The sequence below is a fragment of the Novosphingobium kalidii genome (assembly GCF_040534015.1).
Taxonomy (GTDB): Bacteria; Pseudomonadota; Alphaproteobacteria; order Sphingomonadales; family Sphingomonadaceae; genus Novosphingobium; species Novosphingobium kalidii.
Genome location: NZ_JBEWLY010000014.1, coordinates 56,882 through 172,224 on the forward strand (window position 1 = coordinate 56,882; position 115,343 = coordinate 172,224).

At 62.9% G+C, this 115,343-nt stretch carries 104 protein-coding genes and 2 riboswitches (1 of these 106 cut by a window edge); of the genes, 56 read left to right on the top strand and 48 right to left on the bottom strand.

The window, feature by feature from the left end:
- Nucleotides 1-491: 491 nt before the first annotated feature.
- The 15 genes from ABVV53_RS10080 to ABVV53_RS10150 all read left to right on the top strand — a co-directional run bounded on the left by ABVV53_RS10080 (nt 492) and on the right by ABVV53_RS10150 (nt 10,578).
- The gene (locus ABVV53_RS10080; RefSeq protein ID WP_353984298.1) at nt 492-1,619 is read left to right on the top strand and encodes an EscU/YscU/HrcU family type III secretion system export apparatus switch protein; all 1,128 of its coding nucleotides are present in this window, start codon (nt 492-494) and stop codon (nt 1,617-1,619) included.
- The gene (locus ABVV53_RS10085; protein WP_353984299.1) at nt 1,616-1,957 is read left to right on the top strand and encodes a FliO/MopB family protein; all 342 of its coding nucleotides are present in this window, start codon (nt 1,616-1,618) and stop codon (nt 1,955-1,957) included. The genes ABVV53_RS10080 and ABVV53_RS10085 overlap by 4 nt, the downstream gene beginning before the upstream one ends.
- Nucleotides 1,954-2,613 carry a hypothetical protein gene (locus ABVV53_RS10090; protein WP_353984300.1) on the top strand — a complete coding sequence of 220 codons (660 nt, stop codon included), beginning with the start codon at nt 1,954-1,956 and terminating at the stop codon, nt 2,611-2,613. The genes ABVV53_RS10085 and ABVV53_RS10090 overlap by 4 nt, the downstream gene beginning before the upstream one ends.
- Before the next feature lie 3 nt (nt 2,614-2,616).
- A complete protein-coding gene (locus ABVV53_RS10095; protein WP_353984301.1) occupies nt 2,617-2,937 on the top strand; it encodes a FliM/FliN family flagellar motor C-terminal domain-containing protein in 321 nt (106 codons plus the stop codon).
- Nucleotides 2,938-2,940: 3 nt separating this feature from the next.
- On the top strand, nt 2,941-3,591 hold the full coding sequence (sctR, locus tag ABVV53_RS10100; RefSeq protein ID WP_353984302.1) for a type III secretion system export apparatus subunit SctR: 651 nt from the start codon (nt 2,941-2,943) through the stop codon (nt 3,589-3,591).
- 9 nt (nt 3,592-3,600) lie between these two features.
- Complete coding sequence (gene sctS, locus ABVV53_RS10105) at nt 3,601-3,867, top strand: type III secretion system export apparatus subunit SctS (protein ID WP_353984303.1); 267 nt, start codon at nt 3,601-3,603, stop codon at nt 3,865-3,867.
- A gap of 22 nt (nt 3,868-3,889) precedes the next feature.
- On the top strand, nt 3,890-4,654 hold the full coding sequence (sctT, locus tag ABVV53_RS10110) for a type III secretion system export apparatus subunit SctT (protein ID WP_353984304.1): 765 nt from the start codon (nt 3,890-3,892) through the stop codon (nt 4,652-4,654).
- Entirely contained in the window at nt 4,651-5,010 is a 360-nt protein-coding gene (locus ABVV53_RS10115; RefSeq protein ID WP_353984305.1) for a helix-turn-helix transcriptional regulator, read from the top strand. Before sctT ends, ABVV53_RS10115 begins: the two co-directional genes overlap by 4 nt.
- A gap of 183 nt (nt 5,011-5,193) precedes the next feature.
- Entirely contained in the window at nt 5,194-5,793 is a 600-nt protein-coding gene (locus ABVV53_RS10120) for a hypothetical protein (RefSeq protein ID WP_353984306.1), read from the top strand.
- Nucleotides 5,794-5,888: 95 nt separating this feature from the next.
- Nucleotides 5,889-6,674: a DUF6683 family protein gene (locus ABVV53_RS10125; RefSeq protein ID WP_353984307.1), complete on the top strand. Its 786-nt coding sequence runs from the start codon at nt 5,889-5,891 to the stop codon at nt 6,672-6,674.
- Between the two features lie 204 nt (nt 6,675-6,878).
- Complete coding sequence (locus tag ABVV53_RS10130) at nt 6,879-7,178, top strand: hypothetical protein (protein WP_353984308.1); 300 nt, start codon at nt 6,879-6,881, stop codon at nt 7,176-7,178.
- A gap of 279 nt (nt 7,179-7,457) precedes the next feature.
- Nucleotides 7,458-7,883, top strand: a complete 426-nt coding sequence (locus tag ABVV53_RS10135; RefSeq protein WP_353984309.1) for a hypothetical protein — start codon at nt 7,458-7,460, stop codon at nt 7,881-7,883.
- 49 nt (nt 7,884-7,932) lie between these two features.
- Nucleotides 7,933-8,832 (top strand): DUF1521 domain-containing protein, encoded by a 900-nt coding sequence (locus ABVV53_RS10140; RefSeq protein ID WP_353984310.1) that lies wholly within the window; start codon nt 7,933-7,935, stop codon nt 8,830-8,832.
- A gap of 28 nt (nt 8,833-8,860) precedes the next feature.
- The gene (locus ABVV53_RS10145; protein WP_353984311.1) at nt 8,861-10,156 is read left to right on the top strand and encodes a DNA/RNA non-specific endonuclease; all 1,296 of its coding nucleotides are present in this window, start codon (nt 8,861-8,863) and stop codon (nt 10,154-10,156) included.
- A gap of 26 nt (nt 10,157-10,182) precedes the next feature.
- Nucleotides 10,183-10,578, top strand: a complete 396-nt coding sequence (locus ABVV53_RS10150) for a hypothetical protein (RefSeq protein ID WP_353984312.1) — start codon at nt 10,183-10,185, stop codon at nt 10,576-10,578.
- Nucleotides 10,579-10,768: 190 nt separating this feature from the next.
- Here ABVV53_RS10150 and ABVV53_RS10155 read toward each other — a convergent pair whose 3' ends face one another.
- From ABVV53_RS10155 to ABVV53_RS10175, 5 genes are all read right to left on the bottom strand, one after another.
- On the bottom strand, nt 10,769-11,215 hold the full coding sequence (locus ABVV53_RS10155; RefSeq protein ID WP_353984313.1) for a hypothetical protein: 447 nt from the start codon (nt 11,213-11,215) through the stop codon (nt 10,769-10,771).
- Entirely contained in the window at nt 11,216-12,658 is a 1,443-nt protein-coding gene (locus ABVV53_RS10160) for a hypothetical protein (RefSeq protein WP_353984314.1), read from the bottom strand.
- A 157-nt stretch (nt 12,659-12,815) separates the two neighbouring features.
- Nucleotides 12,816-13,823 (bottom strand): LacI family DNA-binding transcriptional regulator, encoded by a 1,008-nt coding sequence (locus tag ABVV53_RS10165; RefSeq protein ID WP_353984315.1) that lies wholly within the window; start codon nt 13,821-13,823, stop codon nt 12,816-12,818.
- Nucleotides 13,824-13,888: 65 nt separating this feature from the next.
- The gene (locus ABVV53_RS10170) at nt 13,889-15,028 is read right to left on the bottom strand and encodes an esterase-like activity of phytase family protein (RefSeq protein WP_353984316.1); all 1,140 of its coding nucleotides are present in this window, start codon (nt 15,026-15,028) and stop codon (nt 13,889-13,891) included.
- Nucleotides 15,025-17,409, bottom strand: a complete 2,385-nt coding sequence (locus ABVV53_RS10175; protein WP_353984317.1) for a TonB-dependent receptor — start codon at nt 17,407-17,409, stop codon at nt 15,025-15,027. Before ABVV53_RS10175 ends, ABVV53_RS10170 begins: the two co-directional genes overlap by 4 nt.
- A gap of 393 nt (nt 17,410-17,802) precedes the next feature.
- Between ABVV53_RS10175 and ABVV53_RS10180 the strand changes: the two genes are divergently transcribed.
- Nucleotides 17,803-19,530 (top strand): sensor domain-containing diguanylate cyclase, encoded by a 1,728-nt coding sequence (locus ABVV53_RS10180; RefSeq protein WP_353984318.1) that lies wholly within the window; start codon nt 17,803-17,805, stop codon nt 19,528-19,530.
- Nucleotides 19,531-19,670: 140 nt separating this feature from the next.
- Here ABVV53_RS10180 and ABVV53_RS10185 read toward each other — a convergent pair whose 3' ends face one another.
- The 4 genes from ABVV53_RS10185 to ABVV53_RS10200 form a co-directional block, all read right to left on the bottom strand.
- Nucleotides 19,671-20,291, bottom strand: a complete 621-nt coding sequence (locus ABVV53_RS10185; RefSeq protein ID WP_353984319.1) for a DJ-1/PfpI family protein — start codon at nt 20,289-20,291, stop codon at nt 19,671-19,673.
- Between the two features lie 266 nt (nt 20,292-20,557).
- Entirely contained in the window at nt 20,558-20,944 is a 387-nt protein-coding gene (locus tag ABVV53_RS10190) for a hypothetical protein (RefSeq protein WP_353984320.1), read from the bottom strand.
- A gap of 203 nt (nt 20,945-21,147) precedes the next feature.
- Nucleotides 21,148-21,672 carry a hypothetical protein gene (locus ABVV53_RS10195; RefSeq protein WP_353984321.1) on the bottom strand — a complete coding sequence of 175 codons (525 nt, stop codon included), beginning with the start codon at nt 21,670-21,672 and terminating at the stop codon, nt 21,148-21,150.
- A 314-nt stretch (nt 21,673-21,986) separates the two neighbouring features.
- Nucleotides 21,987-22,271 (bottom strand): hypothetical protein, encoded by a 285-nt coding sequence (locus ABVV53_RS10200; protein ID WP_353984322.1) that lies wholly within the window; start codon nt 22,269-22,271, stop codon nt 21,987-21,989.
- A gap of 464 nt (nt 22,272-22,735) precedes the next feature.
- Here ABVV53_RS10200 and ABVV53_RS10205 point away from each other — a divergent pair, with 464 nt between their 5' ends.
- The 4 genes from ABVV53_RS10205 (at nt 22,736) to ABVV53_RS10220 (ending at nt 26,976) form a co-directional block, all read left to right on the top strand.
- On the top strand, nt 22,736-23,077 hold the full coding sequence (locus tag ABVV53_RS10205) for a CidA/LrgA family protein (protein ID WP_353984323.1): 342 nt from the start codon (nt 22,736-22,738) through the stop codon (nt 23,075-23,077).
- Entirely contained in the window at nt 23,074-23,763 is a 690-nt protein-coding gene (locus ABVV53_RS10210) for an LrgB family protein (RefSeq protein ID WP_353984324.1), read from the top strand. Before ABVV53_RS10205 ends, ABVV53_RS10210 begins: the two co-directional genes overlap by 4 nt.
- A gap of 163 nt (nt 23,764-23,926) precedes the next feature.
- Nucleotides 23,927-25,981 (top strand): alpha-amylase family protein, encoded by a 2,055-nt coding sequence (locus tag ABVV53_RS10215; RefSeq protein ID WP_353984325.1) that lies wholly within the window; start codon nt 23,927-23,929, stop codon nt 25,979-25,981.
- Between the two features lie 5 nt (nt 25,982-25,986).
- Complete coding sequence (locus ABVV53_RS10220) at nt 25,987-26,976, top strand: D-2-hydroxyacid dehydrogenase (protein WP_353984326.1); 990 nt, start codon at nt 25,987-25,989, stop codon at nt 26,974-26,976.
- A gap of 21 nt (nt 26,977-26,997) precedes the next feature.
- Here the strand turns inward: ABVV53_RS10220 and ABVV53_RS10225 are convergent, their stop codons facing one another.
- From ABVV53_RS10225 to ABVV53_RS10240, 4 genes are all read right to left on the bottom strand, one after another.
- The gene (locus ABVV53_RS10225) at nt 26,998-27,801 is read right to left on the bottom strand and encodes an FCD domain-containing protein (RefSeq protein ID WP_353984327.1); all 804 of its coding nucleotides are present in this window, start codon (nt 27,799-27,801) and stop codon (nt 26,998-27,000) included.
- 124 nt (nt 27,802-27,925) lie between these two features.
- The gene (locus ABVV53_RS10230) at nt 27,926-28,810 is read right to left on the bottom strand and encodes a 2-hydroxy-3-oxopropionate reductase (RefSeq protein ID WP_353984328.1); all 885 of its coding nucleotides are present in this window, start codon (nt 28,808-28,810) and stop codon (nt 27,926-27,928) included.
- A gap of 20 nt (nt 28,811-28,830) precedes the next feature.
- Complete coding sequence (locus ABVV53_RS10235) at nt 28,831-30,129, bottom strand: glycerate kinase type-2 family protein (protein WP_353984329.1); 1,299 nt, start codon at nt 30,127-30,129, stop codon at nt 28,831-28,833.
- Between the two features lie 81 nt (nt 30,130-30,210).
- On the bottom strand, nt 30,211-31,767 hold the full coding sequence (locus ABVV53_RS10240) for a GH39 family glycosyl hydrolase (RefSeq protein ID WP_353984330.1): 1,557 nt from the start codon (nt 31,765-31,767) through the stop codon (nt 30,211-30,213).
- Nucleotides 31,768-31,997: 230 nt separating this feature from the next.
- On the opposite strand from ABVV53_RS10240, the gene ABVV53_RS10245 reads away from it, so the two are divergent.
- On the top strand, nt 31,998-33,245 hold the full coding sequence (locus ABVV53_RS10245; protein WP_353984331.1) for an MFS transporter: 1,248 nt from the start codon (nt 31,998-32,000) through the stop codon (nt 33,243-33,245).
- 67 nt (nt 33,246-33,312) lie between these two features.
- Here the strand turns inward: ABVV53_RS10245 and cobF are convergent, their stop codons facing one another.
- The 5 genes from cobF to cbiE are packed head-to-tail and all read right to left on the bottom strand — an operon-like array spanning nt 33,313 to nt 37,754.
- Nucleotides 33,313-34,080 carry a precorrin-6A synthase (deacetylating) gene (cobF, locus tag ABVV53_RS10250; RefSeq protein ID WP_353984332.1) on the bottom strand — a complete coding sequence of 256 codons (768 nt, stop codon included), beginning with the start codon at nt 34,078-34,080 and terminating at the stop codon, nt 33,313-33,315.
- Entirely contained in the window at nt 34,077-35,405 is a 1,329-nt protein-coding gene (locus ABVV53_RS10255; RefSeq protein WP_353984333.1) for a cobyrinic acid a,c-diamide synthase CobB, read from the bottom strand. The genes cobF and ABVV53_RS10255 overlap by 4 nt, the downstream gene beginning before the upstream one ends.
- Nucleotides 35,402-36,187, bottom strand: coding sequence for a precorrin-4 C(11)-methyltransferase (gene cobM, locus ABVV53_RS10260; protein ID WP_353984334.1), 786 nt, complete (start codon nt 36,185-36,187; stop codon nt 35,402-35,404). The genes ABVV53_RS10255 and cobM overlap by 4 nt, the downstream gene beginning before the upstream one ends.
- On the bottom strand, nt 36,184-36,549 hold the full coding sequence (locus ABVV53_RS10265; protein WP_353984335.1) for a cobalamin biosynthesis protein: 366 nt from the start codon (nt 36,547-36,549) through the stop codon (nt 36,184-36,186). Before ABVV53_RS10265 ends, cobM begins: the two co-directional genes overlap by 4 nt.
- The gene (cbiE, locus tag ABVV53_RS10270) at nt 36,546-37,754 is read right to left on the bottom strand and encodes a precorrin-6y C5,15-methyltransferase (decarboxylating) subunit CbiE (RefSeq protein ID WP_353984336.1); all 1,209 of its coding nucleotides are present in this window, start codon (nt 37,752-37,754) and stop codon (nt 36,546-36,548) included. The genes ABVV53_RS10265 and cbiE overlap by 4 nt, the downstream gene beginning before the upstream one ends.
- Between cbiE and ABVV53_RS10275 the strand changes: the two genes are divergently transcribed.
- A complete protein-coding gene (locus tag ABVV53_RS10275) occupies nt 37,753-38,502 on the top strand; it encodes a cobalt-precorrin-6A reductase (RefSeq protein ID WP_353984412.1) in 750 nt (249 codons plus the stop codon). The genes cbiE and ABVV53_RS10275 overlap by 2 nt on opposite strands.
- Here ABVV53_RS10275 and cobJ read toward each other — a convergent pair.
- From cobJ to manD, 18 genes are all read right to left on the bottom strand, one after another.
- A complete protein-coding gene (gene cobJ, locus ABVV53_RS10280) occupies nt 38,478-39,239 on the bottom strand; it encodes a precorrin-3B C(17)-methyltransferase (RefSeq protein WP_353984337.1) in 762 nt (253 codons plus the stop codon). The genes ABVV53_RS10275 and cobJ overlap by 25 nt on opposite strands.
- Nucleotides 39,236-40,000: a precorrin-2 C(20)-methyltransferase gene (cobI, locus tag ABVV53_RS10285; protein ID WP_353984338.1), complete on the bottom strand. Its 765-nt coding sequence runs from the start codon at nt 39,998-40,000 to the stop codon at nt 39,236-39,238. Before cobI ends, cobJ begins: the two co-directional genes overlap by 4 nt.
- Nucleotides 39,997-40,626, bottom strand: coding sequence for a precorrin-8X methylmutase (locus ABVV53_RS10290; RefSeq protein ID WP_353984339.1), 630 nt, complete (start codon nt 40,624-40,626; stop codon nt 39,997-39,999). The genes cobI and ABVV53_RS10290 overlap by 4 nt, the downstream gene beginning before the upstream one ends.
- A complete protein-coding gene (locus ABVV53_RS10295; protein ID WP_353984340.1) occupies nt 40,626-41,753 on the bottom strand; it encodes a cobalamin biosynthesis protein CobG in 1,128 nt (375 codons plus the stop codon). The genes ABVV53_RS10290 and ABVV53_RS10295 overlap by 1 nt, the downstream gene beginning before the upstream one ends.
- On the bottom strand, nt 41,750-45,031 hold the full coding sequence (cobN, locus tag ABVV53_RS10300; RefSeq protein ID WP_353984341.1) for a cobaltochelatase subunit CobN: 3,282 nt from the start codon (nt 45,029-45,031) through the stop codon (nt 41,750-41,752). Before cobN ends, ABVV53_RS10295 begins: the two co-directional genes overlap by 4 nt.
- An 11-nt stretch (nt 45,032-45,042) precedes the next feature.
- Nucleotides 45,043-46,092, bottom strand: a complete 1,050-nt coding sequence (cobW, locus tag ABVV53_RS10305; RefSeq protein WP_353984342.1) for a cobalamin biosynthesis protein CobW — start codon at nt 46,090-46,092, stop codon at nt 45,043-45,045.
- A 181-nt stretch (nt 46,093-46,273) separates the two neighbouring features.
- Nucleotides 46,274-46,504, bottom strand: a riboswitch (cobalamin riboswitch).
- A 72-nt stretch (nt 46,505-46,576) separates the two neighbouring features.
- Nucleotides 46,577-47,614 (bottom strand): HoxN/HupN/NixA family nickel/cobalt transporter, encoded by a 1,038-nt coding sequence (locus ABVV53_RS10310; RefSeq protein WP_353984343.1) that lies wholly within the window; start codon nt 47,612-47,614, stop codon nt 46,577-46,579.
- Nucleotides 47,615-47,924: 310 nt separating this feature from the next.
- A riboswitch (cobalamin riboswitch) is annotated at nt 47,925-48,157 on the bottom strand.
- A 113-nt stretch (nt 48,158-48,270) separates the two neighbouring features.
- Nucleotides 48,271-48,573, bottom strand: a complete 303-nt coding sequence (locus tag ABVV53_RS10315; RefSeq protein WP_353984344.1) for a hypothetical protein — start codon at nt 48,571-48,573, stop codon at nt 48,271-48,273.
- Nucleotides 48,574-48,621: 48 nt separating this feature from the next.
- Nucleotides 48,622-49,101, bottom strand: coding sequence for a c-type cytochrome (locus ABVV53_RS10320; RefSeq protein WP_353984345.1), 480 nt, complete (start codon nt 49,099-49,101; stop codon nt 48,622-48,624).
- Between the two features lie 71 nt (nt 49,102-49,172).
- Entirely contained in the window at nt 49,173-49,652 is a 480-nt protein-coding gene (locus ABVV53_RS10325) for a c-type cytochrome (RefSeq protein WP_353984346.1), read from the bottom strand.
- Between the two features lie 40 nt (nt 49,653-49,692).
- Nucleotides 49,693-51,024 (bottom strand): DUF1552 domain-containing protein, encoded by a 1,332-nt coding sequence (locus ABVV53_RS10330; protein ID WP_353984347.1) that lies wholly within the window; start codon nt 51,022-51,024, stop codon nt 49,693-49,695.
- Complete coding sequence (locus tag ABVV53_RS10335; protein ID WP_353984348.1) at nt 51,021-52,733, bottom strand: DUF1592 domain-containing protein; 1,713 nt, start codon at nt 52,731-52,733, stop codon at nt 51,021-51,023. Before ABVV53_RS10335 ends, ABVV53_RS10330 begins: the two co-directional genes overlap by 4 nt.
- A gap of 5 nt (nt 52,734-52,738) precedes the next feature.
- Complete coding sequence (locus ABVV53_RS10340; protein ID WP_353984349.1) at nt 52,739-54,025, bottom strand: hypothetical protein; 1,287 nt, start codon at nt 54,023-54,025, stop codon at nt 52,739-52,741.
- A gap of 273 nt (nt 54,026-54,298) precedes the next feature.
- Nucleotides 54,299-55,327: a winged-helix domain-containing protein gene (locus ABVV53_RS10345; protein ID WP_353984350.1), complete on the bottom strand. Its 1,029-nt coding sequence runs from the start codon at nt 55,325-55,327 to the stop codon at nt 54,299-54,301.
- A 5-nt stretch (nt 55,328-55,332) separates the two neighbouring features.
- A complete protein-coding gene (locus ABVV53_RS10350) occupies nt 55,333-56,763 on the bottom strand; it encodes a sensor histidine kinase (RefSeq protein ID WP_353984351.1) in 1,431 nt (476 codons plus the stop codon).
- Between the two features lie 121 nt (nt 56,764-56,884).
- Complete coding sequence (locus ABVV53_RS10355) at nt 56,885-57,544, bottom strand: cytochrome b/b6 domain-containing protein (RefSeq protein WP_353984352.1); 660 nt, start codon at nt 57,542-57,544, stop codon at nt 56,885-56,887.
- 150 nt (nt 57,545-57,694) lie between these two features.
- Nucleotides 57,695-59,263, bottom strand: coding sequence for a hypothetical protein (locus ABVV53_RS10360; RefSeq protein WP_353984353.1), 1,569 nt, complete (start codon nt 59,261-59,263; stop codon nt 57,695-57,697).
- Between the two features lie 174 nt (nt 59,264-59,437).
- Complete coding sequence (manD, locus tag ABVV53_RS10365; protein WP_353984354.1) at nt 59,438-60,646, bottom strand: D-mannonate dehydratase ManD; 1,209 nt, start codon at nt 60,644-60,646, stop codon at nt 59,438-59,440.
- A gap of 98 nt (nt 60,647-60,744) precedes the next feature.
- Between manD and ABVV53_RS10370 the strand changes: the two genes are divergently transcribed.
- From ABVV53_RS10370 to ABVV53_RS10385, 4 genes are all read left to right on the top strand, one after another.
- Nucleotides 60,745-61,545, top strand: a complete 801-nt coding sequence (locus ABVV53_RS10370; protein ID WP_353984355.1) for a FadR/GntR family transcriptional regulator — start codon at nt 60,745-60,747, stop codon at nt 61,543-61,545.
- 24 nt (nt 61,546-61,569) lie between these two features.
- Complete coding sequence (gene uxaC, locus ABVV53_RS10375) at nt 61,570-62,967, top strand: glucuronate isomerase (RefSeq protein ID WP_353984413.1); 1,398 nt, start codon at nt 61,570-61,572, stop codon at nt 62,965-62,967.
- Nucleotides 62,964-64,340, top strand: coding sequence for a mannitol dehydrogenase family protein (locus ABVV53_RS10380; protein ID WP_353984356.1), 1,377 nt, complete (start codon nt 62,964-62,966; stop codon nt 64,338-64,340). Before uxaC ends, ABVV53_RS10380 begins: the two co-directional genes overlap by 4 nt.
- Before the next feature lie 188 nt (nt 64,341-64,528).
- Entirely contained in the window at nt 64,529-67,105 is a 2,577-nt protein-coding gene (locus ABVV53_RS10385; protein WP_353984357.1) for a TonB-dependent receptor, read from the top strand.
- Nucleotides 67,106-67,297: 192 nt separating this feature from the next.
- On the opposite strand, the gene ABVV53_RS10390 is transcribed toward ABVV53_RS10385, so the two are convergent.
- Nucleotides 67,298-68,035, bottom strand: a complete 738-nt coding sequence (locus ABVV53_RS10390) for a hypothetical protein (protein WP_419956773.1) — start codon at nt 68,033-68,035, stop codon at nt 67,298-67,300.
- Between the two features lie 177 nt (nt 68,036-68,212).
- Here ABVV53_RS10390 and ABVV53_RS10395 point away from each other — a divergent pair, with 177 nt between their 5' ends.
- The 7 genes from ABVV53_RS10395 (at nt 68,213) to ABVV53_RS10425 (ending at nt 74,101) form a co-directional block, all read left to right on the top strand.
- Nucleotides 68,213-69,523 carry a cytochrome P450 gene (locus tag ABVV53_RS10395; protein WP_353984358.1) on the top strand — a complete coding sequence of 437 codons (1,311 nt, stop codon included), beginning with the start codon at nt 68,213-68,215 and terminating at the stop codon, nt 69,521-69,523.
- A gap of 2 nt (nt 69,524-69,525) precedes the next feature.
- A complete protein-coding gene (locus ABVV53_RS10400; RefSeq protein WP_353984359.1) occupies nt 69,526-69,732 on the top strand; it encodes a ferredoxin in 207 nt (68 codons plus the stop codon).
- A gap of 280 nt (nt 69,733-70,012) precedes the next feature.
- Nucleotides 70,013-71,353: a TrkH family potassium uptake protein gene (locus tag ABVV53_RS10405; RefSeq protein WP_353984360.1), complete on the top strand. Its 1,341-nt coding sequence runs from the start codon at nt 70,013-70,015 to the stop codon at nt 71,351-71,353.
- Complete coding sequence (locus ABVV53_RS10410) at nt 71,343-72,017, top strand: potassium channel family protein (protein ID WP_353984361.1); 675 nt, start codon at nt 71,343-71,345, stop codon at nt 72,015-72,017. The genes ABVV53_RS10405 and ABVV53_RS10410 overlap by 11 nt, the downstream gene beginning before the upstream one ends.
- 159 nt (nt 72,018-72,176) lie before the next feature.
- On the top strand, nt 72,177-72,956 hold the full coding sequence (locus ABVV53_RS10415; RefSeq protein ID WP_353984362.1) for an SDR family oxidoreductase: 780 nt from the start codon (nt 72,177-72,179) through the stop codon (nt 72,954-72,956).
- A gap of 159 nt (nt 72,957-73,115) precedes the next feature.
- Nucleotides 73,116-73,580, top strand: a complete 465-nt coding sequence (locus tag ABVV53_RS10420) for a DUF305 domain-containing protein (protein WP_419956775.1) — start codon at nt 73,116-73,118, stop codon at nt 73,578-73,580.
- Entirely contained in the window at nt 73,577-74,101 is a 525-nt protein-coding gene (locus ABVV53_RS10425; RefSeq protein WP_353984364.1) for a DUF6692 family protein, read from the top strand. Before ABVV53_RS10420 ends, ABVV53_RS10425 begins: the two co-directional genes overlap by 4 nt.
- Before the next feature lie 95 nt (nt 74,102-74,196).
- Here the strand turns inward: ABVV53_RS10425 and hemF are convergent, their stop codons facing one another.
- Entirely contained in the window at nt 74,197-75,060 is an 864-nt protein-coding gene (gene hemF, locus ABVV53_RS10430; protein ID WP_353984365.1) for an oxygen-dependent coproporphyrinogen oxidase, read from the bottom strand.
- A gap of 44 nt (nt 75,061-75,104) precedes the next feature.
- Between hemF and pdeM the strand changes: the two genes are divergently transcribed.
- From pdeM to ABVV53_RS10525, 19 genes are all read left to right on the top strand, one after another.
- The gene (pdeM, locus tag ABVV53_RS10435; protein ID WP_353984366.1) at nt 75,105-75,794 is read left to right on the top strand and encodes a ligase-associated DNA damage response endonuclease PdeM; all 690 of its coding nucleotides are present in this window, start codon (nt 75,105-75,107) and stop codon (nt 75,792-75,794) included.
- Between the two features lie 162 nt (nt 75,795-75,956).
- Nucleotides 75,957-76,478: a translation initiation factor IF-3 gene (infC, locus tag ABVV53_RS10440; RefSeq protein ID WP_353984367.1), complete on the top strand. Its 522-nt coding sequence runs from the start codon at nt 75,957-75,959 to the stop codon at nt 76,476-76,478.
- 355 nt (nt 76,479-76,833) lie between these two features.
- Complete coding sequence (locus ABVV53_RS10445; RefSeq protein ID WP_419956774.1) at nt 76,834-78,336, top strand: methyl-accepting chemotaxis protein; 1,503 nt, start codon at nt 76,834-76,836, stop codon at nt 78,334-78,336.
- A 219-nt stretch (nt 78,337-78,555) separates the two neighbouring features.
- On the top strand, nt 78,556-79,338 hold the full coding sequence (gene cobA, locus ABVV53_RS10450) for a uroporphyrinogen-III C-methyltransferase (RefSeq protein ID WP_353984369.1): 783 nt from the start codon (nt 78,556-78,558) through the stop codon (nt 79,336-79,338).
- On the top strand, nt 79,335-79,631 hold the full coding sequence (locus tag ABVV53_RS10455) for a DUF2849 domain-containing protein (protein WP_353984370.1): 297 nt from the start codon (nt 79,335-79,337) through the stop codon (nt 79,629-79,631). The genes cobA and ABVV53_RS10455 overlap by 4 nt, the downstream gene beginning before the upstream one ends.
- Before the next feature lies 1 nt (nt 79,632).
- On the top strand, nt 79,633-81,261 hold the full coding sequence (locus tag ABVV53_RS10460; RefSeq protein ID WP_353984371.1) for a nitrite/sulfite reductase: 1,629 nt from the start codon (nt 79,633-79,635) through the stop codon (nt 81,259-81,261).
- 47 nt (nt 81,262-81,308) lie between these two features.
- Entirely contained in the window at nt 81,309-81,740 is a 432-nt protein-coding gene (locus ABVV53_RS10465) for a DUF934 domain-containing protein (protein ID WP_353984372.1), read from the top strand.
- Between the two features lie 207 nt (nt 81,741-81,947).
- Entirely contained in the window at nt 81,948-82,787 is an 840-nt protein-coding gene (locus ABVV53_RS10470) for a phosphoadenylyl-sulfate reductase (protein WP_353984373.1), read from the top strand.
- 103 nt (nt 82,788-82,890) lie between these two features.
- Nucleotides 82,891-83,700: an SDR family oxidoreductase gene (locus ABVV53_RS10475; RefSeq protein WP_353984374.1), complete on the top strand. Its 810-nt coding sequence runs from the start codon at nt 82,891-82,893 to the stop codon at nt 83,698-83,700.
- Nucleotides 83,701-84,021: 321 nt separating this feature from the next.
- Nucleotides 84,022-86,127, top strand: coding sequence for a putative bifunctional diguanylate cyclase/phosphodiesterase (locus tag ABVV53_RS10480; protein ID WP_353984375.1), 2,106 nt, complete (start codon nt 84,022-84,024; stop codon nt 86,125-86,127).
- Between the two features lie 98 nt (nt 86,128-86,225).
- The gene (locus ABVV53_RS10485) at nt 86,226-87,308 is read left to right on the top strand and encodes a putative urea ABC transporter substrate-binding protein (RefSeq protein ID WP_353984376.1); all 1,083 of its coding nucleotides are present in this window, start codon (nt 86,226-86,228) and stop codon (nt 87,306-87,308) included.
- A 40-nt stretch (nt 87,309-87,348) separates the two neighbouring features.
- Nucleotides 87,349-88,164 carry an ABC transporter permease gene (locus ABVV53_RS10490; RefSeq protein ID WP_353984415.1) on the top strand — a complete coding sequence of 272 codons (816 nt, stop codon included), beginning with the start codon at nt 87,349-87,351 and terminating at the stop codon, nt 88,162-88,164.
- Nucleotides 88,161-88,958: an ATP-binding cassette domain-containing protein gene (locus tag ABVV53_RS10495; RefSeq protein ID WP_353984416.1), complete on the top strand. Its 798-nt coding sequence runs from the start codon at nt 88,161-88,163 to the stop codon at nt 88,956-88,958. The genes ABVV53_RS10490 and ABVV53_RS10495 overlap by 4 nt, the downstream gene beginning before the upstream one ends.
- A complete protein-coding gene (locus ABVV53_RS10500; RefSeq protein WP_353984377.1) occupies nt 88,955-89,434 on the top strand; it encodes a CopG family ribbon-helix-helix protein in 480 nt (159 codons plus the stop codon). The genes ABVV53_RS10495 and ABVV53_RS10500 overlap by 4 nt, the downstream gene beginning before the upstream one ends.
- On the top strand, nt 89,431-90,255 hold the full coding sequence (locus tag ABVV53_RS10505; RefSeq protein ID WP_353984378.1) for an urea amidolyase associated protein UAAP1: 825 nt from the start codon (nt 89,431-89,433) through the stop codon (nt 90,253-90,255). The genes ABVV53_RS10500 and ABVV53_RS10505 overlap by 4 nt, the downstream gene beginning before the upstream one ends.
- Nucleotides 90,256-90,273: 18 nt before the next feature.
- The gene (locus ABVV53_RS10510) at nt 90,274-90,912 is read left to right on the top strand and encodes an urea amidolyase associated protein UAAP2 (protein WP_353984379.1); all 639 of its coding nucleotides are present in this window, start codon (nt 90,274-90,276) and stop codon (nt 90,910-90,912) included.
- An 8-nt stretch (nt 90,913-90,920) separates the two neighbouring features.
- Nucleotides 90,921-94,514 (top strand): urea carboxylase, encoded by a 3,594-nt coding sequence (uca, locus tag ABVV53_RS10515; protein WP_353984380.1) that lies wholly within the window; start codon nt 90,921-90,923, stop codon nt 94,512-94,514.
- On the top strand, nt 94,511-96,280 hold the full coding sequence (gene atzF / locus ABVV53_RS10520) for an allophanate hydrolase (protein WP_353984381.1): 1,770 nt from the start codon (nt 94,511-94,513) through the stop codon (nt 96,278-96,280). The genes uca and atzF overlap by 4 nt, the downstream gene beginning before the upstream one ends.
- 42 nt (nt 96,281-96,322) lie before the next feature.
- Nucleotides 96,323-97,252 carry a Vgb family protein gene (locus tag ABVV53_RS10525; protein ID WP_353984382.1) on the top strand — a complete coding sequence of 310 codons (930 nt, stop codon included), beginning with the start codon at nt 96,323-96,325 and terminating at the stop codon, nt 97,250-97,252.
- A 39-nt stretch (nt 97,253-97,291) separates the two neighbouring features.
- Here ABVV53_RS10525 and ABVV53_RS10530 read toward each other — a convergent pair whose 3' ends face one another.
- The 3 genes from ABVV53_RS10530 to ABVV53_RS10540 all read right to left on the bottom strand — a co-directional run bounded on the left by ABVV53_RS10530 (nt 97,292) and on the right by ABVV53_RS10540 (nt 100,449).
- On the bottom strand, nt 97,292-97,624 hold the full coding sequence (locus ABVV53_RS10530; protein ID WP_353984383.1) for a UrcA family protein: 333 nt from the start codon (nt 97,622-97,624) through the stop codon (nt 97,292-97,294).
- A gap of 619 nt (nt 97,625-98,243) precedes the next feature.
- Nucleotides 98,244-99,191: a sterol desaturase family protein gene (locus ABVV53_RS10535; protein ID WP_353984384.1), complete on the bottom strand. Its 948-nt coding sequence runs from the start codon at nt 99,189-99,191 to the stop codon at nt 98,244-98,246.
- 319 nt (nt 99,192-99,510) lie between these two features.
- Nucleotides 99,511-100,449, bottom strand: a complete 939-nt coding sequence (locus ABVV53_RS10540) for a LysR family transcriptional regulator (protein ID WP_353984385.1) — start codon at nt 100,447-100,449, stop codon at nt 99,511-99,513.
- Between the two features lie 636 nt (nt 100,450-101,085).
- Between ABVV53_RS10540 and ABVV53_RS10545 the strand changes: the two genes are divergently transcribed.
- Nucleotides 101,086-103,494, top strand: coding sequence for a TonB-dependent receptor (locus ABVV53_RS10545; protein ID WP_353984386.1), 2,409 nt, complete (start codon nt 101,086-101,088; stop codon nt 103,492-103,494).
- A gap of 86 nt (nt 103,495-103,580) precedes the next feature.
- Here the strand turns inward: ABVV53_RS10545 and ABVV53_RS10550 are convergent, their stop codons facing one another.
- From ABVV53_RS10550 to ABVV53_RS10560, 3 genes are all read right to left on the bottom strand, one after another.
- Entirely contained in the window at nt 103,581-105,038 is a 1,458-nt protein-coding gene (locus tag ABVV53_RS10550; RefSeq protein WP_353984387.1) for a CYTH and CHAD domain-containing protein, read from the bottom strand.
- Between the two features lie 263 nt (nt 105,039-105,301).
- On the bottom strand, nt 105,302-106,969 hold the full coding sequence (locus tag ABVV53_RS10555) for an aromatic ring-hydroxylating oxygenase subunit alpha (protein ID WP_353984388.1): 1,668 nt from the start codon (nt 106,967-106,969) through the stop codon (nt 105,302-105,304).
- Between the two features lie 47 nt (nt 106,970-107,016).
- Nucleotides 107,017-108,027 (bottom strand): IclR family transcriptional regulator, encoded by a 1,011-nt coding sequence (locus ABVV53_RS10560; protein ID WP_353984389.1) that lies wholly within the window; start codon nt 108,025-108,027, stop codon nt 107,017-107,019.
- A 208-nt stretch (nt 108,028-108,235) separates the two neighbouring features.
- On the opposite strand from ABVV53_RS10560, the gene ABVV53_RS10565 reads away from it, so the two are divergent.
- Nucleotides 108,236-109,033, top strand: coding sequence for a helix-turn-helix domain-containing protein (locus ABVV53_RS10565; protein ID WP_353984390.1), 798 nt, complete (start codon nt 108,236-108,238; stop codon nt 109,031-109,033).
- On the opposite strand, the gene ABVV53_RS10570 is transcribed toward ABVV53_RS10565, so the two are convergent.
- From ABVV53_RS10570 to ABVV53_RS10580, 3 genes are read right to left on the bottom strand one after another with little or no spacing between them, the layout of a single operon-like run.
- On the bottom strand, nt 109,007-109,864 hold the full coding sequence (locus ABVV53_RS10570) for an alpha/beta hydrolase (RefSeq protein ID WP_353984391.1): 858 nt from the start codon (nt 109,862-109,864) through the stop codon (nt 109,007-109,009). The genes ABVV53_RS10565 and ABVV53_RS10570 overlap by 27 nt on opposite strands.
- A gap of 3 nt (nt 109,865-109,867) precedes the next feature.
- Nucleotides 109,868-110,686 (bottom strand): SDR family NAD(P)-dependent oxidoreductase, encoded by an 819-nt coding sequence (locus ABVV53_RS10575; RefSeq protein WP_353984392.1) that lies wholly within the window; start codon nt 110,684-110,686, stop codon nt 109,868-109,870.
- An 11-nt stretch (nt 110,687-110,697) separates the two neighbouring features.
- Nucleotides 110,698-111,885: an LLM class flavin-dependent oxidoreductase gene (locus ABVV53_RS10580; protein ID WP_353984393.1), complete on the bottom strand. Its 1,188-nt coding sequence runs from the start codon at nt 111,883-111,885 to the stop codon at nt 110,698-110,700.
- 226 nt (nt 111,886-112,111) lie between these two features.
- Between ABVV53_RS10580 and ABVV53_RS10585 the strand changes: the two genes are divergently transcribed.
- Nucleotides 112,112-112,948 carry an SDR family NAD(P)-dependent oxidoreductase gene (locus tag ABVV53_RS10585; protein ID WP_353984394.1) on the top strand — a complete coding sequence of 279 codons (837 nt, stop codon included), beginning with the start codon at nt 112,112-112,114 and terminating at the stop codon, nt 112,946-112,948.
- Nucleotides 112,945-113,721 carry an SDR family NAD(P)-dependent oxidoreductase gene (locus ABVV53_RS10590; protein WP_353984395.1) on the top strand — a complete coding sequence of 259 codons (777 nt, stop codon included), beginning with the start codon at nt 112,945-112,947 and terminating at the stop codon, nt 113,719-113,721. Before ABVV53_RS10585 ends, ABVV53_RS10590 begins: the two co-directional genes overlap by 4 nt.
- A gap of 112 nt (nt 113,722-113,833) precedes the next feature.
- Here the strand turns inward: ABVV53_RS10590 and ABVV53_RS10595 are convergent, their stop codons facing one another.
- On the bottom strand, nt 113,834-115,343 hold the 3' portion of the coding sequence (locus tag ABVV53_RS10595) for a hypothetical protein (RefSeq protein WP_353984396.1). 20 nt of this gene lie beyond the right edge of the window; the window shows 1,510 of its 1,530 coding nt (coding positions 21-1,530); the start codon falls outside the window, past its right edge; its stop codon occupies nt 113,834-113,836.

Consider the following 115,343-nt stretch of genomic DNA (forward strand, 5'->3'; position numbering starts at 1 on the left):
GACTATAACTTAACACTACACACCCTCCGCTGCTGGAAAATGGCAAACATCCAGCAATTAGATAGGTCGCCCGACCCTCTACTTCACCACCATCACCACTGATATTGCTTGATTACTGCGTTGCGGGAACGCTGTTGACGGGGGATGTGTGGTGCGAGCGAGTTAGGATGAAAACGTATAAGCGACCAATGGAGCGCTTTTGGGGGACGAGTTAACGGACGGGCAGGAACTATGTCATTACGGCGTAAGTAGTGTGACGATGCTTTGTCGCTTTTGACCCCAAGAACGTTCAAAACTGCACATTGTCTTAGAGAATCAATCGATGTGACTATTGACGCTTGACTTGCGAGAGATCGCGAACGTTATAAAGGCGCCTAGACGGAGTCGCCCGCTCCCCCTCTTTCCATTCGGCGTGCTGACCTCGTCGGTACCTGCGCGAATCCATCCATCGCCATTTCTGCGCCGGCCGCCTTGCCGGCTCTGGAGTGAACATGGCTGAGAAGAACGATGGTGGCGACAAGACCGAAAAACCGACACCGAAGCGGCTGCTCGACGCGCGCAAGAAAGGTGACATCGCCAAATCCAAGGACCTGTCCAGCGCGATCGGCATGATCGCCTGGTTCGTGCTGGCGCTGGCGGGTACCGGCTTCGTCGGCTCGCGCATAGCGGGCTACTTGCAAGACACGCTGACCAGCGCGACCCGCGGCTCGTTCGAGAGCACGGCGATGACGCTGGGCTGGAGCGGGCTGTGGCTGGTGCTGCTCGCCGGTGCGCTGACACTGATACCCGCAGCAATTATCGGTCTGGCGGGCGAGTTCCTGCAGGTCGGAGCGCTGATCACCACCGAGAAGCTGAAGCCGGGTCTCGACAAACTCAACCCGATCGCGGGCATCCAGAAGATGTTCAGCCTCGACAACATGTTCGAACTGCTCAAGACGCTGTTCAAGGCGGTATTGATCCTGGGCATCACCGGCGTGGTCATGGCCGGTGCCATGGACAAGTACGCCGAGATTCTTGGCGCTGCCGCCTGGAGCCCGCTGAGCCCCATCGGACCAGCAGTGGCCGCAGCCTCGTTCGACCTCATGCAGTCGCTGACAATGCAGCTGATCGCCGGCACCTTCGGCGTGTTCCTGCTCGTCGCCTTCGCCGACCGGGCCTGGACGCAGCAACGCTTCATCAAGAAGCTGATGATGAGCCGGCGCGACATCCGGCAAGAACACAAGGACAACGAGGGCGACCCGCAGCTAAAAGGCCAGCGCAAGCAGATGCACGAAGAGTGGGCGAACCAGAACGCCGTCGCCGCGGCGGGCACCGCCAACGTGCTGCTGACCAACCCCACCCACCTCGCGATCGCGCTGGACTATGATCCGGCCGAGTGCCCGGTACCGGTGATCGCAGCCAAGGGCGAGGGTCCGCTCGCAACCGCAATGCGCGCGCGGGCGGAGGAGGAAGGCGTACCGATCGTACGCAACGTGCCGCTTGCCCGCACGATCTGGTCGACGGCCGCAGTCAACGAGCTTGTGCCGCAAGAGCACTTCGACGCCATCGCCGAGATCATTCTGTGGGCCCGTAGAGCCCGCGACGGCAAGGCACCGCGCGAGCGGGAGGATGTTGCATGAGCTTTAATACGGTTTTCTCCAGCTTGCTGGCCGTCGTCTTCGCGCTGGTTCTCGTGCTGGCCCTCGCCTGGGGCGCGATCAAGCTACTCCGCACATGGCAGGACAAGTTCCAGTCGCGCGGCGAGGAAGGCGGGGCGCCGATCCGCTTCCTGCGCGCGATGCCACTCGGCCAGAACGAGCGCGTGGCCCTGATCGAGGCGCAGGGCGAGGTTATGCTGGTGGGCGTAACCTCCGGCTCGATCACGCTTCTGGCAAGGTGGCCGGAAGGAGCGGAAGATGCGCCGTTAGCACAGGACATGCGTCCGCCGCTGCGGCCGTTCCCCGGAGGCCAGGCATGACGCCGCTAACCGGTTTGCAAAACATCGTCCCGGCAGAGGCACAACTGCGCACCGACTTGCTGGCCGCGCTGAACGGCATCGAGGCCGCCGGGGCGCTGCTGACCGCCGCAGTGTCGGCGCAAGCACCGCGTCTGACTTGGTTCCTCTGCCCCAACGGGATCTCGTTTGCGCTGGAGCGCCTGAGCGGTGAGCCTGTACACCTTGGCGCTGCCGACGGCGTCCGCGCAGCCGAATGCATGGAGCACGCCGAGCCGATGCTTCGCGCTATCGAGTGGGCGCTGGGCGTGGAACTCGAACCCGAGAGCCTGGCCGGCGAGACGCCCGCCGGTGTTCCCCTTTGGCTGCGCATCGAAGCACTCACTGGCGCCGAGACCCGCGATCGCATTCATCTTGCGATCCCGCGCGACATGCATCTGATTGCGTCACCCGCCCCACTTGCGCCGCAGTTGCTCGACGACGTGCCTTTTCCGGCACAGCTGGCCCTTTCCGGCCCGCGTTTGGCACCGATCGATGCAGCCGGGCTGGCCGAGGGCGACTTGCTGCTGCTCGGAGAGGCACCGCTTGGCGCCACCATTACCTTCCTCGACCGTCCGCCAGTTGCCGGACTGTTCGAGCCGGCCACGCGCCGCTTCACCCCAGTCGCCTCTCAGGAGTAAGCCATGACCGATGCGCTCAGCAGCGATCCCCGCGACGCGGTGGAAGACTCGCTCGACACCGACACCAGCCCGACGGTTTCTCCCGACGGCCCCGCCAAAGACAATGGCTTCAGCGTCGCGCTTACTCTGGAACTGGAGACGGTGCACGTGCCGCTCAAGCGCCTTCAGGCTCTGCGAGAGGGCGCCGTGCTACCACTCGAGGCGGGCGATGGTCCCATCCCGGTCCGCGTGGTTGCAGGCGGCCGGGCCATCGCGCGTGGTACGCTGGTGAACGTCGGACCGGGCTACGGCGTGCTCATCGGTCCCGAGAACGAGGAAGCCTGAGCGATGGATCTCGGCAGCTTCTCACCCGGTTCCGCTCTTGTCGTCGTCATCCTGCTGGCGCTGGCGCCGTTCTTTGCGGTCATGGTTACCTCGTTCACCAAAATCGTCGTCGTGCTCACACTGGTGCGCAACGCGCTTGGGCTGCAGCAGGTGCCGCCCAACATCGTGCTGAACGGACTGGCGCTGATCCTGTCGCTCTACGTCATGTACCCCACGGTGCAGCAGATGCAGGCTGCGTCAGGCGAGCAGGGCATTCCAGCGCAGACTGACGAGCTCTTTGCCGTTGCCGACCGTGCGAAAGAGCCTCTTCGCGCGTTCCTGATCGCCCACAGCGACCCCGACGAGCGCCAGTTCCTCCAGCGCGTTCAGGCGAGGGTCGCAGCGAAATCGGGAACACCTGCGGCAGCAGTGAACGATTTCGTGGTCGTCATCCCCGCGTTCGTGGTCAAGGAGCTTACCGTCGCCTTCCAGATCGGCTTCCTGATCTTCCTGCCGTTCCTGGTGATCGATCTCGTCATATCGAACATCCTGCTGGCGATGGGCATGATGATGCTCAGTCCGGTGACGATATCATTGCCTTTCAAGCTGCTGCTGTTCGTGCTGGTCGATGGCTGGGTGAAGCTCAGCCACGGTCTGGTGCTGAGCTACACCTAGGGTTCGGCCATGCAGGATATCGTCGGCATAACCACCGAAGCGCTGTGGCTGGTGCTGCTGCTTTCCGCGCCCCCGATCATCGCGGCCTCGGCAGTGGGCCTGCTCGTGGCAGTGGTGCAGGCAGCGACGCAGCTGCAGGAGCAGACACTACAGTTCACCCTCAAATTCTTCGCGATCGTGGCGACGCTGTTCGTCACTGCCTCGCTGGTGGGCGGCAGCCTCTATCAATACACCGACCGGATCTTTTCCGGCTTCCCCGCCATGGTCCACAACTGACATGGAGCAGGCCGGATCTTGGATGGACGGTGCGCTGCTGCTCGCGCTGTGCTCAGCAAGATTTGGGGCGGCATTCGTGCTGGTGCCGATCTTCTCGCAACAGACGATCCCCGCGATGGTGCGCAATAGCGTGATTCTCGTGCTGGGCGGGCTGGTCTATGTCTCCCATCCCCCGATCATCGCTGCGAGCCTCGGCGCGTTCGGATGGACGCGGTTGCTGCTGAAGGAAGCGGTGACCGGGCTGGTCATCGGCTTTTTCTTCGGCACGGTCCTGTGGGCGATGGAGGCGGCGGGCGAAGTGATAGACGCCAAGATCGGCGCCACCATCGGCCAGGTATTCGAACCGCTAGGCGGCAACATGACTTCGCTCAACGGGGCGCTGCTCGGCCGCCTGGCCAACGTGATCTTCGCCGCATCGGGAGGCATCGTCCTGCTGGTCGGCACAGTGATGGAGAGCTTCGCGATCTGGCCGATGACGGCCGACTGGCCGACGCTCGACGCACATGGCCTGGTCGTGTTCCAGAACGAGTTCGGCCGCCTGATGGCGCTGATCGCAGTTTTCTCGGCGCCGGTGCTGGTGTTCCTCTACGTGATTGATGCCGGGCTTGGCTTGCTCAACCGCTTCGCACAGCAACTCAACGTCTTCTCGCTCTCGCTCTCGATCAAGAACTGGGCGGCGACGTTATTGTTGGTCATGCTGCTGCCCCTCTTTGCGCAAGCCGTGGTGCAGGATCTGGCTTCTCGCGGCGAAGTCGTACGCCGCGTCATCGAAGCGCTCGCGCGATGACCTCAAGTGACAAGGGTGACATGGCCGAGGATGAGGCGCGCGTCCGCGAGCTGATGCGCCTGCTGCGTAAGGCCGACGAGGCCGCAGGCGAAGAACAGGTACTGGGCGAGTTCCGCATCCCTCGCTCGCGTATCCCGGCGCGGCATGCGGGCTCGATCGGCTCGCTCACCAAGACAGAAGTCGCCGTGCTTCGCTTCCTCGGCTGGGGCCGCGCCAACGCAGACATCGCGACGCTACTGGCGATCAGCGAGAACACCGTGCGCGTTCACCTCAACAACATGTGCGGCAAGCTGCAGCTCGATGGCGTGCGCGAACTGAATGCGCTGGCCGGGCTGCTGTTTCACCCGCTCACATGACGGCGGCCTCCACTTCCAGGGCCGGTCGCCATCTAAGCGATCCGACTAGGCCGCTAGTCGGATCGGTGAGGGCGGAGCCTGGAACGATCCGCCATAGCATTCGTGTCGATGCCGCTTCCCCTTGTCGCGCGTCGGCTCATTCGCCCAGATCTTCGGGCTCCAGTTCGCCAAGGAGAAGCAAGTATGTTCGGTATCAACCTCAATCCGGTCAGCCTCCTCGCCACAGCCGCGCTCGGCCCGCTCGGCGGCATTGCCTCGCAGCTCATGACCCAGCTCGCCTCCAGCGTCGGCCAGCAGATCCTGCAGTCGCTGGGTGACAAGCTGGGCCTTCCCCAGTCGACCATCGACATGGCGCAGGGCGCCTTCGCTGGCTCCATGGGAGACTACCAGGGCGCGAAGCTGAACCTGTCGGAAGCAGTCGGCCAGCTCGGTAATTTCTACGGCGCCAGCCCCGCAGATCAGGGCAGCGTCGAGAACCAGCTCAACAACGCCATCGACGACCTGACCACCAACCTGGCCCAGAGCCAGGAGGCGAAGGAAGCCAAGGCTACCGGCGGCCAGAGCTGGCTGATGGCGCTTGCACGTACCCTCGGCGAAACGTCGGACAAGCTCGCCGGCGAGATGGAAGCCATGAGCCACAACCTGGGCGAAGGCGAGAACAAGTCCTCGCAGAACCTGATGTTCGCTGCCAAGTCGCAGGAATTCTCGCAGTTCTTCTCCTCGGCCAACACCGTGATCAAGGCCATCGGTGAAGCGCTCGCTTCGGGTGCCCGCAAGTCGTAAGCTCACGGCTATAAAAAGGTGGGGCCGCCCCGGGATCGTTTCCCAGGGCGGCTTTCGCCGTCTGGATAACAGCCTTCTCGGTGAAGGAGAGAACGATGGACTTCAGGCGAACTTCGGCTCTGGCTTTCGCGATGGTGGCGGCCACCGGTACGGCGCACGCGCAGGTGGACTGGAGCGACATCATCGGCACGGTCGCGCAGGAAGACGCGATAATGGATGCGGCGCGCGAAGGTCGAGGCGGCCCTGGAGGGGCGCAAGGTGCCACAGTGTTGCCGAGGCGCGACCTGGGTCAGGCGCTGTCGCGAACCTTCGCGGCGCAGACCACCGCGTCGCCCTCGCCTTCTGCTCCAGTCATCTCGGCCAGCTATACGCCGAGTACTGAGGCGCGCGAGAAGCTGGCCGCCATCATGGGCGAGGCCGCAGCCCGGAACGGGGTCGCGCAAGGTAAGGAGATGCGTCAGCTCGTCCTCTCTCGGCAAGCCCTCAGCGAGTATGAGCGGGTCGCGCCCGCTGTCGGCCTGAAGGCGAACGATGCGATCGACGCCTACGCCTTCTACATGCTGACGCAGTGGGGCGTCGCCAACGATTACCGGGCGAACTTCACGCGCGCGCAAGTCGCCGGAGTCCGCCGGCAGGCGGCGAACGCCTTCGCCGGGGTCGCAGACCAACTCGCAACCGATGCCCTGCGCCAAGAATTCGCAGAGATGCTTGCAATTCAAGGCGTAATCATGTCCGGCGCCCACGAGGCTGCTGTGCGCAAGGGTGACGAAGCAGCGGCGGCGAAGTATGTGGCCGTCGCGCGCCGGGGCGGGCAAAAGGTGTTCACCATGGACCCGACCACGATGGTGCTGACGGACGCCGGGTTCCGTAAGAAGCGCTAAGGGTTCCGGTCAGCGTATCTCCTGCACCGACAGCCGACCGGGTTATGGTCAGAGCGGACGAGGCGCGGCAGAGTTCCTCTAGCAACCGGAAGAGCCAGCGGTGGTCTACCAGTTGGGCGTCAGAGTTCCGCGCCTGCTCGGCACGCTGTCGCCACTCGACGACATGCTGGCGCGCAACCAGGTAAAATGGGTCGGAGACTCCCTATGAAGCGACTGCTTTGCGCCGTTTTGGCGCTCACCGCCTCTCTCGGAACCGCGCAGGCACAGGTGGACTGGAGTGGCATGATTGGCACCATCGCCCAAGAGGACGCCGTGCGCGAGGCCGCGCGTGAAGGAAGCAACGGAGGCCAGATCCAGCATCCGCGCAACCGCCAGTCCGCTGCCTCGGCCTCTAATGCAAAGGCTCGCCGGCAATGCGCCAGCGCCCGCGGCAAGGCCTCGCGCGGAATGCGCGACCCCCGGCTCACGCAAATCCTCAGCCTCTGCAATCGCGCTGGTTACTGAGCCGAGATACTGAACCGCGAGATACTGGGGCGCGAGATACTGGGGCGCAGGTCGACAGGCACGCTTCTGCCTGCGCCGTGTCGGGCGAGCCGCACACATGCTATGGCCCAATCTATCAGGCACCTCCTCCGCGTCGACGCGTCACGAGAAGCACCACGGGCCTTGCTTCTCCCCAGCATAGCTAATCGATCCGACTACCTCGCCTAATCGGATCGCGGAGCGCCGAGGCGGCCCCGATCTGCTCTTATCATGGTCGAACCTTCCAACCGGGACCCGACCATGAGTATCGACCGCCTCTCGCTCTCCGCCATCAACCAGGCCGCCGCGCTGGGTACAGCCGGCTCAGGCTCGCTGGTCGGCGCGGCGGCCAAGGCCATTGCGGTGGACGTGCTCGGCCGGCTTGGTTCGCAGTACCTCGCCCCAGGCCATGTTGGCAGTAGCGAGCCCTATCCGCTGGCCCAATGGGCCGAGGGGCTCGGAGGGCAACTCGGCGCTACGCCGCTCGAAACGCTGGAGCTGGAGGGCGCGCTGGGCGCGCTCGCTGGCGCTTTGGCGAGCGACATGGCGGCACTTGCCGACGGACGCACGCTTGACCGGCTCGACGACGCTCTTGCCGCCGCCAGCCAACCCGGGCCTCCCGACAGCGCGAGCAGTCTCGCGCGCAGCTTCGAAAATCTTGCCGCGCATATCGCGCAAGCCCACTGACCCGACCATCCCGCCGGCCACCCGGCCTCATTACGAAAGGACCAGGACGATGACCGACATCCAGTTCAATACGAACGTCACCGTGAACAACTTCTTCGGCGCCCAAGGCCTGAGCAGCCGCCCGGTCGAGAACTTCCAGACCGCGCTGGGTAACGGCATCATGGTGCTGTTCGGCGCCAAGCTCGCTTCCGGCCCCTTCGCCAGCCCGATGCTGCCGAACCTGCTCTCGATCATGGGCGGCATGATGGCGCAGGCTCAGGGACAGCAGCCGGTGTTCCAGCCCGCGCCCGACGCGCAATGGACCGCATCGCTGCAGAACCAGAACCAGGCTTCGATCGATCTCGGCGATGGCTACTCGCTCGACATCGACGAGCGGAGCTCGCAAATCATCATCAACAATGCGAATACCGGTGAGACCACCCGCATCTGGGGCGATCCCCACGTCGATGTCGATGGCAAGCACGTCTACGATTTCTGGGGCAAGACCACCTTCACGCTCGAAAATGGCACCAAGATCACCATCGACACCGAACAGGGCCACGGCAACCCCGATGTCTACTTTGCCTCCAAGCTGACCATCACCAAAGGCGATCAGGCGATCGTGGTGGATGGGGTTAGCCAGCAGACCAGGGGTGACCTGTCCGTTTCGATGTCGAACGACGGCCGCCAGCTGGATGCAGCGACCGGCGACGGTTTCGTGCTGCATGAGAACGCAACCGGCTCGGGTTGGCGCTCAGAGCTCACCGGCCAAGTCGCCACGCAGGCGGACCTCAATGCCACCAAGCCGGGCCAGCTCTACGGTCCTGGCAGCGATACGCCAAGCCTCGGCGAGCTGAGCGACGTGCTCTCGACCTTCCTGCTCTTCGGTCTCGCCCTTGAAATGGGCGAGGCGGTTCGCGGCGGCGACCGCGCTTCGGCCAGCCCCGCCTTCCGGCCGCAGTTCGCCTGATCCCGACCTGAACCTAGCGAGACCTGCCATGCTTTCAGCCACCGACAGCACCGCTAACAACACAGTTGCGAATGCCTCGGCCAGCAGCTCCGCGAGTACGGCGCAGCAGCTTGCCACGCAGTACTCCGGACCCGGTGGCTACGACATGGCAGGTCTCGCCTCCAACCTTTCCCAGCAACAGCAGTCCGACCCGGCGGGCGCAGCACAAACCATGGCACAGCTCGAAGGGCTGATGACGCCTGTCGAGCGCGGCCAGTTCGCCGCGGCAGTCGATGCTGTCAACGACAATTCCGCGATGGGCCAGCGCACGGCAACGAATGCTCTAGCGCCCACTCCCGCCGGCCCCGATCCGGTACAGCTCGGACTGGACCTCGGGCAAATGGCGCTCGATATCACTGGTATCGTCGATCCCACTCCGATCTCGGACGGCAGCAATGCGGTGATCTCCGTCGGCCGCTCCATTGGCTCGCTGTTCTCGGGCGACATTGGGGAAGCGGGCGGGCCCTTGCTTAACGCCGGCATCTCGGCGGTTGCGATCGTGCCGGCGCTGGGCGACGTCGCCAAGGCCGGCAAGATCGGCAACTGGGCGCAGACGGTGGCCGACAGCGTCAGTGCCATCGCTCACAACCCGGCTGCCCGCGCCGCACTCGAACCTGGGCTGCGCACCATCAAGGACGCGGTCGACAAGATCCCGCAGTCCGCAATGGACGCCCTGCCCGCCAGCGCGCGCGAGTCGATCGAGAGCATGAAGCGCCAACTCGACGACCACTTCGCACCGCCGTCGTCCTCCACCGCCACGCCTCGTATCGCCGATGCCGCGCAGGCCGGCGTCCACACCGTCAAGGTTGGCGCCAACAGCGTCGAGTGGACCGTCGATGCCAACGGCTATCCCCGTCACGTCGAAGCGACGTTGTCTGATCTGCAGCCGGCAGGCACGCCGCGATCCTCGGCAGAGACCAACGCGCAGGACCAGGTGCGCGAGCGTGGGATCGACGGCGACGATGCCGGTCACGTCATCGGCCATCGCTTCCTGGGCGACCAGGGCACGCGCAACATGTTCCCGCAGCAGTTCAACTTCAACCGCGGCGCCTACAAGACGATGGAGAACGAGTGGGCGGCGTGGATCGACCACGGCGGCACCGTTAAGGCAAAGGTCGACTTGCTGGGCGGCACCCCCGAGCGGCCCGAACAGGTCAAGGTGACCTACGAGGTGTTGAACGATGTGGGCAAGCGCGTCTTCCGCAACACTGAACTGTTCGATAACGCAGCAGGCCAAACCTTCGAGCGAGTGCCGACCGACCGCATCGCCAACCTGTTGCGCTGAGCATGATCCCGGTGCAGGCTGAGACTATGGCCGTCCAATTCGATTCCGAAGCCGCCAGCACACTCGTCACCCAATTGGGCGGCGAGATCGTGCGGGATCCATTCTACCAGTCCGAACCTTGGGACCAGCTTTCGCTGGTGATCAATCTCGACGGGCGCAAGCAGATGTTCGGCTACGTCTACTCCAGCGCTGACTGGGAAGCCGCGGGGCCAGACGGGATCGAACCGCTTGTGACTGCCACCAAGCTACAGCAGGCGATGCAGCTGCCCGGGAAGCCGACGTGGAAGAAGTGCCTGGTCACCATCGACCGCGCCAGTGCGAAGATCGACATCGACTTCGACTACGAAGGTACGAAGTGGGTGCCGGACATGAGCGATCCGGAGGGCTTTGCTCTGGGGTTGAGGTCGGCCGGGCGCGGCTGACAGCGCCATCTCACGCGAGTTCGCTAACCCTCGTACTCCGGAGGTTGCGACGGCAGCCCAGTCTGCCTTACAGGAAGACTGGTTCTTCAGGCTCACCGCCAGCCGAGTGCCGCAACCCCATTTGCTCTCACGCAGGGCTACCGCCGATCCTGTCGAGCTTGCACCCTCCCGGTAGAACGGACGACGACTGCTAGTTCTGCTTGGCTCTTGCCGCGAGAGCATCGTTGCGCAGGACCAGCACCGGCACGACCTGCTCGCCATCCGCATCGACAATCATTGCTGCGAACAGTTCCCGCCCATGCGAGAAGACGAGCAGGCGCGCTCCCGGAGGTGTAAAGCCTTTGAGGTCCTCTTCCTGCCAACCCGCCGGCATGGCGCTGCGGATCGCTTCCTCGATCTGGCCAGCCTGCGCCACATCGACGGTGTAGATTGTGGGGTGAAAGCGGCCCCATGCGGGCTCCAGGCGTTGGAGCGTAGCTCGGGAGGCTTGGACCATACGGTGGTTAAGCGCGCTGCCGATCGGCGGCTCGGGATGCTGGACCAGCGGCGCCGGTACTTGCGGCACCGGTGCCTCGCCCTGGTCGCAGCCGCTCAGCAGCATCGCCAACATCGTGACTATAGCCAGCCGCCCCGCCATTCAGGGTCGGGCGTACTGCGATACGAACGAGAGCGTATCTTCGAAGTCGCTCATCACCGCTGATCCCACGCCCGTTTCTCCCGTGCTCGCATCGATGGGCAGTGCGGCGCGCGCAAGTGTCACCGCGGCATCCGCATTGGGATTGGTGATAGCCGAGTTAACCGCGAACTGCACCCACTCCTTGGCGACGCTGGCGGTCGTCCCGACGGCCGCCGCGGCCGGTCCGCCAATCCTGGCCTTGTCGACCACGGTCAACGCAGACTTGAGCATTGCGGTCGTAGTCGCGCGCTGGTCGGCAACGTCGCCGTCGATCGACTTGACCGCCGCAGACACGCTGCCCACGAAGTAGCCCAGTGCGGCGGCGTTCGGCAGGCGGGTCTGGTGCTCAGTGTTGGGCACGACTTCGCTTCGATAGAGCCGCTCCACCGCGTTCTCGTTGCCGCTGTTGCCCACTTGCAGGCGTCCCATCTGCGTGCCGAGCTCTGCCTCGCGGCCCTGATTGAGCATCTCCTTGGCATAGGCCGAGAAATCGCTGCCGTCGCGTGTCGTGCCGTTCATCGTCAGCTCGCGCATAACGCCGGTGGTGTCGCTATCGACCACCGCGGTGAGCCCATCGGTCATGGTCCGCAGCGCGTCGTCCTTGCCGACCACCGTCAGCCCACCGATCATCGTGTCGGTGTCGCGCACCGAGCGCAGCGTGTCGATGCCGGCGTCGAACACGTGCGCCTTGAGGTCGGCATTGCCCATGCTTGCGGCAGCGCCCATGATCGCCTCGTAGTTCTCGGCGTTCCAGCTTACCGTCGTGGCCGAACCGCCGTACCCGGCGACCGTGGTCATGTCGCCATCGATTGCGGATGTCAGCACGTCGGGCAGGTGCGTGCCGAGCGCCTGGAACCCGCTTTCGGCGAAGCTGCCGCGCAGAGATCCCAGCACTTCGCCTGCCGCTCGCGCCTCGGCATCGACCATGTTGACGCTGCTGATCCCAAACCCAATGTCGCTGTGGCTGCCGCTTTCGGCACCCGGCGCGATCTGGGCGATGTAATCGACCTTCGCCTGCGGCGCGGCATGGGTGGCAATCGCAGAGCCGAGTTCGGTTACCGGCGTGTAGCCGTGCGCATCGCCTCCGGTCTTCGCGAACGCATTGCTGAGCGTCGCAAGGCTTTGCCCGTCGAGCTTGCCCGCCATGTCAGCAAAGAACGCCTGCCTCTCATCGGTACTGAGCCCGCCAAGGCCCAAGATCGAGCCGTCCATCGCCTCTTCGGCGATGCGGTCGAGCTTGCCGCTGCCAGCGAGCTGATCGACCAGCCGATCGGCGTCGGCTGCAGGCAGCGCCGATATCGCATCCGTCACCGCGCGGACGTCGTCATGTGTGATCGGGTTGAGGAACCCGCTCGACATGCGGGTGTCGATCACTTGGGTGGCATTCTGGACGGCATCGGTCATGGTCTGGCACCTGATTGCGAGGTTCGTGAGTCCGACCATGGAAGATTGCCCGTGCCCCCGCGCTGCACGATCCGATTAGAGTCCTAGTCGTATCGATTAGAAGCACGACGATCATGCCCAAAAGGTAGCCATTACGGTTAGAAACTGTAGCATCGGACTAGCCAAGCAACCGGACAGAGAGGCGTGGGACCAGGCGCGTGCGGGTGTGCACGATCCTGAGGGCCGCTGAAGAGGCATGCGGCCTACCAATCTGTTTGCCTAACTCGGAGATCGCGTGCTGTGCGATATCTTCGATGGGAAGCTCGATCGTGGAGAGCGGCGGCAGGCTTTGCTCAGCCAGAGGAATGTCATCGAAACCCAGGATTGATACATCCTCAGGCACTCGCAACCCGTTCGCCTGCGCGTAACGGAGGGCACCGATGGCGATCACATCCGCCGCGGCGAACACCGCGGTCGCGCCTCCGCCGGTGATCGCGGCTTGGGCATGGGGCTCCAGGTCAGTCGAGAACGCATTTTCCACGCGGAAGGCAAGCGCCCCCTCCCCACAGATCAGCGCTTCTGCGCCATCGCAGCGATCACGCATGCTGGCGATGTCAGTCGGACCAGAGATGATGCCGATGCGGCGATGCCCGGCATCAAGCAAGTGCCGTGCGGCGATCCTGCCCGCATCGAGATAATCGATGCCGATCGCAGCATAACCCGGCACGGTCCGGTCGAGCACCACGACCGGCGTGCGCGCGAGCACGCCGGCAGACGTGTCCTTGTCTCGGATTGGAAACCACGCGATGCCGTCAACGCCCAAGTCCACGCCCTTAGCGAGCGCGGCCTGCTCCAGCGCCTCGTTGCCCTCGGTATCGATCAGGAACATCGTGTAGCCGGCGGCTCGCGCGGCGCGGAATACGGCTTGGGCGAGTGCCGGGAAGAAAGGGTTCGTCAAGTCGGGCACCAGCAGCGCGAGCGTGCCCGAACGCCCCGTCTTCATCGCGCGGGCGGCGCTGTTCTGGCGATAGCCGATACGCTGTGCCACCGATAAGATATGCGCGCGGGTCTGTTCGCCCACAGAGCCGTTCCCGTTCACCGCATATGACGCGCTTGCCAGCGAGACGCCAGCCTCTCGGGCGAGATCCTTGAGCGTCGGGCGCCGGTTGGAAGGTGTGTTGGGCATAGTAAACAACGGTCTCGGCGCGCATGGCATAAGCTGGCGTCATTCGCCCGGCAATCGCAAAGGGTTCAGCGCGCCGTGGGCTTCGCCAGATCAGGTGGAAGCGCCAGCAGAAGCAATCGGGTGGGCTCGCCTGCCACGAAGTTGTTATCGTTGAGCAGGACGATCCGGTCACGGCGGCCGTCATGCGAGGGCCACCACGCCATGGCTTCAAGATTGCCGGGGTTGTCCGGCAAGGTGTCAAAATCGAGCAACAGCCGCTTTGTCGCGGGCGTGATCTCCGCGTCCATGAGGCTGGCGATCGCAGCGACCTCCGTCGCCTGGGAGAAGTCTGCCAGATAGAGGCGGCAGTGGAAAAGGAAACGACCATCGCCCGTCGGCGCGCCCGATCGTTCGAGGACCAGCATCCGCTGATCGTCAAGCGCGAGTATCTCGGTGACACCGTTGTCGGCGGCCGTGCCATGCGGCGAGCTCGGTGCCGCGTCCAGGCGATAGACGAACTGCCGCGGCTGTGCGTCATCACTAGCTGCATCACCGCGCAGACGGGTGAAGCGGACCAGCGCCGTGCGCCCTTCTGCAGCGGGAAGGTCGTCCTCAATCAGTGGCCCTTCCATCGCGAGCCACAGCGCGCCGTCAGGGGTAAAGTCCATCCCCTCGATCGTCGCATTGTCGCGCGGGCCGCGCCGACCGGTCGGATTGAGGCGAAGGTTTGCAGGAAGCGGTATCCGTCCCAGCTCGCGGCCTTGCCGGTCTATTCTGCGAACGGCGGGGCCATAGCCGTCTTTCCCATCGCCTTCGCTCGACCAAAGCAGGCTGTTCCGGTTTGGTGCCAAGCGGATCGCCTCTGGGTCAACTGCCTCGCGACCAAGACCCGGCGGCGGAAAGGGCTGCCCCTGCGCATCGCTGAGTACGACGCGTCGCGCGTGCCCCATCCGCCAGTGGCCCGCATCCGACCGCGTCATACGGAAAGCGTAGAAACGTGCCGGCGCACGCCCAGAGCGATCGTCGCTCAGCAGCAGCCAACGCCTCTGGCGTGCATCATAGTCGATGCCCGAGATGCCTCCGAACGCGTCGTCGAACCGCGCGGGATCTAGGTCGATGCTGTCCAGCAGGCGGACGGGAGACGCGGCGTGCTGCGCCTGTGCCTGCACGAAGCAAGCGAATGCGAGCAGCACCCCGGCAAAGGCGCCGCGCCTCCTCAGCCTCACCGGAAGCGCGCTCGCAGCGACAGGGTATAGGTTCGCGGCGCGCCAAGAAAGTAGCGGTCGAGTGTTACCGCCGGCAGAGTGTACTCCGGCTGAGTCGCAGTCGAGCTCGAAACCGAGCCGATGTAGGCCTTGTCAAAAATGTTATCGACGTTGAACTGAAGCGTCAGCCCGCCCAGCGGCCCGAGGTCGCGCAAGGTGTAGCTCGCGCCCGCGCTCGCCACCGTATAGCCGGGGATGGTCTCCACGCCAGCCTCGCGGAAGCTTGTCGGCGCCAGCAAGTGCCCGCCGACCCGCGCGCCGACGTAGCGAAGATTGGCCTGAATGCGCGCACCTTCCACCGGTTTCACGCCGAACTCGCCATAGGCGCTGTGCCGCGGAATGTTGCGCACCCGCTCCCCGGCGATCACGCCCACCGAAGCCAACGCCGCACGTTCAGGCGATCCGACTGGCAGATCGTCGTGGCGGGCATCCTGGTAGGAGTAGCTGGCGTAGAAATCGACTGCGCCGAGATTGCCCAGCGCCACCGCCTCGATGCCGCGCGTGCGCTGACCAGCGATGTTGGCAGCGCGCGTCGCGACATTGCCGCGAATGATCTCCTCAGGGTCTGTAACGGTCGGATCGTTGGGAACGATGCCGATATTGTTCTTAAGGTCGACCGAATAGGCTTGGATCGAAAAGGCAGCGCGACCTGTGGTGTACCGGATACCCACATCCAGATTCTCTGACCGGATCGGGTCAAGGGAGTCGGGTTTGATCACTGCCGTCGATCCCAGGAATGCGTCCTCGGGAATGCCGGAGAAGTTTCTGGCGTAGCCGCCGTAAATCTCGATCCCGCGCGCGGGGATCAGCGTGAAGCCAAGCTTGGGATTGAGGCCCGAGTTCTGCGAGAAGTCGAGTTGCGCACGGTATTCGAGGGGCGAGCTCGCCTTGTACTTCACGTTCAACCAATTCGCACCGGCATCGATGCGCAGCAATTCCGGCACCACCTCGATCGAGTCCTGGGCATAGAGCATCGTCGTCTCGATCGTCGTCGATCGCTGGTACTCGACATAATTGAGCGCATCCCGATCATAGCCGATGCTCCTGACCGGATCGATGATGCGGAAGAAACGGCGCTCCTCGGCAGAGTCGCCACCTTCCCACCACCCGCCGATGCGAATGCGGTGGCCGGCCAGCACACCGTTGAGCCAGAGCTCTGCGGTGGAGCCGTAGCGGTCGCGATCGCGCGGGGTGACGCGCATGTCGGCCGGCCCACCCCGTTCATTGCTATTGCGCAGCGTCGTGAGCTTCGGCCGGATCGCACCGCCGTTCGCGTTGTATCCGTTTACCGCATAGGGATCACCGCCCGTAAGCACGCGCGCACGATCCTGGTATCGCAGCGATTCTCCGCGCAAGGTCTGGTAGTAGGGATTGACCGTCAGCAGCACCTTGTCGCTAAATTGCAGCCCCATATTGGCGTAAGCGAGCAAGTCCTGCCGCGTACCGCCGAGGGCACCGCCATAGTTGGCGTCTATGGCAGGTATCCCGCTCAATTGGTCGGTCGCTCGGTCCGACCACGGATCGTCCCGGAATTCGGCTAGCGAGATGATGTTGAAGTCATTGTCCTGCTGGTCGTTCCAGCTCACCCGCGCCTTGACGAATGAGCCGGTCAGGAACGTCTGCACAATCTTGAACTCGGCGTGCTCTCGTTTCGAGTGGCGATTGTCGGGCCCCGCCCAGACGTCGTTCTCCTGCGTGGAGTAGCTGGCATAGGCCGAGAGCCCCGGCGCGACCTCGCCACTATCGACGCGAAAATAGCTGCGCCAGAAATCGTAGGAGCCATAGCCCGCCTCCAGTGCTGCGCCCGGCCTTGGCGTCGGATCGTCCGTGACGAAATCCACGAAGCCGCCCAGCGCAAAGCGGGATGGCGCGCCCAGATCGCCTGCGCTCTGCGACACGGTGATCCGGCGGATGTTGCTGGACTCGATGAAGCGCTGCGGTGGCGAACCGCCGTTGAAGCGCGCGTCGCCTGTCGGAATGCCATCGAGCGTGAAGCCCACCTGCTCCTTATTCAGGCCGCGCATCGCGAACTCGAACGAGAAGCTGCCGCCGCGCGCATCGCCGGTGGTGGCCTGAACGCCCGGAATCTTGTTCAGGCTTTGGGTGATGTCGGCACCAAGCGGGCGATCGTCGATATCCTCGCGACCAAGCACCAGTACCGCCCGGCTCTCGCCTGCGCCGATCCGCGTCCCGGTGACAACGATATCTTCTTCGGCAGCGTCCTCGGTCGCCGGAGAGAGTTGAGTCTGCGCCTCTGCCTGCCCCGCAGTAAGCGCGACAAGGGCGCTGCCAAGCAGAAGCCGGCGGCGCCAAGACGTTTTAGAGCGTGTGAGTTGAAACATGCTGCATTCCCCCTGCAATCGGATCACCCGCCTCTCGCACGCTGCCGTGACAGTTAAGTGAAACGTTTCATTTTTGGTGTTTGAGCTTATCTCGGCAGCTGACCGATCGCAGGAGGCATCAAAGCGGCGCTGCCCACGCGCGGTGTCGTTTTCTGCTGATATTTTAAGGATTATCGCTAACAATCCCGTCGATTCCGAGCGCCGAGCAGACGAACGCACCTCTTGTTAGGATGTTGAAGATACTCTCGCGATGTGGAACAGGTCTCCGCGGGGGTGGAGTTGCGACGTACGATATGCCGACTGGGAGCGTTGCTGCTTCTGTGCCTTTGCACTTCCCCGCAGGCGGCGGTCGCGGCGAGCATCGACCTCCACCGTGGGGCATGCACGGCAACGTTGCCTGATCACGCTTCAGATCTCGCGGTGCGAGAGGCGGTCTACAGCTGCGGTGCCGACCGGCCAACGCGATCAGCCGGTTGGCTGTGGTTGAAGCTCGACGCAAGCCGCCTGCGCGCCCTTCCGCCAGACTGGAACCTCTTGGTCGATCAAATCCGGTTCCAGGAGGTGGCGGTGTTGATCGAAGACTCCAGCGGCGCACGCCGTCTGAGCGTCAATCAGTACGACATGCAGGAGCACTGGGCCCCGGGCGGACTGCTCCGATTCCCGGTGATGACGTCCGGAAGTGACGTCCAGGGGCTTTATTTGGGCTTTCAGCGCATCGACGACCTGTCGCTGATGCGCAAAATCGTCGCGGTTGCCGCATCAGAGCAGGTGCGAATAGACGCACGATGGCTCCTGCTCATGGGAATATTTGCCGGAACACTGTGTTCGGCCCTGCTCTACAATCTTGTCATTCATACTGGTCGCCGCCCCTCATTCCAACGCTGGTACCTCGCGTGGGTCACTGCGGCTTTCGCCTATGGGATGACCTGGACCAACGTTGCCGCATATGTTTTCCCCGCGTTTGCCGGACCAGTAGTCGTGCGCATCGACTTCATCCTGGTCGGGCTGATGATCGCTGCCGGAAATATGTTTTTCTTCACTGTTATCGAGGACGGGATACTGCCACGTTCGTTGCTGAGGATCGGTCGGTTGCTCGCGCTGTCCGGTGCTGTTCTCGGCGTCATGGCTGCCGCCGAAACGGTGTTCCCGCCGGTGCTGACCGATCGCCTGCTTAATTATGTATTACTCGCCACTGCCGCTGCTGTAGGGGTGTCGTGCTGGATCGCCGTACGGCGGCGTAGTCGCCTCGTCTGGTTCTACCTGATCGGCTGGTCGCCCGCCATTATCGTCTTCCTGGCGCGGCTCGCCCGAAATCTCGGTCTGATGCCGCAGATCGACTTTGTGGATATGGCCACATTTGCAGCACTAGCCTTTGAGGCGCTGGCGCTCTCCCTCGCGATTGCGGATCGTTTTCGAATCGTCCGCCGTGACCTCGATGCCGCGCAGCAGCGTCATGAGATTAATCTTGCGGAAGCGGAGGCGCTCCGCACTGCTGCACGCACGGATTTTTTGACCGGAATCGGCAATCGTTCGGCGTTTCAGGCGGACGCTCACGGCTTGGCAGCGCAAGGCGAACCGTTCAGCCTTTTCCTTATCGACGTCGATTACCTCAAAGACACCAACGATCGGTTCGGCCATGCCTGCGGTGATGAGCTCCTCCGTCAGGTGGCTGCCATGCTCAAAGAGGTAACGTCTAACGTCGCCCAAACCAACATTGCACGGATCGGAGGCGATGAATTCGCCGTGCTCTGCCCCGGCACTCGCGACAAGGAGAGCGAGGTAATTGACCAGCTCCGCAAGATCCAGGGCCGGGCTTGGCGCTTCAAGGAGCATGATCGTACAATTTCCCTGAGCATCGGCTCCTCACGCTCCCCAGAGGATGCCGGCCAACTCGACGCTTTGTACCAGAACGCCGACATAGCATTGTACAATGCGAAGCGACGGGGTCGGTCGTGCCACTGCCATTACGATGCGTCGCAACGCATGCTTCGCGATCTGGAGGGCGGACCGACCAGCGGTGCCGAAGCTACCCCGCACGAGGGAGAGTTCCATCGCCAATCCCAGCCGCAGCCGGTGGCACTTTCGAGCCACGCGCACCAAGGCGTAATTTGCGCAGGTTAGGTTGATGCCCAGTTTCTGCACACCGGCCAGTCCGTTAGTCAGCGCGTCGCCGGAGGTGATCCGGCTGGTGCTGATGTGTGTGCGTTTCCCCTCCGCTTCAGGAATATGGAGCACCTGCCGCCGATTTGATATGGCAGGGCTTAGCGCACGAGAGCGGCGCTTGGAGCGATGAAGGGCGCAACGATCTTCATGGCTTGATCCACATACAGCGCCTTCTCGCCCACGGGGGCGACATAGTGCATCGCCGAACGGGCATCGCGCAGGGAAGCGCCACAAGCGATCATCCAGGTCGCAAGATATTGGGAAGCAAGGCAGCCGCCGGCAGTGGCGACATTGCCATGCGCGATGAAGGGTGCGTCGACCACCTCCACGCCTGCCTCGATCACCCAAGGCTTTGTGGTCAGATCGGTGCAGGCCGGCAGATCGCCTATAAGGCCCAGCTTGGCCAGCAGCAGCGTGCCCGAGCACTGTGCGCCGATCAACTGGCGAGCCGGGTCGAGCTTGACCCGCGCCATCAAGCTGCCATCCGCAGCGATATCGCGGGTCCTGCTTCCGCTGCCGATCAGGACGGCGTCGGCCTGCCCGGCGAACTCCAGCGGCTTTTGACGCCGGACGGTGACGCCGTTCATGGACGTGACCTGTTCCGTCGGCGATGTGATATGCGCGGCCCAACCATGGGGCTTCATGCGATTGAGGATTGCCGCCGCGATGAACGAGTCCAGTTCGTTGAACCCCTCGAACGTCAAAACCGCAATCTGCATGGACGCCTCCTCTGGCGAAAGTGGAAGGTCCTCATAGTTGAAGCCTACACGGAAGGCACGGCAGTTAGCGGCAAGTTAGGGATACCACCATTGCCTTGCTCAGCAGCGGTTATGTCGAAGGGAGCCGAGGGTGCCTATGCGCGGTTTAGGATCTCAGCCAGTCCCTCGAGCAACCCCGCAAGGTCCTTCGGCTCGGACAGCGTCAGACCGTCGCTGGCGTCGCTTTCAAAGTTGCGCTGGAGCTGTTCCGATTGAGCGCAGCGATACTATCGGACTTCATTTTCTCCCGCGCAAATCGTCGCCCAGTCTCCCGCCATGTTGAGGGGAACATCCGCCATTTGTCCGGCGCGATCAAAGCGGATCCACCGTTCCGGATCGGCGGCCGCAATGAAGCGGCGTGGCGGAATGATTGTCCCATCAGCCCGCCTGCCTTCGACGGTGCCGCAAAGGACAGCATCCCCGTCCACCGGTTGGCCGACAAATACGTTCGAAAAGAGTGCTGCGTCTGGACTGAGGCCCAACGATGCCGCTACCCGCTCTTTAGCGGCAGTCGTGACTTCGGCTGACGTTATATCGCCGGAGTTGCAGCCGCTGATAGCGATCGAACAGCCGAACGCGAGCAAAGCGCCTTTAAGGTTGCGGATCCATGGCATGGCTTTCTCCTCCTCTGTTTGTAGCGGGACCAATTGGCGCCCTCTCACGGGAACGGCGCTCTTCCATTGAAAATGGTGTTCAGTGCGAAACGGCTTCCAGAATATTAGGCAAACAATGAACGGCGGCCCACGAGGTACCGCCGCTCAATTGTTGCAAGCAGGGTTCATCTTCAGCTTCGGCCTGACGAACTGCGCCTAAAAAGTTAGCGTCCGTTCCGCACCTGATAGTTGGACACAACGATGAAGCGGTCGACGCCTGACGGCAGATCCTGTGCGGTGGAACCAACCGCCAACCCGCGGAGGACTTCCTCGCGCGTCCTTATCGTCCCGGTGATATCAGCCATTGCGCCGGCGTTTACGTCAGCCTCGCCTTCCATCGCGGTCTCAGGTGTGCGTTCTTCGGTGAGAACAGCATAGATCCGCTGTTCGGCACTCGGGCCAATCCAGAAGCCCACGTCGCCAACCACTTCCTGAACCTGCACGCCGTTTAACTGAACCTCGCGGCCCACGAAGTCCGCTGGGATCTGTGGCAGCAGCATGGAGATATCCGTGACGGCCGTCGGCCCCGCGGGTGGCACTGCTACTACTGCGGCTGTCTCTGTCTCGACAGGTACTACCTCGTCGTCGGAGGCCCACCAGATCAGTAACCCGAGGGCTACAACAACCAGCAGAACCCACACCCACCAGGGAACGCCACCTGATTTTCGCTCAACCGGAATTTCTACCATGTCCGCTTTTCTCCTTTGTTGTGACAGGTCGCCCTGAAGCGGCAGCGGCATTCCGAACGCCTGGAACCAACTGCACCTGCCATGAGGCCATCCCGGCCATTCTGTCGTGTCCCCCGCTGCCTCGCCACCTTGCTGCTGCGATGATTGCGCGATGCCTTTGAGCCCTTGAGAGGCCAGTTGGCACCGCCATCGCTCTTTGACTGCCTAGGCAGAACTTGAGGTACGATCGCGAAATACTCGCCTGTACAGCCCTCGGGTCAATCTCTGCTAAGCAGGATTTTGTTCCTCGCAGCTACGCAGCGGACCGCGGCACCTCACTGCCCGCGACTTTCTGCATAGGCCCTCTCTCCCGGCCAATAGGTCAACGGACGATCACCCCAACCGAGCTTTGCAGCGCGAGGCTGGATGCAGCCGTCCTGCTGCTCCGTCGTGCACACCGGGTAGACTGTGCCGTCGACCCTAACCGCTGTCGCGCGGCCATTCGGAGCACGTTCCACGACGACCGGCGTTTCAGCCTTATAAGACGGCGTTCCGGCTGCCATGGCAGGAGTAACGATAGACGCGGCAAGAGCTGCCGCGAAGGTTAGCTTCGCATCCATATCAATTTCCTTCTGTTATTCTCGTTCGATGTTATCTTAACGGCGCAAGTCAGCTGCCAGTTCCCATGAAAATTTACGTGATATTAACGTATATACCTCAAGGTTTTTTCTAAGCATCTTTGATCGTCGTTCAAGAGAGCCGTTCAGCCATGCTGACCGGATTCTTCTCGTGTCCATCGGTTGCTACAGCATCAACTCGTGCCTGGTTGCTTAATCCTAAAACGCCACTCAGCAGCACTGATTGGATGCCACATCAAAGTGTGTGCCAGCTGCCGCCTCAAAGGCCAATTGCATGCTATAGAGAGCGGTTCGCGTCAGGCCGGGAGCATTGACATCGGTTCGAGCGACGCCGAAGTCGCCGATCGCACGATGGAGGTGATAGTCTCTTCACCTCGTGTGAGTGACGAAGGACCATCGCTCTGCTTCAGCGCCTCACGAGGTACGCCCCCGGGCTCGCGATCTGCGTGGGGCTATGGGCGCTGGGCGAGGCGTTGCGAAATGCAGTTGGCCTCCCCCTACCAGGCGGCGTGATAGGGTGCGCTCTTCTATACGGCCTCCTGCACATCCGGCCTCAACTTGCAGCGCCGCTCGAGCCCGGATGCGATCTGTTGATCGCCCATCTGATACTCTTTTTCATTCCGGCCGTGCTTTCAATCATCGCCTACCCCGCGTTGTTCGGAACGCTTGGGACAAAGTTGCTGTTCACTTTAGTGGCAGGAACGGTGATCATGATGGTTTCCGTGGGGCTTCTCGCGCAATTTCTGTCTCGGCGCCCTGCTGTGGTGTCGCGAAAAGAGCAATCGTGAGCGCCAGTCCAGCAGCGCTGATCTGGTTGGTGGCGACGCTGTCGCTCTACATCCTGTCGCGTGCGATCCAGCGACGCATCGGGCGATGGTGGGCTGGACCAGCGGTAACCGTACCGCCGGTGCTGGTGTTCGCCACACTCAGCACCGGAACGGATTATGCAACGTATCTTGGACTGAACGCGTTCTGGATATGGCTGCTTGGTCCTGCGACTGTGGCGTTTGCCTTTCCCGTGTGGAAATTTCGCGCCACCGTCAGGGCGCGGTGGCGAGCCTTAGCCGCCTGCATTCTGGTCGGTTCAGCAGTCAGCTTCTGTACCGGGCTCGCCTTTGCGTACTTCTTCGATTTTTCAGACCTGCTGACAGCCAGTCTATTGCCGCGCTCGATAACCTCGCCATTCGCCATGCCCTTTGCCGAACAACTCGGCGGGGATGGTAAACTGGCTGCGCTGATGGTCATACTCGTCGGTATCATCGGCGGAGTATTCGGCAACATCATGCTGGGCTTCGGTATCAACGACCCGTTTGCGCGCGGAATGATGTTTGGCGTTTCGGCGCACGGAGTGGGCACCGCTTTCGCCCGCGAACTGGGCCAGGAGGAAGGCGCGACCGCCGCCCTGGCGATGATCCTGATGGGATTGAGTAACAGCATCTTCCTGTCTGTGTTTCTCATGATTCAGCCGCGGTGAGAGTCTTCATCCGCCCTGCCCTCTTCTGTGAGATATGAGTTGCACGGCGAGTGGCCAAAAGATTTGACCAGCCTTGGGCACTGACATAAGCCGATCGCACCGGGCAGAGCCGCAACGGCCCGCCGGCGCGACGGGCGAAAGCAGGAATCGAAAGGTGGAAAACATGCACGACCAGAAGCCCTGGTGGGAAGAACCCTATCGGATCGTGCAGACCAACCTGCGGCTGACCGATGCCGATCTCGATCCGGAGGCGCTGGCGAAGCAAGCCAAGGCGTTCGGCGCAAGCGCTATCACTTTCAACGTGGGCGGCATCTATGCCTTTTATCCCACCGAGTTATCGCTCCACGCGACAAACCCGTTCCTCAAGGGCGACTTGACGGGCGCCATGCTGAAAGCCGCACACGATCACGGCTTGAAAATGGTCGGGCGGTTCGACCTCTCGAAAGGCACACGGCTGGCCTATGAAGCCCATCCCGAGTGGTTCGTGCACAACGAGCGCGGCGAACCGCAGGAGTACAACGGCACATACCAGGCGTGCGTGAACGGCGGCTGGTCGCTGGACTACGGGCATCGCATCCTACGTGAAGGGCTGGAACGCTACGATCTGGACGGCGCGTTCTTCAACATGACCGGATATCAGCCGTACGATTATGGCGGTGAATATCGCGGTATCTGTCACTGTCAGAATTGCCAGCAGGGCTTTGCGGACATGTTCGGCCGCCGGCTGCCGATGAAAGAGGACTTCTCCGACCCTGCTTATGCCGATTATCTGGCTTTCAAGCGGCGGACCAGCGTAGCCGCTGCGCAGCGTATCTATGACACCGTCAAGGAGATACGTCCCAGCACAGGCGTGATGGGCAATGGCCGCGGCGCGTGCGATTTCATGCGCTTGGAAATTCAGCGTGCAGTCGCCCGCCCTGCCCCTGAATGGCCGCATCAGCCGGGCGAGCTTGCCCGTTGGGGTGCCGCAATCGGTCAGGGTAAGACCTATAGCTGCGCTTCGACCAACTTCCTCGACTATCAATGGCGCTATGCATCGGAAACGTCGCACAATCATATGCTGCGATTTGGCCAGCAGATCGCCAGCGGAGCTCAGATCGACTACTACGTACTGGGAACGTTCGAACAAGAGAACCGCGAGCCGCTGGAGCCGGTGAAGCGCTTCCTGCATTGGCATGCGGCAAATGGCGATTACTTGACCGACACCCGGTCGCTGGCGCGGGTCGCGCTCTACCATTCGCGTGTCAACGCCGCCTATGCGGGGGCGACACTGTCGGGAAAACTACAGAACACCGCGTTTCGCGGCGCTTATCGACTGCTGCTGGAAAGCCGGATCCCCTTCGATTTCCTCAGCGACGAGCGCATGGCCGATGACAATATCGGCGAAGCGCTTGCACGGTATGACGTTATCCTCCTGCCTGCCATCAACTGCCTCAGCGACAATGAGGCGAAGGTGCTGGACGAATACGTCTCGGCGGGCGGCACGGTCCTTATGACCGGCGAGACGGGACATTACGACGAGAGGGGCCAGCGGCGCATGGGTTTTGCGCTCAAGTCGGCTCCTGCGACGAGCATCGTCCACACCGCCAAGACGTTGGAAACCTACTTCCGCATCGCGGAAGGCGAAACGGACCTGGCCGACACAAAGCTGGTACATCTGCATGGCTATTACTTCCATACCGAGCCGCGCGATGGGATCGAGACCGCGCTAAAACTGCTGCCGCAGCCGCGCTATGGCCCGCCCGAGCTTTGCTATCTGGAGGGTGAACCGACCGAGCATCCGGGCGTCATGACCCGCGAATGTGGCCAAGGTCGCACGGTCCATCTGCCTTGGTTGCCTGAATGGCACTACTTCCGCGACGGCTTGCCCGAACACCGCGAGATCCTTCGCCATCTGATCGACCGCGCTAGCCAGCGACCTGTACGGATCGAGGGCGCCGGTCCGGTCGAGGTGACAGTGCGGGAGCGGATGAACAAGGCAGGCGAGCGAGTTGTGCATATCGTCAACTACGCAGGTCAGCGGCAAAGCGCTTATGACGAACCTCCGGTCCTGACTGGTCTTCGCCTCGGAATCCCGGGCGCTGTGGAGGAGGCGCGTGCGCTGGTAAGCGGCGAGGCACTCGCAGTAGGCGCGGCAGACGCAGATGGTTACGCATGGATCGACCTGCCGGGCGTCAAGTTTTTCGAAGTCGTCGTCCTCTCTGGCGCGGCGGCGTAATCGCCATGCTGGCAGGCCGCACCGTGCTGACGACGCTCCGCTACAACGCTGCGCACTGGGATCAGGTATCCACGGCGCTCGGTGAAGCGGAGGTCCTGCGGTTCGCATCGCCCGACGACGAGGGCTTTGACGAGGCGCTCGCACGCGCTGACGTCGCTATCCTCGCCAAGGACCCCGACGACCGTATTCTAAACGCGACGCGGCTGAAATGGATTCACGTCGATCACGCCGGTCTGAACCGCGCGGCGAAACCCGCCGCATTTCGCGAAGGACTGGTCGTGACCGGGTCAGCGGGTCGGTCCGCGCCAGTCCTGGCCGAACATGCCATGTTCTTCGCACTGGCGCTGGCATACGAGTTCCCCGCCTTCATCGACGCGCAGCGGGCGCATGAATGGGGCGTTGCAGGTCAGGACAACCTTCGTGGACTGTTCGGACGCACCATGGGCATCGTCGGGCTGGGCAATACCGGCAAGGAGATCGCCAAGCGCGCCAAGGCATTTGGGATGCGAACGATCGCCTATCGCCGAAGCGCTGCCGCTCCTCCCGAAGGTATCGACCTGCTCCTGAGCGTCGAAAGCGGCGGCGAGCTAGACGTTCTATTGAAAGAAAGCGATTTCGTGGTGCTCGCCCTGGGCCTGTCGGATGCGACGCATCATCTGATCGGGCAAAGGGAACTCGATCTGATCGGGCCGACCGGCTACCTGATCAACATGGCCCGCGGCCCGGTCGTGGATGAGCAGGCGATGATCGCCGCTTTGTACGAGGGACGAATAGCCGGGGCCGGGCTCGATACGTTTGAGGTAGAACCGTTGCCTGCGGACAGCCGCCTCTGGGACGCCCCAAACACTCTGATTACCCCCCACGTCACCCCGCAAGTTCCCGACCGCACCGGACGTTCGGTGGAAATAATCTGCGAGAACATTCGCCGGTTCGCTGCCGGCGAGGAAATGCTGAACCGGTTGAAGCCCGAGGACATGTACACCGCCGCTCCCTAGGCACGCGGGCTCGGCGGCGGTTCAGCGAGCGCGGGGTTTGGCGTCTGCCGTCCTGGCAGGCGCTAGCAAGTCGTGGCGCGACAGGCGGCGGATTGCGGCCTCCAGCCTCTGTTCCTCCTCATGGATCGCCTGCTGCGTTTGCTTTGCGGAGATCATGTGGCGGCGTGCGGCTTGCTCTGCCCCCGCCGCGTCGCGTGCCATGATCGCATCGTAAATGGCACGATGTTCGGCGAGCTGCTCCTCGCGCTGCGCCCGATGTTCATAAAGATTTCTGCGGTTCAGATAGACGTTCGAGCGCAGGATCGGCTCAAGACTGCGCATTACCTGCAGCAGCATCAGGTTGTGCGATGCGCCGTAGAAGGCGAAATGGAAGTCGGCATCGGTCGCCGCGATCCGGTCCACGTCGCCGCTTTCGTGCGCGGCCTGCATCGCGACAAAGCACTCCTCGATCGCTTCCCTGTCGGCGCTGGTGGCCCGCTCGGCTGCCAAGCCGGCCGCGCTGGCTTCGATCACGGACCGGAACTCCATGCAGTCGAAGCGCCCGCGCGGATCGTCAAACAGCATCAGCAGCGGATCGCGGATCGATCGGCCCATCTCTTCGCTGACGAAGCAGACGCCCTTCGCGTCCGCGAATAACAGGCCGCGCGCGATCAATGTATCCAGGGCCTCACGAAGCGACGGGCGTGAAACCCCCAGCTTCTCAGATAGGTCACGTTCCGACAGCAGACGCTCGCCTGGCGGCAGCGCTCCTTCCAGGATCAGGTGCTGGATATGGTCGGCAATGGCGTCCGCGAGCTTTGCCGGCTTGATCGAAGACTTCGACAATTCATGACCTCGAAAAGGGCAGGCAATCCGCAGCCGCCTTGCAGTGAAGCCTGCCTTTTAGCTTAGCCAGCAGGCAGGTGCAAAGAACGCCAGCTTCGCACCCACCCTCGAACCAGCCTCGAACTCAGGATCCGATTTCGTGGTTTCCCAGCGCTTCGATCGCACGAACCAGGGCCGAATGGTCCCAGCTCTTACCGCCTTGCGCGACGCACGCACTGAACAACTGCTGGCACAAGGCCGTGCTCGGCAGGCCGATGCCCAGTTTACGCGCCCCGTCGAGGGCGAGATTAAGGTCCTTCTGGTGCAACTCGATGCGAAAACCGGGATCGAAGGTCCGCTTGACCATGCGTTCGCCATGGACTTCCAGGACACGTGACGATGCAAAACCGCCCAGCAGAGCGCCTCGCACCTTTTCAGGATCGGCACCGGCCTTCGATGCGAAAACCAACCCCTCGCTGACCGCCTCGATGTTCAACGCGACGATGATTTGGTTCGCGACCTTCGCCACCTGGCCGTCGCCAACGCCGCCGACATGCGTGATGTTCTTGCCCATCAGCTTCAGCAGCGGAAGAGCCCGCGCGAAGGCATCCTCCTCGCCGCCGCACATGATCGTCAAGGCAGCGTTCTCGGCGCCGACTTGTCCGCCGGACACCGGCGCATCGACATACTGGCAGCCCTTTGCAGCAATCCGCTTGGCGAATTCGCGCGTGGCGATCGGGTCGATCGAACTCATGTCGATGACCAGCGAACCCTCGTTCAGCCCCTCGGCGACACCGGCTTCGCCGAACAGAACTCGCTCAACATCGGGCGTATCAGGCACCATGACGATGATGACTTCCGACTTCTCAGCCACTTCACGCGCACTGCCACAAACGACCGCGCCGTTGGCGACAAGCGCCTCTGGCAACGGAGACTTGTTCTGCACCACGGCAACCGTATGGCCGGCCTTCTGCAGATGACCCGCCATCGGCTTGCCCATGATGCCGACGCCTATAAAACCAATATTCAATTCTGCCTCCTGTGCCCGTTTTAACCGGCTCGGTTCGGCCATATCAGAATGGCCCTGAAATCGTTCACGTTCGTGCGGGTGGGCCCGGTGTTCACGAGATCGCCCAGCGCCTGGAAGAAGCTGCCACTGTCATGATCCGCGAGATGATCGCGGGGGTTCAGCTCCAGCGATCGTGCGCGCTCCAATGTGTTGGGCGCGATCAACGCCCCCGCCGCACCCAGGTTCTGCCCATCCTCGCCGTCCGTATCGGCAGCGAGGGCCCATGTATCGCCGCGTCCCTGCAATGCGCAGGCTAGCGCCAGGGCAAATTCGGTATTGCGCCCGCCACGTCCGGCTTGCCCCGTCCCGATCGTAACAGTGGTCTCCCCGCCGGAAAGGAACACGGTGGGACAGTCCGCAGTTAGCCGGGAAGCCATGGCCTGCGCGACTTCGCTGCTCTCGCCCTCAACTGCATCGCCGAGGATCTGGGGGACAATACCATGCCTTACCGCTACGCTGGCAGCCGCCTGCAAGGCGTCGGCTGGCGTGGCGACCAGCTTTGAGCTCACATCGTGTGTCGCCGGCTCCGATGCGCTTGCGTATGGATGTGCCAGATGGCGAACGACCCGTTCCGGCAAGGCACTTCCATACCGTTCAAGAAACGCGCTGGCATCCGCTCCGTCGTCATCCCCCATAACCGTCGGTCCGGAAGCAATGGCGGCGATATCGTCGCCTGGAATATCGCTGATCGCCAGTGTCACGACTTTTGCCGGAACAGCAGCCTGCGCCAACCGCCCTCCCTTGATGCCGGAAAGCCTGCGGCGGATGGCGTTCATGGTGCGTATGTCGAGGCCGGACTTTAGCAGCATGCGATTGGTCGCCTGCTTGTCCTCAAGCGTCAGGTCGCCCGCAGGCAAGCAAATTGCCGCCGAACCTCCGCCGGAAATCAGCGCAAGCACCAGATCGTCGGACGTAAGCCCATGCACCGCCGCCATCATTTCCTGCGCCGCATCAACCGACGACGTGTCAGGCACAGGATGCGCCGTTTCACGGACCGTGATGCGCGAGCAACCGCCACCATAGCCCGGGGGTACGGCCACGACACCCGACAGTTCAACGTTGGGCCAAGCGGCCTCGACCGCGGCGGCCATCGCGGCGGACGCTTTACCGGCGCCCACCACGATGCAGCGGCCTGCAGGCGGTTCAGGGAGATGTGCCGGTATGACGCGGGCCGGGTCGGCCGCACCGATCGCCGCATCAAGCATGGCCCTGAGGATGAGACGCGCCTCTCCGTCGGCCAAAGAGGCCTGGCTGGTGCGTTTCACAGGTTGCGTGCTCATCCCGGTCGGCTCCTGGCAACAGCGGCGGGCTCGTAGGCGCTATAGTGGAGCGCAGCCTTCCAAGGCTGCGCCTCCCTGGTCTTACTGCACCGGTTCGAGCGTCACGAGTTGCAAGGCATTCGGCGTGAGGTCGACGTTCAACGTGTGCATACGACCCGGACGAACCGTCGATTCCGAAACCAGCTGCAGGTTTGCGGTTGCTGGATTGGCCCAGTAGTTGCTCACCTTGTCGTCGATGCGATACATGCGTTGGCGCAAGGGCTTACCGCGCAGTGCCGGCGGCAAGTTGTCCATCTCGATGCTGACCTGATAGCTTTGCGCATCGGTGCTCTGATAGTTCCAGAGCATCACCGCCGCGCCGCTCTGGTCGCGCGTGGCAATGGCATAGACGCCCTTGCCGTTAGTCAAAGCATTGGAATTGGCGACGACGCGTTCGTCCTTCAGCTTCGTGTACATCAGCATGGCATTGCCATACGGAGTGAAGATGCCGGTCGGCACCTTGATGTCATCATCGGCATCGACTGCGATGCGCTGCCCGTCGCGCGCGCGGGTGATCAGCTGGTCCTTTCGCTCCTCGGTTTTGTGCCGCAGCACCCAGTTGAAGGGGACGGTATTGTCCTGCTCCAGGAACCAGTAGGTCAAGGAAGGCACGCCGGCGGCGTTGATCAGGTAATCAGGCCGCGGATCCTCGCGGTTATCGAAGGAAGGGCCGGGATAGATGCCAAGTTCGGTGATGAAGCTTGGGATCTCGGTATTGATGCTCCGCTGGCGCAGCATCGCGACGAGTTTCTTGCGCTGATCGGCAACCTCGCTGGGGTCGCCCTTGTAAAAATGATAGGCGCGCGGCCCTTCTTCGGTCGGGCCTCCCGAGGTGAACAGACCATAAGCATGGTAGGAGATGAAATCCATGCGCTTGGCCGGGTCGGGATCGGCGGCGTAATCGTCGAGGAATGCGGTGAGCCAATCCTCCTTGAAGGTGGTCAGCGCCGGACCGCCGACTTCAAGCGGCGTTTTCGGGGCCAGTTCGCGATTAACCTCGTTCACCGCTTCGTAGTAGGGAACGTAATAGCTGTAGAGATCGCCCGGCATCACCGCCTTGACCATATTGTGGTCCGGCTCGTTGAACGCCTCGATATAGCGGATATTGGGATACCGCTGCTTCAGATCGCGCAGGATCGTCTTGATGATCGGCTTGAGCTGTGCGGGCGTCAGACCCTGGTCCCGGACTTCCACCCGTGTGTCGAGTACGACCAGCAGATTGTCCGAAAGGCGGCTGAGGTCGGAAAGATAATCATCGACGCCGCTGTAATCGTAACTCCCTGTCTTCGCATTATAGATCAGATGGGTGTCGACCCAGGTGCGATACACCTGCCCGTGCAGTCCCATCTTGTTGTATAGGGCCACATCATCATCGCGCGATTGATTGAAGCTCATCGGGCGACTTACGTTGTTGTAGCGCTCCGGATGAAGAAATTCGCCGCGCGACTGGGCGAAATCGACCTTCACTGTTGCAGGTTCGTACCCTGGAGACAGGGGTGCCCGAGCGGCTGAAACAAGAGGACCAGGAACGTTAGCGCATGCCCCAAGTGCAAGGGCACCGGCTATCACTGCCAGCTTCGACAGACTGCGATCGATCATACTTCTCTCCCCACCATTCGCCGCTGCAGCGTCATCGTGATGCTGCTCGGCCTCAGACGAACTACCGCCGATCTTCAATCTTCAATATCGGCATCACACAGTATGGTCAATTTATCTGTCCACGGCGCAAATGGCCTTGGCATTTGACCATTTGCTGCGTTACCGATCATGCGAAGCCATCTGCCCACGCCTGCTTTGCGTGAGGATCTGCGGTGGAGAGGAAAAAACCGATGCGCTACCTCAGCGAGTTCAAGATCAACTGGAAGTCGCTGATGGCGACGTTCATCGGCATCGGCACCGGCTCAGCCATCGGCCATTACACGCTGAGCCTGTTCGGCCCGGAGCTGATCGCTGAATTCGGCTGGTCGAAGGCAGATTACGCCCTGATCGGCTCGTTGCAGATATTCACCCTGCTGTTCACGCCGTTCGCCGGCCGTTTCACTGATCGCTTTGGCGTGAAGGTCGCAGCGTCCATCGGCTTCATCTCCATGTCGCTTGGCTTTCTCGCCTATAGCATCATGAGCGGCAGCATCGCCCAGTTCTTCCTCATCTGGGTGGTGCAGCATATCTTCGGTGTGCTCTCCACTTCGCTTGTCTTCTCGCGGCTGATCGTTGAACAGTTCGATCGCGCCCGTGGTAGCGCTCTGGCCCTGCTGATGACCTCGCCGCCGCTGATTGGGGCAATCATGGCGCCGATCACAGCCAGCGTCATCAATTCAGCGGGATGGCGCACGGCGTTCGTCATGCTCGCGGTCATTTCCGCAGTGGGTGGCGTGATTTGCGTAACATTCATGGCACGCACCAAAAAGGTCGGCGAAACGGCGGCGGACGGTAGCGCAGTTCTGGACGTGAAGCTGACCCGGCCGGAATTTATGGCACTGATCAAGACGCCAACCTTCCTGCTGCTGGTAGGCGGCATGGCGCTGATCAACGTGCCACAGGTGTTCGCGTCTTCGCAGCTGAAACTGATCGTTCTGGACGCCGGCGTGACCGACGAAATAGCGACATGGATGGTGTCGCTCTACGCTCTCGGCGTCATCGGCGGACGCATCCTATTTGGCGTGGCTCTGGATCGGGTGCGCCCCGACTTTGTCGCGCTGTTCGCTCTCAGCCTTCCGGCCATTGGCTATCTCCTGTTGGCTTCGTCGGTGACGGCGACCTGGCTGTTGATGGGTGCGGTGCTGCTCATCGGCTTTGCGCAAGGCGCAGAGGGCGATATCGGCGGTTATCTGATTTCACGCCATTTCAGCCTGAAGAATTACAGCCTGATCCTCGGTTTTGTGAAGGCGGGGTTGGACGGCGGCGGCGCCATCGGCGCCCTGATCCTCAGCTTCACCCTGCGCGCAACGGGCAGCTATACTCCGTTCCTGGTGACCGTGGCGGTAACGACCGTGCTTGGCGCAGTCTGCTTCTTCTTGACGGGACCAGGGCGGAACCACCGGACACCCGCCGACCCAATCGCGACTGAAGCGATCTGAGCGGCAGCCTCAGCGGCAGGTAGCTTCTCGCGCGTCTCGATCCCCTTGGTCGACGCGCGCGGCATGCCTATTGCGCATCCCGGACCTTCTCTCTTCGCATTAGATAAACGTCCATGACCCAACCGTAGGCGGCGCGCAGTTCAGCACGCCGTGCTGCGATGCGCGGCGCTGCTTCGGCGAGCGGTCCATGTTCCAGCGCCTGATGCGCCATGCCGAGGTAGGCGCCCCACCAGATGGTCGTGCCTTGCGGCTCCACCACCTCAAAAGCGCAACCGGCGTCGAGCATGACCACGACCGTGTCCGCGCCTTGCGGCCAGCCCTGTGCGCGCAGCAGGCGTCCGGTGGTGATCGTCACCGGCCCGGCAAGCGGGTTCAGCGGAATGGCGTGCGCAGCGGTTAGTGCCTGAATGCTGGTGATGCCGGGGACGACATGGACATCGATCGGCAGGCCGTCGCGCTTCAACCGCTCGGCAATGCGCAAGGTGCTGTCGTAAAGCGATGGATCACCCCACACGAGAAGTGCCAGCGTGCCGCCTTGCGGCAGATGCAAGGCAATCTGAGCCCGCCAAGTGTCCGCAATGGCCTCGTGCCAGTCCTGCACTGCAGCGAGATATGGACCCGTCGCGTCCCGCACCGGCAAGTCGAACTCGACCATGCGCACGGGCGCGGTGAGGACGGCTGCGCATATATGGCGGCGCAAGTCGATCAGGTCTGACTTGGCGCTGCCCTTGCGCGGCAGCAGGATAAGGTCGGCGCCGTTCATCGCGGCCACCGCCTGGGCGGTCAGGTGATCGGGATTGCCGGTGCCGATGCCGATGAGGTGCAGCGAGATCATCGGACCGGCGCGATCATATGGAAATAACTGCCGGTCACGCGGCCGCGATGCGATCCGGCCTCGATCACAGCGGCGCCATCGGCGTCGGTCACGCGGGCAAGCGGCGCATCGCGCTGCTCGACGATGGTGGAGTAATGGAACTCGTGTCCGCGCAGTTTCGTGCCCGCCGCCAAGCCCGCAACCGGCGTCAGAAGCTCGGCATGACGGTAGCCCAGATGCATCTTGCGCGCGGCGTAGCTGGTGACGAGGCCAAGCAGCCCGGCCATGGCGTGTCGCTCTCCCGTCTTGTCGATCAATCCCTCGCCCAGCACCATGTAGCCGCCGCACTCTCCATGGACCGGGCGAGTCTCTGCATGGCGGCCTAAGGCCTTGAGGAAGGTGGTCGCGGCCGCGATCGGGCCGGCGTGCAGTTCAGGGTAGCCGCCGGGTAACCAGACCAGATCGGCATCGAGCGCGGGTGCCTCGTCGGCGAGTGGCGAGAAGTGCGAGATCTCCGCACCGGCGCGCCGCCAGCCCTCGATCAGGTGCGGATAGACGAACGAGAACGCGGCATCGCGCGCCAAGGCGATGCGCTGAGCGGGCGGCGCCGGCAAGGCCGCTTCACCATGCTCATCTGCGGCAGTACCCGCTGCGGCCGCACGTCGGATCGCTTCGAGATCGACATGGGCGCGCAGGAAGGCGGCATAGTCGCGGATAGCCCGATCGAGGTCCGGATGCTCCATTGCCTGCACCAGTCCGAGGTGACGCTCGGGCAGTGTCAGGTCGCCGCGGCGAGGCAGCACGCCCAGTACGGGGATGCCGACCGCGTCCAACCCTCGACGCACCAGCCGTTCGTGGCGTGGGCTGGCGACGCGGTTGAGGATCACGCCGGCGAACGGCAGATCGGGGTCGAGGCTTCGGAAGCCGAGCGCAGTCGCAGCGGCGGACTGGGCCTGGCCGGACACGTCGATCACCAGAACCACCGGCCAACCCATGCGCCGCGCCATGTCGGCGCTGGCTCCGTTACCGGATGCGCCTGCGCTCGCGACGCCATCGTAGAGCCCCATCGATCCTTCGGCGAGCACCATATCCGCACCCGCCGCTTGTCCGGCAATCGCCTGAAGCAGCGCGCTGTCCATCGCCCAGCTGTCGAGATTGAACGACGCCCGGCCGCTGGCGGCGCGGTGGAAGGCGGGATCGATATAGTCGGGACCACTCTTGAACGGTTGCACCGCCAGACCGTCTTCGGTGAGAGCGCGCAACAAGCCCAGCATGACGGTCGTCTTGCCGGTGCCCGAAGCAGGCGCGGCGATCATCAGCCCGGGCACATTCGCTTGCCCGCTCATTCCGACGCATCCGCAAAGCGCGAGCCGCTGTTTTGTGGTCGGAACCGGCGATCGTAGCCTGCCGCATAGAGGCTGCTTTCTGCAAAGTCCTGCGGCGCCAGCACTCGCCCGACCACGATCAGAGCGGTGCGTTCCATACTTCCGGCAACCGCCTCCTCAATGGTCGCCAGCGTGGCGCGCACGACCCGCTGGTCGGGCCAACTCGCCCGCCACACCACCGCAACGGGACAGTCCCCACCGTACCGGGGCATCAGGTCCGCGACCACGCACGCCAGGTTGTGAATCGAAAGGTGGATGGCCAGAGTGGCGCCGGTCGCGGCGAAGTTAGTGAGGCTCTCGGCGGGCGGCATGGTGCTCGCCCGGCCCGGAGTGCGGGTGAGCACCAGCGACTGCGTCAATTCAGGCAACGTCAACTCCGCTTCGAGCGCGGCGGCAGCAGCGGCGAAAGCCGGCACGCCGGGGGTCACCGTTAAAGGGATGTTCAACGCCCGCAGCCGGCGCAACTGCTCGCCCATCGCGGACCAGACAGACAGGTCCCCCGAATGCAACCGCGCCACGTCCTGCCCAGCAGCATCGGCGGCGGCGATCTCGGCGATGATCTCGTCCAGATCCATGGGCGCGGTGTTGATGATGCGCGCATCTGGCGGACAATGAGCAAGCACCGCCTGCGGGATCAGCGAACCGGCATAAAGGCACACCGGCGAGGCGGCGATCAGGTCGCGTCCACGCAAGGTCAACAGGTCGGGCGCGCCGGGACCGGCACCAATGAAATGAACGGTCATGTCGAAGGTCCTTGAGCGATGGCGCAAGTCGCCATGCGATCGGGCGAAATCTGCCGCGGCCGCAGCAGGCGCGCGCCTGGACCGGCCGCGGCGAGCGCGCAGGCTTCCGCGACGCTGCCGGTGCCGCGGGCGGCAAAGCTGGCAGCGGACCGCGTCTGGGTCTCGGCGGCGGTCAGCGCTTCGGGCGACAGTGCAACCAGGGGTAAGCTCATGGCCTCGGCCAGCGGGAGAAGCCCCTCGGCCTTGTCCTGCGCGGTGGTGAGCCAGCGCACCGGCTCATGCCCCTCCTGCGCCAGCGCGAGCGCCGCCCGCAAGGAAGACAGCGCCGTGCCTTTGCGAAAACCGAACCCAGCCACGATCATAGCATGGTACTCCACTGCACCACCGGATATCGCGACCGCCAGCCATGCCGTGTGCCGAGAGGCAAAGCGTCAGCCAGTTCGATGCGCAGGAGGCTGCCACCCTTCAGTCCATGCCAGTGCGCCAGCAATGCTTCGGATTCCAGCGTCACCGCATTGGCGACGAGCCGCGTGCCGGCAGGCAGGTGCGCCCACACCATGTCCAGCAACTGCTCGGAAAGGCCGCCTCCGATGAACACCGCGTCGGGGATCGGCCAGGCGGGCAAACGGTCCAGAACCCGCGCGGTGAGGACATCCAGCCTGTCGAGCCCGAAGGTCGCGGCATTGGCGCGGATGCGCTCGGCACGGACGGGATCGGCGTCGACCGCGCAGGCGCGATTGGCGGCATGCGCCAGCAGCCACTCGATCGCAATGGATCCTGACCCGGCACCGATGTCCCACAACAGTTCGCCCGGGCGCGGAGCGAGGGCGGACAGGGTCAGCGCGCGCACCGGCTGCTTGGTGATCTGGCCATCGGACGCAAACCATGCATCGGCGCGCCCAGCGGTGAGCGGCAGGACCGCGCCATCGCCTGCGCAATCGATCCCCACTGCCACGGGATGCGCGATGTCGGTGAAGGCCAGCGCCTCGGCCGTCACGCAGCGGATGCGTTCGCGCGGTCCGCCCAGTGCCTCGAGCACGTGCAGCGCGGAAGGCCCAAAGCCCTGTCCGGTGAGATATCCGGCCAGCTTCGAAACGGCCGCGCCATCACGCATCAGCGCAAGGATGCGCCGTCCGGGTGCGAGCTGTAGCCGCAGCCGCTCCAGCGGTGCAGCGTGCAGACCCACGCAGCTCACGTCCTGAAGCGACCACCCCAGCCGCGCGGCAGCCAGCGTGAACGTCGACGGCGCAGGATGGGCGACCCACTCACCAGGTTTGAGGTGGCGGGTCACGCTGGCCCCCGCGCCGAACCAGAAGGGATCTCCCGATGCCACCATGACCACAGGCTGGCCCCGGTGCTCCAGCAACAGCGCGATACCGTCTGCGAACGGCACTGGCCATTCGAGCACAGGGCACCTAATTGCCGGCAGCAGCGCCAGGTGCCGCGCGGGGGCAATGACCAGCTTGGCATTCGCCAGCGCGGCTCGACTCGGGGCGGAGAGGCCGTTGATCCCGTCCTCGCCCACGCCGATGATCGTCAACCATGCGGAGGAAGCCATGTCAGCCATGCCGAACGTCCTCCTGCTCGGCGGTACGACGGAGGCGAGTGCGCTCGCCGATCTGCTCGACAGTGCGGGCATCACCGCGACACTGAGCTATGCCGGACGCACCGCAGCGCCTCGTCTCCAGCCTGTTCCGATCCGCATCGGCGGCTTCGGCGGCGTGGCGGGACTGGCCAGTTATCTGCGCGCCCATCGCGTGACGCATCTGGTCGACGCCACTCACCCGTTCGCAGCGAAGATGAGCGCGCATGCTGTTGCCGCCGCGCGAGAGGTCGACGTCCCCTTGGTCGCGCTCACGCGCAAGCAATGGGAGCCGGTCGCCGGGGACAGCTGGAGCCATGTTGCCTCGATCCCTGATGCGGTGGCGCAGCTTGCCGGACCGCCGCGCCGGGTGATGCTGGCGCTGGGTCGCATGCATGTGGAAGCGTTCGCCGCACAGCCGCAGCATCACTATCTGCTGCGCTTCGTCGATGCGCCGACCGAGCCGCCCGCCCTGCCCAGACATAACCTTGTGGTCGACCGCGGCCCCTTCACCGCCGAAGGTGACGTGCAGATGATGCGGGATCACGCGATAGACCTGGTGGTGTGCAAGAACGCGGGCGGCGGCGGTGCGCAGGCCAAGCTGATCGCGGCGCGCCGGATCGGCCTGCCGGTGCTGATGATCGACCGCCCGCCCCTGCCCTCGCGCCAGGAAGTCCACGATCCGCGCGCCGTACTTGCGTGGCTGGGTCATGATGCAGAGCGCGGGGTGTAAAGGATTGGGCGAGTGGCACGATCGATGATCCGGGTCCGGCTCGACCCAACGATGACCATCGTGCGCATATCCGCCATCTCGGCTTGCGCCTTGCCCAGAGTGGTGACCCGCAGGTCCTCCTCGGGCGTCGACACGGCGCGCGCGAACAGGATCGCGCGATCCTCGCCGCAAGCGTCGCGCAACACCTCCAGCACGCGCGCGAAGCCTTCCGGCCGCGCTTTCGAACGCGGATTGTAGAACGCCATCGCGAAGTCCGCCTCGGCCGCGAGCCGCAGCCGCTTTTCGATCAGTGGCCACGGCTTGAGATTGTCCGACAGGTTGATCGCGCAGAAATCGTGCCCCAGCGGTGCCCCCGCCCGCGCGCTGGCAGCGAGCATCGCGGTGATCCCGGGCAACACCCGAATGTCGAGATTGCGCCAAGCGGTCGCCCCCGCTTCCAGCGCCTCAAACACGGCAGAAGCCATCGCGAAAACACCAGGGTCGCCCGAGGAGACCACCACCACGCGTCGGCCTTGTGCTGCAAGGTCCAGCGCATGCGCGGCGCGATTCAACTCGACCCGGTTGTCGGACGGGTGCAGCACCAATCCTTCGCGCGGGGCCACACGAGCCACATAAGGGATGTAGCCAATAACATCGCTGGCCTGGGCCAAGGCGGCGGTGACTTCGGGCGTGATCAGTGCCTCGTCACCCGGCCCCAAACCCGCAATGGCGAGCCAACCGCCGCTTGGTCCGCTCATGGACGGCGCCCCTGACCGTGGATCAGAAGGATCGAGAAGTAGGGCGTGACACTCTCCGCCTTGGTCAACGGAGTGACCCGCTGCCCTGGCATTGCGGCATGCTCGACCAGCCAGGCGACGTCCTCGCGTCCGGCGGCCGCCACCGCGCGGCGCAGTTTGGGCAGGTTGCGGCCGATCTTCATCACCACCAGCGCATCGGTATCGCGGATGCGGCGGACCAGTTCGTCCTCCGGCAGCGTCGCCATGGCGACCGTAAGCACGTCGTCACCCCAGGTGATCGGAACCCCGGTCGCATTCCAGGCTCCCGCCATGCCGGTGATGCCCGGCACCACGTTAACCGGCACCACGCCCGAGAGGCGCGAATGCAGGTGCATGAACGATCCGTAGAAGAACGGGTCGCCCTCGCACAGCACCACCACGTCCTCGCCGCTATGGGCAAGCGCCGCCATGCGCTCGGTGCACTCGGCATAGAAGGAGGAAAGCTGCTCGTTGTAACGCGGATCGGTCAACGGAATCTCGGTCGTCACCGGATATTCCATGGCGATCTCGACCACGTCGGCGCGCAGCATACCCTCAGCGATGCGTCGGGCCTGCCCCGGCCTGCCTGCTTTGCGGAAGTAGGCGACGTGACGCGCGCCGCGTACCAGCCGATCGGCGCGCACGCTGAGCAAATCCGGCGCACCCGGCCCGAGACCGACGCCGTGAATGGTGCCGCAAGTCGCGACGGGGGTGAAGACGGGGGCAGGAGAAAGCAAGTTCATTCGGCGCGGCTCGCGAGGGCGTTGATGGCCGCGACAGTGATGGCGCTGCCGCCCAGCCGTCCTTCGACCAAACAACAGGGCACCGGCTGCATGTCCCACAATGCAGCCTTTGATTCCACCGCGCCGACAAAGCCCACCGGGCAGCCGACGATCGCCGCAGGGCGTGGACAGGCGGGGTCTTCCAGCATGTTGAGCAAGTGGAACAGCGCGGTCGGCGCGTTGCCGATCGCCACCACCGCACCGGCCAGATGCGGCCGCCACAGCTCCAGCGCCGCGGCCGAGCGGGTGTTTCCCATCGCGCGCGCCATGTCCGGCACCTGGATGTCGTGCAACGTGCAGACGATCGGGTTTGCATGGGGCAGCCTGGCGCGCGTGATCCCTTCGGATACCATGCGCGCATCACATAGCACCGGGGCGCCTTCGGCTAGGGCAGCCCTGGCAGTGGCAGCAAAGCCGGATGAAAAGCGGATATGATGCGCCAAGTCGACCATGCCTGCGGCGTGGATCATGCGCACCGCCACCGGCTCCTCATCGGCGGGAAAGCGCGCGAGGTCGGCTTCCGCCCGGATCATCGCGAAGGACTGGCGATAGATCGCCGCACCATCGGTTTCGTAAAGATGCGGCATCAGGCGGCTCCAAAGTGGCGCAGGAGTTCGGCGGCGCCAAGCGCGGTGCGAATCGGTGGCGCCCCGGCGCGGGCGTCGGCGGCGAGGTCGAACAGGCCGTCGCGGCCAGTCAAAGTGACGTCGGCGGTGTGCGCCCGTGCGCAACCCTTCGCACACCCGGAGACGTGCAGCCGCCCGCTGACGAGCGGAGCAAGCGAACGCGCCAGTTCGCGAGTCTCGACCGTAGCTTGCGAACAGCCCGGCGCGCCGGGACAGGCATCGACATGCAGCAGCGGATCGGCGGGATCGTCTATTAGTCCGGGGATCGCGTCGCGGATCGCACCTGCAAGGATCATCACCCGCCACGGCGTGAAGCGCACCGCCGGGGCCGAGGACCGCTCGATCGCGGCCGCAAGCACTCGCGCCTCGACCCTGCCGAAGGGAAGACCGTAGGCCATGCCGAGATCGCATCGTCCAGGCTGAACGCGAAGGTCCGGCGCAGCGGGCGCGATGCTGCCGCTGGCCCAATCAGGCAAGTCGACGCGGTGGCGCGCCATCCGGCCCGCCNCACCGCCGCTGGCTACAAACCAGCGGGCGAGCCCTATTAAGGCGTCGACTTCCCGTCCCACGGCGACCGCGACGCCCTGAGCACGACCGTCCGCGCGCAGGATCATGCCTCCGGTCTGCGCGCGCTCGATGCGGAAATCGCCAGCCTCATGGCTCAGCACGCGGACGGGACCGGCATCGACGACAAAGCCGGTCTTGCCCGGCAACTCCGGGACTTCGCCCAGCCGCGCCAGCAGTTCGCTCGCGATGCGGTGCGTGTCATCGCCCTCTTGCCAATCCGGCGCGACCAGCACGCTGCGTCTGGCCTCACGATCAGGGTCGCTATCGATCAGATCGAGGGCGACCAGCCGATCCAGCAGGACGCGCCAATCCGCCTCGCCCGCGCCGCGCAGTTGCAGGTTGGCGCGGCTGGTGAGGTCAATCAGACCATTACCATACCTCAGCGCCGCGTCGCACAGGCCCATCACTTGCGCGCGAGTCAGAACGCCGAGCCACGGCTTGATCCGCACCAGCATGCCGTCGCCCGCAGTCATCGGGTGCCAGGCATCCGGGCACCATCCTTTGACTTCGAAGCCGCTCATGAAGGGTCGCCCACAGGCAAGCTGGCGAGGATCGAATTGCGGCGGGTCTGCCACAAGCCGGCGGCGTGGAGCGCGGCGAAGCACGCCTCCATCGCGGCCAGCGCGCCGGGGTTGGCGTGTTCGATGAACGCCCGGACCTCCGGACGGCCAAGCGTCGCATCGTGGTAAAGGTCGAACAGGTACGGCGGTACGCTACCGGATAAGTGCGCGAAGGCGCCCATGTGGTCCAGAGTCGCCGCCAGCTCGGCCGCGCCGCGAAAGCCGTGCCGCATCATGCCCGCCACCCAGCCCGGCTGCGCGGCGCGGGCTCGCACGACCCGGGCAATCTCCTCGGTCAGCGTGCGCGCGGTCGGGCGGACGGGATCGCGATGGTCGAGATGATAGAGCGAAGCGTTTCCGCCCGTAACACCTTGCGCGGCGGCGAAGCCCGCCTCGTGCGCGGCATAGTCGGCCGCCAGCAGCAAGTCTGTCTCGGGCAGATCCTGAAGGTGAACGAAGGCGTCCGCACCTGCCACGCGCAGCCGCAGGCCTGCCGGATCGGCGGTGCCGCCTGCTTCAGACGCAACGTCAAGCGCGTGGCTTGATGCGGCCAGCCAGGCTTCGCCGGCAGCGCGGCGGGCCTGATCGGTGTAGACTTCAGCCGCGTCGCCCATACCCAGCCCGTAGCTGCCAGGTGCCGGGCCATAGACGCGCGCAGCCACCTCTTTGCCGACAAAGGGGTTCCACTCGGCCGTCTCGTCGCGAGCCGCCAAGGCACGCACCGCTTGTCCGAACAGGACCGGCAGCGTCGGGAAAGCATCGCGGAACAGGCCCGAGACGCGCAAGGTGACGTCGATACGCGGATGGTCCAGCAGCGCCAGCGGCAGGATCTCGATCCCAGTTACGCGTTCGGACGCGTTGTCCCAGATCGGCTTTGCGCCCAGCAAGTGCAGCGCCATGGCGAACTCCTCGCCCGCAGTGCGCATCGTCGCGGAGCCCCAGAGATCGACCACCAGGCCGCGCGGATAATCGCCGTGGTCCTGCAAGTGCCGCCGGATCAGCTCCTCCGCCAAGGTCACGCCTTGCGCGTGCGCCGCGCGCGAGGGGACCGCGCGCGGGTCGATCGCATAGAGATTGCGCCCTGTCGGCAGCACATCGCTTCGCCCGCGAAACGGCGAGCCGGAGGGTCCGGGCGCCACGCGCCGCCCGTCCAATGCAGCCAACAAACCACTCCGCTCGGCCGCGCCGTGCTCTCCACGCCCGAACACGTGCAGGCCATCGCCGAACTGACTCTCCTTCACGTCGCACACGAAGCGATCGATGCGGGTAATCGCCTCGATCAGCGTGGTTGCGCCGTCGAGGCCCAGTTCGGCTTCCAGCCCCAGCGCCTGCGCCTCCTCGCGGATGGCCGTTTGCAACCGGTCGCGCCGGGCAGGATCCAGCCCTTCGGCATTGGAAAACTCGTCCAGCAACGCCTCGATTGAGGCAAGGCCTGCGCCACTCCTGGTAGGCGCGAGCGGGGGCGGCACATGGCCGAGAGTAACGGCGGCAACGCGGCGCTTGGCTTGGGCCGCCTCTCCGGGATCGTTGACGATGAAGGGATAGATCACCGGCAATGCGCCCACCAGAGCCTCGGGCCAGCAGGCGTCCGACAGGGCCACCGACTTGCCCGGCAGCCACTCGAGCGTGCCGTGTGCGCCGATGTGCACCAGCGCATCGGTGCCTTGCGTGCGCAGCCAGAGGTAGAACGCAACGTAAGCGTGACGGGGACAGCGGGTGACGTCGTGATAGTCGCCGTCGCGCGTGGCGCGCTCGCCGCGTTCCGGCTGCAAGGCGACCGAGACGTTGCCTATCTTCAGCGCGGCAAAATGAAAGGCACCGTCGTGAACGGCTTCATCCGCTTCGGGATCGCCCCAAGCGTCGGCAAGATCGTTCCGCAAAGCCTCGGGCAGTCTCGCAAGGGCTTCGCGATACTCGGTCAGGGACCAGTGCAGATGCTCTTGCTGGAGCCGGGCGACCAGGTTCGGTTCGGTGCGCGTCGTGTAACCCGCCTCGGCAAGGTCGGCCAGGATCGCTTCGGCGGAGGCAAGCGCATCCAGCCCGACGGCATGGGCCATCTGATGCGCCTTGCCAGGGTAGGTCGAGAGAACGAGCGCCACTCGCCGCTCGCCCGCAGACATCCGGGCGAGCGCAATCCAACGGCCGATCCGCGCGGCGACCGCTCCGATCCGCTGGATGTCCGCGCGGTGGACAGTGCGAGCGAACTCCAGTGCCGGATCGCGCGCACCTGCCTCCTTGAAGCTGACGACGCCGGCGAAGATGCGCCCATCGATCTCGGGCAGAACCACGTGCATGGCCAAGTCTGCTGGGGAAAGCCCGCGCGATGCCGCCGCCCAAGCAGGCTGCCCGGAGGTCGCCAGCGCCAGCTGAAACACCGGCACGTCGGCCCCGTCGAGCGGAGTGTCGCCTTGCTCCCTTCGCGCCGAAAAGGCCGTGGCATTGACGATCGCCGCCGGACGCAAGGTTCGCACCCAGCGATCGACCTGATCGCGCACCTGCGGCGCCTTCAGCGACGTGACGAACAGCGACAGCGTGGCAAAGCCCTGTCGCTCTAATTCGCCGGTAAGGGCGGCAAATGGATCCAGGTCGTGCGCGGTCAGGTACGAGCGGTAAAACACGATCAGCACTAGAGGCTTGGCACGATCGCGCGTCTTGGCGCTTGGATCGACAAGGCCAAGCTTAGGATCCCATCCGCCGGTCTCCGGCAGCGGTGCTGCCGCGGTGGGATTGGAGGCTTCGACCAGGCCCACCTCGCCCGCCAAGGCCACCAGCGCTGCACCCGCTGCCTCGGCACCACCCACGTCGCACAGCCGCGCAAGTTGCCGCAGTACCGGGACAGCAATCGTTGAGGCATCGTCCAACCGCGTGTCCGGCGATCCGTCAGCCGGCAGGACGGCCAACGCGATCCCGCGCGAACGGGCCAGCGCCGCAACTTGGGCCAACCCATAGCTCCAGTACGGCGTGCCGCCGATCAGCCGGATCAGAATCGCCTTTGCGCCTACCAGCGTCTGCTCGACATAGGTGTCGACCGACAGCGGGTGCGCCAGCGCCGCCAGATTCGCCAGCCGCAAGGTCGGAAAGCCGGATTCCGCCTCGCACGCCCGGTGCCACGCCGCCGCGAACGCCCCCAGGTCGCTGTCGGAGAACGACAGCACCACGAGGTCCGCGGGCGCTTGCCCGAGGTCCTGCGGGACGGCGGTTTCCTCCATCCCGTGGGTTTCGCGGAAGATGACGTGCATCGCGGAAAGGCTTAGCCGAGCAAAGCCGCGCGGATGGCTGCGGTATCGACCCGCCCCTGCTCCGCGATTGCGACGAGCGTGGTTTCGCGCGGCTCGCTGGGCCGCCAGGGACGGTCGTACTGGTGACGCACCCGTGCGCCGACCGCCTGCACCAGCAGACGCATAGGCTTGCCCGTGACTGCGACGTAGCCTTTCACCCGCAGGATCTGATAATCGCGAGCCAGCGCTTCGATCCTTGCGACGAGATCGGCGGGATCGGCGATCTCACCCAACCCGATGACGGTGCTGTCGAAATCATCGTGCTCGTGATCGTCCTCGCCGTCGTGGTGTGATGGGCGGGCGGCAATGTCGTCCTCCGCGGCAGCCCCCAGGCCCAGGATGACGCGCGGGTCTACCACGCCTTCGGTCAGCTCGATCACCGGCACGGGGCGAGGCGCTTCGGCGGCAATCACGGCGCGTGCGGCGGCAACGCCGTCGGGTCCGGCAAGGTCGACCTTTGTCAGCAGCACCATGTCGGCGCAGGCGAGCTGGTCCTCGAACACCTCGGACAGCGGAGTCTCGTGATCGACGCTGGGATCGGCAGCCCGCTGGGCATCCAGCGCGGCGACGTCCGGCGCGAAGCGACCGGCGGCGACGGCCTCGGCATCGGCCAGCGCCAGCACACCATCCACGGTGATCTTGCTGCGGATCGCCGGCCAGTCGAACGCCTTGAGCAAGGGCTTGGGCAGCGCCAGCCCGGAGGTCTCGATCAAGATGTGGTCGGGGCGCGGATCGAGGGCGAGCAGCCGCTCAACCGTGGGGATGAAATCATCGGCGACAGTGCAGCAGATGCACCCGTTGGCCAGCTCTACGATGTTCTCGGCAGGACAGTCCGGAATGGCGCAGGACTGCAGGATGTCGCCATCGACACCGAGCGTGCCGAATTCGTTGACTACCACCGCCAGGCGGCGCCCCCCGGCATTGCGGATCAGATGGCTGATGAGCGTCGTCTTGCCCGCCCCCAAAAAGCCGGTGACGATGGTGACGGGCACCTTGGACAGATTGGCGGACAGATCAGGCACACATGAACTCCCACGCGCCGGAGCGACAACGGCGGGGCTTGCCGGTCAAAAGACCGGTCGGCGCGCGACGACGGGCGGGCGCGACAAGCACCCGTAACCGCGCGGCCGTGCAGCCCCAGCCACACAGCTTCGTCGCTCAGACGGAGAGTTACCGTGCCATGACCATCCCCTGGATCAGGCAAGAGCGACCGGTGCGCCGGCAGGTCTCCTGGCTCACGGGTCACAGCTTGATGCACGCCTTCCCAGACTTCGCCTGCACGGCGGGGCCCAGTGGCTGCTCCCGCATTCAGGAGCGATGTGCATCGTGCTATCCGCTTACAGTTGCAGGGACAGCCGCGGAATTGGGAGCAAGCCCCCTCACCGCATTCCCGATTAAGCCCCTTGCGAGGGCACCGGCGCGATCATCGAAACGCTGTTTTACCGGCGTTTCGATGATCGCCCTAACTCAAAGCGGTAGCCAAGCCAATCGCTCTTGTCGTCTCCATCAGGCGGCTGGCGTAACCTCGATCTCGTCGAACCGTTTCCAGCGATAAATCGCGAAGCTTGCCAGCCAGCACAGCACGAACAGTCCGATAATGGCAAAGCCAAGGCTGTTGAAGTGCTCGCCCAGTTCCGCGGCGATGCGCCATGGCGCGCCAGTGAGGCCTAACTTGTCGCCGATCAGCGCCAGCGCCTCGATCCCGCCGATGACGATGGCCACCATGGCGGAGATCAGGGTGATGGTGATATTGTAATACAACTTGCGGATCGGCTTGACGAAAGCCCACTCGTAAGCGCCCAGCATCACCACGCCGTCGGCGGTGTCGACCAGCGCCATGCCAACCGCGAACAGCGCGGGCAGCACCAGGATTGTGCCGATCGACAGCCCGCTCGCCGCCTGGCTGGCTGACATGCCCAGGATCGCCACTTCCGTCGCGGTGTCGAAGCCCAGCCCGAACAGGAAGCCGAGCGGGGCCATGTGCCAGCTCTTGTTAACGAGGCGGAACATCGGCCGGAACAGCCGCGATAGAAGGCCGCGGGATCCTAGCAGGATGTCCAGATCATCCTCGACATAGGAGCCGCCCGCACGAACGTGCGCGAAGGTGCGCCAGACCGAGCGCAGGATCACCAGGTTCATGGCGGCGATGGCAAACAGGAACAGCGCCGAGATCATGGTCGCGATCACGCCGCCCACCTCCTTGAACGCACCGAACCGCGCCAAGGCATTGGCCGTCAGCGCGATCGCGACGGAGGCGATGGCGATGATCGCCGAATGCCCCACCGCGAACCAGAAGCCGACCGCGATGGGCCGCTGCCCGTCCTGCATCAGCTTGCGGGTCACATTGTCGATCGCCGCTATGTGGTCGGCATCGACGGCATGGCGCAAGCCCAGACCCCAAGCCAGCAAGGCGGTCCCCAGCATCAGCGGCTGCCCATGGAACAGGCTGTAGGCCCAGACCCAAACCGCCAAGTTGGCGCAGATCAGCACCACAAGCAGAACGCCGACACGTCTCCTGAGGAACGATGAGCCCGATAAGATCATGGTTGGCTCCTCCCGCGAAAAGAGGCGAGAAGGTTCCTCTTGGCGGGCTTGTGTGAGCCCCGCGCGCCATCTTGCGCGCAGGCGAGGCTCGGCAGCAGAAATGCGGCGCAAGTGCCGCCAGTCACGATAGACTTAAACATGAAAGTTCCCCGGGCGTCTTCACGACAAGGCCGGGGCGTCCGCGCGAACGGTCGGCACGCGCGACAGCCGACGCCAAAGGCGACCGACGCACGTCACCGATGCGGCCCCAGCCGCACGTTCGTCGCTCAGACGGAGTTCACCGTGCCGCGGCCATCCCCTGGACCAAGGCAAGAGCGACCAGACGCCGGCAGGTCTCCTGGCTCACGGGTCACAGCTTGATGCACGCCTTCCCAAGCCTCGCACGATTTCGCGCCCGGCCCAGTGGCTGCCCCTTCAATGAGAGGCAATGTGCATCGCGCTATCCGCTTACAGTTGCAGGGACAGCCACGGATTTGGGAGTAAGCCCCCACACCGCATTCCCGATTAAGCCCCGTTGGGGGCACCGGCGCGATCATTCGAAAGCCAGCAAGACCCGGCTTCCGCAGCCTGGCTAATCCAACGTACCGCAAAAGCCAAGATCCGATCCCTCGTGGCCGCGGATATCGGGAAAGCTGTGGGGTAACTTACGCGATCTGTCAGCCGTTCGGCCGCGGTGCGAAGGAGCCGCACGACGCCCCTGAATTCACGGTAGAGCTAAGCATCGCACACTGACCGCACTCTTCGGCAGTCGCTGTGAAGAACGCGCATCCCGCGCAGCGCTTTGCGGGATCGTCGGCGACTTCCATGTAGCCGAGCGACCTGCGCCGGTTTTTCTGGCTTAGCGGAAGCGCAGCCGGGTCATAGCAGGTGGCGGCGCGGGCGGAAGTGCTGGCAAGGACGCCGATGAGTGGGGCACTTGTCAGCACAAGCCCCAGGAAGCGGCGGCGTGCGATCGTCATGGTTATCTCCGATCCGCGTCCGCCCTTGCGGCGGTACGCCTCCTGTTACTAGCTCTCTGACCGGAACTGGTCGTGGCAGCCCTTGCATGTCGCGCCCAGGCTCCGACTGGCGCTGCGGATGGCGCCAGCATCGCCCGAAGCGACGGCACGCTCCAAGGCGACTGCCTTTGCTGCGAAAGCGTCCTGCGCTTGCTTGAACTTGACGGGATCCGTCCAGATCGCCGCTTTGGCTGCAGTTTTCACACCAGCCTGAGGGCCGCTGCCGCGAGGAAACCACTTGTATTGCTGAGCTGCGGACTGGCGGATCGTGCGTGCGGCGCCCAGAAGCTCGGCTTTGTCCGGGGAAGGCCTGCGCAGCCCATCATTCACCGCCTTGAAGGCCGCTCCCAGGTGCTTATAGCCGGCGATGCGGGCGCGAACGGCATCGGCAGGGGCCGCAAGCAAGGGAGCTGCTACGCCGGCAAGCGTCAGGGCTGCCAGAATATGAAAGCGGCTGAAACTGGGCAAGCTCATCATCCTCTTCTTCATCAATTACTCCGGATCGTCATATGCTGCCCGTGGCTTCGCGACAGGGAGGCATTAACCCGACCTCAGAAATGCTACTTTTTCGGCTCACGATAGACGTCGTGACACTCCTTGCACGGCAATGCGCTGCCGAGCATCCCGGTGACGCCGGCAAGGTCGCCCTTGGCGCCCAGCTCCGCGAGTTGCCTGGTGTCGCGCTCGAACGCGTCCAACCGCTGCGAATAGTCGGCCCAGTTGCTCCAGACTTCGGGCTTGGAGCGGCCGCCAGGTACACGCGGCTCGAAGGCCGCCTTCGATGCCGCCGCTGACTCTGCAATCGAGCGGGTGACTTCGGCGAGTTGATCGGCAGGCTTGATGCCGGCCGCGATCTCTCCCAGCAGTTCGGCATCCTTTTCAAGCTGCAGCATCAGATTCTGCCGCTCGAAGATGATGCCATCAGCCTCTTCCTTCGAGATCGCAGTGTCGGCGGCGTCTGCCGTACCGGTAAGGCCGATGGAGAGCGTGCCAAGAGCGACCAGGCCCGTGCAGGCGGCAAGAACGATCCGAGATTTCATGTCTTGATGCGGCTCCCATGAGCTAAATAATGCTTCGATTTCAGGCGACGAGTTCGGTTACGGTGCGGTTCGTATCCATCGAGCCGGTGCCCCACTTCTCGACCTGCACGCCCATCGCCTGCTGGAGGCTGAGGCCCACGCGTGCAGCGGAGTCCGCGCGGCCTGCCTTATGGAAGCCCGTCCGCACACGGCCGCCGGCACCGCCGATAACCATCATCGGAATGCCCTCAACCGCGTGTGCCTTGGCGATCGAGCAATCGGAGTGGGCGAACAGCAGCGTGTTGTCGAGCAGCGTTCCGTCGCCTTCCTTGATGCCTGCCAGCGCATCCACAAAGTCGCGGCAAGCGACCATGCTCTGGGCGGCAAACCAGGCGGACTGCTCCTGATAGCCCAGCTTTGGATTCACCGGCTCCTCGTGCGTCAGCGTATGATGGGTATCGGACGAGGCTGAACGGCGCAGGTTGGATGTCGTGTCGGAGAACAGCATGTTGAACACACGCGTCTGGTTGCAAGCCAAGGCTTGGGCGAGCAATCCGGCCATGATCTTGTGATTGATCATCACGTTTTCGATGTCGCCATCGACAACCGTCTTTTCGGGTGCTTTGGGCTTGGTGAAGTTCTCCAGTCTGGCGGGCGGCTGGAGTTGCAGCTCCAACCGCTGCTCAAGCTCGCGCACGGCGGTAAAGTACTCGTCCATGCGCTGGCGATCAGACGCGCCCAAGGTCTTCATCAGGCGCTGGCGATCCTCCGCCACCGCCGAAAGCACGCTCTTGCGCACCATGACTTCCGGATCGGGAGTGAACGACGCCGCGTTGGGATCCTGGAACCCTTCACCGAAAATGCGCTGGTACAGCGCCAGCGGCGATGTCTCGCTCGGGTTCGGGGATCCGGCGCCGCGGAACGAGTACGAACGCTCGATCCCCGAAGCGCTCAGCTCGATCGAGCCGAAGCGAGTGCCCTGCCCCATCGCCTCGCCGATCAGCACATCGAGGGTCGGCGCGCGCACGGTCTCGTTGGGGACGGGGACGCCGGTCCGCAGCCCCAGGTTGCCGGTCACGTGCGGCTTGTTGGCCACGCCATCCAGCTTCACGTCGAAGCCGGTCAGGATCGCCATCTGCTTACGATACGGAGCGAGCGGCTCGAGATCGACCGGCATCGTGTAGTCCGCGCCCTCGCTGGTGGGTACCCAGCGCTCCGGCACGAAGCCGCAGCCCCAGATCCACGTCCCGAAGCGCACGGGAATGCGCTGTCCGGTGGCGGCCATCGCCTGCCCGTTCACGTCCAGGAAGATATCCAGCAGAGGCAGGGCCATGGCGACCTTGGCCCCGTTCACGAGGCCCCTGAGCATCGTACGACGGTTGAGCTGCGTCATGAGCGCTCTCCTTCTTTCGCAACGGCGACCGTGCGTTGCGGGGTGGTATCGGGTTGTTCCTTCACGGCATAGAAGCTGTTGCTGAGCGCGATCGCGCGCATCAGTTGCGGGACGCGGAACCGGGCTGACTGGAAGCGCCCAAGAAGATATTCCAGCACCGGCTCTTCAGGGCTGGCAATCTCGCGCCCTACTGCGGAGCGGTACATCTTCTCGACAAGGCAAGCCGGCACACCGGGGTTATCGTGCAGCGCCTGTCCAAGACCCTGCGGGCCTTCAAATTCCTTGCCGTCGAGTGCGCCGCTGAGATCCATGGAGACGCCGTTTTCCTTCGCACGAAAGCCTCCGGAGCCGTCGAAGTTCTCCAGCGTCAGGCCCAACGGGTCGGTCAGCTTGTGGCAACCGGCGCAGACCGGATTGTCGTTGTGTTCGGCGAGGCGCATACGGGCGGTAGAGCCGGGCCGATTCACCGCATCCTGCACGATGGAGAAGTTCACGTTAGCCGGCGGATCGGGCACCTTCTGGCACAAGAAGATCTCGCGCATGGATTTGCCCCGCAGCGTCGGCGAGGAGCGGCCGGGATGTGAGTGAAGCGCCAACATGCTGACATCGGTGAGGATTCCGGAGCGGGCGCTGTCGGCGGGATACTCGGCCTGCTCCCAGCCGTTCCGGGTCGCCACCGGCATGCGGTACAAGATACCCAGCGGCCGCGACACCCAGGTCTTCTTGGTCGTGAACAGTGCTCGGTAATCGCCATCCTCCCGCACGAGGTGCGACACGACCGTCCGCAGCGTCTGCTCCTCCGCGTCGGCCGCGGCGGCGACGGTATAGCCCGGGTAGATCGTGGGATCCTTGAACAGGTCGTTGAACCCGTCGAACTGCAGCATGTCCCAGAAGAAGGCGCGCACCGCCACTGCAACGCGAGGCGAAGCGAGCAGCCGGTCCACCTGCCGCGAAAGGCCCTCATGCGTGTGCAGTTCGCCCGATGCGGCTGCCCGCAGCAGTTCGGCATCCGGCGTGGAGTTCGTCAGGAAGTAGCTGAGCCGCGTCGCCTTGGACCAGCCGTCCAGCCGTATGGAGCCCGGACGCGACGGGTCGGGCTCTGCATGATCCATGCGCAGCAGGAACTGCGGGGAATCGAGCATGCCGATCAGTGCGTACTCTAGACCCTTGTAAAAGCCACCCAACTTCTGCTGCGCAGCCTTCGCGACTGCCACAAAGCGGTCCCGCTCCTGCGCGGCGAGGGGGCGGCGGAACAGCCGGGTGCCGTATTGCTCGACGAACTTGGTGGCGCAGGCCTTGTCGAACTTGGTCTCGGCCTCGGGTTGGCAGGGCACGAATTGCGCGCGCCGCTCCTCGCCAGTGATCGCGGCCGCAATCGAGCGTGCGGAGACGTCGTATTGCTCCACGCTGAAAGCTGACATGCTGCCGTGGCTGGTGGCTACCGCAATCAGCCCGTCCTCACGCAGAGCCCGCTCGAACCGCCCGGTGACCGGGACGTCAGGTGCAAAGACGTCGGCGATCGTGGCACGGTATTGAGATTCAGTCAGTCGCCGCATCACAAGCGGCCCGCCTGGCGTCTCCGGCTCTGCCAGTGGAGCAGACGGCGTGGTCTCGCTCTGGTTTGCCCACCCGATGCCCGCAGCCATAGCCAGACATGCGCCGAGCCCGGCCCGGCGGAGGAATGCGCCATTGAACTTGATGAAAGCCATGCGGTTCATCCTGTGACCAGCGCCGATTTGGCACTCTGCGATGCGCCCTCGACCACAAACGCGGGCGCAAGACGGATGCGATACTGCGTGGAAATAGAAGTGCAGCGGCCGGTCGCCGGATCCTTGTGACCGTCAGCCGCCTGAAGCATCGCATGGTAGGCGCCGTGGCATGAATACCCCAGCGCGCCGGCCCGGCCCATTGATGTCCCCAGCCGCAACCTCTCGGGCGCGAGTTCACCCTTGGCCGTCTTGCTGCGGCGGGCTCCGAACTGAAGGTCGTACATGCTCTCCACGGGCGTATAGCCCGCGAGGATGCCTTCCAGTCCACCGTCTGGGGTGAACGTCATGCGGACTCGGGCTGAGCGCAGCTCGCGATCGTCGTTCATGCTGTTAACAACGTTATGGAAACGCACATCGACCGGATCGCTTGTAAGCACGCCGTCGACGATGCGGCCGCGCGTCGTGGCACGATAGCGCGGGTTCGACTCAGTCGCATAAGTGGCGTGACTCAAGGGCGCGCGCGCGGCGCTGAGCTGGATTGGATCAGAGTTAGCAAAGAAGCCGACCTCCACCTCAGGGTCGTTACGCGGATCGTCCACGCCCTTGAGGGTCATCAAGATTCCCCACGAGCCTGTATGCATCTCGACCTGGAAGCCGTTCGCCTGCCCCGTCGGCTGGAAGCCAGTGGTGCAGCCGACAACGCGATAGAACTGATTGTCGACGCCGCGCTCGCCATTAAGACCCTGGAATTCCTCGTGCCCGCAAGTTGCCCCTGCAGCCTTTTTACTGGTTCCCGCCCCGTCAAGATCGATACCTTCGACTTTGAGGTTGCGGCCATGGACCATCCGCCAACCCGGATCGGCGCCACCGGCGGCGGGGAACATGCACAGGTTCTGTCCATCAGGCGCGGTGTGCACCGTAAGGCCCAGTCGTCTCTCGTAGTTCCGCTGCGGCTCGTCTTCCCGGCGCTGGCCGGCAGGCGTCTTGGCGTAAGCCTCGATCAAGCCGCGAACACCGGCGGTCATGCCTTTGGGGCAAGCGGCCTTTCCATCCGGACCGAGGGCATAGGCGATGTCGGTGACGACAAAGCCAGCCTGACCATTGCGAAAGACGTTCTCGACCGCAGGCGTGAGCGTCGGGGAGGATTGCGTGGCGACCGGCGACGCGGGCTCGGCACGGGCGATCGCGGAGCCGTTGTCGAGGTAGATGGTGGCCGCAGCGACCCCGGCCGCTCCGACAGCGCCCAGCTTGATCGCTGCGACAGCCGCCCGCGCTGGTTTGGAATCAGCCATCTTAATTGCATTCTCCCGACAAGTCCTGGCGTGGATGATCGACCGCAGCCGTCATCCTTATCACCGCACAAGAAAGCCCGTTAAGGCCTTGAAGGCAAAGCCGCCCGCAGCCGCCCGAAGAGGCCGAGACTTCGATAACTTGCCTTCATAACGAAGAATGTATGAAAAGGCGGGGAACAGCCAGCAGCTTTACAGGAATCTTACATTCGTAACAGATTGATGTGCATGGCATATCTTGCTGCAGCGCAACATTGACCGGCAGTTTGAAGGCGGTCAGTGGATCAGCAGCTTGTATCCTACCTTCCGAATGGTCTCGATGGCGATCGCGGACTGATCGGAGAGCTTGTTGCGCAAATTGCTGACATGGACATCAATGCTGCGGTCGAACGACTGCCAGGGCCGGCCCAGCACGTGACGCGAAAGTGCATCCTTGGAAACGGGCGTTCCCCGCGCTTCGTAGAGCATGGCGAGCAAGGTGAACTCCGAGAAGGTCAGGTCCAGCAGTTGCCCGCCGACGCGAGCCTCGCACGCGGCGGTATCAATCAAGATATCCCCCCAACCGCTACGTGAGATTTTCGAAGGCGCTTCTGTGCGCGTGCCCTCGGCAACAATGGTCACCGGGGCGACGAATACATATCCCTCATCCCCAGCTCGGCAAATAAGGTTCTGCGAATTTGCAACCCCAAGCTTCTGGCGAATGCGGGCGACTTGGACATTGACGTCGTGGTCAGGGCTTGCTCCATCGAGCGAACTGGCGAGTTCGAGGTCGCCAACGACCTGCTGGGCGTTGTCGACGAGAGCCAGCAGTATCTCGAACTCACCGGGCGAAAGGCTGGTGACCACCCCAAGAGGGTTCTTCAGGATGCGGCGCACCGGATTAAGATGCCATCCCGCGAACTCGAAATGGAACCGGGTCGAAGCGCGGTTCGCCACATAACGCCGCTGCAGGGCACGGATGCGTGCAAGCAATTCGCGCGGCGACACAGGCTTGGGGAGGTAATCGTCCGCGCCCATCTCAAGCCCGGCGATCCGGTCGGCCTCGGCTCCCAATGCGGAGATCATGATGACGCCGATGTCGTCCCTCTCCTTTAACGCCTGAGCGAGCGAGAGACCGCTCTCACCTGACAACATGACGTCGAGCAGAACGATCCCGACCTCGCCTTCGGCAAGCATGCGGTGCATCGATGCTCCATCCTGCGCCTCCAGCACATCGTAGCCCTCCCCGGCGAGGAAATCGCGAATGGCAGACCGAACGGATGGTTCGTCATCGACGATGAGAACCCGAGGAAGCGCTGCCGCCATCGTTCCTATTCTCCCCCTATCGATGACCGATGGCCCTCGGTCGGTGGGGTCCTCGTCGTCATGCGCGCCAGCGGCAGCGTAACTCGCGAACGGAACCCGCCAGGTAGGTTCTCCAGCACGATCGTGCCACCGTGCGCGCGGGCAGCGGCCTGCGCTATGGCCAGACCCAGCCCGATGCCGCCGGTACTGCGATTTCGCGAACGCTCTCCGCGAAAGAACGGGTCGAAGGCTTGCGACAAATCAGCCTGGGGCATGCCGGGTCCTTGGTCGACGACGTCAACGATAGCATCCCGCTCTTGGATGCGCCAACTCAGCGTGATGCTGTGGCCGTACTTGAGCCCGTTCTCGATGAGGTTCCTGAACAAACGCTCCAGCCGGACCAGATCGCCATCAATCGTCACCGCATCATGGCCCTGCTGCTCAATCGCCGCACCCCGATCACGATAGGTGTCCGCGAGAGTCTGGAGGAGCGAGCCGAGGTCCAGCGGCTCCACCTGCATCGTGCCCCCTTCCCCGTCGACATAGTCCAGCGTTGAACTGATCAACCGCTCCATCTGCAGGATTTCCGCTTCGGCGACTGCGCGTGCTTCGGGCTCCATCGTTGCGGTCCTGAATCGCAGGTTCGACAATGGCGTGCGAAGATCATGTGCGATGGCGCCCACCAGAGCGGTTCGTTCCCTGATCGATCGAGCCACCCGGCCCTGCATCGCGTTCAGCGCCATTGCCGCTTGCCGGATCTCGGTGGGACCAACCTCGGGAACCCGCACATTCTCGTTGCCGGCTCCGATCCGGTCAGCCGCAGCGGCAAACGCCCGGACCGGGCGGCTCAGGCGGAAGCTGAAGGCCATCGCCAGCGGAAGCACGATCAGCAGCCCGACAGTGAGGACGATATACCGCATGAACTGCACAAGCTCGCCCAGCGTCTTGCGCGCTTGGCGGGTGTAGACATTCCACGATCCATCCGTTTGGCGGATGTACAGGGTGAAGCCGCCGCCGACCGCGGGATTGGCGCTCCCTTCGGCGCGATAGAGGCTTGCTTCTTGCCGTATGCGCGGCTCGCGATGTTCTTCCGACGTAAGGCGGATCCTCACATCGGCGCGCGGCAGGTTCAGTCGGGCAGCCAAGAGTTCGGCAAGCACAGGCTCCGCACCCCGCGCCGTGAGCGGAGCGGTGTCGGAAACACTCGTGACGACCTGTACTGAGGGCGCGGCCAGTTCAAGTCCACGTACGATGCGCGACATCTCGTACACCGTCACCAATCGCCGCGCCGGTTCCTTGATGAGGCTGATGACCATGATGCTGGACACAGTCAGGGTGATGATCGTGCCCAGGGCGACGATGATCATGTGCGCCTGGATCGAGTTCAGCCAGCCACCGTGGTCGGTGGCTCCAGATGTGCGACGAAGCACAAGACGCTCGCGGCTATGCCCGCCCATGGCCCACTCCCTCTCCGCGCCGCCGGGTGGGCCTTATGGCCTCATGTCCCCATCCTCAGGGCGACGCTTCCTTCACACTAGCTCGCGTGCTGGCGCAAATCCACTGCCTGCTCGCGGCTTGTCAGACCGGGGCGCCGCTCGCCACCCACCAGGCAGCGGCCACGGCCACAACAAGGGACAATAAGAATGCCCACAGCTTGCCCCGGCGAAGCGGCGCTGCTGCCGGGTCGAGCGCATGGTCACGTCCGGTGATCATCGGCCCCACCAGATTGCGGCGGCGAACCACGAGATAGAACAGGATGGTAAGCACATGCAGTACAATGAGCGCGAGCAGGACGTTGAAGCTTATGTCATGGATCGACGCGGCGGTTCGCCCCTGGTCGAACTCGACGAGGTACGATAGCGGGCCGGACTCGATACCGTCGACGTCCACGGCGAGAAGACCGGAGCCCACCTGCACGCTCAGCACGGCAAGCATCGCCACTACGCTCCAGCCGCCCAGCGGGTTGTGTCCCGCAACGGGAGGCGTCTTTCCGCGCAAATAGGCGGCAATGCTTCTGGGTCCACGAAGAAACCCGACGAACCGCGCCGTGCTGCTGCCGATGACGCCCCAGATCAGCCGGAAGACGAGCAACGCCAGGATCGAGAGCCCCGAAGTCAGGTGCCAATCCAGCCGTCCGTTCTCTGCGCTCCACCAGGAAAATGCCAGCAATCCAACCAGCACCCAATGAAACAGTCGGGTGGGAATGTCCCATACGGCGATGCGGGGAGCACGGTTCATGTTGGTGCCTCGTTAAAAAGGGGTCACGTCAAAACCCATTGACTACCCGCACGCTTGCACATGCGCTTGTCGCTCTCCAGCCAGAGAGCGAATGGTACCGCGTCTTTTTTGAATGCGGTACCATTCGCGGCTGCCTTTAGAGCATAGCGGTCAGCGGCAGTTCGGATTGCCAGCCTTGGGCAAGGTTATGAAATTGACGCTGGTCGGAGCCAAGGTTGCCTGACGCCCCTCGAGCCGAGCTGGTGCAATGGCCGGGAGTTCGTCGTTGGCTGTCAATGCCAAGGCTTTGCCGTTGAGGAGCACCGTGTTGCTCTGCAACTCCGGACTGGTCAGAGCATAGACGTCTGCGGGGCTGCCGACTTGAAGCGTCTTGCTGCTCTCTCCAAGGTTCAGCGCCAGGATCGTTACCCCGCCCGGTGTGCCGCGCTGGCAATGTGCATAGAGGTGCAGGCCTGGCTGCTCGGGACCAGCATCGAGGACGCGAGTCCCCATGAGCCGCCGCCAAAGCAGACCAGCCCAGTAGCTTGCGTTAGGCTCGAAGGTTTTCTCGTCGATGAACCCGTTGCTGCCGCTGACTAGGGCATGAGTGAACATCGCGTCGAGGCCCTCCTTGGCCGTGCGCGACATGGTATCGACATACCGGAAGGTATCGAGGAACGTCGGCTGCCATCTCAAGCCTCCGCATGCCGCGCCGCCTGTTTCGGTAAGCCAAATCGGCGCACCGGGAGCGAAGCGATCGCGCAGAGCCTTCTGTTGCTGCAGTTCCTTGCTGGGCCGGGCGAGCCACTCCTCCGTCAGCGCCTTGTCGCTGCCGATCCCGAATGGAGAGGTGGCGGGAGCGCAGCGTTCAGCCAGCGCCGGGTAGAAGTGGTAGGAGATGATGTCGAACTTCGGCTTAGGCGTGGCCGAGGCATACATCTCCGAAGTGACGCTCTCGAGTGACGCGACCCCGGAAACGCCCAGTTTAGCTGTACCTGGCCCCACGATCTTCACGTCCGGTGCGGCTTTCGCCATGAAGGCGCGGAAGGTCGCGAAATCGCGAGCGAACTCTTCGGGGGAGTGCCCCTTCGGAATGCGCGGCGGTTCTGGCGCGTTGGGCTCATTGAACAGCTCGGCAGCGTAGATCTCGCCGCCAACGGAGCGGGTGTAGGCAAGCCATGGCGCCGCCATTTTCGGCGTCCAGGCATGCGATGCATCACGTACGCCATCGCTGTTGGTAAACGAGGTCAGGATCTTGGCGTCGACTGCCTTTGCGAAGTCGATCGCACCTTTCCAGGCGTCGCGCGTCAGCAATACCGTGAACCCCTTGGGAGGCTTTGCGGGTGGCGGCGCATCGCTGTCGTGGAAATAAACTGAGTTTGCGGTCGTGCCGCCATAGCGCACGTACAAGGGGGCGAGCGCTTTCGTCAGGGTCCGGAGACGCGGATTGGCGAGGTCGGTGGGAAGGCGCTTCTCGCGGATAGCCGCGAAGCCGTCCTTTTCGGCTGCCCCTGCCGGAAGCTCATCATACGACTTCCAGGTTTCGCCCCCGGTCAGGTGAGAGAAGCCGACCTGGAAGGATTGGAAGCGCTCGTCGATCTCACGGACGAGCGGCAGGTTTCCCGCCTCAACCTGGGCAACGTCTGAACCTCTGCTGTGCGGCATCCCAGCACATCCCTGCAGCGATGTCATCATCAGCGCGGTGGATGCGAGTGTAAGTGCCTTCTGATACCCTTTCACGTGCTTCCCCTATCTCGTCGGTTTCTTGTTCAACCTGGTTAGCTGAGCGTTAAACAGTGCCATCTAACCCGAGCGGAAGGCCTCGGCGCTTTGGCTCCTGCCCGCTGGGTCGGCGCCAAGCTCGGCCACTGCAGCACCCACCCAGATTACTCCTCCATCCGCTTACGCTTACGCTTACCAGTTCCACATAGTGCCGTCTTGCAGCCGTGCGACAGGAAGATAAGCGCGCTTGTACGGGTACTTGGCGGCAAGATCCTCGTTGATGTCGACACCATGCCCTGGTGTTTCGCCGCAGATCAGGTGGCCATCTTCAAAACGGTAATCATGCGGGAAGACAGCATCGGTCTCCTCTGTGTGACGCATGTATTCCTGGATGCCGAAGTTGGGCACCCAAGTGTCGAAGTGAAGCGCGCAGCCCATCGTCACGGGCGACAAGTCGGTCGCGCCATGACAGCCTGTGCGGATCTGATACAGGCTGGCAAGGTCAGCGATGCGGCGCAAGTGGGTGAGCCCCCCTGCCCCCACCACGGTCGCCCGGATGTAGTCGATCAACTGGTTCTGGATGAGGTCCTTGGCATCCCAGATTGTGTTGAAGATTTCGCCGACCGCAAGCGGAGTGACCGTGTGCTGGCGGACGATCCTGAATGCCTCCTGATTTTCCGCCGGAGTACAGTCCTCCAACCAGAAGAGCTGGTACGGCTCCAGCATTTTGCCCAGGTTTGCCGCCTCTTGTGGCGTGTAGCGGTGGTGGCCGTCATGCAGGAGATGATGGTCGAAGCCGTACGTCTGGCGCAGCTTTTCGAACAGGCGTGGCACATGGTTGAGGGCCTTGCGCGTGTCCCACCCGGTGACGCTTGGCAGCGCCGCGTCTGCCGGCTCGTAATACAGCTTGCCGCGGCCCACGCCATACGCATCCTTGATGCCCGGCACACCAGTTTGCGCCCGGATCGCCTTGTAGCCCAGGTCGATATACTGGCCGACCGCGTCCACCGTCTCATCGATGTCAGACCCATTCGCGTGCCCATAGACCATCACGCGATCCCTGCTCTTGCCGCCGAGCAGATCATAAAGGGGCATACCGGCCATCTTGGCCTTGATGTCCCACAACGCCATGTCCACTGCCGCGATCGCACGCATCGTGACGGGGCCGCGACGCCAGTACGCGCCGCGATACAGGTACTGCCATATGTCTTCGATTCGACGCGGATCCATGCCGATGAGGCAGGGCACGACATGCTCTTCAAGATAGGACACCACCGACAGCTCTCGTCCATTGAGAGTGCCATCGCCGATGCCGTAAACGCCTTGATCGGTTTCGATCTTCAACGTCACAAAATTTCGGCCTGGACTGCAGACAATTACTTTCGCCGCCACGATTTTCATGCTGAGGCTTCTCGTTCGATAATGGTGGCCAGAACCTGGCGCAGATGCATTACCACTTGCAAGAAAGTGGTACGACCGCAATAGAAAGCTGCATGCGAATGTCACTTACCCCGAATGAAAGGCGAACCGCACCTCGTGACTTTCGCTCCAGCGAGGGAGGCGAAACCCGCCTGTACAAGAACATCGTGCGCCTGCTTCTCGATGATCTGCACGCGGGCATCTACGCGGTCGGAGACAAGATGCCGGCTGAACGCGATCTTGCGCTCCGCATGGGTGTAAGCCGCCCGGTCGTGCGTGAAGCGATGCTGGCACTTGAAGTTTTGGGCCTCATCGAAGTTCGCCTCGGCTCAGGCACTTACGTGGTCCGCCTGCCCGGTGAAAGTGACGCGCCCGAGTTCAGCGTCAGCCCGTTCGAACTTCTGGAAGCGCGCCTGCTGTTCGAAGGCGAAGCCGCTGCGCTTGCAGCCAACCACATCACCGACGACGAAATTGCCCAGCTCGAAGCGCTTGTAGAAGAGATTCAACGCGAAAACCGGCAAGCCGACGGCAAGGAGGACGCCGATCTGCGGTTCCATCTCCTCATTGCCCACGCCAGCAGGAATACGGCTGTGGAGCGAACGATCCTTGATCTCTGGAAACTGCGGTCGACCTCTCCCGAATGTAAGCTTCTGCAGGAAAAGGCCCGCATCGCAAACGTTCGTCCAGTCGTGGAAGAGCACAACGCTGTCGTAGAAGCGCTGCGGCAACGGGATTCCAGCGCCGCTCGTGCGGCGATGCGCGCGCACCTGGACGGGGTTCTCCAGCACTTGCTCTTCGCAGTCGAAGAAGACGCAGTGGCCGAAGCGCGCCGCTCCGTCGCCAAGACGCGCGAACGTTTCCAGCGCAAGAGCAGCTTTTAGCCACGAGTAGAAAGGTCCAGCACAATTCCTGCTCTTAGCCTCCATCCCGATCGCCTCTTCCCGGTCGACGCGTCAACCCGCTCGCTCGCCCGACGCCTCTACGGCGAGGTCGCGAAGTTACCGATCGTTAGCCCGCACGGCCACACGGACCCTGCCTGGTTCGCTTATGACGAGCCGTTCGAGAACGCGACCGAACTGCTCCTCAAGCCGGACCACTACATCTTCCGGATGCTGTACTCGCAAGGCGTGCCTCTGGAGGCGATCGGCATCGGCAACCCTGATGCCGATCCGCGTGAGGCATGGCGCATCCTGGCAAGCCATTATCACCTTTTTCACGGAACGCCTTCGCGTCTGTGGTTCGACTGGGTTCTGGTTGAGGTGTTCGGAATCGAACACAGGCTTAGCGCTGAGACCGCTGATCTCGCCTACGACCGGATAAACGAAGCGCTGACGCAGCCCGGCTTTCGCCCCCGTGCATTGTTTGACCGCTATGGCATCGAAGTCCTCACGACCACCGAAAGCCCTCTCGACGGCCTCGATCAGCACCGCGTGATCGCCGAAAGTGGATGGTCAGGCCGCGTCCTTACCGCTTACCGACCAGATCCAGTGATCGATCCGGAGTTCGAAGGCTTTCATGGCAATTTGAAGCGTCTGGAGGAACTCACCGGCGAAGATTGCCGCACATGGCAGGGCTATTTGTCCGCTCATCGCAAGCGGCGCGCGTACTTTGCCCAGCACGGCGCCACTTCCACCGACCACGGCCATCCAACCGCCCGGACCGCCGACTTGTCCCCGAGCGAAGCGCAGGCGCTCTTCACGCAGGTGACGACCGGGCAGGCCACTGCCGCTGAAGCCGAGCTGTTCCGCGCGCAGATGCTGACCGAGATGGCCGGCATGAGCCTCGATGACGGTCTCGTCATGCAGATCCACCCTGGCTCGTTCCGGAATCACAATGCGCCGCTGTTTTCACGGTTCGGCCGGGACAAGGGCGCCGACATACCCATGCAGACCGAGTATGTTCGTGCGCTGCAACCACTTCTCACGCGCTATGGCAACGAGCGCGACCTAACCATCATCCTCTTCACGCTGGACGAGACGGCTTATTCCCGCGAACTGGCGCCATTGGCAGGCCACTACCCCGCTCTTCGGCTCGGGCCTGCTTGGTGGTTTCACGACAGTCCGGAGGGCATGCGCCGATACCGGGAGCAGGTGACCGAGACAGCGGGATTCTACAACACCGTGGGCTTCAACGACGATACCCGGGCATTCCTTTCGATCCCTGCTCGCCACGACGTGGCCCGGCGGATTGACTGTGGGTTCCTCGCCCAGCTTGTTGCACAGCATCGGTTGGAGGAAGACGAAGCCGCTGAGCTTGCGGTGGACCTTGCCTATAACTTGCCCAAGCAGGCTTACAAGCTGTGAGGCTGACCCCCGCTACAGCAGGCGCTCTCCCGCCGGAGATCTCTCATTTCTCCTATGAGCGCGACAAACAGAGCGCAGGGATCGTCCACTTCGGCATCGGCGCATTCCATCGTGCGCATCAGGCCTGGTACACCGATCATACCATGGATGCCGGTGATCGGGACTGGGCCATTGTCGGCGTATCTCTGCGCTCGGCCGGCGTTGCGAGGCAGATGAATCCGCAAGAAGGCTTGTTCACTGTAAACGAGCGAACTGAGCTGGGGCTTGCGAGCCGCCTTGTGGGTGCGGTGCGCAAGGTGCTGGTTGCCGAAACTGACGGTGCAGCACTGTCCGAGCTGCTGGCTGCTCCGGAGACGCGGATCGTAAGCCTCACGGTGACCGAGAAGGGTTACTGCAGAGCGCCGGATGGTACTCTGGACCTCGATCTCGCGGCTCAGGGAAGCTTCTACCCGTGGCTTGTAGCGGCGATGGAAGCGCGCCGGGACAAGGTTGCGCCAGGCTTCACAGTGCTGAGTTGCGATAATCTGGCCCAGAACGGCCGACAACTTCACCGCCTTATCAGCGAGTACCTGCGGGCGCGCGCAGATCATCTGCTGCCGTGGTTCGAGGCCGAATGCCGCTGCCCCTCCTCCATGGTTGACCGAATTGTGCCCGCGACGACGGAGGAGGATCGATCGGCGCTGGCCGCTCACCTCGGCATGAAGGACGAGGCTGCCGTCTTCACCGAGGCGTTCAGCCAGTGGGTGATCGAAGACGACTTCGCCAACGGAAGACCTGCTTGGGAACGTGTTGGCGCGCAGCTGGTCCGCGATGTCGAACCTTATGAGACTGCAAAGTTGCGCATGCTGAATGGCAGCCACTCTGCGATTGCTTACCTGGGCCTCGAGCGCGGGCATATCTTCGTTCATCAGGCGATCACAGATCCTGAACTGCGCCCCCTCATCGATCGCCTCATGCGCGAAGAAGCGGCACCGACCGTAAACGCCGGGCCGGAACAGGACCTCGGCCGCTACGCATCTTCGTTGATGGAACGGTTCGCGAACCCAGCTCTAAACCATCGGCTGGAGCAGATCGCGATGGACGGTAGCCAGAAGATTCCACAGCGCTGGTTGGAAACCTTGGCCGCACAAGCCCGCCGAGGGAATTCCTGCCCATCGATCCTGACTGCCATGGCCGCATGGTTGCGGCATATGCAACAGCGCGATCACGTGGCCGACGATCCCCGTGCCCCTGAGATGAAACGGCTTTGGCAAGAGCACGGAGCCAAGGAAATCGTGCAGCGCACCTTTGGCCAAAGTGGCTTGCTGGCTAGCGCATGGCACCCCACGCCCGCCGACCTCAGTTTCCTAACAGCGGCTTTGACGCCGGGCTGAGCGCCCCGAGGGTGTCTTCTTGCCGGCTTCCGCGCATTACCGCCCCCGTTGATGCCTGAACGCTTCGTGTCACCCGGCGCACTTTCTGAGAGGCAAGAAGGGCGTCATGAATATGACCTGATCAGTTGCATCGGTCTTACACTTTGGTAAGAAGATGACAAACCAATACGAATCCGGGGGGAGTGACAATGAAAATCATCAACGCATTCGCGCTATCTAGCGTCAGCTTGCTTTCGCTGACGGCCACGGCTCACGCGCAGTCGAGCGCCGTGCAGGAAGCCGTTACAGACGACCAGTATCAATCTGGAGACCTGGCGCCGGTCAACGAGATCATCGTGTCGGCTCGTCGTCGTGCCGAGTCTGTTCAGGATGTTCCGCAGACGGTCAACGTCGTGACAGCGGAGCAAGTCGAAAAGCTGAACCTGCGCAACTTCACGGATATCCAGAACGTTGTTCCGGGTCTGCAGCTGCAGAGTTCGTCAGCTTTCTCGAACCAGGCGACGGTGCGCGGCATTGCCTTCGCTCCCGAAGCAAGCGGCAGCAATCCCTCCGTCGAGTTCTACCTCAACGATGCGCCGATCTCGTCCGCCTTCCTATTTCAGACCACGTTTGATTTCGGTCAGCTCGAGCTGCAGCGTGGGCCTCAAGGCACACTGCGCGGTCGTGCATCCCCGTCCGGCGCAATTGCCGTTACGACACGCCGCCCGGACCTGACCGAGATCGGCGGCTACATCAATGGCACCTACAGCAGCATTGATGCTCGCAAGATCGAAGGTGCGGTTAACTTGCCCCTTCTCCCCGATGTGCTGGCTATCCGGCTTGCAGGGGTGGTCGACCGCAACGACGCTTCGCGGGTGCGCACGGTTGCAGAAGATCTCTCTCCGGATCTGGTGGACGGTGGCGCCTTTCGTCACAGCGAGGGCTGGCGAGGATCCGTTCGGTTCGAGCCGACGTACTGGGCTTCGCTAGACTTCATGTATCAGCGTGTGCACAGTGAAGGCCATCGGTTCGAGCAGGTCATCTCCGAATCGCTGATCAATCCTGCGGCGGCGCCGGCATCGACACCGCTGATTGGTGCATTCCCGCGTCTGGCATTGGATGAGCAGGGTTCATACGATCGTCAGGACCAGGAAGTCTTCATCGTGAACGGTGAAGTGCGGTTCGCTGGTCAGAAGCTGAACTACGTCGGTTCCTGGAATAATCAGGACAACGGGATCATTGCTGCACAGGACAACGGAAACTTCTTTTCCAGCCCTCGGGTGAACATTGTCCCGCGCGCCGCAAACGACCCCGCAGGTTTCGATCCGGTTTGCCAGAACGAGGTAAAGGCCCAATTTGTAACGCTGACCACGGGTGCCTACAATCAGTGCACTCACAGCACGTCGAAGCGTCATTCGCACGAACTGCGCCTGTCATCCGACGAGCGCATCGGCGGCATCTTCGATTACGTCATCGGCGGCTTCTACGATCATAACGAGAACCCAACCAACCTTACGGTCGAGACGCCCGTTGTACTGAGCGCGAATTCTATCCCGGCGAACGTGTTGACGGTGGCTCGAGTAGCCATCCTGCGCCGCGGCGAGTCCACCGAGAAGTCGGTTTTTGGCAATCTGACTGCTCACTTGCTGGATGACAGGCTCGAAATTTCGGGCGGTCTTCGCTACATCGACTACGAGGATGAAGCGCTTCCCACGCTGCAAAGTTCGTCGACTGGCAGCGTTGCTTGCGCCGAATATGAGACGTTGCGGTGCAATCCATTGGGTACCGCTGTCCAGACTGACACCAACGCTACGATCTACACAGGGTCGGTAAGCTACCGGGTCACTCCCGATATCATGGTCTATGCGCTGACCGGCTCGTCATGGCGCCCGGGTCCGCGCGTGGTGGGCAATTTCTCGGCCGTTCAGACGGAACGTGAGCAATCGTTCCTTAACTTACCTCCCGAACGCTCGAAGTCTTACGAAGTTGGCGTGAAGACTTCCTTCCTCGGGGGCCGCGGACGCTTCAATCTCAGCGCGTTCTACCAGGACTTCGAAAACTATCCGTTCCGCGGACCTGGGGTCTTCTATATCAACACAAACGTTTCGAACGGTGTGGCCGCGCGCTCTGTAGACACCTTCAACTTTGTCTCGCCGGTGCCGGTGGAGGTTAAGGGTGTCGAAGCTGAAGCATCCTATCAGATCATGGACCGCTGGAGTTTGGGCCTTAATGCCAGCTATGCTGACGGACGGATCAAGAACGGCACCATTGCTTGCAACGATCTTAACGGAGACGGGAACCCCGATCGAAGCCCAGCAACGCCCACACTGGCGGAATTGGAGGCGGCGGTCGGACCGGGCCAGACAATCTCGCAATGCAGCGGAGTGAACCGTCGCGCAAGCCAATCGCCCATGTTCAGCGCTAACCTGCAATCAGAATATGCGTTCGACCTCACCGGCAATGCTGATGGCTTCGTGCGAGGGCTTTACTCTTTCTTTGGCAAGACCAAGAACGATCCTGACAACTCGCTCGACGATGTGGGCGCCTATGGCCTCCTTAATCTGTACGCCGGAATTCGCGATGAGAATGGTGCCTGGGAACTGGCATTGTTCGGCAAGAACATCACGCGTGAGCGCGAAATTCTTGCTGTCGGCAATACACTCCTCACCACCAACGTGCGCACGGCGAGGGCTGCTGCTGCTGTGACCACACCGTACCGCAGCATCAACGTTACAGCGCCTCGCGAATTCGGCGTTAACCTGCGCGTAGCCTTCGGCTCACGCTAGACGGTGAAGAGATCGCACGTGGGCCAGGCTGTGCCTCGCCTGGTTTCACGTGCGAGGTCCGCGTCTGTTCTGGCGCGAGGAGTGTCCGCACGTGTCTTCCTGGCTATCCCTCGCTGCGAACGCACGTGCGGCACTGAGCCGCGCGAAAATGGTAAACATGCTTCATTTGAATCGATGGACCGGCTCGCCGCTCTAATCAGCCAGTTTACCGAACGGCAGCAGCGACTGCGTTAGCATCGCTGCGGTCCTGCCATCGCTGGCGCGCAGCGCGGGAAGGATGGCGGTGGCCGCCCGCTTCATTCGCACGTCGAGCGGTGTTGGTGTCTTCGCAGTGCTAGCGGCTTCAGCCCATTGGCGTGCCTGAGCTACGCTGTCTGGGTCGTTTCGAATGAGCATCATGGCTGCCAGCCCTGGATAGAAGGCTCTGTCGCCGCCCAAGGCCACCGAGCGGGCCAGCGCGGCCTTGCCCGCCTGGATCTTGGCGCCCAACGCGGTGCGGGCCATGAAGCCGCCTAATTGGTCGATTGCGTCCAAATGCCACCCTGCGACGGCCATCTGGACCTCAGGATCATGTGGGTTTTGTGCGGCAAGATGTTCGAATATGCTGAGCGAGGATCGCGCGTCTGATCGGCTGCGGGTCAGCTTCGCGCGATAGCCGATCGCAACACCGCGCTGGAGCACGGCTTCACGGTCGGCGGGACGGCTGGCCAGTATTCTGTCTGAAGCGATAATCGCCTGGTTGATCATTGCGAGCGCCCGGGGCTTGCTCGCGGCCTGGAAAGCGGCGGCGGTCAGCAGTTCGCGCGGCGTGTCGGCCATGGCAGCGGTCGGCGCCAAGGCGACCATCGCACTTACTGCTATCAACGACGGACGGTACATGCATTCTCCCGAGACGTGGACGGGTAGCATGATGATAGACGATTCACCCATAGACCAGTGTCTATCGTTTTTACTCACTGATTGCCCTGCCCCAGGCGCCTTCGATCGGGTTTTGTGTATCGGCAGCTTCGCAAAAGCGCTATTTGCTCGTCTATCGTCCTGATTGAGCCCGCCAGTTTGACGCGATCGGGACGAGAGGATGCCATCAGCGCCCCATAAGGAGCCAACATGAACGACCAGGCCCGGGACTTTGAAACGTACGATTTCTTCCGCAGCGATAGGTGGGTCGCCGATCCCTATCCCTATTTCGATTACCTGCGCGAGCAATCGCCCGTCTTTCGCGAGCCGCACAACGGCATCGTCATGGTCACGGGCTATGCCGAAGCTCTGGAGATCTACAACGATCCCGTCCGCTTCTCCTCCTGCATGTCGACTACCGGGCCTTTCGCTGGCTGCCCCATTCCCCTCGACGAGCATCGCGACGAGGACATTTCCGAACTGATCGAGGAATGGCGCGACAAGACGCCGTTCCACGATCAGTTGCCGACCATGGATCCGCCGGTTCACACAGCCCACCGCTCTCTGCTGATGTCGCTTATCACTCCGCGACGCCTCAAGGAGAACGAGGAGTTCATGTGGAAGCTGGCGGACGAGCAGATCGACACCTTCATCGCCGACGGCGAGTGCGAGTTCATGAACGCGTTCGCACAGCCCTTCGCCGTACTCGTCGTCTCCGATCTGCTTGGTGTGCCGCACGACGACCGTATCGAGTTTCGCAAGCACCTGATCCGGGTTGAGCAGGAAAGCGGCGGCGCCGTAGTCGGCGGAACCGACGGTGAAGTGACGCACGGTCCGCTGGAATTTCTCTACGACAAGTTTTCGGCCTACGTCGAAGACCGCAGGCGCAACCCCAAGGAAGACATTCTCACCGGTCTGGCCAAAGCCACGTTCCCCGACGGCTCACTGCCAGAGCCCATGGACGTCGCGCGCGTTGCTGCCAACGTATTCGCTGCTGGGCAGGAAACCACGGTGCGGCTTCTCAGCTACGCTTTCCAGTTGATCGGTGATCGTCAGGACATTCAGCAGCGGTTGCGCGAGGACCGCAGCCTCATTCCCAATTTTGTCGAGGAGTGCATGCGCACCGAAGGCCCGGTCAAAGGCGACTTCCGTCTCAGCAAGATGCCGACCACCGTCGGCGGGGTCGATGTGCCAGCCGGCACTTTCCTGTTCATCGCCAACGGCGCGGCCAACCGGGATTCCCGTCGTTTCGAAAACCCGGCTGAGTTCCAGCTCGACCGGAAGAACGCACGGCTTCACGTGGGCTTCGGCGCCGGCCGCCATGCTTGCCCCGGCGCACCGCTCGCGCGGGCGGAGACGGTCGTCGCTCTCAACCGCATGCTTGACCGGACCAGCAACATTCGCGTTTCGGAAAAAGTGCACGGCCCGGCCGGGGCGCGGCAGTATACTTACTTGCCAACCTTTATACTTCGAGGACTGACGCACATCGGCCTGGAATTCGATCCGGTGAAGGCGGGCTGACGATGAAAGTCCACGTCAATTCGGAGATCTGCGCCGGTTTTGGGATCTGCCTGGGGATCGCTCCTGAGGTGTTCGAGCTACATGAGGACGGCTATGCCATCGTGCTGGCCAGTGAGGTGAAACCGGAAGACGAAGATACGATGCGCCGGGCGGCAAGTCAGTGCCCGGCGCAAGCCATCTACCTCACTGACGATCTTCTTACCGACTGAAAGCTGCGGCGTGATCGAGGGGGGTGATCACGCTGAAGCGCCGGGAGGGTGCAAGACGTTCGAGGTCGACCCGCCGCACCCGCAGCGGGTGATCGACGAACCGGGCACGCAGGACCGTCTCGCCAACTCGCGCGGTCGGACCGGAAGCTCGCCTGTCAGATAGATCCGAGCAGCTCGTAGAAGGATTGCAGCTGGCGTGTTAGGCAGCGCCGATGCTTTGCTATGCCCGTCTTACCGCTACAGCTTTTCTTGCCGTAACCTTCCTGCGATGCGCCTCACGATGAAATGGCTTCGTCATCCCACCCGTGTGGTGCCGGCGGCATTTCTGGCGGCGATCGCACTTGGCACGGTGGTGCTGATGTTGCCGTTTGCCGCAGCCAGCGGCCAGCGCGCGGATTTCTTCACCGCCGTCTTCACCGCGACGTCGTCGATCTGCGTTACCGGGCTGATAATCGTCGATACGCCCACCTTCTGGTCTCCTTTCGGGCAAGCGGCGATCCTGATGATGATCCAGATCGGCGGCTTGGGCATCATGACCGGAGCGACCTTGCTGGGGCTCATCTCCGGAAAACGCATGAGCCTGTCGAGACGAGCCATCGCCTTGACCGAACACGGCCACCTCAACCGCGCCGAGGCAGCCAGCCTGATCTGGCTCGTGTTCATCGTCAGCATAGCGATCGAGGCCGTTGTGACGCTGGTCCTCTGGCTGCGCTGGTGGCTGGGTCACGGCATGAGCGCAGGCGCCGCAGCCTGGCACGCGCTGTTCCATTCCGTCTCGGCTTTCAACAACGCCGGGTTCTCATCCTTTTCGGATAGTCTCATAAGCTGGCAGGCGGATGGGCTGATCCTTGGTCCCATCATGGCTGCGATCATCATCGGCGGCATCGGATTTCCCGTGCTGCACGAATTCTGGTCTCGCCGGGAACCTGTCAGGCGGCAAAAGCCATGGTCGCTGCACAGCCGCATTACCCTGACTGTCACCGCAGCCCTGCTGGTGGGCGGAACCCTGCTGATGCTGGCAGCCGAATGGGCCAACTCCGCCACCTTCGGCGCGATGCCAGTGGGCGAGCGGTTGCTGAACGCTGCCTTTCACTCCGTCTCTATGAGAACGGCCGGATTCAATGCGGTGGACGTGGGTGCGTTCGCCGATCAGTCCTTGTCGATCAACTACCTTTTCATGATGATTGGCGGCGGCAGCGCGGGCACGGCCGGCGGGTTGAAAGTGACCACGTTTGCGTTGCTCGGCTTTGTCGTGTGGTCGGAAATTCGCGGTCATCACGAAACCAGCATCTTTTCGCGCCGGGTCGGAGCGGCGGTCGTGCGGCAAGCCTTGTCCATCGCGCTGATCGCCATCGCCCTGATCGGGATGGTGACCTTGAGCATCGAATGGATCGAGCCGGAAATCGACTTCCGATTCATCCTGTTTGAAACCATTTCGGCATTCGCGACGGTGGGGCTTTCGACTGGGATCACGGCAAGCCTTTCCCCCCCGTCGCAACTCTTGCTGGTGCTGCTGATGTTCGTCGGCCGCGTCGGCACCATCACTTTCGCCACGGCGCTGGCACTGGCGCCCAGAACCCTCAAGTATCGCTATCCGGAGGAGCAACCCATTGTTGGTTAGCCGCAACAACAAGACTTCGTCTGCCGTCGCCGTGATCGGTCTGGGGCGCTTCGGTACCGCCGTGGCGCAATCGCTGCTGCAGATGGGCCACGACGTGCTGGCGATCGACAGTGACGCAAAGCGAGTTCAGATGCTCTCGGATGAACTGCCGCATGTCCTGCAGGCGGATACGACCGATCCCGACACCCTCAAGCAACTCGGTCTCCTCGATTTCCGGCGCATTGTCGTTGGCATTGGCAGCGATGTCGAAGCAAGCGTGCTGACGGTGATGGGATTGAGCGACCTTGGCATTCCACAAATCTGGGCCAAGGCCACGCACCAGACGCATGGCCGCATCCTGGAGCGCGTCGGCGCCCATCACGTGGTCTATCCCGAAGAGCGTATGGGACGCCGTGTTGCCCGCCTCGTCACCGGCAAGATGATGGACCACATCGAGTTCGACGAGGATTTCTCGATCATCAAGACCAAGGCTCCAGACAGATTAGTAGGCGGCTTGCTTGGCATCATCGATACGATGTCCAAATTCGGCGTGGCGGTCATCGGCGTGAAGCCGCAGGACGGTCCTTTCCGGCACATCACAGAAGACATCGTCGTGCAGCAGAACGACATTCTGATCGTTGCGGGCTGCAACGACGCCTGCGACGCCTTTGCGGCGCTGGACTGAGCGCCACAGGCCTTAGCGAGCAGCCGCGAGAGCAAATAACCACCGGCATAGGTCGGCGGGGTTCTTGGGAGTGTGCGAAATGATCCAGCGTTACCGCTAAGGCGGCAAGATCTACGCCAGCGGAGCGATCCGCCAACTGGACTCTGGCTCGAGAACATCATGCAAAGAATGAATAACAAGCTGTGCGTCATCACCGGCGCTGCGCGGGGCATCGGCCGCGCCATTGCTGCGCGCTTCCAGGCCGAAGGTGCGATCGTCATCGTCACCGACATCGACACAGCGAATGGAGCGGCAACGGCTGCCGAGCTCGGCTGTCGGTTCGAACCTCTCGATGTGCGGGAAGAGGCTGACTGGTCGCGGTTAGCGGCTGTCGTTCCCGTAGCTGACGTGGTGGTCAATAATGCCGGGGTGACGGGGTTCGAAGCGGGCATGGTGCCCCACGACCCGGAACATGCCAGCCTTGCGGATTGGCGCGAGGTTCATCGGGTCAACCTGGAGGGGACGTTCCTCGGCTGCCGTTATGCGATGGGCGCCATGAAGCGTGCCGGCACCGGCTCGATCATCAACATCTCCTCGCGCTCGGGGCTGGTGGGCATTCCCGGAGCGGCAGCTTACGCCTCGTCAAAGGCGGCGATCCGCAACCATACCAAGACGGTCGCGCTCTACTGCGCGCAACAAGGCTGGCGCATCCGCTGCAACTCCATTCATCCCGCCGCCATCCTGACGCCGATCTGGGAGCCGATGCTGGGCAGCGGCCCTGACCGGGACGCCAGAATGCAGGCGCTCACCGCGGACACGCCGCTGAAGCGCTTCGGGATGCCTGAGGAAGTTGCGGCCATAGCGGTGACGCTCGCGTCGGATGAAGCGACTTACGTCACAGGGTCTGAAGTGAACATCGATGGGGGGCTGCTGGCTGGCTCTGCCGCTTCGCCGGGCTGACGGTAGGCGGGCAAAGAAGGGGCATCGAGCTGAATACATGAAACCTCCGATGCATCGCGACGTTCGTGAAAGCAGCAGGAGAACAAAATGGCCGAAGAGAGCGCGCACAAGCAAGAAAGCCATGGTGGCGGCATGAGCATGTATGTGCGTTTCATGGCGATGATCGGCACGAGCACGGTTGTCATGTTCGTGTTGATGTATCTGAACGTCTACACCATCGACCACGTTTTCTGGAGCGAGACCCGCTTCTGGATGGCCTTCGTCATGGGCGCGGCGATGATGGTCGTGATGCTTGGCTTCATGTGGGGCATGTACAAGAACAGGACTAAGAACTTTATTCTGCTCGGCGTCGCCGCTTTCGTGTTCGCCTTGGCGCTCTGGCTCGTGCGCAGCCAGACCACCGTGACTGACACGGAGTACATGCGCGCCATGATACCGCACCATTCGATAGCGATCATGACCAGCGAGCGGGCGCATATCCGTGATCCCCGCGTGCGCAAACTGGCGCGCGACATCATCCTCGCCCAGCGGCGTGAGATTGCGCAGATGAAGTACCTGATCGAAGACATCGACAAGAATGGCGTTCGGATCAGCAACCACCTGCCTGAGGAGTTGGAGCAGTGATACGTCTCGCTCGATCCAGCCTGATCGGCGCCTCCCTGGCGCTGGCCTTGTCTGCCTGTAACCAGAACAGCGCGGTCGGAAACGACCGAGAGGCCCAAGTCGATCCGGCGCCCACCCCCGCCCCGATTGTGCCTGCCGGTAAGGCGTTGGCGAACGTCGCCACTGCGCTCATCAAGCCCGAGACTATGACCGAGGCCGATATCCAGGCGCTCGGAGGACGGCAGGGCCGCTGCGCCGTGGTGCTGACCGAGGTCGCCTTTCCATCGTTCCTCTATGAGACCGAGGGTGCGGGCGCGATCAAACTCAACGGCAAGCTGATCGTTCTGCCGCGAACCGGCCCTGCGCAGTTCGCGGAGAACGGTCTCACCGTCATGTTGCGCCCTGGAACGGAGGAAGGCGACGCAGGACTGACCGCGATGGAGATCATCATCATGCCGCCCGGTGCCGAAGACGAGATCGGCTACAAGGGCTACGTCAAGTGCTTCGATGGAGCAGGCAACCGCACCATTCGCACTGGCTGATGGCACTCATGGGACCCCAAGGGGCCGCAAGGACCCCGACGTCTCGAGACCGGTTCAGCCTGGAAGCGCAGGCTCCTTGAGAGTGTGCCGTGGCGTCAGCTCCAGGTTGCTTCCGGTGGCAGGCTCATCAGAATCGCGTCGATGTTCCCACCCGTCTTGAGGCCGAACAGCGTGCCTCGATCGTAGACGAGATTGAACTCTGCATAGCGACCGCGCCATTCCAGTTGGCGCGCCTTGTCCTCAGGTGCCCACACCTGCCCCATGCGACGGCGCACAATGCGCGGGAACACGACGAGGAACGCCTCTCCGACTGCCTTGGTGAAGGCGAAGTTCGCTTCCCAAGCCGCTTCGTCCGAGCAGTCCAGATGGTCGTAGAAGATGCCCCCGACACCGCGGTGCACGCCCCGGTGCGGGATGTAGAAGTACTCGTCAGCCCAAGCCTTGTAGCGTTCATAGGCATCGGGCGCGAAGCCGTCGCAGGCCGCCTTGAACGTAGCGTGGAACTCGGCGGTGTCGTCAGGATAAGGGAGCGGGGGATTGAGATCAGCGCCGCCCCCGAACCAGGCTTTCGTGGTCGTCAGGAAGCGCGTGTTCATGTGCACGGCGGGCACGTGCGGGTTTGCCATATGGGCGACCAGGCTGATTCCGGTGGCGGAGAAGGCATTCTGCTCGGCACTTGCGCCATTGATCGTAGCCGCAAAGTCCTTCGCCAAACCGCCTGCCACGGTAGAAACGTTGACGCCAACTTTCTCGAACACCTTGCCCTTCATCAGGCCGCGCGTGCCGCCGCCGGTGTCCTCCCCTTCCCCCTCAAGAGCCTCGCGCTTCCACGGGGAATACTCGAACGTGGCATCGCTTCCCGCCTCGCGTTCGATTGCTTCGAACTCGGCGCAGATGGCGTTGCGCAAGTGCTCGAACCAGTCGCGGGCGCGGGCGGTGTAAGGTGTCCAGTCGGTCATCCGACCGGCTTGCCAAATCCCGCCGCCTCCGGCAAGGGCATGTCATGGTTCCCTTTTCGTTCTGTGGTGAAGAATTCCGGCTCGTCGGCCACGGCGCAGAGGGACGCGCGCTCTACTGGCCGCGCGAGCAGGCATTGTTGGTCGCGGACCTGCACTTGGAAAAGGCGAGCTTCTTCGCGGGCACCGGGCAGATGCTGCCTCCCTATGACAGCCGGGAGACGCTGGAACGCCTGGCTCTCGCCATTCGCGAGACCGGCGCGCGCCGCGTCATCGCGCTGGGCGACAACTTCCACGACGATGGCGGCGCCAACCGGCTTGAGCCCCATGCGGCCGGCATGCTTGCCGCGCTCACCCGCGCAGTCGATTGGGTGTGGATCGTCGGCAACCACGACCCTTCGCTCGAGAAGGGCGTCGGCGGCGAGGTTCTGGAGGAAACGATGCTGAGCGGCGTGGTGCTGCGTCATAAGGCGCGTGCGGGCGAGACTGCGCCTGAGCTTTCCGGCCATTTCCATCCCCGCCTGATGCTGGCAGCACGCGGCCGCCGCATTGCGCGCGCCTGCACGGTCGCCAGCGAACGGCGCATGATCTTGCCGGCTTTCGGTTCTCTCACCGGCGGGATGGACGCCGCATCGCCGGTAATCCTCTCGGCCATGCAGCCGGCCAGTGGGATCGACGCGATCCTGCCCGCACGAGGACGTCTGGTGCAGTATCCCCTCTGGCGCGCGGTGGCCTGAATTCCTATATCTTTGTAAACAGGGATGACGAAAGCGCTCGGCAGCGGTAGCCGCGCGTATTCACACTTTGCGTGTATGGGTGATTCGCAGTATTCACCCGTGCACTTCGCCACGACGTATGAACGATACAGGAGAACGCATATAGCACCCCCACCCCGGCGCATGATGACGCCACCGGTCAAGAGCGGACCGCGCTACAACAATCTGATCCAGTCAGACAAAGTCCGCGTGATCGATGAAAACGGAGAGAACCTGGGCGTCCTGTACACGCGTGAGGCGATCGAGCAGGCAGCTGCGGTAGGCTTGGACCTGGTCGAAGTTTCGCCCAACGCGGACCCGCCGGTCTGCAAGTTCCTGGATGTGGGCAAATTCCGCTACGAAGCGCAGAAGAAGGCCAATCTGGCTCGCAAGTCGCAGAAGACGCAGGAGATCAAAGAGATCAAGATGCGTCCGAACATCGACGATCACGACTACGACGTGAAGATGCGCAATGTGCTGCGCTTCATCGATGATGGCGACAAAGTGAAGGTAACACTGCGCTTCCGCGGTCGTGAACTTTCGCACCAGCAGCTAGGCATGGACCTGCTCCGCCGCGTACAGGCCGATGTGGCGGAAGTCGCCAAGATCGAGGCCTATCCGCGCATGGAAGGCCGTCAGATGCTGATGGTGCTCTCGCCCAAATAAACGGATCGGCGAAGGGGGGCGTGATCCGCTCGCGCAAGCGCTTCCCTTCGCCCGCCTGCCGGACCGGCCAAATTAGAACGACGGCGAGCAAGCTGTTTGGCGGTTTTCACACGATATGAGTTGTGTGGGTCCTGACGGATATTGCGCTCACTGGCATCGCTTACAGGCACGTCGACAACAGTGAGGCCGACTATCACTCTTGTCACACCAGACCGCAAAACAATCAATTAATTCAAACAGTTAGGTAAAATACCCTAAAATCGCCTCTTGGCCTTTCCTGGTCCGCCGCACCTTGTGTGGTGCGAATAGGACATTTTTATGAACGCCGCATCGGATGTGCGGGGAACCTCCTAGAATGACAAAAAACGGCAATGAACATTCGCCCGGTTTTCAGGAGTTCCCCTTGTCCGACGACCTTCGCCCCCGTCTTGATTTCATGGAGTTCGGCCCGGCCCAACGCGCCACCTTGCGTGCGGCGCAGCCAGCGATCCGCAGAATGATCGGTGAGGCGCTGGATCGTTTCTACGCGCGCGCGCGGCTTACGCCTGAAACGGCGCGCTTCTTCAACGACGAGCAGCACATGGCTCGAGCCAAGGCCGCGCAGGAGAAGCACTGGGAGCATTTGTCCGGGGCCGATTTCGATACCAAGTACATGGAAAGCACGCGCCGGATCGGCGCTGTCCATGCGCGCATCGGGCTGGAGCCGCGTTGGTACGTAGGAAGTTACGCGCTTGTCGTGGAGGAGCTCGTCCGCGGCGTCGCGAAGCGCCTGCCGCTTCGCAAGCGCATCGCCGCCTTCTTTCGGCCTGAGACGGCGCACGAGACGAGCATTGCGCTGGCCAAGGCAGCACTGCTCGACATGGAATTGTCACTGTCGGTCTATTTCGAGGAAGCGCAGGCTTCGCGGAACCTGGCGGTAGCCCAACTCGAGCAGGCGCTGGACGCGCTGGCCGGGGGGGATCTCACGCGCCAGCTATCGGGCATGCCGGAGAGCTTCGCCGCGCTTGAGCGTAGCTACAACGGGACACTGGCCAAAATTCGCGAAATGATCGCCGCCGTTGCTGAGGGGACGGCTCGGATAGACTCAGGCATAAACGAGATTTCCAAAGCTTCCGAAGACCTCGCCCGACGGACCGAAAGCAACGCGGCGAGCTTGGAGGAGACCTCGGCCGCCATCACGCAAATGGATGGCAGACTCAAAGCAGGCGCCGGCGCGGCACGGGCGACGGTGACACGCGCGGATCAGGCGATCAAAACCGTGAGCGACGGTCGCGAGATCACCGACGAGGCCGTGCAGGCGATGACTCGCGTCGCCGATGGCGCCAAGGGCATCGACGGCGTGATCGAGGGTCTCGACAAGATCGCCTTCCAGACGCGGGTGCTGGCCATGAATGCCGCCGTCGAGGCCGGCCGTGCCGGTGAGGCGGGCCGTGGCTTCGCTGTCGTCGCCGATCTGGTGTCGGCGCTGGCGATGCGCGCTGAGGAAGAGGCCGGTCGCGCCCGTGATCAGTTGACCGCCACCCAGACCGATATCCGCGTCGCAGTGAACATGGTGCAGAAAGTCAATACCGCGCTTGCCGACATTTCGGGTGACGTCAGCCAGGTCCATGCCCTGCTCGGCGATATGGCACGCGACAACGGCGCGCAATCGGTGGCGATCAGCGAAATCACCTCGGCTGTCGGCACGATGGATCAGTCCACGCAGCAGAATGCCGCGATGGTGGAGCAGACCTCAGCCGCGGCCCGCAGCCTGACAAGCGAGGTCGCGACGCTGGCCGAACTCACCGGCGCCTTCCGCACCAACGGGACATCGCAGAACATGCCGACCGCGCAGAACCGTTCACTTGCTTACGCGTAAAGTGCGTCACATCGCTTGAACTGGTCTGGCGGGAGCCTGCAACGGAGGGAACTCCGCCGCAGGGCGGGTGCGGATGCGGGTGGGTGAAGGCCTCTTTCAACCACCCCGCACCATGCGCCGGGCCATCGAAACTTGTTGGAGCGCTCCTAAAGTTCGCCTTCCGGCTCGCGAAGCCATTCTGGCTGGCACATACCGCAGTGCCCCTCCATCTGGGGCACCATGCAAGACTCAGTCTCTCCATCCGGTTTCCGGATCGGCACCGTCCAGCTGGTCGGTGCGGGTCCCGGTGATCCCGACCTGCTCACGCTGCGCGCGGCACGGTTGATCATGTCCACCGGGCTGATCGTCCACGACGGTCTGGTTTCGCCCGAGATCCTGTCGATGGCGCGTCCGGGCGCGCGTCTGGTCTCCGTGGCCAAGGCCCGCTCCCGCCACACGATGGCGCAGGACGCGATCAACGCGCTGCTGGTGCGCGAGGCGCTGGCCGGCAACGATGTCGTGCGCCTCAAAGGCGGCGATCCCTTCATCTTCGGCCGTGGCGGCGAGGAAGCGGAAGCCTGCCGCGCCGCTGGCGTTCCGGTGCAAGTCGTGCCCGGCATTACCTCGGCGCTGGGGGCTTCGGCAGCCGCGCAGATCCCCCTCACCCACCGCGACAGCGCCTCCATCGTCAGTTTCGTCGCCGGCCAGTGCAAGGGCTTGGCCGAGCAGAACTGGGCCGGTCTTGCCGGCCGGGGCCGTACGCTGGTAATTTTCATGGGCGTAGCCAACGCGACTGACATTGCCGAAAAGCTGATGGCCGATGGCCTCGCGCCGGAGACGCCCGTTGCCGTGATCGAGAATGCCACGCGGACAGAGATGCGCGTCTTGCGCGGCCCGCTTGCAGGCTTGCCCGACCTCGTGCAGGAGCAGCGCGTTCGCAGCCCTGCCCTGATCGTCATCGGCGAGGTGGCGGCAGCACCCGACGAGACCCTATGCGATATCGCGCTGGAGGCAACACAGTGAAGATCCTGACCGGCAACGACCTCAAGACCGGCGCCGTCATCTGGTGGGACGGCCAGGGCTGGTCGCTCCACGTGAACGACGCGGTCGACGTGGCCGACAACGGCACTTCCCTCATCGCGCGGGAAGAAGCGGCGCAGAACGTGTTCGCCGCTTACGTCATCGACGGCGAACTGACACCAGACGGCGTGCGCCCCGCGCATATCAAGGACCGCATTCGCGCGCTCGGACCCACCGTGCGCCCTGACCTGACTCTCAAGCCGGCCGATCCCGAGGCCGGGAACTGGGTGATCTGAGATGTATAAATACGACCAGTACGACCAGCAGATGGTCGACACCCGCGTCGCCGAATTCGCCGACCAGGTGCGCCGCCGCCTCTCGGGCGAGCTGACGGAAGAGCAGTTCCGCCCCTTGCGCCTGCAGAACGGGCTCTACCTCCAGCTTCATGCCTACATGCTGCGTGTCGCAGTGCCTTATGGCACGCTCAGCTCCACGCAGATGCGGATGCTGGGTGATATCGCGGACAAGTACGACCGCGGCTACGGGCACTTCACTACGCGCCAGAACATCCAGTACAACTGGATCAAGCTGGAAGACACGCCGCAAATCCTGGCTGATCTCGCCAGTGTCGAGATGCACGCCATCCAGACCAGCGGCAACTGCATCCGCAACATCAGCTCCGACCAGTACGCCGGCGCCGCCGCGGACGAGATCATCGACCCGCGCCCTTATGCCGAGCTGCTGCGCCAGTGGTCCAGCTTCCATCCCGAATTCCTGACGCTGCCGCGCAAGTTCAAGATCGCGGTGATCGCCAGCGACGTAGACCGCGCGGCGATGAAGCTGCACGACATCGGCATCCAGATGGTGAAGAACGCTGCCGGTGAAATCGGCGCCCAGTTCTACGTCGGTGGCGGCATGGGCCGCACGCCGATGATCGGTCCGATGATCCGCGAGTTCGTGCCGCTCGACCAGCTCATCACCTATTCCGAGGCGTGCCTGCGCGTGTACAACCGCTACGGCCGGCGCGACAACAAGTACAAGGCGCGGATCAAGATCCTCGTCCATGAACTCGGCAAGGAAGAATACACCCGCCAGGTCGAGGAAGAGTTCCAGCACCTGCTGAGCCAGGGTATCGAGCCGCCGCTCGCCGAGCTGGAGCGGATCAAGCAGTACTTCCTCGACCCCGCTTACGAGACGGGTCTTTCGGACGAGCTGGACCTCAGCGATCCCGACTTCCGCCTATGGGTCGAGCGCAACACGCAAGCTCACAAGCAGGCCGGCTACATCATCGCGACGGTCAGCCTGAAGCCGGTCGGCGGCATTCCTGGCGATGCCACGGCAGACCAGATCCGCCTGATGGCCGACATCGCCAAGGAATACAGCTTCGACGAGCTGCGGGTCACGCACGCGCAGAACATTGTTTTCCCGCATGTGCGCAAGGCCGACCTCTACACGCTGTGGAAGAAGCTGGATGCGGCCGATCTCGGCACCGCCAACCTCGATTTGATGGGCGACATCATCGCTTGTCCGGGCCTCGACTACTGCAGCCTCGCCAACGCGCGCTCGATCCCGGTGGCGCAGAAGATCTCCGAACGCTTCGCCACGAGGCAGGATGAGATCGGCGAGATGAAGCTGAAGATCTCCGGCTGCATCAACGCTTGCGGTCACCACCACGCCGGCCACATCGGCATCCTGGGCGTCGACCGTAAGGGCAAGGAGAACTATCAGCTCCTGCTCGGCGGGTCCGAGGGCGCGGACACGTCGCTCGGGCAGATCACCGGCCCTGGCTTCGACGAGGACGGCATCGTCGACGCAGTCGACAAGGCGACGCAAGTCTACCTCGCGCAGCGCGAGCAAGGCGAACGCTTCCTCGATACGTACCGCCGCATCGGCATGGCTCCCTTCAAGGAGGCGCTGTATGGCTAAGTGGCCCGATCCCATCCGTCCCACGCGCCTGAACAAGAAAGCAGCCCATGTCTGACGTGCAGTTCCGCTTCCGTGACGATGAGCTGGTGACCGATCCGGCGGTGACGGTCGATGCTTTCGCCGAGCAGACCAATGCGACTGCCGTTCGCATCGAGCCGGGCGATGACGCACGCGAACTGCTGCCGTACCTGGACCGGCTGCGCCTGATCGAGGTCAACTTCCCTGCCTGGACCGACGGGCGCGGCTACTCCTCGGCCCGCGTGCTGCGCGAGGCCGGCTTCACCGGTGAAATCCGCGCGGTGGGCGACGTCGTGATCGACATGCTCAGCCATCTGAAACGTTGTGGATTCGACGCCTTCGCGCCCGAGAGGCCGCTCAACCCCGATGACGCGCAAGCCGCGTTCGATCGCTGGGATGACGTCTACCAGGCCGCTGCGGACCAGCGCCAGCCGATCTGGGCCAAGCGCCACCCCGCCTGAGCATCAACCGTCCCTCGCCTCCCGCGCAAGACCGCGGGATGACGAGGGTCGCGGCGCGCTGCACGTCGGGGCACCGTCTCCCGCGTTGAAAACCAAGCTAAACCCCCTGCTCCTTTTTCTTCGTCGACTCCGCGGTACCCATAACCCATTTGATCATGGCGACAGTAGACACCCGCAAGGGCGAATGCCCAGAAGGGACCAGGTACCATGTACAACGCGCTTGAAGGCAAGCCCGAACAGAACCGCGCCGAACAGCGCAGCCCCGAACGCGTCCGCGACCGGATTGATAGCTCGCCGCGCTTCCAGGACTCGGATGCGGTGCGCCTCAACCGCCTTTTCCGCGGTGCCGAGACGGTCGAGATGCTCGAGACCCTGCTTCGCGAGCGGATGGCAGGCGACGTTGCGATCGTGTCCAGCTTCGGCGCCGAGAGCGCGGTCCTGCTGCACCTCGTCAGCAGGGTGGACCCGAACGTACCGGTGCTGTTCCTCGAGACCGGCAAGCACTTCCCGGAGACTCTCGCTTATCGGGATGAACTGGTCTCGCGCCTCGGTTTGACCGATCTGCGCGATCTGGTGCCCGATCCAGAGGATCTCGCCAAGCGAGACGAGAGCGGCCTTCGCTGGTCCTATGACCCCGACGGTTGCTGCGAGATCCGCAAGGTCAAGCCGCTGGCCAGGGCTCTGGCGCAGTTCGACGCTTCGATCACCGGCCGCAAGGCGTTTCAGGCTTCGACGCGCTCCAGCCTCCCGCGCTTCGAGATCGACACCACCGATGCGCAGGGCCGTCTCAAGATCAACCCTCTGATCGACTGGGCGCCCGAGACCATCGCCGCCTATATTGCCGAGCATGACCTACCCGCGCATCCCCTTGTCGCAGCAGGGTATCCCTCGATCGGCTGCTCGCCCTGCACCAGCAAGGTGGCACCTGGCGAAGACCCGCGATCGGGCCGCTGGAAGGGTTGGGACAAGACCGAGTGCGGCATCCACGTTCCCGGTCGGGACGGGGATAACGGCGATGTGCCTCCGGGCTACGACCCCGTCTTCTGACCGGGCAATCCGCGCTGGGATCGCCCGGGCGTAAAGACGCGCTTTCTCCTTGTGTCGGCGGCTGCAGCGATGCAGCCTCTCGGCAAGACGGAGAGGATGCAAGATGAACGAGGCGGATCACCCACAAGGCGCGATCATCATTACTGGCGCCGCCGGCGGGATGGGCAAGCCTGCGGCTCTTCGAATGGCCGATCGGGCTCGGCCCTTGATCCTGAGCGACGTCTCCGCCGAGAAGCTTGAAGTGCTTGCCAGCGATCTGCGTGCGCAGGGAGCCCGCGTAGCGACGCTGACGGGAGACATCGCCGACGCCCGCTTTCCCGAGCGGCTGGTGGAGCTGCTGGAAGGCCAGTCGATTTCGGCCCTCATCCACACGGCTGGGCTTTCGCCGACGATGGGAGATGGGCAACGTATCCTGGACGTCAATTACTTTGGCACCGAACGCTTGCTCGACGGCTTGGCGGCCCGAATGGCGCCGGGCGGATGCGCAGTGCTCATCTCATCCATTTCCGGCTATATGATCACGCAGCCAACGATGATCGCCGCGGTCCGCGCTATGGTGCACGAGGATCGCAGGGATGCGGTCGCCGCTTACACGCAGACGCCGCAGATGGCCTATCCGATATCGAAGCTGGGGGTCATGCTGCTGGTCGCGCGTGAGGCGAATCGCTTCGGAGCGAAAGGGGCGCGAATCGTTTCCATCGCTCCCGGCTATATCGACACTGAAATGGGCCGGGCGGAAGCCAGCGCCAGCGAACAAATGCGTGCGATGATGGAACGCGTGTCGCTCGGCCGAATGGGTGCGGGCGATGAGATCGCTGCGGTCGCGGAGTTCCTCTGCACGCGCGCGGCGTCGTACGTCACGGGGTGCGACATCAAGGTGGATGGCGGGGCGATCGCCGAACTTGGCTTGTAACCTAAGCAGCCGGGCACCGTCGCGATGATGTTGTTATGAAAGCATCTTCTAAGCACCCGGGGCGAGAAGCTCTCGTCATCTCATGGACACATATCGAAGCGGGCCAGAATCGAGCGGTCGAAGGAGACGGTGACGCTTTACGCATACGGAAGCGCGCTGACAGCAAATGGCCTGCTGCTGGGCCGCCGAATTGCTACAGTTTTGAGGCAGTTTTTTGGCAGAATCCCGCCGAAAAATCCGTTGACGAGGTGATATCTTGTCAACCTTAGACCCGTAGGTGAGCCCCGCGCAGTTCGGGCCGCGCCAAAAGGGGTTGCCACCATGTTTCGGAAAGTCACAGCTGTTCTCGCAAGACTACGGGAAGGCGTCCTCGGCTCTCTCGAGCGACGTCTGCTCGGTGCGTTGATACTGATCATCATCTCGACAGTCGCTCTTCAGGTCGTGTCGCAAAGCCGCGCGCTGGCACTGCGCAGCGAAAGCGAGGATCTTGGCACCTCCATCTCCATGGCCGAGCACAGCGGCCAGTTGCTCAAGCTGGTAGTTCGCTTCCGCCTCCTGTCACACAAGGCTGCTGGTACGGCAGATCCCGATGCAGCCGCCACGTCGGACGAACTCACCGACGCCGCAATGGAGATTGGCCAAGCCGTGAACAACTTGCGGCTCGACGGCGCGCAAGCTTTCGACTGGAGTTCCGAACGCGCGGCCTTCGAGGATCTGGACCGCGTCGTCGCGGCGGTGATGGCGCCGGCTCCCGGTTCGAACGCAGGCGAAGACCGCGTCGACGCCATGCTCGCGGCCGCCGCCATTCTGGCAGAAGAGTCGCAGCTAAGGCGCGACAAGGCCTATGCCCAACTTGAGCGCTCGACCCATGACTGGCACTCGCAAGTGATCGTGATCGGCACGATCATCCTCCTCGTCGCGCTTGGCGTCTTGGTGGATGTCATGCGCAATATCTTGCCTGCCCTGCGGCGCATGCACGGAGCACTGCATCGGCTCGCCGAAGGCGAACTCGAGTTCGGCATTGAAAAGTTCAAGCTGCGCGAACTGAATGCACTGTCGATCCCGCTGGAGACATTTCGCCGCAATGCCTTGCAAGTGCGCAATCTCGCCTTCACCGACCCGGCGACCGGACTTCCGAACCGTCGTGCCTTCATCGAGCGCAGCACTCGACGCCTTCGCAAGACCGCTGGAGAAGGCTCCGCCTTCGTTGTTGCGTTTGACATCGATCGGTTCAAGTTCGTCAACGATGACTATGGCCACGCCGCAGGTGACACATTGGTGCGGCTCATGGGCGAGCGCGTACTTCGCTTCCTGGGCGAAGATGCCCTGATCGCGCGCGTGGGCGGTGACGAATTCGCGATTTTCTGCACGACGGCCGACGGCACCACGCCGACAACGCTCTGCAGCGCCTTGGCCGCACACATGCGCAAGCCTTTTGAATTCGACGGCTACTCGATTGCCGTGACGATCTCAGCAGGGTTCATCGAGGTTGCAGCCGGCAGTAGCGACGACATAAACCTTCTGCTCAATCGCGCTGACCTGGCTCTGTATGCGTCAAAGCGCGAGGGTCGCAACCGGGTCACGCCCTTCACGGACGACCTTGAGGACGAGCGCGATCTGGCTCGTGCCCTTGAGCGCGACCTCGCCGAGGCGCTCACGACCGGCGAACTTCGCGTTGTCTACCAGCCGATCTATTCGGCTTCGGACGGCGCCGATGAAGTGGAAGCGCTGGTCCGGTGGCGGCATCGGCTGCTCGGTGACATCTCACCTGCCAGGTTCATTCCCGCGGCAGAACGCTCCGGCCTAATGCCACAGCTCGGCGCCTGGATCATCGAGCGAGCGCTGTCTGATCTCTCTGGATGGAACGGCTTGGCGATGAGCCTCAATCTTTCGCCTTTGCAGCTTCAGCAGGACGGCTTTGTCAGCTTCCTGCTTGAGTGTTGCCGTAAGAACCAGATCCAGCCGGAGCGGGTCTACCTCGAAGTAACCGAGACGATTTCCATCGAGCGCAATACCCGCGCACTGCTTACGCTCGAACTGTTAAGGAGCGCGGGCTTCCGGATCGCGCTCGACGATTTCGGAACCGGCTACTCCTCGCTTTGTATGATGAAGACGTTTGATTTCGACCGTCTCAAGCTCGACCGCTCACTGGTAGAAGATGTCGGCACCAACGCCACATCGATGGCAGTCTTCCACGCCGCCGTGAACATGGCGCGCCAGATTGGTGCCGAAGTGGTCGCCGAGGGTGTATCGGAAGAACATCTTGTCGCCACCGCATCAGAAGCGGGCTGCACACACCTGCAGGGTTTCCATCTCAGCGCGCCAGTAGAAGCAAACATGGTCGAGCGCGTCTTCGCTGCCACCGCCGATTGGAAAGCAGACGCGCGCGGTCCAGCAACCGATCCACTGCGGTGCGCGGCCGCATAAGCCCCAAAGAATAGTATTACAAATTTTCCCCTTAGTAATATCAGTGCTGGACAAGGCGGTCTCGCGGACCGATGCTGCAGTGCGAAAGGGGACGAATCATGGTGTGGTCGGTACGCAAGGCATGCAGGAGCGCATTAGCCGCCGGAGCGCTCCTCCTGGCCTCCTGTTCGCAGGGGCCGAGCGGTCCGGCAGAGCCGCGTACCGAGTTCAACATCGGATGGTCGATCTACGCGGGCTGGATCCCGTGGCCTTACGCCCAGCAAGCCGGCATCGTGAAGAAGTGGGCCGACAAGTACGGCATCAAAATCAACATCGTTCAAGTGAACGATTACGTTGAGTCGATCAATCAATACAACGCCGGCAAGTTCGATGGCGTGACCGTAACCAACATGGACGCCCTCACCATCCCTGCCGCCGGGGGCAAGGACACGAGCGCCATCATCGTCGGAGACTACTCCAACGGCAACGATGGGCTCGTCATGAAAGGGGCGGATACGCTCAGCGCTCTGAAGGGCAAGCAGGTCAATCTCGTCGAGCTTTCCGTCTCGCATTATCTGCTCGCACGCGCGGCGGAGTCTGCCGGGTTGACCCTCAGGGACATCAGGACGGTGAACACCTCGGACGCGGACATCGTCGGCGCCTTCTCCAGCCCCCACGTAACGGCCGCGGTCGCGTGGAATCCGCAGCTTTCCGTGATGAAAGCTCAGCCCAGTGCGAACCTGGCCTTCAGCTCGGCGCAGATCCCCGGCGAGATCCTCGACCTGATGGTGGTGGATACCGCCACCCTGAAGGCCACCCCTAATCTCGGGAAGGCTCTGGCGGGCATCTGGTACGAGACCGTGCAGCTCATGTTGCGTCAGGACAGCGAGGGCGAAGCGGCGCGCGCTGCGATGGCGAAGCTTGCGGGTACGGACCGGCAAACCTTCGAGGACCAGCTTTCCACCACTCATCTTTATTCTGATCCGAAAGCAGCAGTGGCCGCGACAACTTCGCCCACGCTCATGACGAACATGCAGCGGGTGCGCGACTTCAGCTTTTCCAAGGGCCTGTTCAAGGGAACGTCGTCTGCCGACGCGGTCGGCATGGCATTTCCGGGTGGCAAGACGCTCGGCGATCCGCAGCGCGTGACGCTTCGCTTCGACGTTAGCTTCATGCAGCTGGCCGCCGACGGGAAGCTGTGAAGCCTCTCCAATTCCGACTTACCAAGGTGATATGACGACCATGCGCTGGGTGAACCGTCAGCCGCGGCGAGGCGAGCGTCTGCTACTGGGCGCCCTGCCGATACTGCTCCTGCTGCTGCTCTATCTCGTCGTGGCTGCGCAGCGGCACGCGCTGAACCCGGCAGACAAGATACTGCCTTTGCCGCGCGCGATGGTCGCGGGCATGTCCGCCCTCCTCTTCGAGCGGGACCAACTGTCAGGACAGTTCGTGTTCTGGGCCGACACGCTGGCCAGCTTGCAGACCCTGGGACTGGGCCTTGCAATCTCGACGATCACCGCACTCGTAGTCGGGCTCGTGCTTGGGGTGTTGCCCCCGGTCCGCGCAACCTTTGGCCCGCTCGTCACCGGCATAGCCGTGATCCCGCCCATTGCGTTACTCCCCATTCTCTTCATCGCGCTGGGTTTAGGCGAGACGGCGAAAGTTGCTTTGATCGTGATCGGCATATCGCCGGTAATGGTTCGTGACATCACCGCACACGTTGCAGCGTTACCCAAAGAGCAGATCATCAAAGCCCAGACGCTGGGCGCCAGCAGCTGGCAAGTGATGATCCGCGTGGCCCTGCCCCAGGCCATGCCGCGCCTGCTTCAGGCGGTTCGCCTCGCACTGGGACCCGCCTGGGTATTCCTCATTTCGGCAGAGGCGATCGCGGCCGACGTCGGTCTTGGTTACCGCATCTTCCTGGTGCGCCGCTATCTCTCGATGGACGTCATCATCCCTTACGTCGCCTGGATCGCACTGCTGGCGATCCTCATGGATGTGACGCTTACCTTCCTAAGCCGTCGCTGCTTCCCTTGGGCGCATGGAGCTGGACATTGAGCGCGCTCCTCAGCCTTCGCGACGTGTGGGTCGAATATGGCGACAAGGTCGTCCTCGAACGGGTCAACCTCGACGTCGCCGCCGGCTCATTCGTGTCGGTTGTCGGTCCTTCCGGTGCTGGCAAGAGCAGCCTGCTGCGGGTTGTTTTGGGACAAGAGGCTCCAAGCCGCGGCGCCATCTTCCTCGACGACAAGCCCCTGGCGCCGGAATGCGGACCAGATCGCGGCGTGGTGTTCCAACGGTATTCCGTGTTCCCGCACTTGTCCGCGCTGCGAAATACGATGTTCGGGCTGGAATGCGTGAAGGCGCCGTTCTCAGCGCGCTTGTTCGGCAAGGCTCGCCACGCCGCGCAGCAAGAGGCAGTCGAGATGCTCAACGCTGTCGGGCTTGGAGACAGTCTGCATCTCTACCCGGCCCAGATGTCGGGGGGTATGCAGCAGCGGCTCGCGATCGCCCAGGCGCTCATTAAGCGCCCGCGCATCCTGCTTTTGGACGAGCCCTTCGGTGCGCTAGACCCAGGTATTCGGGCGGACATGCATGCCCTCATCACCAAGCTTTGGCGCGATTATTCACTCACCATAATCATGGTGACCCATGACCTGCGCGAAGCATTCTCTTTGGGAACGCGCGTCCTCGCCTTCGACAAACGCCGGCACGATCCGCACGCCCCGCATAGGTTTGGCGCCACCGCGGTTTACGACCTTCTTCTCCGCAAGCGTCCGGAAAATCTTCCGAACGAAAGCGCCGGTATTACACTTGACAACAATAGTAATACTGGAGAGGATTTGGTATGAGTTCCGAACCCGCAAGTCTGGCGCGGCTCAGTATGAGCCTTCCCGCTGACCTCTTCCGACAACTGGACATGATGGTGGAGGAGCGCGGGCTTCCTTCCCGCTCACAGCTGATCGCCGAGTTGATCCGGCATGCTCTTGCAGAACACGAAGCCTTCATTCGCCCGGATGAGATGCTCGCTGGCACGATCACGCTCGTCTATCGCGCCGATAGCGGTCGCGTCCGGCACCAGCTTGCCGAAATGCAGGCGGACTACCTTAAAGAAGTCATCTCCGCACAGCACGTGTTCCTGGAAGAGGACCAGTCGCTGGAGGTTCTCCTCGTGCAAGGCCCCGCCGTGCGGCTGAAAGAACTGTGCGACGCTCTGCGCAGAGTGCGCGGGGTACAGCAACTCCAGCTCGTCACCACCACCGCCTTGCTGCCGCCGCTCCACGAACAGGAAGGTGCCAGCGGCAAACCCATCGGAGCCTCTGCATGATAGAGACACTGGCAAACCCCATGGCGGCTCGCGACCATGCCCGCGCCATGGCGGGCACCGTGGTCGAGGCGATGCCAGTCCTGCCGCCCGTCGCCAAGGACCTCCCCGCCGGTGTCTCCCCCGGCGATCTGCTCTGGGAAGAGACTATCGCCGCCGGTGGTTACGCCACAAGACGGCTGTCGCGCGGATCGCAGCTGCGCCTCATTGACATCAAGGGAGACGCGTGCGCCTCGCTGCTAATCTTCAACGCGGAAATGCCTTCGGAGCGGCTCAACGTCGCTGATACCGTGAAGGTCCAGTGGAATGCCTATCTGGGAGCAGGCAAGCTGCTGCTGTCCGACATGGGCCGCGTGTTGATGAGCATGCTGGAGGATAGCGCAGGCACACACGACACGTTCTGCGGTACGTCCAATGCTGCCACCAATGCCGCCAAGTACGGCGACGGTCGGAACAGCGGTACCCGCCCCAACGGTCGTGACAGGTTCCTGCTCGGCGCCGCAAAACACGGCTTGCAGCCGCGCGACGTCCATCCGTGTGTTAACCTGTTCAAAGGCACCCGGATCGAGACAGACGGAACGATTACGCCCCTCGTGGGACCGTTCGAACCCGATCGTTCCGTTACCCTGCGCGCCGAGATGGACGTGATCGTCGTCCTCGCGAACTGTCCCCACGTGCTTGACCCGCGCGAGGAGTGGACCGCCACGCCCCTCCGCGTGACGGCTTGGCGCGGTGACCCGGCACCCACCGATGATCCCGTTCGCAATGCGACACCTGAGGGGCTGCGCGCCTTCCAGAACGTCGAAGATTATTTCCGCCGCTAAGGAAGGACCAGGCCGAACATGAGCGCCGACCCCCACCTCTCCGGCCTGTCCGGCACCGTGCTGCACGACGAGATCGTACCCGCTCTCGCGCCTTGGCTGTACCATGTCGCTGCCGGCGAGACGTTGCGCATCGTCGACCTTGAGGGCAATCAGGCCGTCGACTTCCTGCTCTACTCCGCCGCCGATGACACAGAGCGCTACAGCGCGCAGGATACTGTCGCCGCCCAGGGCAACCTGTTCCTCCGTGAAGACACGGTGCTGCGCTCCAACGAGGGTCGCCCGATGATGACCATCACCGCGAGCGCCATCCCTTATCACGACACGATCGGCGGCGCCTGCTCGTGTGAATCGAACACGCTTCGCTACGGCCACCACACTAAGGCGCAGCACGCCTGCGTCGAGAACTTCCTGGAAGCCAACCTCCTGGAGGGGCGCGGCAAGCGGGACATCGTTTCCAACATCAACTTCTTCATGAACGTACCGGTGGAGCCGGACGGGTCGCTGGGCATCGTCGACGGGTTATCCGCGCCGGGCCTAACCGTTGATCTGCGGGCGGAAATGGACGTCGTCGTCGTCGTCTCCAACTGCCCGCAGATCAACAACCCCTGCAATGCGTTCAACCCGACTCCCGTGCGCATGATCGTGACCTCCGCATGAGCCGGGGCATGAGCTTCGACACGGTCCTGATCGCCAACCGCGGGGCGATCGCCACTCGCATCATTCGGACATTGCGCAGCATGGGCCTGCGCTCGGTTGCTGTCTACTCGGAAGCCGATGCGGGCTCCCTGCATGTGTCGCAAGCCGACGAGGCCGTCTGCATCGGCGCAGCGCCCGCCACGGAAAGCTACCTCAATGGGGCTGCCATTCTGGATGCGGCAAAAGCGACCGGTGCCGGCGCCATCCACCCCGGCTATGGCTTCCTGGCCGAGAACGCCGAGTTCGCGGAAGCCTGCGCTGCCGTGGACATCGCATTTATCGGCCCGACGCCAGAAAACATCCGCACCTTCGGTTTGAAGCACAGCGCCCGCGCACTGTCCGCAAGCCTTGATGTCCCGCTTGCTCCCGGCACCAACCTCCTGACGGACGAGGAGGAAGCGGCAAACGCTGCGCGGGAGATCGGCTTCCCGATCATTCTCAAGGCGACCGCGGGCGGCGGCGGCATCGGCATGCGCGTTTGCGAGGACGAAGCTGCAACACGCGAGAGCTTTGCCGCGGTGGCGCGCCTTGGCGAAGGAAATTTCGGCGATGCCGGCGTGTTCCTGGAACGCTACATCCGCCGTGCCCGCCACGTCGAAGTGCAGATCTTCGGTGATGGCCAAGGGCGCGTCATGGCTCTGGGCGAGCGCGATTGCTCTCTGCAGCGCCGCAACCAGAAGGTCGTCGAGGAAGCGCCCGCTCCTCTCCTGCCCGAGGACGTACGCCGCGAACTGATCGCCTCGGCAATACGCCTGGGCCAGGCGGCACGCTATCGGTCGGCCGGGACCGTGGAGTTCCTCTACGACACCGACCGCCGCGAGTTCTACTTTCTCGAGATGAACACGCGCCTGCAGGTGGAGCATGGCGTGACCGAGGAAGTTACCGGCATCGACCTCGTCGAATGGATGATCCGAGGCGCCGCAGGCGACTTCGCCTTCCTCGATGGCGAGCCGCCCAAGCTGCAAGGTCACTCAGTACAAGTGCGCCTCTACGCAGAAGACCCGGCCCTCGACTATCGCCCAACCTCGGGCACGCTAACATCTGTCCAGTTCCCTCCCGACGTGCGCCAGGAAACGTGGGTCATGGCGGGCAGCACCGTCAGCGCCTGGTACGATCCCATGTTGGCCAAGCTGATCGTCCGTGCGCCCACTCGCAAGGAAGCGGTCGCGGCGATGCAGGCTGCGGTCGATGGCTCCCGCATTGACGGCATCGAGACCAACTTGCGCTGGCTGCGCGATGTGGTCCGCAGCGAAGCGTTCGTCAGCGGCGAAGTCTCTACCCGTGTGCTCGACAGCATCGGTTATCATCCGCGCAGCGTTCGCGTGATCGGCGGCGGCACCGCGACGACCGTGCAGGATTGGCCCGGACGCCAGGGACTCTGGGCTATTGGCGTCCCGCCGTCGGGTCCGATGGACGATCAGTCGTTCCGCCTTGGCAACCGCCTGCTGGGCAACGCGGAGGGAACCGCCGGGCTCGAAGTCACCGTCGCCGGGCCGACCCTGCTGTTCAACGCTCCGGCGAGCATCTGCCTCACAGGCGCCGAATTCGGTGCGACACTGGACGGCGTTGCCGTCAGCCGCGGGACGGTGGTGGATGTGGAAGCCGGCCAGACTCTGACACTCGGCCGCGCCTCCGGGGGCGGCATGCGCGGCTATGTCCTGTTTGCCGGCGGCCTCGACATCGCACCTTATCTCGATAGCCGCGCTACATTCGAACTCGGCCAGTTCGGCGGCCATGCTGCACGGCGCCTGCTTGCGGGCGATACGCTGCACCTCGGCAACGAGGCGCCGCAGGAGGTCCTTCCCGCCGTTACTCTGCCGGAGCTTGGCGAGCAGTGGACTCTGCGCGTCCTTTACGGGCCGCATGGCGCACCCGACTTCTTCACCGGCGACGATATCCAAACCATCGTCGATGCCGAGTGGCAGGTGCACTACAACAGCAATCGCACCGGCGTTCGCCTGATCGGCCCCAAGCCGCACTGGGCACGGACCGATGGTGGCGAGGCGGGGCTCCATCCCTCCAATATCCACGACAACCCTTACGCCATCGGCGCCGTGGATTTCACCGGCGACATGCCGATCCTCCTCGGCCCTGACGGCCCCTCGCTGGGCGGGTTCGTCTGCCCATTCGTGGTGATCGCCGCAGATCGTTGGATGATCGGGCAGTTGCAGCCCGGTGACCGCCTCCGCTTCGCGCCCGTCACCATCGAGGACGCCAAGGCCGCCGATGCTGCGCAGCATGCGCTGCTCTCAGGCGCAGCACCGGCGCTTGCGGCACCCGCGCGTGAGATCGCGGCGCTGTCTCCCATCCTCGCCGACATTGCGGAACAGGACGAACGCCCTCGCACTGTCTACCGCCAGCAGGGCGACCGCAATATCCTGGTCGAGTACGGGCCGATCGTCTTGGATATCGAGCTGCGCATTCGCGTCCAGGCGCTGATGCAGGAGCTGGAACGCCAAGCGCTGCCCGGCATCATCGACATTGTCCCTGGCATCCGCTCGCTCCAGCTGCACTTCGATGGCAAGGCGACGGACCAAGCCGCCGCCCTCGCCGCCCTGATTGCTGCGGAAGAGCGACTGGGCGACTTGGCCGACTTCGCCATCCCGTCGCGCATCGTCCACCTGCCTCTCAGCTGGCGCGATCCGGCAATCACCGAAACGATCGAGAAGTACATCAGCGGCGTGCGCGACGACGCGCCATGGTGCCCAGACAACATCGAATTCATCCGCCGCGTCAACGGCTTGCCCGATGCAGACGCGGTGGAGAGCGTAGTGTTCGACGCCAGTTACCTCGTGCTGGGCTTGGGCGACGTCTACCTCGGTGCGCCTGTCGCCACTCCGGTTGATCCCAGGCATCGGCTGGTCACGACCAAATACAACCCGGCTCGCACTTGGACCCCCCCCAATGTTGTGGGTATCGGCGGCGCCTATATGTGCATCTACGGCATGGAGGGGCCCGGCGGCTACCAGCTGTTCGGTCGCACTATCCAGGTCTGGAACACGCACCGACAAACGGATGCCTTTGTCGACGGCAAGCCTTGGCTGCTGCGCTTCTTCGACCAGATCCGCTTCTTCCCCGTCAGCGCGGACGAATTGACTGAATGGCGCCGTGACTTTCCAGCGGGACGCCGTGCGATCCGAGCGGAGGAGTCCGAGTTCCGCCTGGCCGACTACCGTGCGTTCCTGCGCGACAGCGCGGAGTCGATCAGCGCCTTCGAAGCACAGCGCAAGGCGGCCTTTGATACGGAGCGCAGCGATTGGCAGCAACGCGGGGAGTTCGACCGCGTCACCGACGAAGAAGCCGACACTGTCGCTCCGGCCGCCATCGAGGTGCCTGAAGGCGCAGACCTCATCGAGGTGCCTTTCGGCGGCAGCGTATGGAAACTGCTCGTCTCGGTCGGAGACGAGGTGAAAGCCGGCGATACGATAGCGGTCATGGAGGCGATGAAGATGGAATTCCCCGTGGAAAGCCCCGGAACCGGTACCATTGCGGCACTCTACATGCAGGAGCGCCAGTCGCTGCAGCCCGGCGCTGCTATGCTTGCCCTGAGGCGGCACTCGTGACCGCGTTGGACCGGCGAAGCGCCGCCGCAATGGCCGCCGCCGTCAACGAGCGCCGCACCAGCGCCGTAGCCGTCGCAGAAGAGACCATTGCCCGCATCCAAGCTTACGACGCCATCCAGCCGCAAATCTGGATCAGTCGCTTCAAATCGGACGATCTCCTTGAAATGGCACGCGCCATCGACGCGCGTGTCGCATCAGGCGAAGTCCTGCCGCTGGCGGGCGTTCCTTTCGCGGTGAAGGACAACATCGACGTTGCCGGCCTCGACACCACAGCAGCCTGCCCTGCGTTCGCCTATCGGCCCGGAGCCTCCGCGACGGTCATCGACCAGTTGCTGGCAGCGGGCGCGCTCTGCGTGGGCAAAACCAACCTCGACCAGTTCGCCACCGGCTTGAACGGCTCGCGCAGTCCTTACGGGATCCCGCGCAACGCCTACAATCTGGCTTACGTGAGCGGCGGCTCCAGCGCAGGGTCGTCGGTCGCAGTGGCGGCAGGCCTCGTGCCCTTCGCCCTCGGTACCGACACTGCGGGTTCCGGACGCGTTCCTGCAGCCTTCCAGCACCTAATCGGCTTCAAGCCCAGCAAGGGTCGCTGGAGCTCGCGCGGCCTCGTGCCGGCCTGTCGCACGCTCGACTGCATCACCGTCTTCACCTCCGATACGGCCGATGCACGGCTGGTGGACGAAACCCTCGCTCACTTCGATGACGACGATCCGTTCTCTAAGCCACTCGTGGATCGAGAGATCGCCCGCAAAACGGTCGGTGTGCCCAAGCGCAGTCAGCGGGTGTTCTTCGGCGATGGAGAATCCGAGTACCTCTACGATTGCGCGCTTAAGACACTCGCCGGCTCGGCGGATATCGTCGAGATCGACTTGCCGCCGCTGCTGGAGGCGGCTCAGCTGCTCTACGGCGGACCGTGGGTGGCCGAGCGTACTGCGGCGATGGCGCAGATGCTGGCCGAAAACCCGGATGCCGTAGATCCGACGGTTCGCGAAGTGGTGGAGCAGGGCCTGAAATACAGCGCAATCGACGTGTTCAACGGCATGTACCGAATGGCCGAGCTCAAGCGCCACGCCGATATGCTCTGGCAGACAATCGACGTTCTCGCGTTCCCCACCACCGGAACCACGTATCGGGTCGCCGAGATGTTGGCAGCGCCCGTCGCGCTCAACAGCAATCTTGGCCTCTACACCAACTTCGTGAACCTCCTGGACATGGCGGCGCTGGCGGTTCCTGCGGGCATCCGCAGCAACGGCACGGGCTTTGGCGTGACCCTGATCGGACCAGCCGACACCGACCGCGCGCTGCTGGATGCGGCGGACGCGTACCTTGCGGCGGCAGACCTGCCGTCCCCACCCCCGCTCGATCTGGAGGGCAGAATGCAAACCGTGAAACTCGCTGTCGTGGGCGCACACCTGAAGGATATGCCGCTGCACTGGCAGCTCACTTCGCGCGAAGCAAAGTTCGTCGGCGCCTTCGAGACCGCATCGACCTACCGGCTCTATGCTATGGCGGACAGTGTGCCGCCCAAGCCTGCGCTGGTGCACAGCGACGACGGCGCGCCCATCGCCGTCGAAGTCTACGAACTGGGCGTTGCCGAATTCGGCAGTTTTGTGGTCGACGTGCCGGCACCACTTGCCATCGGTACGGTGACGCTTGCCGACGGCAGCAGCGTCAAAGGCTTTGTCGCCGAACCACGCGCCGTGACGGGCGCACAGGACATCACCGATCTTGGGGGATGGCGAGCTTACATGGCGCAGCGCGTCTGACCTTCAAGTCACGCCTCACTTCGAAACAGGGAGATAACAGACATGCGACATCTTCGAGCATTCGTCTCTTCGTTGGCTGTGGGGTGTGCCGCCCTGCCCGCGCTGGCACTGGCACTGGAAGAACAGGTCATCGAGGTGCCTGGCTTCGCCGATTTCCTTGCGGTCGACGGCGAAACGGTCTGGGCCACGAACGCTGGCCGGGTCGAGCGCTGGTCGCGCACGGGTAAACTGGCCGAGGTAGCGATGACGCGGCCCTGCGGCGCCATGACCATGCTCGAACAGGACTTGTGGGTTGCCGACTGCAAGGAAGGCGCGCTCATCCGGATCGACGCGCGTTCGGCAAAGAAGAGCGCCACGATCCCCACAGGGATCGCCAATCCGAAGGGTGAGCTGAACGTGGCCGCCGGTGCAGACTCGATCTGGATTGCGAGCGACGATAATGGTGTCATCTCGCGCGTGGATCCCGCCACCAATAAGGTGATCGCAAAGATCCCGGTCAATCCCGGCACCTATTACCTCACATTCGGATACGGGTCGCTCTGGGCGGTGAGCAGCAAGCAGCAGACAGTCCAACGCATCGATCCAAAGACCAACTCGGTCGTGAAGACTATCGCGCTGGGCCGGGAGCCGGGCTTCCTAGCCGCTGGCGAGGGTGCAGTTTGGGTGCAGGAACAAGGCGACGGCACCGTCGCACGCATCGACCCTCAAACCAATGACCGAGTCGGTCGGGTGAAGGTGGGCGAGACGCTCAAATACGGCGACATTGACACAGGCGGCGGCAAAGTGTGGCTGCGCACCACCGAGGATCAGACGTTTGCCGTCATAGATCCGAATTCAATGACAGTTATCGCGCGTGCCGGTAAACCCTCTGGCAGCGGCGCTCTGCGCTATACGCCCGCGGGCGTGTGGACGACAGCGCATGATCTGCACAGCATGTCTTGGTGGAGCGATCCCGCAAGCATCGGCGAGTGATCGGTTCGGCAGCCCGAAACCGGGCTGCCGAAAGCACCGTCAATGAATGGAGGCAAGCCGCGTGGGTGTCTCGCCCGCGGCAAGCGCAGTTCGTGCTTCGATCTGAGCCCGCACGTCTGCCAACACAGCAGCACGGCAGTCGCGCGCCTTGGCTTCCAGATCGAGATGAATGGTCGCGAGGTTCTCTCCGCAGACCGAGCGCGCAGCTTGATCCATGCGTATCGCCAGCCGCTGCTGTCCCTCAGGCGTCGAGAGGTCGAGGCCCTTGAGCTGCAGGACAGCCGTGTCTTGCGCGAAAGGATTCTCGGCGGCGCTGGCGGACGCCGACGTGGCGAGTGCAAGCGCGGCGAAGGCCACGAGGCCAGTTTTCATCATCATCTCCTGCGTTATGGGTCGGAAACCGCTCTACGGCGGCTAACCGTTTACATAGTGCTAGGCGATGAAATTGACAATTGTGAGACGATCTAATCGTCCTCCTACGCTCGATGAGCCATACTGTTACGGTACTCTGACGACGAGCGAAGCCAGACCCGTGGCATGTCCGAGAAGCCCAATCGGCAAGCTCGCTCGTTGCGACGCTTCCTGACTAGTATTCGCTTCAAGAACAGTCACTTCTATCGTCCTCGCAAATGGCGCGGACCACTCACGTACGGTCTCCACGGGTAGCCTCACACGCCACGTGAGCTTACCATCGACCGAAACGGTATGACCGTTGATCCGAACGGACGAAGCTTCATCATCGCGGCGGCCGGATACGAGCAAGCAGCTTTCGTGCCCACACGTGACGAGACGCGTACTCGGCTCGGACGCGGCGATGGCGGGAGTTGCCAGCGCGGCTCCAGCGGCAGTGAGCAGCATAAGGGCTCGCTTGCCGGCTCGGACCAGAATCATGGATGTATTTCCTCCGAAGCATTTGAGTACGTGCAGACGAGAGCGCATCTTGTACCGCTCAGCCCTTGCGGATGCCCTGAAGAGGCGCTCACGCGCGGCATCATGCAGCCTTGGAGCCACTCACAGCGCTCAGATCCTGACTGGATGGAGTGCTGTCGTTCATGGCTGTCGCGGCTATGGGCCCAGATTGATTCCGGCGTGCCTTCACTCGAGAGATCACGGGCTGGAACGGAAACACCGCCTGCTCCCAGATCGACAATCGCTTGCGATCGTCCTGGCCGACAACTGCCGCTTCGCCTTCTCTAAAAGTGCCAAACAACCTATCGAAGACAATCAGAGAGTTTCCGTAGTTGCAACGCGTACTCTCGTAATCGGTCGAGTGGTGTAGACTGTGGTTACGAATAGTTGTGAATATGAATGAATACCAGATGGGCGGGTTGGCGCGTACGTTGGCATGCGCAAAGGTGGCGATAACGTTCATCACATTAAACGCGCAGAATAAGGCGGTGTTTTCGAAGTCGAACAGTGCAACCACGCTTAAGCTGATCAGGAAGAGCTCGATCGGATTGCCCACCGCACCCTTGGCTGCGTTCAACTGGGTGATGTGATGATGCGGCGCGTGCGTCAGCCAGAAAGGCGTCCAGTTGTGCATCAGCCGGTGCATCCAGTACTGGCCGAACTCGAAAATGACGATCACTACAGCCACCTGCAGTAGGAACGGCATCCGTGTCGCCCATTCGGTGGTGATCCCAAGCGACTCTTTTGCTGCCTTCAGTGGGTCCTCTGCGAGTGTCGCTGTGAGCCAGGAGATCAAGGTAGCGCTCAACACGACGTAGAAAAGGTCTGTGAAGAACTCCCGCTTGTTCATGCGCCAGTCGGCGTGCCGCTCGAATGGAAACTCCAGAAGCAGCACCGTCGCGGTGATGAGGGATGATGTTGCGACGAGCGTCCAAGGGTTCTCAAGCAAGCTCGCAGGCCCAAAGGCCCAGAATACGATGACCAGCCCAACCATCGCGGGCGGCAACAGGTTGATGAGGGATTTGTTCATGGCAGCCCTATTTGATTCATTCAGTGAGGGGGCGAAGCCGCTGCGGTGACGAGACGCTCCTTCATGAGCATGGCTCAGCGCTCCGATCGGGCCAGCGGGGACCGATCGCTTGCCCTCGCGCGAAAACACCGAGCAGGATCAACTGGAGCCCTGCTGCACCGATGCTGGCCACGCGGTGACCGAAGGTGCGCTTGCTCTGGAGTTGAAAATGTACTTTCTCGCTCGATCGCATGCAGCACCTCGCTTCAGTACCACAAGACTGACTCAAGGCGCCTCATGCAGGCAGATGCTATTTCATGATGAAAGGCATAGATGCCAATTATGGCCCACGCTGTGCGCGGATGCGCCTGACCACCTCGTCAAGGAAGAGCTGCGTAGCCGTGTCACGCGAGGGCTCTGAGCGCGCCAGCAGGAAGATCTCGTAAGTGGGCTCCGTATCGGCGTGGAGCATCGGCCAGAGCCGCCCCTTTTTCACCTCCTCCCGAGCAGACAGGACTGGAAGAAAGCCGATGCCGACGCCGTGAACGATAAGACGGCGCGCTTCGTTGATGTCTTCTGCCATCCCGCTGACCTTGTCTCCCAGCCTGTACCTCCGGCGCAGGTGCGTGATGGCTTCTATCTCGTCTTCGCCTGTAAGGACGAACCCTTCATCCCTCAGTTCGTTCAGTCGAGTCACCTGGTAGCCAAAGAGAGGATGGCTTCGCGCACAATAGAGTTGCTGGCGCTCTGAAAGCATGGGCTCATAGACCAGGCTCGCGCGCACCGCGCTGTCATAGCCAACGCCGATCTCGACTTCCCCCTGCTCAAGAGCATCGAGAACCCGTCGCCAGGGTGATACGCGAATTTCGACATGGATGTCGGGGTTGCGGCGGTGAAAGCTGGCGATAGCCTCGTCGAATTCGTTCGAAATCAGAGCCGACACGATCTGAATACGGACGATCCCCTCGACCCGTTTGGTGGCCTGGGCAATCTGATGCGGCATCATTCGTGCCGATTCCAGCATGTCCTCACACAGCGCCATCATGGCCTTGCCCGCTGCGGTCATCTCAACGCCGTTGGCGGTACGATGCAGGAGAGTGGCTCCGACATGCTCCTCCAGGCGCTTGAGTGCGGCGCTGATGCTGGGCTGCTGCTTGTTGAGTTGTCGTGCCGCCGCTCCAATACCTCCGGCACGCACGATGTCCACGAACGTGCGCATCAGGTTCCAGTCGACGCGGCTCGCGAACTTTTTGTCGGTCAACGGACTCCTATCCTTCATACCTTGCCTCAGTCCCGACCAGCCCGCGCGAAAAGTGCTCCCTGGAGGTATCTCAGCCTCAGAGATAACGCGAAATTGGCCATGTCATAGACAGAATTGATGTCAGACATAGAATTCTCGCGTCTACCCTTATGTCGCGCAGAGTTATTACTATTATTGATATTGGTAATAATCACTCTGCATCGCAAGGTGCATATTCCGCCGGTGCTCGGGGCGCTGAGCCGCAGGTTCCGGTAATCCGATCAAGGCGATCATGGGACCGGCAGGAGATTTCGATGGTGCATAGCTCCACCTACAGCCAACTTCAGCCGGCAACCCGCACGGGGCGAGCGCGGAGCTTGAGAGCGGCTGACCCTCCGCCGCTGGCGATATTGATCTGGGCAATCGCCGCATTGAGGTGATCCCTACACCTGGCACGTCCAGGAAAGGCGTGTGTTTCACCGGCACAGTATTCCTCTGCAATCAGACGCGAGGAAGCACGACCATCGACGAAAACTCATACCGATACAGCTGAGCCAAAAAAGAGATTGGCTTCCAGTCATGCAGCTGAGCCTCGCGCACAAACCTGAAACATAGCCTGCTTTGTCCTGCGATCCGCGGGCGAGATGTACGTTATTAAAAAAGGGGGAAGCACATATGTCATGTCATGCTAAACTGAGGCTCGGGCTTCTTTCCGCAACCATCCTGGCGAGCAGCGGGCTTTCCACGCCGGCCTTTGCGCAGGAGAGCATGGCAACTAGCGGAGGTGACGACACCATCATCGTCACTGCGACGCGCCGCAACACGAGCATCTTGGAGACGCCGATCAACATTTCGGTTGTCGGCTCGGAGCAGATTGCCCGGCAGCGGATAGACGATGTGCGCGACCTTGCCGATTTCACGCCCGGCATGACCATCTCCGACACAGGACCAGGATCGACCGGATCGATCGTGCTGCGCGGCCTCAACGCCTCGGACGTGGCATCCGATGGCGCGACCTATGACGATGCCCTTGGCATCTATCTTGGAGAGGTCCCGCTTTATTACGACTTCAAGCTGCTCGACATCGCGCGTGTTGAAACACTGCTCGGCCCGCAGGGCACGCTTTACGGCATGGGGACTCTGGCGGGAGCGATCCGTTACATCCCAAATCGCCCCAACGTCAGCGAGTTTGAAGGAGAGGCGCACGGCCGCTTTTATGGCAAAAGCCATAGCGGCAAAGTCGGCTACCAGGCTGACGGCGTCATCAACGTGCCGATCGTCCGAGACCACATCGCGTTCCGCACGACAACCGGTTACTACTACGATCCGGGGTTCATCGACTATCCTCTGCTGATCCAGCAACCCGGCGTTTCACTCCCTCAGCCCGGCGGCACCGATGGAGTTTCGGATGCGGATTATGCGGCGAACCTGACCAGCCGCAAGGATCTGAATTTCGAAAAGACCTTTACCACGCGCAATCAGTTGCTGGTGCAGACCACTGAAGATCTGCGGGTGATATTCACCTACGCCTTCCAACGGACCAAGACCGATGGCGCGCAGTCCAACAGCGCCGGCGTGCTCGGAACCGGCAAATACGAGAACGCTGGCCGCTATATCGAGCCCGTGAATCGTCGCGCCCATCTCGCCAGCATGGAAATCAACGCGAACATCGCCGACATCGTGGATTTGGTCTCGACCACCGCCTATACGAACGTGAGGAACCAGTCGCAGGGCGACAACACGGACTTGCTGCTCGACCTCGACTACGACTATGAACTGTTCCCGGCTTTCTCAAGCTGGAACGAAACGGACAATCGCCGCAAACAGTTCAACCAGGAAATTCGCCTCGTGTCTCGGCACGGCGGCCCATTCAACTGGGTGCTGGGCGGCTTTTACAACGAACAGAAGCTGCATAACGATTATGCCGAGCACGTGCCTGGCCTCTCGGACTTCTACGGCGTTCCCGATAACCCCGAAGACCTCGAGTATGTCAGCTACACGAAGTCGAAAGTGACAGAAAAGGCTGTCTTCGGCGAAGGCACCTTTCGCGTGACACCCGCGTGGCAGGTTACCGCCGGCGCACGCTATTTCGAATACACTTCAAAGGTTCGGGGCTCACTGGTTCTGCCCCTCCTGGGCGATCCGCTGAGCCCTTACGAACTCAATCCTTCCGGTGGCGAGGCAAAGAAGGACGGCTGGGTCTGGAAGGTCAACACCTCCTATAATTTCACGCCGGACGTCATGGTCTATGCGACTTACAGCAAGGGATATCGCATCGGTGGTCCGAACCGTGTAGCGCCCTGCCCCGATCCCGTGCCCGAAGACCAACAGAACGCCTGCGCGCTGCCAAACGAGGTTCAGTACGGGCCGGATACCACAAAGAATGCTGAAATTGGCATTCGCGCACAAGTGTTGGACCGCAAGTTGACGCTCAACTTCAACGTGTTCCACATCAAGTGGGATGGCATTCAGGTGGACTCAGCGACCTTCTATGGCGTGACCGGCATCACGGTAAATGGCGGCGCCGCCAAGTCGCAGGGCTTTGAAGCTTCGTTCCAGTTCAGGCCTATACCGGCACTGTCTATTCAAGGCACCTACTCCTACACAGACGCCAATCTTACCGAGGATGTGCCCGGCATCATTACCATCCGGACAAATCCAGGCGATTACGATGCTCGCCCGAAATTCACCCAGCTTTCCGCACTCGACGGAGATCGATTGCCCGGTTCCGCGAAGAATTCCGGCAGCCTCGGCGCAACTTACACAACTCCGGTGATGGATGGTAACGTCGTGGCCAACTGGACGGCGACTTATCGCGGAAATGTCGTCTCCCGGATTGGATGGGATCGGGGCTATGGCGACAAGATCCCCGGTTATGTGTTGAACCGGGCTACGCTCTCCTACGAAACGGACTTTTACACCGTCAGCGTCTTCGCCAATAATATCTTCGACAAATACGCGGTTGTCTCCGTCGGCCAAGACCGGTCGCGCATCGGCATCAATGACGGTATAGCATCGCGTTATTATCGCCAAGCGGTGCTGAATCCTCGTACGGTCGGCATCGAGGCTCGCATAAAGTACTGATCAGCACAGCACGCAAGAGGCGCTCTCTACACGAATGGAGAGCGCCTCTCTTCGCAACGCACGCTGCGCGGTTCTGAAATGCGACTTTACCGCCAGAAGCGCTTGGCATCCACCAGCGCCTCGTGAGCCTCGGCGGCCTTGGCTATCAATTCGCCCTTATTCTCATTCTTGAGCAGCTTCTGCGCTTCGGCATTATCCTGAAGCCCCAGTTTGATCATTTCCTCTGGCGCTGTCGCAAGATCGTTCAACGCACCCAGATGATCCTGCAAGTCTTCTAGCGCGGAGAGGAAGCGCTTGTGCCGCCGGCGCTCGCGCTTTCTATCGAACAACCCTGCGAAGAACTCACTGGCATAACGCAATTTCTTGGCGTCCTTGCGCACTTCATGCCTAGTTTCGTCATCGGTCTCTTCAAGATCGGAGCCCCCCTTCTTCACCTTGCGGCGAAGCCGGTTGAGAGCCGATGCCGCGAACTCGCGTGCTGGCTCGTTTCGTGCCGCCTGCGTCTTCGCTGCCCTCAACCACTTACCCGCGGCGAGCCACTCCACCAGATCCAGGAAGAGGCTGCGGGTACGAGGAGAAGCCAGAGTCGCTTCAACGCTGGCATAAGCCTCTTCACGAGCCGCCTTGAGCCGTTTTCGCATCTTCCCTGCGGAAACACGGTCGACGAGAACATCGAGGTTGCGCGCATTGCCTAGTTCGCCGGCCAGCCAGCGCAGCTCATCGCGAAGGCTGGCGGCACGCTGGTCTGCCCCGATCAGCGGCTTGAAAATCGAAAATGCCGATCGCAGCCGTCGAAGCGCGACACGAGCCTGGTGCAACGCCTCGGCTGAACGCTCCTCCAGCAACACGGCTTCGTTCAAACGGAACTGCCGCAAGCATGCCTGAACGATGCGCTGAAATGCCTCGGCAGCCTTCATCTCGCCATCGAGCGCCACCGGCTCTGCTTTGAAGACCGAACGCTTGGGCCGGGTGAGCCGATACCCCCGTTCTGCCTTGCTTAGGACACCAAGCCGCAACGGAGCGGCCGCATCGAGCTTGCGGGCCAGATCGAAGAGGGCTGCGGGCCCGCCGCGTTTAAGCTCCAGTTCGATTTCACTGATGGATTCACTACTAGAGCCTGCATGGACCTGCCCGATGTCTAGAACGAGCTCAATCTCGGCATCACCCTCGTGCAATGTCCATATGGAGCGCTCCACATCGACTTCAAAGATCGGGGCGACTTCCTCCGTCCTGTCGCCAAGCATTGCCTTCAACGGCGTACTGTCGTCGATGACGGGCGCGTTGCTGCCGACCGGAGTCTCCCATTCGGAGCGCACGAACAACCCAGCCGCCAAGCCGCCGTCCGCTTTGACCGTCTGAACTCGCTTCTTTCCAGTGGCGCGAATGCGAAGCGAAAACCCGGCGCCCGCCAGAGCATGATCGGGCGTGTCATGATAAACCGCGTGGAGCAGGCGAACCTCAGGCTCGGCGGCCAGGACGTCGGAATCCTTGAGCGAAGCGACTGCGTCGCCCGCAATAGTTAATTTCAATTCCACTTCATCCATCGAAGGGGTCCTCCTCGGCGCATCTCACGTGGGACTGCGTTCCTGTCCGTTGCTCCACATAACGCCGCTACCCCGCGCAGGCTGCGACCGCCCCGCGCCTGAGCGCCCTTCACCCACCGATCAGCTTGCCAGCCCTTCTTTCCCCGCGCATTAACAAGCGTATTTGAACAGTAATCCCTTCCACAGGATAAGATGAGGTTTCACATCCGGAAGGTCGGGCCACGTTGATGGTTTATGCGGAGGACCAAGCCTTGGCTCCGGAGCTATTCGCCCTCCGCCAAGCCGAGCATTCGCTCGTACCTGTCGTGAAAGGCACGGATGATCGACTCCTGGTAGGCGGAGTAGATGACATATGGCGGCTGCTTGGTTTTGAGCCCCTTATGTACGTCAGGAACGTTCCCGCAGTCCTGATCGAAGATCCGCGCCAGAGTGCCGAGTTCGTCTGCGACGACCCACGGATCGTCAGGCTCCAGCATCCGAAGTTTGGCGGCCGGTGGCTTGGGCCTGTCCTTGGGCCAGGGAGCCAGCAGAATTGCCTCCATCAGGCTCTCATCGGGATTATTGCCGTGAGGCCGGAAGCGATAGACAATGCGCGCCCACCCGCCCCAAGGGCTGAAATTCGGGAAGAGGCTGTTGAAACTCTGCTCTCCCATCTCCGTGTCGGAAAAGTCGTCGACCTCATCCCCGATCATCACTCGCATCATTTCGCGGTTCACATCGGCGGCCATGCGGAAGGAGGCGAGAGCCTGTTCCTCGCTCATGATGATTCCGCGCTGCGCGCTCGAACCATTCGTATTGACGTGTCCGAGGCGCGACCAGTTGCCGAAGACATCGTAGCGGGTCTCGGCAAGATCGCCGCCGGCCAGCAGGAGCTGGGGATGCGTCGCAATCGAGTGGTAAGCCTCAAGGAAGGCCTCCATGATCAACTTCCAGTTGGCGCGGATCACCTTGCCGACATGGGCTTGCTTATAGCGCCTCTCCAGCCCTAGCTTGGCATAGTGCTCGATCATCGCGGGGCCGGCATACTCCTCGAAGGAGATCGCTTCGGGATCCGGGTTGATGAAGACGAAGCCACCCCAGTTGGCGACTTTCGCTTCGGGTAGCCGCGCCACGTCTTCGCGGACGCCAGGAAAATCCCACTCGCACGTGATTTCCTTCAGCGCGCCCTGGATATCCCAACTCCACCCGTGATAGGGACAACGGAACAAGGCGGCCTTCTTGCCCTCGTGATTGCACAGGCGACGGCCACGGTGGAGGCAGGCGTTGGGGAACGCCTTGAACGCGTCCTTGGCCGTGCGCACCACGATATATTCGAGCTGGCCGATGTTGTAGAGGATGTGATCTCCCACCTCGGGAATATCATCCTCGCGGCATGCCATCTGCCAGACCTTGCTCCAGAGATGCTGCATCTCCAGGTCATGATACTTGGGCTCGAAAAACCGCGCGACCGCCACCTTCTTGGGGCCGCCTGGATAGGGCGCGCTCTTTTTGTAGACCTCCGGAATACGGTCCTTGAACCGATCGTTCTCGAGGAAAAACTCCAACGGCAGATGCGCCGACGAGCGCACCCCTTCCGGCGTCTCCTTGCCGGGGTCGGGAACGTAGGGGGCGATGACCTTGGGACGCTGGGCATCCCCACCGCCGCGTCCCGGCATCATCGCAAAAGCGCTCATCGGGTTGAGATCGCCGACGGGCAGCATTGTCCAGAAAATGTCTTTCTCAGCCGGCAGCGTGGGACCGCCGATGTAGCGCAGATAATGGTAGTCGGCGCTAGTTAGGTCTCCCTCGATCCACTTTCCGTCACTCGTGAAGATGCCCCAGGTGCCTTTCGCCGGATCATCGACCCGGACCCGGCCGTCGCCCAGCTCCTGATAGATCGCGCCGCTGATAGGATGCGGTTCGCGCCGCAAAGTGCTCATATCGTCAGCCATCGTGGTCTCCCGAGTCTTATCTTCTATCGCGTTGTGCCTGCGGCGGTTCAGGCTTGTGTCTTTACCAGCGGCTTCCTGACACGACGGCTCGGCTCGGCGGGCCGAACGGAGCCGGATGCGCGTTCCCAAGGAGCGCTTCCGTTGATCTGCAGCGTGACCCGAGCGGCAGCACCTCGCAGGTGCTCGATGGCGCGCTCTACGTCGTGTCGGGACAATCCAGGCGCGAACCCACTGATAGACATCTCGTAGGCGACTTCGCCTTTGGGCGAGAATACCGGAGCGGTTATGTATGACACGCCCTGCCCTACAGCCTCAGTAGGCTCGACAAGCTGAACTTCCGCCTCTGAAATCTCGCTGACCAGTTGGGTCAGGCCCGCCCAGTAAGCCTCTTCACTTTGGAACCTGGCGGGTCGACTGGTGAAGCGCTTGAGAGCCCTGATGACCGGTCCGTCGCCTGCCATTCCGTAACCCCGGTCACGAAAGAGCTTTAAGCTCACCGCAAGCCTTTCATGAGCCTGGTCGTTTAGTGCGGCGGGCGCACGCGCCAGATAGTCCTTCTGGGTATCCTCATCCGCCCAAGCGATGAAGCTCATACCCAGTGGCGGCACAAACGGCCAGCGTTCCCCCACGCGGATGGCGGGAGCGAAGGTCGATGGGGTGCCCTCACAAGCGACCACAAGCATTTCGCTGCTGGCGATCGTCGCGGCAAGGCACTGCACCTTCAACTGAGCAGCAACGGCTCCTGCCTCTTGACGCACAAGCTCAACGTCCCTGTGCTGTGTCAGGGCAGCCTGGCCAATCGCTACCATCACCAGTCCTAATGAATAGGTCTTGTGCTTGGGATGCCGCGTTAAATAGCGAGCGTCCGACAAAGCCGTGAGCACTCTATGCGCTGATCCATTGCTCAAGTTCAGGCGTGACGCGATTTCGCCGAGCGAGAAAGACTCCGTGGGATGCGCGGCAAGGAAGTTCATAACTTCGATGACGCGAGCGTTAGGGCCTGTACTCTCTGATGATACGACCATGACGCCGCCAACCTTGAAGAATGGAATGGTCATAGGTTGTACGTTTCCACCAGGCAAGTGTTTCTTCCATATGTGGAATATCCGTGGCACTGATAGTCACCGGTTGCGCTGAATGCGGGATGCAGCGGCTGCGGCAATGTACGCTGTACCGTCGACAGTGACAGCTAAGGCAAGCAGCGGCTGCTTGGCTGCGGCTTCGCCCACGTGTAGCCATCGCGCTTCACAGCAACGGGTCTCATCGATGCTTCACGAGAACACCAAGCAACCGGGGCCTTCCGCAGTGGTGAGACGGCCGGGCGAGCGGCGCAGCCTGTCCCGCTCGGCCACGCGAGCGCTGGACGTGCTGGAGCTGTTCGGAGTGAAGGGTTGCCCGCTGCGCGCGGTGGAGATCGGCGGCATTCTGGACCTCACCCCCTCCTCTACCAACCAGATCCTGAAGACGATGGTAGACTCCGGCCATCTGGTATTCGATGCCCGACGCAAAACGTACCTGCCCTCGCCTCGCCTGACCAGGTTCAGCCGGTGGATCATCGAGCTTTACGGTTCTAACGCCCACTTGCACGACCTTCTGACAGACATTCAGCAACGCACCGGACTTGTCGCCACGGCGTCGTCGCCGAACGACTTGTTCATGCAAATCGTGGACGCAGCGATTCCCGAAGGGGCTGCCGCCGAGCGAGGGCTGCGTATCTCCATCTTTGGCTCGGCAATCGGCGCTGCGTACCTCTCCACGCTGGACGATGCCGATCTCGCCCGGCTCGCGGATCGGGCTCGCCTCGCCAAGGATCAGACCAGCGCGCTGCCTCGGCAAGTCGCCGCCGTGCGCGCCGACGGCTTTGCTCAAGGCCCCAGCTTGGACGGGCGTCTTTGGTCCGTCGCTATGGCCATGCCCAATCGTGGGTTCCATCTCCCGACCGTGATCGGGGTGGCCGGCGACTGCGCCGCTGTGCAGCGCGACATCCCCGGCCTTGTCGAGATAATGCAGCGAGCGATTGCGGAACGGTTCAGCCCGTCAGTCGAGAGCGGCGAGGAAGGATAGGGTCGCCGCCAGCACCTCGGGCGAGCCGGGCACGTCGCTGCCGCGCGTCACGGCGACATGGTCCATGCCCGCGACTTCAAGCAGCGTCGCCGACTGCGAGGCTTCGACGAGCCGGCCATGAAGCGCGCGTGCATCATCGAGCAGGACTTCCTCCTCCCCGACACTGATAAACGTCGGCGGAAAGTCGGTAAGGTCTGCGAGCAGCGGAGATGCCAGAGGATCGGTGGCAGGATGGCCTTGCAGGTACATCTGCGCCGCTTCCGTGGCCGCGTTTTTGGAGAACAGAGGGTCGGCGCTAGCGTTATTCTGGTACGATGCGCTCGACACGCTCAAGTCCAGCCACGGCGAGTGGAGGACGAGGCCTGCGATCGGGATGCCGTCTCGCGCGCACAATTGCATCAGGCTTGCGGCCAGCCCTCCACCCGCTGAATCACCGGCGACGATCAGGCGGGAGCCGCGTGAGGCTAATCGCCTCACAACCTGCATGGCATCATTCAGCGCGGCCGGAAACGGCGCTTCGGGCGACAAGCGGTAAGCGGGGCAATAGACTGTGGCGTTGCCTCCGCTTGAAAGCTTGGCGGCATAGCCGGCGCAAACTTCCGGTGCGCCCAGACGGAACCCCCCGCCGTGAAAGTGGACGATGACCGTGTCCGCGCAGTCCGACGAACCGAAGCGGATCGTGCGAATGTCGCCCACGATCTCCGTCGCCTGTCCTTCAGGCGCCGGTAGCGCTCCGCTCGCCAGAGCACCGGCCATCCCATCGCGGCGGACCTGCAGGTCTGGGGGAGCCGGATACCCTGCCCGTTCCGGAAGTGCGCTCTGCGAGGCCATGGATTAGGACTCCACTCCTATCGTCTTACCTTGTGGCGCGGGCAGCTTGGTGCTGAAACCGCCAGCGGCCATGTAGCCACCGTCCACCGCAAGCGTTTGCCCGGTGATGTAAGTCGCCATGTCCGAGAGCAAAAAGGCGACTGGGTTGGCAATCTCGTCCGTCGTGCCGCGCCGTTTCATCGGCACGTTCGCCATTCCCGCCGCCTCCCTTGCCGGGTCGCCGAGAGGGATGCGTGGGGTGACGACACCGCCGGGCGCCACGCAGTTGGCACGGATGCCGTGCGGCGCCCACTCCTGCGACATCGTGCGCACGAGATTGACCAGGCCTGCCTTGGCCGCGCCGTAGGAGCCGTGGTTCTGGGCCGAGCGCAAGCCATCGACGGACGCGATCGTCACCAGCGATCCGGGTCGACCGCGCGCGATCAGGCTGCGCGCGAATTCACGACACGCGACGAACACATAGCGCAAGTTGCGGTTGTGATCGTTATCCCAAATCTCCGTCGTCGTCTCGACAAGCGGGCTCCAGGCCGCCATGCCGATGATCGTGACCAGTCCATCGACTGGCCCGAACGTGCGTTCCACGGTGGCCATCGCCTCCACCAGCGAAGTCTCGTCGGTGACATCCGCCTGGACGGCATGAGCTCGCACGCCGAGCTTCTCGACGTCGCTCTTCACGCGCTCTGCCCGCGCGACCTCGATGTCCAGCAGCGCGAGGTCAGCGCCAAGGCTGGCGAGGAGGCGCGCGGTCGCCTCTCCCATACCCTGGCCGCCACCGATGATCAGAACGCGCCGTCCCTTGAAGCCGAACCGATCCTCTTGCATGTGTGCGCCCTTCACGCTGCTTGCTGGTCCCGCCCGAGCGCGCGCTCGGTTTCACCGATCTGCTGCTCAAGGCTGGCCGCCAGGCGATTCGCGCCGCGCTTCTGAAGCTCTGGCAACACGCGCGTTCCCAGCAATTCGATCGATTTCATCACAGCTTCGTGGGGAAGGTAGCCGAAGTTGAGGTAGCACAGCAGCTGGTCGACGCCGATCTCCTCCCAGCGCAAGAACTTCTTCAGGCACTCGTCCGGTGTGCCGGCGATCACCATGTCTTCCTGGTCGAAGCGCTCGATGTTGAAGTCGTTGCGCACTTTCGCTTCGAGCAGGGGGAAAGCCTGGGCTTTTTGCTCGTCGGTGAGGTGCGACATCTCCCACTTGAGGTGGAACTTGGCCAGACCTTCATACCACCACCACATTGACTCCCAGACACGGTTGGTAGCGAAGGTGTCGCGCGATTCCGCGCAGTGCACGAGAGTGTAGACGCCCACCTTGTTGGTGTGCACGCCCGTGAGCGGGACCGCATTCTGCTGCGCCTCGCGATAGGTTCTGATGATGGATGCCAGCTTGTCGAGCGGCTGCATGATCGAGAAGCACAGAAGGCCGCAGCCGTTTTCTCCCGCCATGACTGCGCTGGATTCCGTCGCGGCGGCCATCCAGGCAGGCGGGTGTGGGTATTGGTAGGGCTTGGGGGTGACCATGCGCTTAGGGAACTTGAGGTACTCGGAGTCCTCTTCGTAGTACTCCTGCTCCCACATGCCGACCACGGTGCGGGCGGCGGCCTTCATCTTGTCCTTGCTGGCGGGGATGTCGACGCCGAACGCGATCTGCTCCATCGGCGTGGAGCGGCCCATACCCCAGATAGCCCGCCCGCGCGACAGCACGTCGACGGTTGCGACCTTTTCGGCGATGCGGGCGGGGTGGATGAATTCGTGCGGCATCAGCGAGACGCCGAACCCCAGCTTGATCCTGTCCGTGATCTGGGAGAGCGCGCCCAGCACGGCCTCGTTGCAGGGCATGTGGCTGCGGTTCTCGCGAAAGTGATGTTCGACGAGCCAGACAGCTTCGAAGCCAACTTTGTCGGCGAGGACGATCTGCTCGATGTTCTCCTTGTAGACGCGACGTTCTTCGGTGCGCTGTCCCCACGGGTGCTCACCGGCCCAAGGTTGCGGCACATCGAATTCGTACAGAAGACCGAGTTCCATAATCATCTCCCAGAACAGCTATTGTTTGGATGTTGCTAGGACCCGATCATCTGAGCGTGCAATGAAAAACCGTCTTGATCGGCCAAATACATGATTATGCAAAAACATCTGCGTATATACGAATTTGATGCTGCAATCGGCCTCGGTGCAGACAAGTTGATTGACCATTCTGCATCATCACTGCAGCCTTGCGCGAAGAAACGACAAAGTGGTGGGAGGAAGCGCTATGTCCGCCAAACATGACTTCGATCAAGCAAGCTCGCAGCCGACCATCTCCGAGGCGTTCGCCCTGGAAGGCCGCACAGCGGTTGTCACCGGCGCAGCCTCCGGTATCGGACGAGGCATTGCGCAATTGCTGGCCGAAGCGGGCGCCCGAACAGTCATAAGCGACGTCAACGAAGCCGGTCTTCGCCAGACGGCAAGTCTGATCGAGCGCAGCGGACCGCCTGCGATCGCGACCTCTGCCGATGTCTCTCGTCGTACCGACATCGACGCACTGGCGGATCTTGCCGTAGCCGAGAGCGGCCGGATCGACATCTGGGTCAACGTGGCTGCTATCATCGTCAACCGCCCTATCCTCGAAACGCAGGAGGATGAACTCGATCGTCTGCTCGCGATTAACCTGAAGGGCGTCTACTGGGGCTGCGCCGCGGCGGGACGGCTAATGAAGGAGGCGGGAAGCGGCTCGATCATCAACCTGTCGTCCGGCGGCGGGGAAGCGGCCGTTCCGGGGCTCTCGCTCTACTCCATGTCGAAGGCCGCGGTGAACATGCTGACGCGCACAGTGGCCAAGGAGTTCGGCCCCTATGGCATCCGCGCCAATGCCATCGCTCCGGGCTGGGTCGATACGCCCATGGGTCTGCATAGCTTTCGAAACGAGGCAGGAGAGATCGATCCCGACAAACGCGCTGCAGGTCTGCAGCAGCGCGCCCAGGCATCCCCGCTCGGCATCACCGGAACACCACGCGACATCGCGCTCGCCGCGCTTTACCTCGCATCGGACGCCAGCCGTTTCATGACCGGGCAGATCCTTCGTCCCAACGGCGGAGTGGCAATGCCATGAGCGCACCCGGACAACGCCTTGCAGGCAAAGTCGCTCTCGTCACCGGCGGGGCACAGGGGATCGGCGAGGCCATCAGCCGCAAACTGCTGGAGCACGGCGCCCAAGTTTTGATCGGCGACATACAGCATGAAAAAGGCGCCGCGCTTGCGCAGGCGTTGGGCGGTAGCGCGCACTTTCTTCCACTTGACGTGACGGACCCGGAGAGTTGGTCGGCCTGCATCGAGGACGTGCTAGATCAGAGCGGCGGCGTTGACATTCTCGTCAACAACGCCGGGAACGGCACTGGCGGTCCTATCGAGCACCAGGATATCGCGAAGCACCGCGCAGTGGTGGCACTCAATCTCGATGGAACCTGGCTGGGCATTCGGGCGATCGTGCCAGCACTGGCTGCCCGAGGTGGCGGCTCCATCGTCAACATATCGTCAATTGACGGGCTCGCTGGCGTCTCGGGCCTGAGCACGTATGTCGCGACGAAGTTCGCGGTCACCGGCATGACTAAGGCGCTGGCGCTTGAACTGGGTGACCGCAACATTCGCGTGAACAGCGTGCATCCCGGCATCGTCGATGCCACTCACGACCGAAAAATGCCGTCAGCTTCGATGGAGCGCTTACGCAAGGCCATCGAACGCCAGCCCATCAAGCGCATGGCCAGAGTTGAGGAGATCGCCAACGCAGTGCTCTTCTTCGCATCTGACGAAAGCTCCTACTGCACCGGCTCCGAGCTGCTGGTCGACGGCGGGCACCTGGCGGGTCCCTACCGCGATCCCTTCTGATCATGCGCGAGAGAAGTCTGAGAGGCTGCTCCACCGCGTAGGCTGAGTGCCAAGCCAGCGCGGGCTACGATTCCATTGTAGAAACCGCAGTGACTGCCCGCCTGCACATCTTTTACGCTCCTGCCCGGCAAGCGGGATTCCCGGCATCGCGCAGTGCGACGAAGGTGATGGACTTCGCGGGAATCGAGACCTTCCCGGATGCGGAGATCGGGTTCAAGCCCGTCAGCGAGCCGTCGCTTGCGAGTGCGGGAGCAGTCCCGTTCACCGTCACTGACTTGCTATCGAGCGATGGAGCCTCAAGTCGCCAGACCTGCGCCTTGCCCTTGAACGGAATTCTTTGCGTATTGTCGCCAAGGTTTATCGCGGCGAGGCCGACGCCGCCGTTCACGTTTGGCAGGCAGTGAGCATATATACGCAACTGCGGCGAAGGCGACTCCGGCGAGGCTAGTACCGTCGTTCCCATGGTTCGGCGCCAAAGCACCGCGGCCCAGTAGTTTGGCCTCGGCTCGCGCGTTTCCTCTTCAATCAGAGAGTAGTCTGAAGCGGTGAGCGTGTTGTGGAACACCACGTCGACGCCTTTCTGCGCAAGCAGCCCCAGCTGGTTTACGTATCGGAAGCTGTCGACGAAGTGAGCCGCCCAAGGGCTCCCTCCGCACGCGGCCTGCGCCGTCTCAGTGACCCACATGGGGTCGCCCGGCTCGTACTTGTCGCGAAGAGCCGAATAGTAGCGCCAGTCGCGCAGCGTAAGGTCCAGCCAGGCCGGCGTCAGCGCGTCCGCGCGTTGCGCGGTGGTCGGGCGCCGCTTTGCACAGCGCTCAGACACTTCGCCGTAGAAATGGTACGACACCGCATCGACCGTGTTCGGACTTGCCTCCATCAGCTTATCCGTCATCAGCATCCGCTCCAGCGACGCGATGGGGATGGCGCTGAGATCCGCGCCCTCGCCTACGCCGCCCGGGCCGACGATCTTCATCGCCGGCGCCGCCGTCTTCGCCCAATCGCGGAAGATTGCGAAGTCCCGCGTGTAGTCAGCGACGGAGTAGTCCTTGGGCAGGTTGCCCAACGAGGCCGCGTTCGGTTCGTTGATGAACTCAGAGAAAGCGAGCTCGCCCCCCGCCTGCCGGGTAAGGTCAAGCAGACGCTGCGCCTGCTCTGTCTTCCAGGTGCCATCGGGCTGCCTGGAGCCTTCGCCCACTGCATAGCTCACGCCAATCTTGGCATCGACCGCGCGTGCGAAGTCCACCACCCCGCGCCACTGATCGCGAGTGAGGATCTGGTTATAGCCCTTTGGCGGAGCAGCAAGGTGCTCTCCTTCCGCTTCAAGGTAGGTCGAGTTCGCCCACGTGCCGCTGACACGCATGTAGGACGGCCCTAGATGCTTGGTAAGCGCGCGAAGGCGCTCGTCAGACAGGTCCTCTGGCGGTCGCTGGCGATACTGCTCATCGCCCGGTCCCCCATAGGGCGCCCAAAAACGGCCGCCGGTCACTTCAACCATTTCCACATTGTACGACTGAAAACGCTCGTCCACCTCAGCGATAGCCGGAAGCCGCCCGAACTCGTACTTCGTGTCCGGCTTGGTCGCGCCGATCAGACTGAGAGCCGCAACACTCGCCAGGGTTGCT

Bases quoted from the DNA above. Each gene is read 5' to 3' on its own strand.
- ABVV53_RS10080 (WP_353984298.1), top strand. From the start codon at position 492: ATGGCTGAGAAGAACGATGGTGGCGACAAGACCGAAAAACCGACACCG.
- ABVV53_RS10085 (WP_353984299.1), top strand. From the start codon at position 1,616: ATGAGCTTTAATACGGTTTTCTCCAGCTTGCTGGCCGTCGTCTTCGCG.
- ABVV53_RS10090 (WP_353984300.1), top strand. From the start codon at position 1,954: ATGACGCCGCTAACCGGTTTGCAAAACATCGTCCCGGCAGAGGCACAA.
- ABVV53_RS10095 (WP_353984301.1), top strand. From the start codon at position 2,617: ATGACCGATGCGCTCAGCAGCGATCCCCGCGACGCGGTGGAAGACTCG.
- sctR (WP_353984302.1), top strand. From the start codon at position 2,941: ATGGATCTCGGCAGCTTCTCACCCGGTTCCGCTCTTGTCGTCGTCATC.
- sctS (WP_353984303.1), top strand. From the start codon at position 3,601: ATGCAGGATATCGTCGGCATAACCACCGAAGCGCTGTGGCTGGTGCTG.
- sctT (WP_353984304.1), top strand. From the start codon at position 3,890: ATGGACGGTGCGCTGCTGCTCGCGCTGTGCTCAGCAAGATTTGGGGCG.
- ABVV53_RS10115 (WP_353984305.1), top strand. From the start codon at position 4,651: ATGACCTCAAGTGACAAGGGTGACATGGCCGAGGATGAGGCGCGCGTC.
- ABVV53_RS10120 (WP_353984306.1), top strand. From the start codon at position 5,194: ATGTTCGGTATCAACCTCAATCCGGTCAGCCTCCTCGCCACAGCCGCG.
- ABVV53_RS10125 (WP_353984307.1), top strand. From the start codon at position 5,889: ATGGACTTCAGGCGAACTTCGGCTCTGGCTTTCGCGATGGTGGCGGCC.
- ABVV53_RS10130 (WP_353984308.1), top strand. From the start codon at position 6,879: ATGAAGCGACTGCTTTGCGCCGTTTTGGCGCTCACCGCCTCTCTCGGA.
- ABVV53_RS10135 (WP_353984309.1), top strand. From the start codon at position 7,458: ATGAGTATCGACCGCCTCTCGCTCTCCGCCATCAACCAGGCCGCCGCG.
- ABVV53_RS10140 (WP_353984310.1), top strand. From the start codon at position 7,933: ATGACCGACATCCAGTTCAATACGAACGTCACCGTGAACAACTTCTTC.
- ABVV53_RS10145 (WP_353984311.1), top strand. From the start codon at position 8,861: ATGCTTTCAGCCACCGACAGCACCGCTAACAACACAGTTGCGAATGCC.
- ABVV53_RS10150 (WP_353984312.1), top strand. From the start codon at position 10,183: ATGGCCGTCCAATTCGATTCCGAAGCCGCCAGCACACTCGTCACCCAA.
- ABVV53_RS10155 (WP_353984313.1), bottom strand. From the start codon at position 11,215: ATGGCGGGGCGGCTGGCTATAGTCACGATGTTGGCGATGCTGCTGAGC.
- ABVV53_RS10160 (WP_353984314.1), bottom strand. From the start codon at position 12,658: ATGACCGATGCCGTCCAGAATGCCACCCAAGTGATCGACACCCGCATG.
- ABVV53_RS10165 (WP_353984315.1), bottom strand. From the start codon at position 13,823: ATGCCCAACACACCTTCCAACCGGCGCCCGACGCTCAAGGATCTCGCC.
- ABVV53_RS10175 (WP_353984317.1), bottom strand. From the start codon at position 17,409: ATGTTTCAACTCACACGCTCTAAAACGTCTTGGCGCCGCCGGCTTCTG.
- ABVV53_RS10185 (WP_353984319.1), bottom strand. From the start codon at position 20,291: ATGCAGATTGCGGTTTTGACGTTCGAGGGGTTCAACGAACTGGACTCG.
- ABVV53_RS10190 (WP_353984320.1), bottom strand. From the start codon at position 20,944: ATGCCATGGATCCGCAACCTTAAAGGCGCTTTGCTCGCGTTCGGCTGT.
- ABVV53_RS10195 (WP_353984321.1), bottom strand. From the start codon at position 21,672: ATGGTAGAAATTCCGGTTGAGCGAAAATCAGGTGGCGTTCCCTGGTGG.
- ABVV53_RS10200 (WP_353984322.1), bottom strand. From the start codon at position 22,271: ATGGATGCGAAGCTAACCTTCGCGGCAGCTCTTGCCGCGTCTATCGTT.
- ABVV53_RS10215 (WP_353984325.1), top strand. From the start codon at position 23,927: ATGCACGACCAGAAGCCCTGGTGGGAAGAACCCTATCGGATCGTGCAG.
- ABVV53_RS10220 (WP_353984326.1), top strand. From the start codon at position 25,987: ATGCTGGCAGGCCGCACCGTGCTGACGACGCTCCGCTACAACGCTGCG.
- ABVV53_RS10235 (WP_353984329.1), bottom strand. From the start codon at position 30,129: ATGAGCACGCAACCTGTGAAACGCACCAGCCAGGCCTCTTTGGCCGAC.
- ABVV53_RS10240 (WP_353984330.1), bottom strand. From the start codon at position 31,767: ATGATCGATCGCAGTCTGTCGAAGCTGGCAGTGATAGCCGGTGCCCTT.
- ABVV53_RS10245 (WP_353984331.1), top strand. From the start codon at position 31,998: ATGCGCTACCTCAGCGAGTTCAAGATCAACTGGAAGTCGCTGATGGCG.
- cobF (WP_353984332.1), bottom strand. From the start codon at position 34,080: ATGATCTCGCTGCACCTCATCGGCATCGGCACCGGCAATCCCGATCAC.
- ABVV53_RS10255 (WP_353984333.1), bottom strand. From the start codon at position 35,405: ATGAGCGGGCAAGCGAATGTGCCCGGGCTGATGATCGCCGCGCCTGCT.
- cobM (WP_353984334.1), bottom strand. From the start codon at position 36,187: ATGACCGTTCATTTCATTGGTGCCGGTCCCGGCGCGCCCGACCTGTTG.
- ABVV53_RS10265 (WP_353984335.1), bottom strand. From the start codon at position 36,549: ATGATCGTGGCTGGGTTCGGTTTTCGCAAAGGCACGGCGCTGTCTTCC.
- ABVV53_RS10275 (WP_353984412.1), top strand. From the start codon at position 37,753: ATGCCGAACGTCCTCCTGCTCGGCGGTACGACGGAGGCGAGTGCGCTC.
- cbiE (WP_353984336.1), bottom strand. From the start codon at position 37,754: ATGGCTGACATGGCTTCCTCCGCATGGTTGACGATCATCGGCGTGGGC.
- cobJ (WP_353984337.1), bottom strand. From the start codon at position 39,239: ATGAGCGGACCAAGCGGCGGTTGGCTCGCCATTGCGGGTTTGGGGCCG.
- cobI (WP_353984338.1), bottom strand. From the start codon at position 40,000: ATGAACTTGCTTTCTCCTGCCCCCGTCTTCACCCCCGTCGCGACTTGC.
- ABVV53_RS10290 (WP_353984339.1), bottom strand. From the start codon at position 40,626: ATGCCGCATCTTTACGAAACCGATGGTGCGGCGATCTATCGCCAGTCC.
- cobN (WP_353984341.1), bottom strand. From the start codon at position 45,031: ATGCACGTCATCTTCCGCGAAACCCACGGGATGGAGGAAACCGCCGTC.
- ABVV53_RS10310 (WP_353984343.1), bottom strand. From the start codon at position 47,614: ATGATCTTATCGGGCTCATCGTTCCTCAGGAGACGTGTCGGCGTTCTG.
- ABVV53_RS10315 (WP_353984344.1), bottom strand. From the start codon at position 48,573: ATGACGATCGCACGCCGCCGCTTCCTGGGGCTTGTGCTGACAAGTGCC.
- ABVV53_RS10320 (WP_353984345.1), bottom strand. From the start codon at position 49,101: ATGAAGAAGAGGATGATGAGCTTGCCCAGTTTCAGCCGCTTTCATATT.
- ABVV53_RS10325 (WP_353984346.1), bottom strand. From the start codon at position 49,652: ATGAAATCTCGGATCGTTCTTGCCGCCTGCACGGGCCTGGTCGCTCTT.
- ABVV53_RS10330 (WP_353984347.1), bottom strand. From the start codon at position 51,024: ATGACGCAGCTCAACCGTCGTACGATGCTCAGGGGCCTCGTGAACGGG.
- ABVV53_RS10335 (WP_353984348.1), bottom strand. From the start codon at position 52,733: ATGGCTTTCATCAAGTTCAATGGCGCATTCCTCCGCCGGGCCGGGCTC.
- ABVV53_RS10340 (WP_353984349.1), bottom strand. From the start codon at position 54,025: ATGGCTGATTCCAAACCAGCGCGGGCGGCTGTCGCAGCGATCAAGCTG.
- ABVV53_RS10345 (WP_353984350.1), bottom strand. From the start codon at position 55,327: ATGGCGGCAGCGCTTCCTCGGGTTCTCATCGTCGATGACGAACCATCC.
- ABVV53_RS10350 (WP_353984351.1), bottom strand. From the start codon at position 56,763: ATGGGCGGGCATAGCCGCGAGCGTCTTGTGCTTCGTCGCACATCTGGA.
- ABVV53_RS10355 (WP_353984352.1), bottom strand. From the start codon at position 57,544: ATGAACCGTGCTCCCCGCATCGCCGTATGGGACATTCCCACCCGACTG.
- manD (WP_353984354.1), bottom strand. From the start codon at position 60,646: ATGAAAATCGTGGCGGCGAAAGTAATTGTCTGCAGTCCAGGCCGAAAT.
- ABVV53_RS10370 (WP_353984355.1), top strand. From the start codon at position 60,745: ATGTCACTTACCCCGAATGAAAGGCGAACCGCACCTCGTGACTTTCGC.
- ABVV53_RS10385 (WP_353984357.1), top strand. From the start codon at position 64,529: ATGAAAATCATCAACGCATTCGCGCTATCTAGCGTCAGCTTGCTTTCG.
- ABVV53_RS10390 (WP_419956773.1), bottom strand. From the start codon at position 68,035: ATGGGTGAATCGTCTATCATCATGCTACCCGTCCACGTCTCGGGAGAA.
- ABVV53_RS10395 (WP_353984358.1), top strand. From the start codon at position 68,213: ATGAACGACCAGGCCCGGGACTTTGAAACGTACGATTTCTTCCGCAGC.
- ABVV53_RS10400 (WP_353984359.1), top strand. From the start codon at position 69,526: ATGAAAGTCCACGTCAATTCGGAGATCTGCGCCGGTTTTGGGATCTGC.
- ABVV53_RS10405 (WP_353984360.1), top strand. From the start codon at position 70,013: ATGAAATGGCTTCGTCATCCCACCCGTGTGGTGCCGGCGGCATTTCTG.
- ABVV53_RS10415 (WP_353984362.1), top strand. From the start codon at position 72,177: ATGCAAAGAATGAATAACAAGCTGTGCGTCATCACCGGCGCTGCGCGG.
- ABVV53_RS10420 (WP_419956775.1), top strand. From the start codon at position 73,116: ATGATCGGCACGAGCACGGTTGTCATGTTCGTGTTGATGTATCTGAAC.
- hemF (WP_353984365.1), bottom strand. From the start codon at position 75,060: ATGACCGACTGGACACCTTACACCGCCCGCGCCCGCGACTGGTTCGAG.
- pdeM (WP_353984366.1), top strand. From the start codon at position 75,105: ATGGTTCCCTTTTCGTTCTGTGGTGAAGAATTCCGGCTCGTCGGCCAC.
- infC (WP_353984367.1), top strand. From the start codon at position 75,957: ATGATGACGCCACCGGTCAAGAGCGGACCGCGCTACAACAATCTGATC.
- ABVV53_RS10445 (WP_419956774.1), top strand. From the start codon at position 76,834: ATGACAAAAAACGGCAATGAACATTCGCCCGGTTTTCAGGAGTTCCCC.
- cobA (WP_353984369.1), top strand. From the start codon at position 78,556: ATGCAAGACTCAGTCTCTCCATCCGGTTTCCGGATCGGCACCGTCCAG.
- ABVV53_RS10460 (WP_353984371.1), top strand. From the start codon at position 79,633: ATGTATAAATACGACCAGTACGACCAGCAGATGGTCGACACCCGCGTC.
- ABVV53_RS10465 (WP_353984372.1), top strand. From the start codon at position 81,309: ATGTCTGACGTGCAGTTCCGCTTCCGTGACGATGAGCTGGTGACCGAT.
- ABVV53_RS10470 (WP_353984373.1), top strand. From the start codon at position 81,948: ATGTACAACGCGCTTGAAGGCAAGCCCGAACAGAACCGCGCCGAACAG.
- ABVV53_RS10475 (WP_353984374.1), top strand. From the start codon at position 82,891: ATGAACGAGGCGGATCACCCACAAGGCGCGATCATCATTACTGGCGCC.
- ABVV53_RS10480 (WP_353984375.1), top strand. From the start codon at position 84,022: ATGTTTCGGAAAGTCACAGCTGTTCTCGCAAGACTACGGGAAGGCGTC.
- ABVV53_RS10485 (WP_353984376.1), top strand. From the start codon at position 86,226: ATGGTGTGGTCGGTACGCAAGGCATGCAGGAGCGCATTAGCCGCCGGA.
- ABVV53_RS10490 (WP_353984415.1), top strand. From the start codon at position 87,349: ATGCGCTGGGTGAACCGTCAGCCGCGGCGAGGCGAGCGTCTGCTACTG.
- ABVV53_RS10500 (WP_353984377.1), top strand. From the start codon at position 88,955: ATGAGTTCCGAACCCGCAAGTCTGGCGCGGCTCAGTATGAGCCTTCCC.
- ABVV53_RS10505 (WP_353984378.1), top strand. From the start codon at position 89,431: ATGATAGAGACACTGGCAAACCCCATGGCGGCTCGCGACCATGCCCGC.
- ABVV53_RS10510 (WP_353984379.1), top strand. From the start codon at position 90,274: ATGAGCGCCGACCCCCACCTCTCCGGCCTGTCCGGCACCGTGCTGCAC.
- uca (WP_353984380.1), top strand. From the start codon at position 90,921: ATGAGCTTCGACACGGTCCTGATCGCCAACCGCGGGGCGATCGCCACT.
- ABVV53_RS10525 (WP_353984382.1), top strand. From the start codon at position 96,323: ATGCGACATCTTCGAGCATTCGTCTCTTCGTTGGCTGTGGGGTGTGCC.
- ABVV53_RS10530 (WP_353984383.1), bottom strand. From the start codon at position 97,624: ATGAAAACTGGCCTCGTGGCCTTCGCCGCGCTTGCACTCGCCACGTCG.
- ABVV53_RS10535 (WP_353984384.1), bottom strand. From the start codon at position 99,191: ATGAACAAATCCCTCATCAACCTGTTGCCGCCCGCGATGGTTGGGCTG.
- ABVV53_RS10540 (WP_353984385.1), bottom strand. From the start codon at position 100,449: ATGAAGGATAGGAGTCCGTTGACCGACAAAAAGTTCGCGAGCCGCGTC.
- ABVV53_RS10545 (WP_353984386.1), top strand. From the start codon at position 101,086: ATGTCATGTCATGCTAAACTGAGGCTCGGGCTTCTTTCCGCAACCATC.
- ABVV53_RS10550 (WP_353984387.1), bottom strand. From the start codon at position 105,038: ATGGATGAAGTGGAATTGAAATTAACTATTGCGGGCGACGCAGTCGCT.
- ABVV53_RS10555 (WP_353984388.1), bottom strand. From the start codon at position 106,969: ATGGCTGACGATATGAGCACTTTGCGGCGCGAACCGCATCCTATCAGC.
- ABVV53_RS10560 (WP_353984389.1), bottom strand. From the start codon at position 108,027: ATGACCATTCCATTCTTCAAGGTTGGCGGCGTCATGGTCGTATCATCA.
- ABVV53_RS10565 (WP_353984390.1), top strand. From the start codon at position 108,236: ATGCTTCACGAGAACACCAAGCAACCGGGGCCTTCCGCAGTGGTGAGA.
- ABVV53_RS10570 (WP_353984391.1), bottom strand. From the start codon at position 109,864: ATGGCCTCGCAGAGCGCACTTCCGGAACGGGCAGGGTATCCGGCTCCC.
- ABVV53_RS10575 (WP_353984392.1), bottom strand. From the start codon at position 110,686: ATGCAAGAGGATCGGTTCGGCTTCAAGGGACGGCGCGTTCTGATCATC.
- ABVV53_RS10580 (WP_353984393.1), bottom strand. From the start codon at position 111,885: ATGGAACTCGGTCTTCTGTACGAATTCGATGTGCCGCAACCTTGGGCC.
- ABVV53_RS10585 (WP_353984394.1), top strand. From the start codon at position 112,112: ATGTCCGCCAAACATGACTTCGATCAAGCAAGCTCGCAGCCGACCATC.
- ABVV53_RS10590 (WP_353984395.1), top strand. From the start codon at position 112,945: ATGAGCGCACCCGGACAACGCCTTGCAGGCAAAGTCGCTCTCGTCACC.